The organism is Streptomyces sp. NPDC033177 (assembly GCF_055577715.1).
Genome location: NZ_JBVIPS010000004.1, coordinates 546876 through 660598, shown reverse-complemented (window position 1 = coordinate 660598; position 113723 = coordinate 546876). Strand labels below are relative to the sequence as shown.

Annotated in this window: 97 protein-coding genes and 16 pseudogenes (1 of these 113 only partly in view); 51 read left to right on the top strand and 62 right to left on the bottom strand. The window is 69.4% G+C overall.

The window, feature by feature from the left end:
- From ACZ5U5_RS18015 to ACZ5U5_RS18000, 4 genes are all read right to left on the bottom strand, one after another.
- Positions 1-294 carry the 5' portion of a flavin reductase family protein gene (locus tag ACZ5U5_RS18015; protein ID WP_469022396.1) on the bottom strand. 222 nt of this gene lie to the left of the window's left edge, so the window shows 294 of its 516 coding nt (coding positions 1-294); its start codon is at positions 292-294; the stop codon falls past the left edge of the window.
- Between the two features lie 101 nt (positions 295-395).
- Positions 396-596 (bottom strand): acyl-CoA carboxylase epsilon subunit, encoded by a 201-nt coding sequence (locus tag ACZ5U5_RS18010; protein WP_469022395.1) that lies wholly within the window; start codon positions 594-596, stop codon positions 396-398.
- Positions 597-707: 111 nt separating this feature from the next.
- Entirely contained in the window at positions 708-2255 is a 1548-nt protein-coding gene (locus tag ACZ5U5_RS18005; RefSeq protein ID WP_469022392.1) for an acyl-CoA carboxylase subunit beta, read from the bottom strand.
- Positions 2256-2472: 217 nt separating this feature from the next.
- Positions 2473-2883, bottom strand: coding sequence for a nuclear transport factor 2 family protein (locus tag ACZ5U5_RS18000; RefSeq protein WP_469022390.1), 411 nt, complete (start codon positions 2881-2883; stop codon positions 2473-2475).
- 857 nt (positions 2884-3740) lie between these two features.
- On the opposite strand from ACZ5U5_RS18000, the gene ACZ5U5_RS17995 reads away from it, so the two are divergent.
- A complete protein-coding gene (locus tag ACZ5U5_RS17995) occupies positions 3741-5945 on the top strand; it encodes a BTAD domain-containing putative transcriptional regulator (RefSeq protein ID WP_469022387.1) in 2205 nt (734 codons plus the stop codon).
- 43 nt (positions 5946-5988) lie between these two features.
- Here ACZ5U5_RS17995 and ACZ5U5_RS17990 read toward each other — a convergent pair whose 3' ends face one another.
- Positions 5989-6771, bottom strand: a complete 783-nt coding sequence (locus ACZ5U5_RS17990; RefSeq protein WP_469022384.1) for a siderophore-interacting protein — start codon at positions 6769-6771, stop codon at positions 5989-5991.
- A gap of 278 nt (positions 6772-7049) precedes the next feature.
- Between ACZ5U5_RS17990 and ACZ5U5_RS17985 the strand changes: the two genes are divergently transcribed.
- Positions 7050-7781, top strand: a complete 732-nt coding sequence (locus ACZ5U5_RS17985) for a TetR/AcrR family transcriptional regulator (RefSeq protein WP_469022381.1) — start codon at positions 7050-7052, stop codon at positions 7779-7781.
- 64 nt (positions 7782-7845) lie between these two features.
- Here the strand turns inward: ACZ5U5_RS17985 and ACZ5U5_RS17980 are convergent, their stop codons facing one another.
- Positions 7846-14430: a thioester reductase domain-containing protein gene (locus ACZ5U5_RS17980; protein WP_469022379.1), complete on the bottom strand. Its 6585-nt coding sequence runs from the start codon at positions 14428-14430 to the stop codon at positions 7846-7848.
- Positions 14431-14536: 106 nt separating this feature from the next.
- Positions 14537-19984: pseudogene (locus ACZ5U5_RS17975) on the bottom strand (SDR family NAD(P)-dependent oxidoreductase); the annotation flags it as partial.
- A 528-nt stretch (positions 19985-20512) separates the two neighbouring features.
- Between ACZ5U5_RS17975 and ACZ5U5_RS17970 the strand changes: the two are divergent.
- Positions 20513-21403, top strand: coding sequence for an AfsR/SARP family transcriptional regulator (locus ACZ5U5_RS17970; RefSeq protein ID WP_469022376.1), 891 nt, complete (start codon positions 20513-20515; stop codon positions 21401-21403).
- A 63-nt stretch (positions 21404-21466) separates the two neighbouring features.
- Here the strand turns inward: ACZ5U5_RS17970 and ACZ5U5_RS17965 are convergent, their stop codons facing one another.
- The 3 genes from ACZ5U5_RS17965 to ACZ5U5_RS17955 form a co-directional block, all read right to left on the bottom strand.
- Positions 21467-22111, bottom strand: a complete 645-nt coding sequence (locus tag ACZ5U5_RS17965; RefSeq protein WP_469022374.1) for a TetR-like C-terminal domain-containing protein — start codon at positions 22109-22111, stop codon at positions 21467-21469.
- A gap of 124 nt (positions 22112-22235) precedes the next feature.
- Positions 22236-23105: an SDR family oxidoreductase gene (locus tag ACZ5U5_RS17960; RefSeq protein ID WP_469022371.1), complete on the bottom strand. Its 870-nt coding sequence runs from the start codon at positions 23103-23105 to the stop codon at positions 22236-22238.
- Between the two features lie 53 nt (positions 23106-23158).
- Entirely contained in the window at positions 23159-24781 is a 1623-nt protein-coding gene (locus ACZ5U5_RS17955) for an FAD-dependent monooxygenase (RefSeq protein WP_469022369.1), read from the bottom strand.
- A 255-nt stretch (positions 24782-25036) separates the two neighbouring features.
- Here ACZ5U5_RS17955 and ACZ5U5_RS17950 point away from each other — a divergent pair, with 255 nt between their 5' ends.
- The 5 genes from ACZ5U5_RS17950 to ACZ5U5_RS17930 all read left to right on the top strand — a co-directional run bounded on the left by ACZ5U5_RS17950 (position 25037) and on the right by ACZ5U5_RS17930 (position 28248).
- Positions 25037-25333: an antibiotic biosynthesis monooxygenase family protein gene (locus ACZ5U5_RS17950; RefSeq protein ID WP_229871743.1), complete on the top strand. Its 297-nt coding sequence runs from the start codon at positions 25037-25039 to the stop codon at positions 25331-25333.
- 4 nt (positions 25334-25337) lie between these two features.
- Positions 25338-25778 (top strand): nuclear transport factor 2 family protein, encoded by a 441-nt coding sequence (locus ACZ5U5_RS17945; protein ID WP_469022365.1) that lies wholly within the window; start codon positions 25338-25340, stop codon positions 25776-25778.
- A 38-nt stretch (positions 25779-25816) separates the two neighbouring features.
- Entirely contained in the window at positions 25817-26278 is a 462-nt protein-coding gene (locus ACZ5U5_RS17940) for a nuclear transport factor 2 family protein (protein WP_469022362.1), read from the top strand.
- Positions 26279-26365: 87 nt separating this feature from the next.
- Positions 26366-27136 (top strand): SDR family NAD(P)-dependent oxidoreductase, encoded by a 771-nt coding sequence (locus ACZ5U5_RS17935; protein WP_469022359.1) that lies wholly within the window; start codon positions 26366-26368, stop codon positions 27134-27136.
- A 38-nt stretch (positions 27137-27174) separates the two neighbouring features.
- Positions 27175-28248: an LLM class flavin-dependent oxidoreductase gene (locus ACZ5U5_RS17930; protein WP_469022356.1), complete on the top strand. Its 1074-nt coding sequence runs from the start codon at positions 27175-27177 to the stop codon at positions 28246-28248.
- A gap of 73 nt (positions 28249-28321) precedes the next feature.
- Here ACZ5U5_RS17930 and ACZ5U5_RS17925 read toward each other — a convergent pair whose 3' ends face one another.
- Positions 28322-29800 carry a GMC oxidoreductase gene (locus tag ACZ5U5_RS17925; RefSeq protein WP_469022353.1) on the bottom strand — a complete coding sequence of 493 codons (1479 nt, stop codon included), beginning with the start codon at positions 29798-29800 and terminating at the stop codon, positions 28322-28324.
- Positions 29801-30209: 409 nt separating this feature from the next.
- Between ACZ5U5_RS17925 and ACZ5U5_RS17920 the strand changes: the two genes are divergently transcribed.
- The 4 genes from ACZ5U5_RS17920 (at position 30210) to ACZ5U5_RS17905 (ending at position 34206) form a co-directional block, all read left to right on the top strand.
- Positions 30210-31259: an acyltransferase domain-containing protein gene (locus ACZ5U5_RS17920; RefSeq protein ID WP_469022350.1), complete on the top strand. Its 1050-nt coding sequence runs from the start codon at positions 30210-30212 to the stop codon at positions 31257-31259.
- A gap of 114 nt (positions 31260-31373) precedes the next feature.
- Entirely contained in the window at positions 31374-32642 is a 1269-nt protein-coding gene (locus tag ACZ5U5_RS17915; RefSeq protein ID WP_469022347.1) for a beta-ketoacyl-[acyl-carrier-protein] synthase family protein, read from the top strand.
- A complete protein-coding gene (locus ACZ5U5_RS17910) occupies positions 32639-33874 on the top strand; it encodes a ketosynthase chain-length factor (RefSeq protein WP_469022344.1) in 1236 nt (411 codons plus the stop codon). The genes ACZ5U5_RS17915 and ACZ5U5_RS17910 overlap by 4 nt, the downstream gene beginning before the upstream one ends.
- Positions 33875-33930: 56 nt before the next feature.
- Positions 33931-34206 carry an acyl carrier protein gene (locus tag ACZ5U5_RS17905; protein WP_469022341.1) on the top strand — a complete coding sequence of 92 codons (276 nt, stop codon included), beginning with the start codon at positions 33931-33933 and terminating at the stop codon, positions 34204-34206.
- Between the two features lie 75 nt (positions 34207-34281).
- Here the strand turns inward: ACZ5U5_RS17905 and ACZ5U5_RS17900 are convergent, their stop codons facing one another.
- Positions 34282-35370 carry a phosphotransferase family protein gene (locus ACZ5U5_RS17900; RefSeq protein WP_469022338.1) on the bottom strand — a complete coding sequence of 363 codons (1089 nt, stop codon included), beginning with the start codon at positions 35368-35370 and terminating at the stop codon, positions 34282-34284.
- A 284-nt stretch (positions 35371-35654) separates the two neighbouring features.
- Between ACZ5U5_RS17900 and ACZ5U5_RS17895 the strand changes: the two genes are divergently transcribed.
- Entirely contained in the window at positions 35655-36383 is a 729-nt protein-coding gene (locus tag ACZ5U5_RS17895) for an SDR family NAD(P)-dependent oxidoreductase (RefSeq protein ID WP_469022337.1), read from the top strand.
- 65 nt (positions 36384-36448) lie between these two features.
- A complete protein-coding gene (locus ACZ5U5_RS17890; protein ID WP_469022334.1) occupies positions 36449-37375 on the top strand; it encodes a zinc-binding dehydrogenase in 927 nt (308 codons plus the stop codon).
- A 67-nt stretch (positions 37376-37442) separates the two neighbouring features.
- On the opposite strand, the gene ACZ5U5_RS17885 is transcribed toward ACZ5U5_RS17890, so the two are convergent.
- Together ACZ5U5_RS17885 and ACZ5U5_RS17880 are read right to left on the bottom strand one after the other, a co-directional pair.
- A complete protein-coding gene (locus ACZ5U5_RS17885) occupies positions 37443-38087 on the bottom strand; it encodes a hemerythrin domain-containing protein (protein WP_469022331.1) in 645 nt (214 codons plus the stop codon).
- Between the two features lie 69 nt (positions 38088-38156).
- Positions 38157-39728, bottom strand: a complete 1572-nt coding sequence (locus ACZ5U5_RS17880; RefSeq protein ID WP_469022329.1) for a DHA2 family efflux MFS transporter permease subunit — start codon at positions 39726-39728, stop codon at positions 38157-38159.
- Between the two features lie 304 nt (positions 39729-40032).
- Between ACZ5U5_RS17880 and ACZ5U5_RS17875 the strand changes: the two genes are divergently transcribed.
- Positions 40033-40995 (top strand): MBL fold metallo-hydrolase, encoded by a 963-nt coding sequence (locus ACZ5U5_RS17875; protein WP_469022326.1) that lies wholly within the window; start codon positions 40033-40035, stop codon positions 40993-40995.
- A 73-nt stretch (positions 40996-41068) separates the two neighbouring features.
- Here the strand turns inward: ACZ5U5_RS17875 and ACZ5U5_RS17870 are convergent, their stop codons facing one another.
- Entirely contained in the window at positions 41069-42010 is a 942-nt protein-coding gene (locus ACZ5U5_RS17870) for an aromatase/cyclase (RefSeq protein WP_469022323.1), read from the bottom strand.
- Between the two features lie 60 nt (positions 42011-42070).
- Positions 42071-42868 carry an SDR family NAD(P)-dependent oxidoreductase gene (locus ACZ5U5_RS17865; protein WP_469022320.1) on the bottom strand — a complete coding sequence of 266 codons (798 nt, stop codon included), beginning with the start codon at positions 42866-42868 and terminating at the stop codon, positions 42071-42073.
- A gap of 232 nt (positions 42869-43100) precedes the next feature.
- Between ACZ5U5_RS17865 and ACZ5U5_RS17860 the strand changes: the two genes are divergently transcribed.
- Positions 43101-43313: a hypothetical protein gene (locus tag ACZ5U5_RS17860; RefSeq protein WP_469022318.1), complete on the top strand. Its 213-nt coding sequence runs from the start codon at positions 43101-43103 to the stop codon at positions 43311-43313.
- Positions 43314-43914: 601 nt separating this feature from the next.
- Positions 43915-44808, top strand: a complete 894-nt coding sequence (locus ACZ5U5_RS17855) for a hypothetical protein (RefSeq protein ID WP_469022315.1) — start codon at positions 43915-43917, stop codon at positions 44806-44808.
- 365 nt (positions 44809-45173) lie between these two features.
- On the opposite strand, the gene ACZ5U5_RS17850 is transcribed toward ACZ5U5_RS17855, so the two are convergent.
- Positions 45174-45857: a restriction endonuclease gene (locus tag ACZ5U5_RS17850; protein ID WP_469022313.1), complete on the bottom strand. Its 684-nt coding sequence runs from the start codon at positions 45855-45857 to the stop codon at positions 45174-45176.
- Between the two features lie 676 nt (positions 45858-46533).
- Between ACZ5U5_RS17850 and ACZ5U5_RS17845 the strand changes: the two genes are divergently transcribed.
- Genes ACZ5U5_RS17845 through ACZ5U5_RS17830 form a run of 4 tightly spaced genes read left to right on the top strand, consistent with a single transcriptional unit; the run spans position 46534 to position 47870 of the window.
- Positions 46534-47016 carry a Mu transposase domain-containing protein gene (locus ACZ5U5_RS17845; protein ID WP_469022310.1) on the top strand — a complete coding sequence of 161 codons (483 nt, stop codon included), beginning with the start codon at positions 46534-46536 and terminating at the stop codon, positions 47014-47016.
- On the top strand, positions 47016-47306 hold the full coding sequence (locus tag ACZ5U5_RS17840) for a hypothetical protein (protein WP_469022308.1): 291 nt from the start codon (positions 47016-47018) through the stop codon (positions 47304-47306). The genes ACZ5U5_RS17845 and ACZ5U5_RS17840 overlap by 1 nt, the downstream gene beginning before the upstream one ends.
- Positions 47303-47557, top strand: coding sequence for a hypothetical protein (locus ACZ5U5_RS17835; protein ID WP_469022306.1), 255 nt, complete (start codon positions 47303-47305; stop codon positions 47555-47557). The genes ACZ5U5_RS17840 and ACZ5U5_RS17835 overlap by 4 nt, the downstream gene beginning before the upstream one ends.
- Positions 47499-47870 (top strand): hypothetical protein, encoded by a 372-nt coding sequence (locus ACZ5U5_RS17830; RefSeq protein ID WP_469022303.1) that lies wholly within the window; start codon positions 47499-47501, stop codon positions 47868-47870. Before ACZ5U5_RS17835 ends, ACZ5U5_RS17830 begins: the two co-directional genes overlap by 59 nt.
- Before the next feature lie 4 nt (positions 47871-47874).
- Here the strand turns inward: ACZ5U5_RS17830 and ACZ5U5_RS17825 are convergent, their stop codons facing one another.
- The 4 genes from ACZ5U5_RS17825 to ACZ5U5_RS17810 all read right to left on the bottom strand — a co-directional run bounded on the left by ACZ5U5_RS17825 (position 47875) and on the right by ACZ5U5_RS17810 (position 49752).
- Entirely contained in the window at positions 47875-48195 is a 321-nt protein-coding gene (locus ACZ5U5_RS17825; protein WP_469022300.1) for a hypothetical protein, read from the bottom strand.
- Positions 48192-48443 (bottom strand): hypothetical protein, encoded by a 252-nt coding sequence (locus ACZ5U5_RS17820; protein WP_469022298.1) that lies wholly within the window; start codon positions 48441-48443, stop codon positions 48192-48194. Before ACZ5U5_RS17820 ends, ACZ5U5_RS17825 begins: the two co-directional genes overlap by 4 nt.
- A 124-nt stretch (positions 48444-48567) precedes the next feature.
- Positions 48568-49131, bottom strand: coding sequence for a tyrosine-type recombinase/integrase (locus ACZ5U5_RS17815; RefSeq protein WP_469022295.1), 564 nt, complete (start codon positions 49129-49131; stop codon positions 48568-48570).
- A 105-nt stretch (positions 49132-49236) separates the two neighbouring features.
- Positions 49237-49752, bottom strand: coding sequence for a hypothetical protein (locus ACZ5U5_RS17810; protein ID WP_469022292.1), 516 nt, complete (start codon positions 49750-49752; stop codon positions 49237-49239).
- Positions 49753-49803: 51 nt separating this feature from the next.
- On the opposite strand from ACZ5U5_RS17810, the gene ACZ5U5_RS17805 reads away from it, so the two are divergent.
- Positions 49804-50058, top strand: coding sequence for a hypothetical protein (locus ACZ5U5_RS17805; protein WP_469022483.1), 255 nt, complete (start codon positions 49804-49806; stop codon positions 50056-50058).
- Here the strand turns inward: ACZ5U5_RS17805 and ACZ5U5_RS17800 are convergent.
- Both ACZ5U5_RS17800 and ACZ5U5_RS17795 read right to left on the bottom strand, forming a co-directional pair.
- Positions 50027-50170: pseudogene (locus tag ACZ5U5_RS17800) on the bottom strand (IS5/IS1182 family transposase); the annotation flags it as partial. The gene ACZ5U5_RS17805 and the pseudogene ACZ5U5_RS17800 overlap by 32 nt on opposite strands.
- A 177-nt stretch (positions 50171-50347) precedes the next feature.
- Positions 50348-52348, bottom strand: a complete 2001-nt coding sequence (locus ACZ5U5_RS17795; protein ID WP_469022289.1) for an SEL1-like repeat protein — start codon at positions 52346-52348, stop codon at positions 50348-50350.
- A 63-nt stretch (positions 52349-52411) separates the two neighbouring features.
- On the opposite strand from ACZ5U5_RS17795, the pseudogene ACZ5U5_RS17790 reads away from it, so the two are divergent.
- Together ACZ5U5_RS17790 and ACZ5U5_RS17785 are read left to right on the top strand one after the other, a co-directional pair.
- A pseudogene (locus tag ACZ5U5_RS17790) lies at positions 52412-53277 on the top strand (transposase); the annotation flags it as partial.
- A gap of 161 nt (positions 53278-53438) precedes the next feature.
- Positions 53439-54033: pseudogene (locus ACZ5U5_RS17785) on the top strand (IS5 family transposase).
- Positions 54034-54437: 404 nt separating this feature from the next.
- On the opposite strand, the gene ACZ5U5_RS17780 reads toward ACZ5U5_RS17785, so the two are convergent.
- On the bottom strand, positions 54438-55301 hold the full coding sequence (locus tag ACZ5U5_RS17780) for a helix-turn-helix domain-containing protein (RefSeq protein WP_469022286.1): 864 nt from the start codon (positions 55299-55301) through the stop codon (positions 54438-54440).
- 161 nt (positions 55302-55462) lie between these two features.
- On the opposite strand from ACZ5U5_RS17780, the gene ACZ5U5_RS17775 reads away from it, so the two are divergent.
- The 7 genes and pseudogenes from ACZ5U5_RS17775 to ACZ5U5_RS17745 all read left to right on the top strand — a co-directional run bounded on the left by ACZ5U5_RS17775 (position 55463) and on the right by ACZ5U5_RS17745 (position 59586).
- Positions 55463-55786, top strand: a complete 324-nt coding sequence (locus ACZ5U5_RS17775) for a carboxymuconolactone decarboxylase family protein (RefSeq protein WP_469022283.1) — start codon at positions 55463-55465, stop codon at positions 55784-55786.
- Positions 55787-55873: 87 nt separating this feature from the next.
- Positions 55874-56308 (top strand): cupin domain-containing protein, encoded by a 435-nt coding sequence (locus ACZ5U5_RS17770; RefSeq protein ID WP_469022280.1) that lies wholly within the window; start codon positions 55874-55876, stop codon positions 56306-56308.
- On the top strand, positions 56305-57162 hold the full coding sequence (locus ACZ5U5_RS17765; RefSeq protein ID WP_469022278.1) for an aldo/keto reductase: 858 nt from the start codon (positions 56305-56307) through the stop codon (positions 57160-57162). The genes ACZ5U5_RS17770 and ACZ5U5_RS17765 overlap by 4 nt, the downstream gene beginning before the upstream one ends.
- 102 nt (positions 57163-57264) lie before the next feature.
- Complete coding sequence (locus ACZ5U5_RS17760) at positions 57265-57681, top strand: alcohol dehydrogenase catalytic domain-containing protein (RefSeq protein WP_469022276.1); 417 nt, start codon at positions 57265-57267, stop codon at positions 57679-57681.
- A 642-nt stretch (positions 57682-58323) separates the two neighbouring features.
- A pseudogene (locus ACZ5U5_RS17755) lies at positions 58324-58592 on the top strand (transposase); the annotation flags it as partial.
- Positions 58588-58758 (top strand): annotated as a pseudogene (locus tag ACZ5U5_RS17750) (IS701 family transposase); the annotation flags it as partial. The pseudogenes ACZ5U5_RS17755 and ACZ5U5_RS17750, both read left to right, overlap by 5 nt.
- Positions 58759-59187: 429 nt before the next feature.
- The gene (locus ACZ5U5_RS17745; protein WP_469022273.1) at positions 59188-59586 is read left to right on the top strand and encodes a hypothetical protein; all 399 of its coding nucleotides are present in this window, start codon (positions 59188-59190) and stop codon (positions 59584-59586) included.
- Between the two features lie 338 nt (positions 59587-59924).
- Here the strand turns inward: ACZ5U5_RS17745 and ACZ5U5_RS17740 are convergent, their stop codons facing one another.
- Positions 59925-60425: a hypothetical protein gene (locus ACZ5U5_RS17740; protein WP_469022271.1), complete on the bottom strand. Its 501-nt coding sequence runs from the start codon at positions 60423-60425 to the stop codon at positions 59925-59927.
- Positions 60426-60621: 196 nt separating this feature from the next.
- Positions 60622-61080 (bottom strand): lamin tail domain-containing protein, encoded by a 459-nt coding sequence (locus tag ACZ5U5_RS17735; protein ID WP_469022269.1) that lies wholly within the window; start codon positions 61078-61080, stop codon positions 60622-60624.
- Positions 61081-61504: 424 nt separating this feature from the next.
- Here ACZ5U5_RS17735 and ACZ5U5_RS17730 point away from each other — a divergent pair, with 424 nt between their 5' ends.
- A complete protein-coding gene (locus ACZ5U5_RS17730; protein WP_469022266.1) occupies positions 61505-61630 on the top strand; it encodes a hypothetical protein in 126 nt (41 codons plus the stop codon).
- A 497-nt stretch (positions 61631-62127) separates the two neighbouring features.
- Positions 62128-62778, top strand: a complete 651-nt coding sequence (locus ACZ5U5_RS17725; RefSeq protein ID WP_469022263.1) for a hypothetical protein — start codon at positions 62128-62130, stop codon at positions 62776-62778.
- A 217-nt stretch (positions 62779-62995) separates the two neighbouring features.
- On the opposite strand, the gene ACZ5U5_RS17720 is transcribed toward ACZ5U5_RS17725, so the two are convergent.
- On the bottom strand, positions 62996-63640 hold the full coding sequence (locus ACZ5U5_RS17720; protein WP_469022260.1) for a nitroreductase family protein: 645 nt from the start codon (positions 63638-63640) through the stop codon (positions 62996-62998).
- 73 nt (positions 63641-63713) lie between these two features.
- On the opposite strand from ACZ5U5_RS17720, the gene ACZ5U5_RS17715 reads away from it, so the two are divergent.
- From ACZ5U5_RS17715 to ACZ5U5_RS17690, 6 genes and pseudogenes are all read left to right on the top strand, one after another.
- Positions 63714-64391, top strand: a complete 678-nt coding sequence (locus ACZ5U5_RS17715) for an IclR family transcriptional regulator (RefSeq protein ID WP_469022258.1) — start codon at positions 63714-63716, stop codon at positions 64389-64391.
- Between the two features lie 350 nt (positions 64392-64741).
- A complete protein-coding gene (locus tag ACZ5U5_RS17710; RefSeq protein WP_469022255.1) occupies positions 64742-65110 on the top strand; it encodes a hypothetical protein in 369 nt (122 codons plus the stop codon).
- 796 nt (positions 65111-65906) lie between these two features.
- Positions 65907-66122 (top strand): annotated as a pseudogene (locus ACZ5U5_RS17705) (DDE-type integrase/transposase/recombinase); the annotation flags it as partial.
- Positions 66123-66504: 382 nt separating this feature from the next.
- A complete protein-coding gene (locus ACZ5U5_RS17700; RefSeq protein WP_469022252.1) occupies positions 66505-66861 on the top strand; it encodes a hypothetical protein in 357 nt (118 codons plus the stop codon).
- Positions 66858-67187: pseudogene (locus tag ACZ5U5_RS17695) on the top strand (ATP-binding protein); the annotation flags it as partial. The gene ACZ5U5_RS17700 and the pseudogene ACZ5U5_RS17695, both read left to right, overlap by 4 nt.
- Before the next feature lie 117 nt (positions 67188-67304).
- Complete coding sequence (locus tag ACZ5U5_RS17690; protein WP_469022250.1) at positions 67305-67676, top strand: hypothetical protein; 372 nt, start codon at positions 67305-67307, stop codon at positions 67674-67676.
- A 584-nt stretch (positions 67677-68260) separates the two neighbouring features.
- Here ACZ5U5_RS17690 and ACZ5U5_RS17685 read toward each other — a convergent pair.
- From ACZ5U5_RS17685 to ACZ5U5_RS17675, 3 genes are all read right to left on the bottom strand, one after another.
- On the bottom strand, positions 68261-69160 hold the full coding sequence (locus ACZ5U5_RS17685) for a hypothetical protein (RefSeq protein WP_469022247.1): 900 nt from the start codon (positions 69158-69160) through the stop codon (positions 68261-68263).
- Positions 69161-70130: 970 nt separating this feature from the next.
- Positions 70131-71228, bottom strand: a complete 1098-nt coding sequence (locus ACZ5U5_RS17680; RefSeq protein ID WP_469022245.1) for a DUF8094 domain-containing protein — start codon at positions 71226-71228, stop codon at positions 70131-70133.
- Positions 71229-71259: 31 nt separating this feature from the next.
- A complete protein-coding gene (locus ACZ5U5_RS17675; RefSeq protein ID WP_469022242.1) occupies positions 71260-72075 on the bottom strand; it encodes a dienelactone hydrolase family protein in 816 nt (271 codons plus the stop codon).
- Positions 72076-73028: 953 nt separating this feature from the next.
- Here ACZ5U5_RS17675 and ACZ5U5_RS17670 point away from each other — a divergent pair.
- Positions 73029-73475, top strand: coding sequence for a hypothetical protein (locus ACZ5U5_RS17670; protein WP_469022482.1), 447 nt, complete (start codon positions 73029-73031; stop codon positions 73473-73475).
- Positions 73476-73567: 92 nt separating this feature from the next.
- Here ACZ5U5_RS17670 and ACZ5U5_RS17665 read toward each other — a convergent pair.
- The 10 genes and pseudogenes from ACZ5U5_RS17665 to ACZ5U5_RS17620 all read right to left on the bottom strand — a co-directional run.
- Positions 73568-73660: pseudogene (locus ACZ5U5_RS17665) on the bottom strand (DnaB-like helicase C-terminal domain-containing protein); the annotation flags it as partial.
- A gap of 187 nt (positions 73661-73847) precedes the next feature.
- Positions 73848-74651 carry an SDR family NAD(P)-dependent oxidoreductase gene (locus tag ACZ5U5_RS17660; protein ID WP_469022240.1) on the bottom strand — a complete coding sequence of 268 codons (804 nt, stop codon included), beginning with the start codon at positions 74649-74651 and terminating at the stop codon, positions 73848-73850.
- Positions 74648-75082 carry a carboxymuconolactone decarboxylase family protein gene (locus ACZ5U5_RS17655; protein WP_469022238.1) on the bottom strand — a complete coding sequence of 145 codons (435 nt, stop codon included), beginning with the start codon at positions 75080-75082 and terminating at the stop codon, positions 74648-74650. Before ACZ5U5_RS17655 ends, ACZ5U5_RS17660 begins: the two co-directional genes overlap by 4 nt.
- Complete coding sequence (locus ACZ5U5_RS17650; RefSeq protein ID WP_469022235.1) at positions 75079-76287, bottom strand: cytochrome P450; 1209 nt, start codon at positions 76285-76287, stop codon at positions 75079-75081. The genes ACZ5U5_RS17655 and ACZ5U5_RS17650 overlap by 4 nt, the downstream gene beginning before the upstream one ends.
- A 107-nt stretch (positions 76288-76394) precedes the next feature.
- Positions 76395-77609 carry a cytochrome P450 gene (locus tag ACZ5U5_RS17645; protein WP_469022233.1) on the bottom strand — a complete coding sequence of 405 codons (1215 nt, stop codon included), beginning with the start codon at positions 77607-77609 and terminating at the stop codon, positions 76395-76397.
- Positions 77606-78859 carry an NAD(P)-binding domain-containing protein gene (locus tag ACZ5U5_RS17640; RefSeq protein WP_469022230.1) on the bottom strand — a complete coding sequence of 418 codons (1254 nt, stop codon included), beginning with the start codon at positions 78857-78859 and terminating at the stop codon, positions 77606-77608. The genes ACZ5U5_RS17645 and ACZ5U5_RS17640 overlap by 4 nt, the downstream gene beginning before the upstream one ends.
- Positions 78856-80067: an NAD(P)/FAD-dependent oxidoreductase gene (locus tag ACZ5U5_RS17635; protein ID WP_469022228.1), complete on the bottom strand. Its 1212-nt coding sequence runs from the start codon at positions 80065-80067 to the stop codon at positions 78856-78858. The genes ACZ5U5_RS17640 and ACZ5U5_RS17635 overlap by 4 nt, the downstream gene beginning before the upstream one ends.
- A complete protein-coding gene (locus tag ACZ5U5_RS17630) occupies positions 80064-80258 on the bottom strand; it encodes a ferredoxin (protein WP_469022226.1) in 195 nt (64 codons plus the stop codon). The genes ACZ5U5_RS17635 and ACZ5U5_RS17630 overlap by 4 nt, the downstream gene beginning before the upstream one ends.
- A gap of 218 nt (positions 80259-80476) precedes the next feature.
- The gene (locus tag ACZ5U5_RS17625; protein ID WP_469022223.1) at positions 80477-81199 is read right to left on the bottom strand and encodes a TetR/AcrR family transcriptional regulator; all 723 of its coding nucleotides are present in this window, start codon (positions 81197-81199) and stop codon (positions 80477-80479) included.
- Between the two features lie 185 nt (positions 81200-81384).
- The gene (locus ACZ5U5_RS17620; RefSeq protein ID WP_469022221.1) at positions 81385-82287 is read right to left on the bottom strand and encodes an NAD-dependent epimerase/dehydratase family protein; all 903 of its coding nucleotides are present in this window, start codon (positions 82285-82287) and stop codon (positions 81385-81387) included.
- 87 nt (positions 82288-82374) lie between these two features.
- Here ACZ5U5_RS17620 and ACZ5U5_RS17615 point away from each other — a divergent pair, with 87 nt between their 5' ends.
- Positions 82375-82878, top strand: a complete 504-nt coding sequence (locus tag ACZ5U5_RS17615) for a MarR family winged helix-turn-helix transcriptional regulator (protein WP_469022219.1) — start codon at positions 82375-82377, stop codon at positions 82876-82878.
- A 178-nt stretch (positions 82879-83056) separates the two neighbouring features.
- Here ACZ5U5_RS17615 and ACZ5U5_RS17610 read toward each other — a convergent pair whose 3' ends face one another.
- Together ACZ5U5_RS17610 and ACZ5U5_RS17605 are read right to left on the bottom strand one after the other, a co-directional pair.
- Positions 83057-83962 carry an alpha/beta fold hydrolase gene (locus ACZ5U5_RS17610; RefSeq protein WP_469022216.1) on the bottom strand — a complete coding sequence of 302 codons (906 nt, stop codon included), beginning with the start codon at positions 83960-83962 and terminating at the stop codon, positions 83057-83059.
- 332 nt (positions 83963-84294) lie between these two features.
- Positions 84295-85302, bottom strand: coding sequence for a pentapeptide repeat-containing protein (locus tag ACZ5U5_RS17605; protein ID WP_469022214.1), 1008 nt, complete (start codon positions 85300-85302; stop codon positions 84295-84297).
- A 394-nt stretch (positions 85303-85696) separates the two neighbouring features.
- Between ACZ5U5_RS17605 and ACZ5U5_RS17600 the strand changes: the two are divergent.
- Positions 85697-86679 (top strand): annotated as a pseudogene (locus ACZ5U5_RS17600) (Rossmann-fold NAD(P)-binding domain-containing protein).
- A gap of 217 nt (positions 86680-86896) precedes the next feature.
- Here ACZ5U5_RS17600 and ACZ5U5_RS17595 read toward each other — a convergent pair.
- On the bottom strand, positions 86897-87541 hold the full coding sequence (locus tag ACZ5U5_RS17595; RefSeq protein ID WP_469022476.1) for a helix-turn-helix transcriptional regulator: 645 nt from the start codon (positions 87539-87541) through the stop codon (positions 86897-86899).
- Between the two features lie 67 nt (positions 87542-87608).
- Positions 87609-88766, bottom strand: coding sequence for a threonine synthase (locus tag ACZ5U5_RS17590; protein ID WP_469022473.1), 1158 nt, complete (start codon positions 88764-88766; stop codon positions 87609-87611).
- A gap of 780 nt (positions 88767-89546) precedes the next feature.
- Between ACZ5U5_RS17590 and ACZ5U5_RS17585 the strand changes: the two genes are divergently transcribed.
- Complete coding sequence (locus ACZ5U5_RS17585; protein ID WP_469022211.1) at positions 89547-90158, top strand: DUF998 domain-containing protein; 612 nt, start codon at positions 89547-89549, stop codon at positions 90156-90158.
- A 40-nt stretch (positions 90159-90198) separates the two neighbouring features.
- Positions 90199-90966, top strand: a complete 768-nt coding sequence (locus tag ACZ5U5_RS17580; protein ID WP_469022208.1) for a transposase — start codon at positions 90199-90201, stop codon at positions 90964-90966.
- Here ACZ5U5_RS17580 and ACZ5U5_RS17575 read toward each other — a convergent pair.
- The 6 genes and pseudogenes from ACZ5U5_RS17575 to ACZ5U5_RS17550 all read right to left on the bottom strand — a co-directional run.
- A pseudogene (locus ACZ5U5_RS17575) lies at positions 90895-91595 on the bottom strand (allantoicase); the annotation flags it as partial. The gene ACZ5U5_RS17580 and the pseudogene ACZ5U5_RS17575 sit on opposite strands and share 72 nt — an antisense overlap.
- 13 nt (positions 91596-91608) lie before the next feature.
- Complete coding sequence (locus ACZ5U5_RS17570) at positions 91609-91884, bottom strand: SDR family oxidoreductase (RefSeq protein WP_469022205.1); 276 nt, start codon at positions 91882-91884, stop codon at positions 91609-91611.
- A gap of 261 nt (positions 91885-92145) precedes the next feature.
- Positions 92146-92292: a hypothetical protein gene (locus ACZ5U5_RS17565; protein ID WP_469022202.1), complete on the bottom strand. Its 147-nt coding sequence runs from the start codon at positions 92290-92292 to the stop codon at positions 92146-92148.
- A 117-nt stretch (positions 92293-92409) separates the two neighbouring features.
- Complete coding sequence (locus ACZ5U5_RS17560) at positions 92410-92580, bottom strand: hypothetical protein (protein WP_469022199.1); 171 nt, start codon at positions 92578-92580, stop codon at positions 92410-92412.
- Positions 92581-92988: 408 nt separating this feature from the next.
- Positions 92989-93091, bottom strand: a pseudogene (locus ACZ5U5_RS17555) (IS21-like element helper ATPase IstB); the annotation flags it as partial.
- A 21-nt stretch (positions 93092-93112) separates the two neighbouring features.
- Positions 93113-93490, bottom strand: a complete 378-nt coding sequence (locus ACZ5U5_RS17550) for a MerR family DNA-binding transcriptional regulator (protein ID WP_469022196.1) — start codon at positions 93488-93490, stop codon at positions 93113-93115.
- A 76-nt stretch (positions 93491-93566) separates the two neighbouring features.
- Between ACZ5U5_RS17550 and ACZ5U5_RS17545 the strand changes: the two genes are divergently transcribed.
- Positions 93567-94295, top strand: a complete 729-nt coding sequence (locus tag ACZ5U5_RS17545; protein ID WP_469022193.1) for an SDR family oxidoreductase — start codon at positions 93567-93569, stop codon at positions 94293-94295.
- Between the two features lie 158 nt (positions 94296-94453).
- Here the strand turns inward: ACZ5U5_RS17545 and ACZ5U5_RS17540 are convergent, their stop codons facing one another.
- The 3 genes from ACZ5U5_RS17540 to ACZ5U5_RS17530 form a co-directional block, all read right to left on the bottom strand.
- Positions 94454-94720, bottom strand: coding sequence for a hypothetical protein (locus ACZ5U5_RS17540; protein WP_469022191.1), 267 nt, complete (start codon positions 94718-94720; stop codon positions 94454-94456).
- A 30-nt stretch (positions 94721-94750) separates the two neighbouring features.
- On the bottom strand, positions 94751-95725 hold the full coding sequence (locus ACZ5U5_RS17535) for a hypothetical protein (protein ID WP_469022188.1): 975 nt from the start codon (positions 95723-95725) through the stop codon (positions 94751-94753).
- A gap of 834 nt (positions 95726-96559) precedes the next feature.
- A complete protein-coding gene (locus tag ACZ5U5_RS17530; protein WP_469022186.1) occupies positions 96560-98026 on the bottom strand; it encodes an FAD-dependent monooxygenase in 1467 nt (488 codons plus the stop codon).
- Between the two features lie 63 nt (positions 98027-98089).
- On the opposite strand from ACZ5U5_RS17530, the gene ACZ5U5_RS17525 reads away from it, so the two are divergent.
- Positions 98090-98707, top strand: coding sequence for a TetR/AcrR family transcriptional regulator C-terminal domain-containing protein (locus ACZ5U5_RS17525; RefSeq protein ID WP_469022184.1), 618 nt, complete (start codon positions 98090-98092; stop codon positions 98705-98707).
- Between the two features lie 845 nt (positions 98708-99552).
- Here the strand turns inward: ACZ5U5_RS17525 and ACZ5U5_RS17520 are convergent.
- Together ACZ5U5_RS17520 and ACZ5U5_RS17515 are read right to left on the bottom strand one after the other, a co-directional pair.
- Positions 99553-100953 (bottom strand): sugar porter family MFS transporter, encoded by a 1401-nt coding sequence (locus ACZ5U5_RS17520; protein WP_469022181.1) that lies wholly within the window; start codon positions 100951-100953, stop codon positions 99553-99555.
- Complete coding sequence (locus ACZ5U5_RS17515) at positions 100946-101797, bottom strand: phytanoyl-CoA dioxygenase family protein (RefSeq protein WP_469022179.1); 852 nt, start codon at positions 101795-101797, stop codon at positions 100946-100948. Before ACZ5U5_RS17515 ends, ACZ5U5_RS17520 begins: the two co-directional genes overlap by 8 nt.
- Positions 101798-101911: 114 nt before the next feature.
- Here ACZ5U5_RS17515 and ACZ5U5_RS17510 point away from each other — a divergent pair, with 114 nt between their 5' ends.
- Both ACZ5U5_RS17510 and ACZ5U5_RS17505 read left to right on the top strand, forming a co-directional pair.
- Positions 101912-102937: a LacI family DNA-binding transcriptional regulator gene (locus tag ACZ5U5_RS17510; RefSeq protein ID WP_469022176.1), complete on the top strand. Its 1026-nt coding sequence runs from the start codon at positions 101912-101914 to the stop codon at positions 102935-102937.
- Between the two features lie 1224 nt (positions 102938-104161).
- Complete coding sequence (locus ACZ5U5_RS17505) at positions 104162-105061, top strand: GNAT family N-acetyltransferase (RefSeq protein WP_469022174.1); 900 nt, start codon at positions 104162-104164, stop codon at positions 105059-105061.
- Between the two features lie 618 nt (positions 105062-105679).
- Here ACZ5U5_RS17505 and ACZ5U5_RS17500 read toward each other — a convergent pair.
- Positions 105680-106105 (bottom strand): SH3 domain-containing protein, encoded by a 426-nt coding sequence (locus tag ACZ5U5_RS17500; protein WP_469022171.1) that lies wholly within the window; start codon positions 106103-106105, stop codon positions 105680-105682.
- 372 nt (positions 106106-106477) lie between these two features.
- Positions 106478-107080, bottom strand: a complete 603-nt coding sequence (locus tag ACZ5U5_RS17495) for a TetR/AcrR family transcriptional regulator (RefSeq protein ID WP_469022169.1) — start codon at positions 107078-107080, stop codon at positions 106478-106480.
- 109 nt (positions 107081-107189) lie between these two features.
- On the opposite strand from ACZ5U5_RS17495, the pseudogene ACZ5U5_RS17490 reads away from it, so the two are divergent.
- Positions 107190-107813, top strand: a pseudogene (locus ACZ5U5_RS17490) (LLM class flavin-dependent oxidoreductase); the annotation flags it as partial.
- A 96-nt stretch (positions 107814-107909) separates the two neighbouring features.
- Here the strand turns inward: ACZ5U5_RS17490 and tpg are convergent.
- Positions 107910-108239 (bottom strand): annotated as a pseudogene (tpg, locus tag ACZ5U5_RS17485) (telomere-protecting terminal protein Tpg); the annotation flags it as partial.
- Between the two features lie 21 nt (positions 108240-108260).
- A pseudogene (locus ACZ5U5_RS17480) lies at positions 108261-108938 on the bottom strand (telomere-associated protein Tap); the annotation flags it as partial.
- Here ACZ5U5_RS17480 and ACZ5U5_RS17475 point away from each other — a divergent pair.
- Positions 108937-109434, top strand: a complete 498-nt coding sequence (locus ACZ5U5_RS17475) for an ISL3 family transposase (RefSeq protein ID WP_469022166.1) — start codon at positions 108937-108939, stop codon at positions 109432-109434. The pseudogene ACZ5U5_RS17480 and the gene ACZ5U5_RS17475 sit on opposite strands and share 2 nt — an antisense overlap.
- Positions 109431-110075 (top strand): ISL3 family transposase, encoded by a 645-nt coding sequence (locus ACZ5U5_RS17470; protein ID WP_469022163.1) that lies wholly within the window; start codon positions 109431-109433, stop codon positions 110073-110075. The genes ACZ5U5_RS17475 and ACZ5U5_RS17470 overlap by 4 nt, the downstream gene beginning before the upstream one ends.
- A 31-nt stretch (positions 110076-110106) precedes the next feature.
- Here ACZ5U5_RS17470 and ACZ5U5_RS17465 read toward each other — a convergent pair whose 3' ends face one another.
- The 3 genes and pseudogenes from ACZ5U5_RS17465 to ACZ5U5_RS17455 form a co-directional block, all read right to left on the bottom strand.
- Positions 110107-110568, bottom strand: a complete 462-nt coding sequence (locus ACZ5U5_RS17465; RefSeq protein ID WP_469022160.1) for a hypothetical protein — start codon at positions 110566-110568, stop codon at positions 110107-110109.
- A gap of 401 nt (positions 110569-110969) precedes the next feature.
- The gene (locus ACZ5U5_RS17460) at positions 110970-112235 is read right to left on the bottom strand and encodes an MFS transporter (protein WP_469022158.1); all 1266 of its coding nucleotides are present in this window, start codon (positions 112233-112235) and stop codon (positions 110970-110972) included.
- A gap of 254 nt (positions 112236-112489) precedes the next feature.
- A pseudogene (locus ACZ5U5_RS17455) lies at positions 112490-113576 on the bottom strand (LLM class flavin-dependent oxidoreductase).
- Positions 113577-113723 lie beyond the last annotated feature (147 nt).

Genomic DNA, 113723 nt, shown 5'->3' with positions numbered 1-113723 from the left:
GAACCGTGTGCACAGCTCCTGCTGGTCGCCCGCCAGGACGTTGACCGTGAAGGTGTCCGAGTTCCGCATCTCCGGCCAGCTGGAGGACTTCTCGTCGACGAAGATCCCGATCAGCGGCGGATCAAGGGACACCGACACGAACGACCCCACGGTCAGCCCGGCCGGCCTGCCCCCTGTTGTCGCCGTGACCACGGTGACCGACGTCGGAACCTCGCGCAGCACACTGCGGAGTGCCGCCGCACTGACAGGCGTCTCTACGTCTACGTGACGGCGGGTGGGCGAAGTCGTGCCCATGCTGACCTCCCGGTCGAGTCATCCTCTGGCAGACCCTGGCATCCGGACCTGGAGAGCCAGTCATCGTCAAATGGGGCGGCGCGGCTCGGCGGCAGGCGTGGTCAGCGCCAGCTGTGCGGGGCGCGGAAGCCCGGCTCGCGCTCCAGCCGGCGCCAGCCGGCCCTGGAGCGCGCGTTGCGCGGCGCAGTCGGGGCGGGGGCGGCCGAACGGGCCAGCAGGAGCACGGCGATGGCCGCGAGTTCCTCGGGTTCCGCGTGCCCCTTCTCGACACGCAGCACGTTGTGGGCTTGGGAAGTGGTCATGAAAGAGGGTCCTCTGTCGTGTGAGGGGGTTGGTGCCGGGACGTGTCCGTGCCGGGAAACGTTGGTGGCAGCACATGTGTGGCGGTACATGTGCGACTGATGACCGCCTGGTTACTGCGGGGGGTTGCCGTGTTTGCGCGACGGCAGGTCCGCGTGCTTCGTACGCAGCATCGCGAGGGAGCTGCTCAGCACCTCACGCGTGGCGGCGGGGTCGATGACGTCGTCGACCAGGCCGCGCTCGGCGGCGTAGTAGGGATGCATGAGCTCGGCCTTGTACTCCTTGACCATCTTCTGCCGCATGGCCTCGGGGTCCTCGGCCGCCGCGATCCGCCGCCGGAAGATGACGTTGGCCGCGCCCTCGGCACCCATCACCGCGATCTCGTTGGTCGGCCAGGCGTAGGTCAGATCGGCGCCGATGGACTGGGAGTCCATCACGATGTAGGCGCCGCCGTAGGCCTTGCGCAGGATCAGCGAGATCCGCGGCACGGTGGCGTTGCAGTACGCGTACAGGAGCTTGGCGCCGTGCCGGATGATCCCGCCGTGTTCCTGGTCGACGCCCGGCAGGAAGCCCGGGACGTCCAGGAGGGTCACGATCGGGATGTTGAAGGCGTCGCACATCTGGACGAAGCGGGCCGCCTTCTCGGAGGCCTCGATGTCCAGCACCCCGGCCAGGGACTGCGGCTGGTTGGCGACGATGCCCACCACCTTGCCGTCCAGGCGCGCCAGGGCGCAGATGATGTTGCGCGCCCAGCGCTCATGGACCTCCAGGAAGTCACCGTCGTCGACGAGTTCCTCGATGACCCTGGCCATGTCGTACGGGCGGTTGCCGTCCGCGGGCACCAGGTCCAAAAGGACGTCCGAGCGGCGGTCGGCCGGGTCGTCCGACTCGTGGGCGGGCGGGTTCTCGCGGTTGTTGGAGGGCAGCATCGCAATGAGGTAGCGCACCTCCGCAAGGCACGTCTCCTCGTCGTCGTACGCGAAGTGGCAGACACCGCTCGTCTCGGCGTGGACGTCGGCGCCGCCCAGGCCGTTCTGCGTGATCTCCTCGCCGGTCACCGCGCGGACCACGTCCGGACCGGTGATGAACATCTGCGAGGTCTCGCGGACCATGAACACGAAGTCGGTCAGGGCGGGGCTGTAGGCCGCTCCCCCGGCACACGGGCCCAGCATCACGCTGATCTGCGGGATGACCCCCGACGCCTTGGTGTTGCGCTGGAAGATGCCGCCATAGCCAGCAAGCGCGGAGACACCCTCCTGGATACGAGCACCGGCGCCGTCGTTCAGGGAAACCAGCGGGGCACCGGCCGCGATGGCCATGTCCATGATCTTGTGGATCTTCGTCGCGTGGGCCTCCCCGAGCGCCCCGCCGAAGATACGGAAGTCGTGGGCGTACACGAAGACCGTCCGGCCCTCGACCGTGCCCCAGCCGGTGATGACACCGTCGGTGTACGGCCTCTTCGCCTCCAGGCCGAACCCGGTCGCCCGGTGCCGGCGCAACTGCTCGACCTCCTGGAACGACCCCGCGTCCACAAGCAGCTCGATCCGCTCACGTGCGGTCAGCTTGCCCTTCGCATGCTGTGCCTCGGTCGCCTTGTCGCTGGGTCCGGCCAGCGCCTGCGCACGGATCTCGTGCAGTTCGGAGACCTGATTGCGTGTCACTACCGATAGCCGCCTCTCGGCCGGGGAACGGCCACCGCGGCGATCGCCTCAATAGGGTGGAAGCGACGCCGCGATGACCGCCCGGGATGACCCGCGGCACACCCGCCCAGCGGGTTTCGAGGGCGCGTCATGCCGCGCGGAGTGGTCTTCGACGCTAGGCGGGCGCGCTCACACGGCGGTAACTCGGCCTCCCCGGGCCCCGTTCAGGCGGGCCCGCTCAGTCGGTGCCCAGGAGCGTCCGCACGAAGTACTGCGTGTCGAAGAACTCGCGCATGGCCTTGATCCGGCCGTCCTGGATGGAGAACACCGAGACGATGTTCGCCTCGTAGGGCTCGCCGGAGCGGGCCGCGGCACGGGCCACGCAGTCGAGCACGACCGTGTCGCCCTCGGCTATGACCTGCGAGATCTCGATGGTGTACGGGACCTCCGTGGAGAACAGGTCCATCAGCGGCAGCATGAACTTGTTGAGGATCTCGTCCAGACCGACCCAGTTACCGGCGAGAGGGTGATCACCGGGAATGCGGAATTCGGCGTCCTCCCACAGGGTCGCCTGAATGGCGTCCGGGTCCCGCTCGTCAATGGCCTTGAGATACGCGAGGACAACGCTCTTCGCGTCAGTGAACGTCATAACTGCTCCCGGTGTTGGGGTGGTTGACGAGAGAGGGCCGGGCTCCGGCTCTGCGACGGGGCTTTGGCACACCGTTCAAACGGGACGGCCCGAAGATCGCCACGTTCGGCCCGGTTTCCGGGCTGACGTGAACTCATCGGAGGCTACACGGGCCGGGCCCCCGCACTTCAGGCCAGGAAGGCGCCGAACACCCGCCGCAGAGAAGGCGATTGCCGGGTAATGGTCAGTCGAAGACGGGACAATGAGAGGGGAGCGAAAGCAGCGTTGACCGGCTGGAACAGCCGACGGGGCTCCGTGGGACGGAGGTTCGAGCAGTGCCGGATACCACAGGTCGGCACTGTTAGTCACACTTGTTTTAGGGCATCACGATGGTTAGAGTGCCCCTACTGGCCCGAAATGGTTGACCGCCGAGGGGCTTGTGTTCGTCACACACGGGGTACCGCTCCTGCCTCCGGGCAGCAGCGGGTGACACACATGGGGAGATACCGCACTTGCAACAAGCCTGTGCATCAGCCGTTTCAGCGTCACTCGTCGGCCTGCAGCCCGCTCCGCCCGTCACCGGCGCCGGGAGCCTGCGGCAAGCGCCCTGCGGAATCAGTAACTCCGCCCCTTAGATCCTCCATCGGTCCCGCCCATCGCGAGGGCGCGGGCCTCACCGCGGTTCGGCACGAGCCTCCGGCCCGGACACTTCGGTCACCCCCGCCTCCGGCCTGCCGGGGCACGGAACCGGAAGGACGGGACAACCCACGGGCCGCCACCGGCCTTTGGCCCGGACCACGAAAATCGAATGCTCAACACCGAATGCTCAACAGCAACGCCAGTCTGCTGATACGGATTCAGTTAATTGAGGAGCAGTCATGTGGTTTCGAATACTCGGGCCATTAGAAGTCCTCGACGGCAGCCGACCCATCCCTCTGGGCGGGACCAAACAGCGCGCCACGCTGGGGTATCTGCTCCTGAACGCCAATCGAGTGGTCCCCACCCGCGAACTCCTCAGCGCGCTGTGGACAGACGGAACACTGCCCACCACCGCGCGAAAAATTCTGCAGAACGCCGTATGGGGTCTTCGCGGCTCCCTCGCGGCCAACGGCACCGGCCGGCAGAACGGGCTCCTTCTCACCAAGGCTCCCGGATACGTCATGCAGGTTGAGCGCGACCAGGTCGACCTGCACCTCTTCCACCGCCGGATACAGGAAGGGCGTACCGCCCTGGAGTCCGGCTCCCCCGCGCAGGCCGCGGTCATCCTCCGTGACGCCCTGTCCCTGTGGCAGGGCCAGGCCATGTCCGATCTCGTCGAGAGCGGGATCAACTGGCCCGAGCTCGACGCGGCGGAGAGCACCCGGCTCGGTGCCATGGAGGACTACTTCGAGGCCGAACTCCGCTGCGGGCGGCACCAGTCCGCACTCGGGGCACTGGAGGCGATGGTCGAGGCACAGCCCCTGCGCGAGCGCCTGTGCGGACAGTTGATGCTGGCCCTTTACCGGTGCGGCAGGCAGGCCGACGCGCTGAGCGTCTACAGCCGGGTCCGCGCGTCCCTGATCGAGAACCTCGGCCTGGAACCGCGGCGCGAGCTGCAATCCCTCCAACAAGCGATCCTGACCCAGGACTGCGAGCTGTCGCCGCCAGAGACCCGGTCGCCGGCGCTCGCGCTGGTGCGGACGGACTCCGGCGCGCCGCAGGAGCACGCCCCGGCCCTGACTCCGTCCCCGGTCCCGGCCCTGGCCCTGGCCCCGCCGGGTGTGCAGGGGGCCGCGGTCCACGACAAGACGGTCCACGAGGACACGGAGCACAGCAGGATCGTCACCTCCGACACGCACGGCTTCAGGACGCGCACGCGGGTGCCGCGCCAGCCCGCCGCTGCGGCGAGCCAACGCCGCCCGGTGAGCGTGCTGTTGCTCAGCTCCGGACTCCGGTCGCCCGTCGGAGGCGGGCGGCTGAACAGCACCGACGAGGCGCGCGACCGCCAGGCCGACCGCATCCGGGAGATCGTGGGTCAGCTCGGCGGTTCGGTGATCAGCTCCATAGGGTCCACGCAGCTGGCCGTCTTCGGGCCCGGACGCGAGGGCCACGACCATGCCGATCGAGCCGTCCGCGCCGCCCTGACCATCCGGGACGAGTTGCACACCGCCCCCACGGTCACTCCGCTCGACCGCTCCGCCCGGCGTACCGGCGGCGAGGCAGGGGTCCACGCCGCGGTGGCCACGGGAGAGGCCCTGCTGCGCTACGAGGCCGACGGCTCCGAGTCCCTGCTGTCGGCGGACGGAGCGCTGCTCGACGAGTGCCAGTCCCTGTTGTCCCGGACCTCCGCGGGGGAGATCTGGGTCTGCGGGAACACCCGGCAGCACACCGCCTCGGCGCACACCTTCGTCTCCGTCAGTGATTCGCCCCAGGCCTGGAAAGTCAACCGGTCGCGCTCGCGTGCCGAGCTGCCGCTGCCTGCGGGTGTGGTGGACCGGGAGATCGAACTCGACCTCCTGCGGGGCATGTTGGAGCGTGTCCGGCACCGTGAGACTCCCCACGTGGTCACGATCGTCGGAGAACCCGGCACAGGGAAGAGCAGGCTGCTCAAGGAGTTCGAGCGCCGCTCGATGGGGCAGCCCGCGGCCACCTGGTTCCTGGCACGCTGCGGCATGGACCAGGAGCGGCGTCCGGACCGCAGTGCTCACCTTTTCCATTTGCGAAAGAGTCCGCTCTTCGATCCGTACGGGAACGAGACGCTGGAGATCGATCTGGCGCAGGCACTGAAGTCAGGTCAGAACCCCCTGGAGCGCATCGCGCAGGACTGCCCCCTCGTCATGTTCGTCGACGATCTGCACCAGGCGGACAACGCCCTGCTCGACTTCGTCGGCAGGATGAGCGGTGAGGTGGCCGTGGCCCCGTTGTTCATCGTGGCCACGGCGCGCCCTCAGCTCTTCGACCGGCGTCCGGGCTGGGGTGGTGGGACACCGCACTTCACGACCATCTCCATCGATCCGCCCGGCATGTCCTGCCGCATGCCGGCCAAGCCCCCGGCCGCTCCCGCGAACCGGCCGCTCTCCGGTCTCGCCGACTGCACACCCTGACTGACTCGGCCCTCCGGCCCGCGCCCCTTCGGCCTCCCCCGGTTCAGTGGTGAAGTCCCTTCTTGCCGGGTGTCCAGAAGGGCTTGACCTTGATCTGCGTACGAGGCCACTCGCGTACGTGCACGAGGTGGTCCCGGACTGCCTGGCAGGTGCGTGCCTCACCCGCGACGTACGCCATGCCGGCCTCCTCGGGGAGGTCGAGGTCGGACACGGCGGCGAGCAGAGTCCGTGAGGAGACCGCGGAGGCACCCTTGCGGTGGACGCGCCTGAGGACGTGCGGTCCGGGCACGGGCACCTCGTCGTCGGGGGTCTCGCTCTCCAGGACGCCGTACACACGCGCCTCGGAGCCGAGCGCCCTGATCATGGGACCGAAGGCCGCGGTCGCGGTCTCCTCGCCGATGAGCACGTGATACGGAGCGTCCGGCTTGAGGTCGAAATCGCCCAACGGGCCCCAGAAAGAGACCTCTTGACCGGCCCGGACATCGCGGGCCCAGCGCAGTCCGATACCCTCGCCCTCGTAAAGATGCGCCCGGATTTCAACTTCTTGGCCGTCATCCGACTGATCCCAGACCGAATAGGTGCGGAGGGTTTCACCGGGGCGCAGGATCCCGTACAACGACAGAGGGTCGTTGATCTGGATCCGGATGTGACGCCCCGGAGGAATGACCGCTCCGCCCAACCCGTCGGCGGCGATCCTGATGCGCTTCATCGTCGGGGTCACCGATCCCGCCTCCGTGATCACCCCCTCCAGCCGCTGCTTGGCGAAGAGGTGTTCAAGGGGATTGAGTGACGGGCGCCGCGCGGGCTTCACCGTACCGTCCGCCATGGGGACTCCTTCTCGTGATCAAGTGATGCCAGGGCACTTCGGCGCCCGTCTCCAGCGTGTCGACCATCCGCCAGTCCGTCGGTCCCGGCGCCCTTCACTCACGCGCGGGCGCCGTGGCCTGTCGTCTCGGCAAGCGCTTTCACACCCTGGGCCCCGCGCCTCGCGACCGTGGAGTATGCGTCGATTGCTCATTAATGTTTCACGCAATGACTTAGATTACTGCCACTAACAAACCATAGCTTGCCTATCATGTCAATGACTGGAAGTGAGGACTGAAGATGCCGCAGCAGACGTCAAGCAGCCGCGTGCAGAAGCGTCGCCAAGCCACCCTGCTGGAGATCCGCAGCACGGCCCGCCAGCTCCTGCGCAAGCACGGACGGACAGGCGTGACGGTCAACGCCGTGGCCCGTGAGATGGGCATGAGCGGACCCGCCGTATACCGCTACTACGCCAGCCATGACGCGCTGGTCGAAGCGGTGATCGCGGATTTCTACCAGGAGCTGACGACGACCATGCAGGCAGCGCGCGACGCCTGCCCGCCCAAGCAGCCCGGCAGACGCCTCGCGGCCACCTGTCGCTCGATGCGCGCCTGGGCGATCGCCCACCCCGGCGAGTTCAGCTGGATGTTCGCGAGCCCGGTCCACGCGGCCGCCCGCGAGGACGCGGAGTCGCCTCGGCTGCGCGCCGGACAGCAGTTCGAGAAAGTCTTCCTCGACCAGTTCGTCGAGATCTGGGAGAAGAACCCCTACCCGGCCGCACGGTTCGAGGATCTGGCTCCCTCTCTGCAGGAGCAGACCCTGCACTACGCGGCCAGGTCCGGGAGCCCGCTGCCGCCCGAGGCGCTGCACCAGTTCCTGACCACCTGGATCAGGCTGTACGGACTGCTGTGCATGGAAGTCCTCCACCAACTGGACTTCGCCTACTCGGACCTGGAGCCCGTCTTCGAGGAGAACCTGAAGGAACTGTGCGCCATGCACAACCTCGAGTACGAGCCGCCGCGGGCCTCGTAGCGACGCCCCGCCCCGCCCGCCTCCGCCCTCCGGGAGAGGGGCCGGGGCGGGCGGGTGCGGCGCCTCAGCGCGCGCCCGGCGCGGGGAAGTGGCCGACGCCCACGAAGAAATCGACGTACTTGCGAAAGAGTTCCTCGGTGAGCGGAGGGCACTCGACGCCGGTGCCGACCAGGGCCGCCTCCGTGGAGGTGGTGTCGATGCCCGCCTCGGAACCGTCGCCGCCGAGCGCGATCGCCTCGAAGGCGTCGAAGAGCGGCAGCATGGCGTTGTCGCGGTCCGCCTGTACGCGGGCGCGCCAACTGCCGTGGTCCGCCTCGTCGATCGGGTAGCCGTACCCCCGCAGGTACTCCACGCAGGTGCTAAAGGTCGCCCCGCTCTGGTTGAAGAAGTGGAAGATCTGTCCGGACGCCTCCTTCTTCCCGGACAGGGCGACGATGCCCGCGCTGACGTAGTCGACCGGCACGAAGTGCACGTCCCCGCCGAGCCCCTCGGGGGCCGCGCCGGCCTGCACCAGGCCCTTGAGGCTGAGCCACACGAAGTCACTGGTCTGGCAGGCGCCCCGTGCCTGGTCGCCCGAGATGACGTCGGCCCGGTGGATCGTGACCGGCAGCCCCCTCTGGCGGGCGAGGCCCACGATCTGCTCCGCCACCCACTTGCTCTGCACATAGCCGGTGGGCTGCAGCTCGACGGGCGCGGTCGGGTCCTCGGGCCTGCGGGGCGGGCCGCCGGGCTCGGAGCCGGCGAAGACGCCGGTCGTCGACACATAGTGCACGGGCACCGAGCGGTGTCGTGCGGCCAGGCGCAGCACCTCGATGGTGCCGGACACATTGGGCGCCTTCAGCTCCGTGTACGGGTAGAGCCAGTTGACGGTGGCTCCGGCGTGGTAGACGGCGTCCACGCGCCCGGCCAGGGTGTCGAACTCCTCCTCGTCGAGCCCCAGGCGCGGCGCGGCGAGGTCGCCGACGATCACGGAGAGGCGTGCGGGGTCGATCTCGTCCCACACCCGGAACCATTCGAGGCCCGCGCGCAGCCGTGCCCGCGCGGTCTCTTCGTCAGTTCCGCGGACCAGGCAGTGCACCGTGCCGTGTCCCGTGCGCATCAGGTCACGGAGCAGGAAGGCGCCGAGGAAGCCGGTGGCGCCGGTGAGCAGGACTTCTGCCGGGTCCGTGACCTCGTACGACACCTCGTCGGCGGGCACGATGTCGGCGGGCAGGTCGATCTCGGCCGCGAAGTCCACCGCGTCGCGCGAGGTGGACGCCTGCCCCCCGAGCCGTTCGAGGAGGACGGTCCGCAGGAAGGCCGCCAGTTCCGTCGGCGTGGGCCGGTCGAAGACCACCGTGGCCGGGAGCCGGCAACCGGTGGTGGCCGTGAGCTGGTTGCGCAGTTCGACAGAGGTCAGGGAGTCGAAGCCGAGGTCCGAGAACCGCTGTTGGGGCCGGATGGCTTCGGCGTTCATGTGTCCGAGCACGGTGGCGGTCTCGGCGAGGACCAGGTCGAGGACCCGGCTCAGCTGCGCCTTCACGTCGAGTGCGGCGAGGCGCCCGAGCAGGGTGTCGAAGCCGTTGTCGACGTTCTGGGCCGTGCGGCGCACCGGTGTGCGCAGGAGTCCCCGCAGCACGGCCGGTACCTGCGAGGGCCGTTCGCGCAGGGTTGCCGCGTCCAGCGGCATGCCCACCAGGGCGGGCGTCCCGAGCCGCAGTGCGGTGTCGAGCATGGCCTGGCCCTGTTCCTGCCCGATCGGGCGGAAGCCGCCGCGAGCGATGCGGTTGAGGTCCGCCTCGTCCAGGTGCCCGGTCATGCCGCTGTCCTGGGTCCACACGCCCCAGGCCACCGAGGTGGCGGCGAGCCCCGCGGCGGCCCGGTGCTCGGCCAGGGCGTCGAGGAACACGTTGGCGGCCGCGTAGTTGGACTGTCCCGCGCCGCCGATGACACCGGCGACGGAGGAGAACAGGACGAACGCCGTCAGGTCGAGGTCGCGGGTGAGCTCGTGCAGGTGCCAGGCCGCGTCGACCTTGGGGCGCATGACCGTGTCGAGGCGCTCGGGCGTCTGGTCCTGGAGCAGCCCGTCGTCCAGGACACCGGCCGTGTGGACGACGCCGGTCAGCGGACGGTCGGCGGGCACGCCGGCCAGCAGACCCGCCAGGGCCTCCCGGTCGGCGATGTCGCAGGCAGCGATGTCCACCTCGGCGCCGAGGTGGGTCAGTTCACGGCGCAGCTCATCGGCTCCGGGGGCGTCGGGGCCGCGTCGGCTGACAAGGAGCAGCCGTGCAACGCCGTGCTCGGCGACAAGGCGCCGGGCGAACAGGGCGCCCAGGGAGCCGGTACCGCCGGTCACAAGGACGGTGCCGTCGGGGTTCCACCGGTTGCGGTCGGGGCCTGTGGCGGCGGGGGGCGGTGCGACGCGGCGCAGCCGCGGGACGAGGACCGCGCCGTCCCGGATCGCCGTCTGCGGCTCCCGGGAGGCCAGGACCGTCGCCAGCGCGGCCACGGGACGCGGATCTCCGTCGAGATCGCCGTCGATGGCGAGTTTGCCGGCGGGGTCGAGGTTGCCGGCGAGGTCGACCAGGACGATCCGCCCCGGCGCCTCGGACTGCGCCGAGCGCACAAGGCCCCACAGTGCGGCGGCCTGCGGATCCGTCGTGCCCTCCCCCAGCGGGCTCATGGCTCCCCTGGTCGCGATGACGAGCAAGGTGGCGGCGAGTTGTTCCTGTGCCAGCCATTCCTGCAGCAGCGCCAGCATCCGGTGGGCCGCCGCGCGCACGAAGCCGGGGACGTCCGCTCCGGAGGGCGGCTCGTGGGGTCGGGTGAGGTCGAGCAGGACAGCGTCCACCGGTGTGCCGGCGGCCACCACGGCGTCGACGTCGGCGAAGACCCGGGCGCCGGGCACGGTGAGGCCGGGGCGGTCACCGAGGAGGCCCCAGCGCGGGGTGCTCTGCGCGTCCGGTGTGCCGTGCAGCGGTTGCCACACCGTCTCGAACAGGGCGTCGTAGCTGTGCTTGAGCGACGTGTTGAGGCTCTGGGCGGTCAGGGTGCGCGGGGTGACCCGCTCGGCGGTGAGAACGGGGTGTCCGACACGGTCCGCGGCCAGCAGGGTGAAGCCCTCCGCGTGCCGGTCGATCCGGACGCGCAGGGCGGCGGCGCCGGTGGCGTGCAGGCGCACGCCTTGCCAGTCGGCGGTGATCGGCGGGGTGGAGCCTGGTGCGGGCGTGCCCGGCGCCGTGGGGCTCGTCGGCTCGTCCTCGGCCAGGCGTACGACCTGTGCGGCCATGTCGAGCAGCGCCGGATGCAGCCCGAAGTACGCGCAGCCCGCCTGCAGTTGTTCGGGCAGGCTCACCTCCGCGAACAGGCTGCCGCCGCAGCGCCAGGCGGCGGTGACGCCCGGCAGGGTCCCCCGGGTGCCCGACTCCGCTGTGTCGGCGTCGGCGTCGGCGTCGAGGGCGATTTCCTCGGCACCGGGCGGCGGCCATTCCGCGATGCCCGTCTCCTCGGCCGCGGCGTCCGTACTCAGGAAGCCCGACGCGTGGACCGTCCAGAGCGTGTCGGCGGCGTCGGTGCGCGCCGAGACGGTGACGGTATGGCGGCCGGTGTCGTCCGACGCGCCGACACGGACCTGGATCTGCAGCCCGCCCGTGTGCGGCAGCACCAGCGGGGCGGCCAGGGTGAGTTCTTCCAGGACCGTGCAGCCCGTCTCGTCGCCCGCGCGGACGGCGAGTTCGACGAGCACCGAGGACGGTACGACGTCGCAACCGAGGACCGTGTGCCCGGCGAGCCAGGGCTGGGTGAGCCGGGAGATCCGGCCGGTCAGCAGGACCTCGTCGCCGTCCGCGACCGGCACCGCGGCGCCCAGGAGCGCGTGCCCGGCACCCGTGAGGCCAAGGCTCGCCGCGTCGCCGGTCACGGCCTGCTCGTCGAGCCAGTACCGCTTGCGCTGGAATGCGTAGGTCGGCAGGTCCACCCGCCGGGCGCCCGCTCCGGCGAGGGCGCCGGCCCAGTCGACGTCCACGCCCTGCACCCACACCTCGGCCAGCGAGGCAAGGAACCGCCCGAGGCCTCCCTCGTCACGGCGCAGGGTTCCCGCCACCACGGCGGGGATCTCCGGGCGCGTCGCGTTCTCCAGTATTTCCTGGACGCTCATGGACAGCACCGGGTGCGCGCTGACCTCGATGAACGTACCAAAGCCCTCGGCGGCGAGGGATTCGACCGCGGAATGGAAGCGCACGGTCTGGCGCAGGTTCCGGTACCAGTACCCGGCGTCCATCGTGGAGGTGTCCAGCCACTCGCCGGTCATCGTCGAGAAGAACGGCACCTCGGAGGATCGGGGACGCACGTCGGCGAGGACGCGGGCCAGTTCGTCCTCGATGCGCTCCACGTGCCAGGTGTGCGAGGCGTAGTCCACCGCGATCCGCCGGGCCCGCACGCCCGCCGTCTCGCACTCCGCGAGGAGCTCGTCCAGGGCGTCCGGGTCGCCCGCCACCACGACGGACGCGGGGCCGTTCAGCGCCGCGACCTCCAGGCGGCCCCGATACCGCGCGAGGCGCGCCTCGACGTCCGCGAGCGCCTGCGCCACGGACACCATCCCGCCCCCGCCCGCCAGGCCCGCGGCGATGGCCTGCGATCGCAGCGCCACCACGCGCGCCCCGTCCTCCAGGGAGAGCGCGCCGGCCACACACGCGGCTGCGATCTCGCCCTGCGAGTGGCCCACCACCGCCGCCGGTTTGACCCCGTAGGAGCGCCACAGCGCCGCGAGGGACACCATCACCGCCCAGGTCACGGGCTGCACCACGTCGACGCGCTCCAGGGTCGGCGCCTCTGGGGTCTGGCGGAGCACATCCTCCAGGTCCCAGTCCACGAACTCGGCGAGCGCCCTGCCGCATTCGCCCATCCGCTCGGCGAACAGCGGTGAGGAGTCGAGGAGTCCCAGCGCCATGCCCGTCCACTGCGTGCCCTGGCCGGGCAGCACGAACACCGGGCGGCCCGCGGTGCCCGCCGCCGTGCCCTTCACGACGCCCGGCGCGGACTCGCCGCGGGCCAACGCGCCGAGCCCTGCGATCAGTTCGTCGCGTGAGCTGCCGGTGACGGCCGCGCGGTCCTCGAGTACGGCACGGCTCGACACCAGCGACCAGGCCACGTCACGGGGTGCCGGGGCGGGGTCGGCCTGCACGGCCGCCAGGAGCCGCGCCGCCTGTCCCCGTACGCCTTCGGCGGTGCGCCCCGAGATCACCCACGGCACCACTTCCGACGGGGCACCGCCGGTTTGGGGCCTTTGCGGCTCCGGCGTGGGCTCTTCCGGGGCCTGCTCGATGACCACGTGCGCGTTCGTCCCGCTCACTCCGAAGGAGGAGACGGCCGCCCGGCGCGGTGCCCCCGTCGCGGGCCACGGCCTGGCCTCGGTGAGCAGTTCCACCGCGCCAAAGTCCCAGTCCACCTGCGGCGTTGGCGCGTCCACGTGCAGCGTCTTGGGCAGGACGCCACGGCGTATCGCCTCGACCATCTTGATGACTCCGCCGACACCGGCGGCTGCGACGCTGTGTCCGATGTTGGACTTCAGGGATCCCAAATACAGCGGACGCCCGTCGCGGCGGTGCTGCCCGTACGTGGCAAGGAGGGCCTGCGCCTCGATCGGGTCACCCAGGCGCGTGCCCGTCCCGTGTGCCTCCACCGCGTCCACATCCGCGTACGACAACCCCGCACTGCCCAACGCCTCCCGGATCACCCGCTCCTGAGAGGGACCGTTCGGCGCCGTCAGACCATTGGACGCACCGTCCTGATTCACCGCCGAACCCCGCACCACCGCCAACACCCGATGACCCAGACGCCGCGCATCCGACAACCGCTCGAGCAGCACCAGACCCGCGCCCTCCGACCAGGCGGTGCCGTCGGCCGCGGCGGCGAAGGACTTGCAGCGCCCGTCGGCGGCGAGACCGCGCTGCTTGGCGAAGTCGATGAGGCCGCCGGGGTCGCAGCTGACCGTCACACCACCGGCGAGGGCCAGCGTCGACTCGCCGGAGCGCAGCGACCGTATCGCCGAGTGCATCGCGACCAGGGACGAGGAGCAGGCCGTGTCGAGCGACACCGCGGGGCCCTCGAAGCCGTACGTGTACGAGATCCGTCCGGAGGCGACGCTGCTGAGCTTGCTGGTCATGAGGTAGCCCTCGAACTCCTCGGGGGCGTTGAGCCCGAGGTAGCTCTCCTCCACGATGCCGACGAAGACGCCGGTGCGGCTGCCCTTGAAGGCGGTGACATCCAGGCCGGCGTGCTCGAACAGCTCCCAGGAGGTTTCCAGGAGGAGCCGCTGCTGCGGGTCCATCGCCACGGCCTCGCGCGGAGAGATGCCGAAGAACCCCGCGTCGAACAGGGGGGCGTCGTGCACGAAGCCCGCCTGGACCGAGTAGCTCTTCTCCTTGATCTTCTCGATGTCCCAGCCGCGGTCGTGCGGCAGTTCCGTGACCGCGTCGGTCCCCTGCTCGACCAGGTTCCACAGGTCGGCGGGCGAGGCGACGTCGCCGGGGTAGCGGCAGGCCATACCCACGATGGCGACGGGCTCGTCGTCGGCCGCCTCCCGCTCGGCCAGCCGCCTGCGGGTCTCCTGGAGGTCGGACGTCACCCGCTTGAGGTAGTCGACAAGCTTGTCTTCGTTGGACGTCGGCATCGACTCGGTATCCCTTTCAGGAAGTTCGGGAAGTCGGGAAGTCTGTTTGACGGGGGGCGGGCTGCCTGGTGGCGGGGCAGGCCGCCGGGGGCGCCCCGGGGGGGGGTCAGTCGGCCGGGCCGGAGAGTTCCGTGTCGATGAGGGCGAACAGCTCGTCCACGGACGCGGATTCGATCCGGTGAGCCGGCGCCGGATCGTCCCCTGCGGCGGTTGCCTGTGCCGGGATGTCCAGCCTGGCGGTGTCGAGTCTGGACGCCATGCTCTGGAGGCGCCGCCGAACCATCTGCCGGTGCCGCTCGTCCTCGGAGACCGCGGCGAGCATGGTGTCGAGGCGGTCCAGCTCGGCCAGGACAAGCGTGGAGACGTCGGCCTCGGCGGGATTGAGGCGGTCAAGGAGGTGACCGGCGATGTCGCGCGGGGTCGGGTGGTCGAAGACCAGGGTGGCCGGCAGGCTGAGCCCGGTCGCGGCCGTCAGGCGGTTGCGCAGCTGCACGGCCGCGAGCGAGTCGAACCCCATCTCCTGGAACGCCTGGTCCGCGACGATCGCGTGCGGGTCCGACCGGCCCGTCACGGCCGCCGCCTGCGTCCGCACCAGATCCAGGACGAGCGTGCCGCGTTCCGCCTGGTCCAGGTCCGCGAGCCGCTCGGCCAGCGTGGCGCCACCCGAGTCGGCAGCGGTGTGCGCACTCCGGCGCGCCGGGCCCGGGGCCAGGTCGCGCAGCGCGGGCGGCACGGCCTGGTGGGCGCGCAGCGCGGCCCGGTCCACGACGCCGGCGATCACGGCGGCGGCGCCGCCCGCGTCCTGGCCGAGGGCGAGTGCCCGGTCGAAGAGGCTGCGTCCCTGGTCCGCGGCGAGCGGCCCGAGCAGGTCGAGACCGGCGTGCCGCGGTGCGGCTCCCGGGTGTTCCCAGGCGGCCCAGGCCACGGCGGTGGCGGGCAGGCCGAGCGCCTTGCGGTGGCGGGCCAGGCCTTCGGCGTACGCGTCCGCCGCCGCGGTGTTCGCCCGGCCGGGGCCGCCGAACGTACCGGCGGTGGAGGCGCAGAGCACGAAGGCGGTGAGGTCCAGGTCGCGGGTCAGCTCGTGGAGGTTCCAGGCCGCCTGGCTCTTCGGGCGCAGCACGCGGTCGAGTTGTTGCGCCGTCATCGCGGAAAGGACGCCGTCCTCCGGCGCGGCGGCCGTGTGCACCACCGCGGTCAGCGGACGGTCATCGGGGATCGTCGCCAGGACCGCGGCCAGCGCCTGGCGGTCCGCCGCGTCGCAGGCAACCAAGGACACCCGCGCGCCCAACTGCCTCAGCTTGGCGGTCAGTTCGGGCGCTCCTGGCGCCTTGGCGCCACGACGGCCGACAAGCAGCAGGTCGCGGATGCCGTGCTCTGTCACCAGATGCCGGGCCAGCTCGGCACCAAGGGTTCCGGTGCCGCCGGTCACCAGGACCGTGCCGTTTGTCTTCCACGGCTGCCGGGCCGGGTCGTCGGCCGGGACAAGGCGCAGGCGGGGCACGAGGAGCCGTCCGGCGCGCACCGCCGGTTCGGACTCCCCGGCCCGCGCCGCGGACGCCAGCAGGTCAAGCGGCGGGGTGTCTGTGTCGGCATCGGCCAGTACGAGAGCGCCCGCGCCCTCGGCACCGGCCGTACGCAACAGCCCGCGTACTGCCGCCGCTTCCAGGTAGTCCGGGCGCGTCGCGTCGTCGTCGCCCGTCACGACCGCGTTGCGGGAGAGCACCACGACCGGCGTGTCCCGCAGTGCGTCGGCGGCCAGGAGTTCCTGCGCGAAGGCGAGCGCCCGGTGGGTGCCCTCGCGCACGTCGCCCGTCGACTGCCAGGGCACGAGCAGCAGGTCGAAGGGCCTCTCGCCCGACTCGACGGCTTGAACGGCCGCCGCGAGGTCGTCGAAGCGGGGGATGCCGGGCACATCGGCGGCGACCGCCGCCCAGCGGGCCGCGGGCCCGGGGGCGGCGTCGTAGGGTACCCATTCGATCGCGGACAGGCCGTCACCGTGCGGAATCCCAGCGCCGAACTCCGCCTCGGGCACGACCCGGTAGGTGAGCGAGCCGACGCCGAGCACCGGCCCTCCCTCCGGGTCGACGAGGTCAAGGGTGACGGTGTCGTCGTCGAGGCGGGCCGAACGTACTCCTACGGTGTCGGCGCCCACGGCGTGCAGCCGTACGTCACGCCACACGGCGGGTACGACGATGCCCTCCACAGCGTTTGCGCCGTCCACGCCGCCGGCCGCAGAGGGCGGCGGGAACGCGGACAGCGCCGCGTCGAGGAGGGCGGGGTGCAGGCCATAGCGTGCGGCGTCCGCCAGCAGGTCTTGCGGAAGGCGGACCTCAGTCGTCCTGCCCTCATGGCCGCTCGTGGCCACCGCCGGAGCGTCAGCCGCGAGAAAGCCTTGCGCACAGGCGGTCCACGGGCTGAAGGAGTCAGGGTCGGCGGTGTCGGGCCGGGCATGGACGGTGAGGGCGCGGCGGCCGGTGTCCTCGGGGGCGCCGACGCGGACCTGGATCTGCAGTCCACCCGTCCGCGGCAGCATCAGCGGGGCGGCGAGGGTGAGTTCTTCCAGTACGGTGCAGCCCGTCTCGTCGCCCGCGCGGACCGCGAGTTCGACGAACACCGAGGCGGGCAGTACGCCGGTGTCCGAGACGGTGTGGTCGGCGAGCCAGGGGTGGGTGTGGCGGGAGACGCGTCCGGTGAGCAGGACCTGGTCCTGGTCGGCGACCGGCACCGCCGCGCCGAGCAGCGGATGCCCGGCACCGGTGAGCCCGAGACTCGCCGCGTCCCCGCCCCCGGATCGCTTCTCCAGCCAGTACCGCCTGCGCCGGAAGGCGTACGTGGGCAGGTCCACCCGTAGCGCGCCCGGCAGTATCGGGGCCCAATCGACCTGCCGCCCGCGGGTGTGCAGCCGGCCAAGGAGCGCGGCCAAGGTCTCCTGCTCCGGCCGGTCCGCCCGCAGCACCGGCGCGACCAGGCCGGGGTCCCCTTCGGCCCCGGCCGAGACCAGGGCGCTGAGCACTCCGTCCGGGCCGATCTCCACGAAGTCGGCGGCGCCCTCCTGCTCCAGGCAGCGCACCGCGTCGAAGAACCGCACGGCCTCACGCAGTTGCCGCACCCAGTACCGCGGCGAGCACGCCTGCTGACCGGACAGCACCTTCCCCGTCACCGTCGAGACTAGCGGGATCCGCGGCGCCCGGAGCGACAGGCCGGTGACGATCTGCTCGAACTCCTCGAGCACGTCGTCCATGTGCGGCGAATGGAACGCGTGGCTCACGCGCAGCCGGCGCACCCGCCGGTCCTCCGCGCGCCAGCGGGCCTCCAGGTCCTCGATGGCGTCCGTGTCACCGGACACCACCACGTTGTCCGGCCCGTTGACCGCCGCGAGCGACACCTTGCCCGTAAGCCCGGCCAGGTCACCGGCGACCTTCTGCGGGTCGGCCTGGACCGCGAGCATCGCGCCGCCGTCCCGCGCCGAGCCCATCAACCGGCCGCGCGCCACCACCAGTCGGGCCGCGTCCGCCAGCGAAAGGACGCCTGCCACATGCGCCGCCGCCACCTCGCCCACCGAGTGTCCGGCCACGAAGTCCGGCACCACACCAAACCGCTCCAGGAGACGGAACAGCGCCACCTCCACCGCGAACAACGCAGGCTGTGTGAACTCCGTACGGTCGAGCAGCAGGGCCTGCTCCGAGCCCTCCTGGGCGAACACCACGCCCTGCAACGGCTGTGCGAGGTGCGCGTCGAGCGCCTCGCACACCTCGTCGAACGCCGCGGCGAACGCGGGAACCGACTCATACAGTTCGCGGCCCATGCCCAGCCGCTGGGCGCCTTGTCCGGTGAACACGAAGGCGAGACCGGCGGGGTTACGTGTGCGTGACTCCCCCACCACCACCGAACCGTCCGGCGCCCCCGACGCCAGTGCCCTCAGGCCGCGCACCAACTCCGCCCGGGTGGCGCCGACCACCACCGCGGCGGTGTCGAACACGGCCCGCTGCGATACCAGGGACCACGCCACATCCCGGGGCGCCGGTGCGGGATCGGCCCCCACGCCCTTGGCTGCCTCTACCGCCGCCAGCAGCCGCGCCGCCTGTCCCCGTACGCCTTCCGTCGAGCGCCCCGAGATCACCCACGGCACCACCGAAAGGCCGCCGGCGGCGGAGTCCTGCGGCTCCACCGACTGAGCGCCAGCCGCGGGAGCCTCCTCCACGATCACGTGTGCGTTGGTGCCGCCGAGACCGAACGAAGAGACGCCCGCACGGCGCGGCCTCCCGTCGGTCACCGGCCAGGGGGTGGCCTCGGTGAGCAGTTCCACCGCGCCAAAGCCCCAGTCCACCTGCGGCGACGGCGCGTCCACGTGCAGCGTCCTGGGCAGCACCCCGCGCCGCATCGCCTCCACCATCTTGATGACTCCGCCGACGCCCGCGGCGGCCTGGCTGTGCCCGATGTTGGACTTCAGCGAGCCCAGGTACAGCGCACGCCCCTCAGGCCGCTCCTGCCCGTACGTGGCAAGGAGGGCCTGCGCCTCGATCGGGTCACCCAGGCGCGTGCCCGTCCCGTGTGCCTCCACCGCGTCCACATCCGCGTACGACAACCCCGCACTGCCCAACGCCTCCCGGATCACCCGCTCCTGAGAGGGACCGTTCGGCGCCGTCAGACCATTGGACGCACCGTCCTGATTCACCGCCGAACCCCGCACCACCGCCAACACCCGATGACCCAGACGCCGCGCATCCGACAACCGCTCAAGCAGCACCAGACCCGCGCCCTCGCCCCACACCGTGCCGTCCGCCTGCGCCGCGAAGGACTTGCAGCGCCCCGAAGGCGAAAGGGCCCGCTGCCGCGAGAACTCCACGAACGAGGTCGGCGTGGCCATCACCGTCACGCCGCCGGCCAGCGCCAGGTCGCACTCGCCCCCACGCAGCGCCGTCGCCGCCAGGTGCATCCCCACCAGCGACGACGAGCACGCCGTGTCCACCGCCACCGCGGGGCCCTCGAACCCGAAGGTGTACGACAGGCGGCCCACGGCGATGCTGCTGGAGGCGCCTCCCGCGACGTAACCCTGGATGTCGAGGGGGACATCGTCCAGGATGCTCGCGGCGAACCCCTGGTACATCAGCCCGGCGAAGACGCCGGTGCGGCTGCCGCGCAGCGCGGCCGGCACCACACCCGCGTTCTCCATCGCCTCCCACGCCGTCTCCAGGAGCAGCCGCTGCTGCGGGTCCGCCGCCAGCGCCTCGCGCGGCGACATCCCGAAGAACTCCGGCTCGAATCCGGCGACATCCTCCAGGAAGCCGCCCTCGTGCACGTAGGTCTTGCCCGCACGGTCGGGGTCCGGGTCGTAGAGGTTCTCGTCCCAGCCCCGGTCTGCCGGGAAAGGGGAGATCGCGTCCACCCCGCGGTCCAGGAGGTCCCACAATCCGTCCGGGCTGCTCACTCCGCCCGGGAACCGGCATGCCATTCCCACGATCGCGATCGGCTCGCTCGCCCGGTCCTCCACCTCGCGAAGCCGCCGCTTCGCATCCCGCGCATCCGCTACCGCGCGCTTGAGGTACTCCCGCAGTTCCTTCTCATCAGCCATCGGTTCCAACCGCTCCAAAGTCATGCGTACAGGCGAGGTGGGCAAAGAGACGGGCAGCGCATCGTGGGGCGATGAATTTCAGCGGAACCACAATCGCGCAAAGCCTAAACGGGGCTTAGTCACGACCCGGTAATTGCTCGCGCCGACAGCCTGGAGAGCGGCTCGTTACCGCGGAGTGCCCCTCTCGCGAGACGCCGACGACCGCAGGTCAGGGCATGTACCAGCGGGGGCGTTCCGGTCATGTGAGCCGCCGGTTGACGGCAGATGTGCACCGCCCGCTTAATCTGCAATCGAATTCGGCGATTTCGCGCCGCACAACACAGGGGGTATTCGGATCATGGATCTGCAGTATGCGGGGGAGTCCGTGTTGAGTGTGGCGCCGGGTGCGGGGCGGTGGCCGTCGCGAAGTCCGTACTTCCGTGCATCGTCTAAGGAGAAGGCGATCTGAACACTCCGCCGAGCGCGGCATCACAACTCTTGTCACTCTCCGGGAAGGTGTGCGAGACCGACGTGGAATTCTCCGTACTTGGACCGCTGCGCATGAACGAGCGCGGCGAGTCCTACACCCCGACGGCGCCGAAGCAGCGACAGCTGCTCACCCTGCTGCTCCTCAACGCCAACCAGGTCGTTTCCACCGACACGTGCATAGAGGAGCTGTGGGAGAGCTCCCCTCCCAACAGCGCGCTCTCCACCCTCCAGTCGTACATACTCCAGCTGCGGCGCAGCCTGCGACGGGTGCCGCGGATCGGCAGCCTGCAGGCCGCCCGCCTCATCCTGGAGACCCGCGACGGCGGCTATCTCCTTGCGGTGCGCGGCGACGAACTCGACACCAACCGCTTCTGGGTGCTGGTGCGCGAGGGGCGTTCGGCGCTCCACCACGATGATGCACGGGCTTCGGCCTGTCTCTCCGAGGCCCTGCTGCTGTGGCAGGGGGCCGCGCTGTCCGACGTGCAGCGAGGTCCTGTCCTGCGGGCCCATCTCGTGGGCCTGGAGGAGGAGCGGACGAGCGTGCAGGAGCAGCGCATCGGCGCCGATCTGCGCCTGGGCCGGCACCAGGAGCTGCTCGGCGAGCTGAGCCGGCTCACGGCCAAGTATCCGATGCACGAGAGCCTGCACGCCCAGTTCATGCTCGCGCTGCACCGCACCGGCCGTCGTACCCAGGCCCTTGAGGTGCTGCGGCGGCTGAGCACCGTGTTGCGCGAGGAGCTCGGCCTGGACCCCTCGCCGCGGGTGCGCCGGCTGCACCAGGCGATCCTGGCGGGCGACCCCGCCCTCGACCTCCTGGCGTACACCGACTCCGTGCTCGCCGCGGAGCCCGGCGCGCCGAACGGGCGGCTCGTGCCCGAGCTGGTGACGGCGGGGGCGCCCGCGAGGCGCCAGGAGCAGCTGGTGCGGCGCTGACCGTGCCAGGCGGCACGGTGACGAGGTACGAGGGCTGAGGCGCCCCCTGTCCGGGGCAGCGCCTCAGCCCTTCCCGCTGCCGCCCGAAGCGGCCGGCCCTAGCGGCGGGTTGGCCGCGAGGAAGGCGTCGGCGACGGTGTGGACGTACTCCGCGCCGAAGGTGCGCTCCGCGAGGAGCCTGCGGAACATCAGCGGGCCCGCGAGCTGGTCGATGGCCAGCTCGGTGTCCAGGTCGCCGGGCAGTTCGCCGTTGTCCTTCGCCAGCTCGACGATCGCGCGGAACCCTCCGGAGCCCGCCTGGTACAGCGATTCCTTGAGCTCGGCGAACGTCGGGTCCACCCCGGCGCGTTCGATGACCACCCGCATTCCGCGCTCCCCCACCGGGTCGTGCAGCAGGGCCCGAAGACCGTTGAGCTGCCCGATCAGGTCCTCACGCAGGACGCCCGTGCGGGCGGGGCGGGCGTTCGCGATGCGCTGGGCGATGGCCTCGTAGATGAGGGACGGGGAGTCGGGCCAGTGGCGGTACAGGGTGGTGCGGCCCACGCCGCTGCGTGCGGCGACGGCGACATGGGTGACCGCGGCCCAGCCCTGTTCGACGAGCAGTTCCTGCGCCGCCGCGAGAGCGGCGGCCCTGCTCCGGGCCGCCCGCGGATCCATCCCGCGCCCCGGCACCCGGCTGCGACCTGCGGCATCGGCCTGCGTGGCCATGGCGGCTCCCCGTGGTTCGGTGATCTGTTGTTCGGTACAGAGTGTGCCAGTTCGCGCCCCGCGGGCCGGGGCGCGGGCCGCCCGGGAGGGACGAGGGCCCTCCCGGGAAGCGCACCGGTGTTCGTCAGGCGCGGTAGAAGTGCAGGTGGTCGTGCGCCCAGGTGGCGAAGGAGCGGGGGGCGCGGCCCAGGATGCGCTGGATGTCCGGGGAGAGGCGGCCGTGCAGTTCGCTGCCGTGCTCGATCGCTTCCTCCAGTGTCGTGATCACTCCGTTCACGGTCTCCTCGGAGAAGTGGCGCAGCATCATCTCCCGGTGCGCGGCCAGCGGCACCGTCTCAAAGCGCAGGTCACGCCCGAGCAGCGAACCGAGCACGGCCAGCTGCTCACGGCCCGTCAACGCCTGTGGCCCCGTCAGTTCGTACACCTGGCCCTCGTGGCCCTCCTCGGTGAGCGCCCGCACCGCTACCTCGGCGATGTCACGGGGGTCGACTATCGCCTCCGGCACGTCCGCCAGCGGCCCGCGGGCGACCCCTTCGGCCTTGACCGAGGCGGCCCAGCCGAGGTTCATGCTCATGAAGCCGTTCGGCCGCAGAATCGTCCACGGGACCCCGGAGTCCCGCAGCGCGTCCTCGGCGACGCGGTGCCAGTGACCCAGCGGGTTGGTCTTCGGGTCCTCGGCCATCTCCACCCCGAGGGTGGACAGCTGCACGATGTGCTCGACGCCCGCCTCGCGCGCGGCGGCCACCAGGTGCGCGTCGTGGGTCGCCTTGTTGGCGCCGAGCGACATCAGGAAGACCTTCTGTACGCCGTCGAGCGCGGCCGGCAGCGTCTGGGGGCGCCCCAGGTCGGCGGCGGCCACCTCCAGGTCCGCTCCGGCCTCGAACGCCGCCTTCGCCGGGTCGCGGGTGAGCGCCCGCACCTTGTGCCCGTCGGCGCGCAGCAGCGAAAGGACTTTGCCGCCCACGTTTCCCGTGGCTCCGGTCACCAGAATCATCGTCATCTCCTCGTTCGTCGTCCGTACAGGGGTGTGGGTGGACCGGAACCGGGCTAGGGGGTTGTTGCGCCGGGGCGGTCCAGGACCGTGCGCAGGGCGTTGTCCAGCGCCCGGCTCGCGGCGTCGGTGTCCGCGGGCGCGCCGCCCGTGCGCCAGGCGACGAAGCGGTCGGGCCGTACCAGGACCGCGCCCGCCGCGCTCACGCCGTAGCTCTTCTCCCACTCGGTGCCCGCGAGCCGGTGCACCGGCAGGGTGATGCCGAGCCGGTCGGCCGCTCGGGCGGCCGCGACCGTCCACGCGTCGCCCGTGCCTTCCCCGGTGAGCAGGACGAAGGAGCGGCCGAACAGGGCGGTGGTGGACGCGGCGGGCGAGCCGTCGGGCAGCGCCACGTAGGGCGCCCGGGAGCCGGGGCGGCCGGTCGGGGCGGCCGGGTCCTCCAGGAGTTCCCCTGCGTCGTCGGCCTCGCGGACCACGGCACCGGCCGCGCAGCGGTAGCCGAAGGCCTGTACGAGGGGCGGCAGCGGCGCGGCGAGCGCCCCGTCGTCGAGGTAACCCGCGAGGCGTTCCACGGTGTTGCGCAGCTGCTGCTCCCCGATCATCTCGGAGACCGGACGGCGTTCCGCGTCGTGGCTGTCGAGCAGTCCGGGCCCTGCCTCGCCCTTGACGACCATGGCCAGTTTCCAGGCGAGGTAGAAGCCGTCCGTGATCGCGGTGTTGCCGCCGAGGCCACCTGGTGCGGGCACCAGCCTGGCCGCGTCGCCCACCAGGTGTACGCGGCCCTGGCTGAACCGGTCGGCGATCTCGCTGACGATGTCCGTGCGGCCCGTCTCGACGACCTCCAGCGGCAGGTCGGGCAGGCCCAGGCCGGTGCGGACGAGGTCGGCGCACCGCTCCTTGGTGAAGGCGGCGAAGTCCGGCGGGTTCTGCGACATGCCGAGCACGTAGCCGTAACGGCCGGGCACGTCCGTGGTGTAGAAGACGCCGGGTGCCGGCTGCTGGAGCCAGAAGAGCGCGAACTTGCGGCCCTCGGCGACGCCGGGCAGCTGCCGCAGCGGTTCGCTCAGGTCGGCGTCGAAGAAGACCCGGAAGATCTCGCCGAGGTTCCCGCGGCCGTGCATGGCGATGCCCAGCTGTCGCCGTACGGGGCTGTGCGCGCCGTCGGCGCCCACCACGTAGTCGGCGCTCACCGTCCGCTGGGTGCCGGTGCGCACGTTCCTCAGTACGGCGGTGACCACGTCCGGTGACTGGGTGAGCGAGACCAGTTCGGTGTCGAAGCGGAGCTCGGCGCCCAGCTCGGCGGCCCGGTCGGCCAGGATCACCTCGGTCCGCTCCTGCCCGGCCATCGCCCAGTCCTCGGGCGAGACGTGGCGCATCGCCATCTCGCCCTCGGTCATGATCCGCTTGAGGACGGGCCCGGCCAGGCTGTCGGCCACCACCATGTAGAACTCGCCGGTGCCCTCGTCGGGGCCCGCGGCGGCGATCCGGTCGGCGATGCCGCCGATCCGCAGGGCCTCCATGGTGTGGGGGTACTGCCCGCGCGCCTTCATGATGACCGAGGTGCCCGGGTGTTTCTCCGCCACCAGCGGCCTGACGCCGTGGAGTCCCAGGAACAGCGCGGTGGTCAGGCCCGCGAGGCCGCCGCCCACGATGAGAACGGGTACGTGCTCGTCCGACACGGCCACTCCTTGGTCGCTTGGGTCTTCCCGCTTCGAGCCGGGCCGAGTTGGGCCGGTTCGGGTCGTCGGGGGCCGTCGTCACAGGTCCGGACGGCCGGGCGCCCAGTGTGCGGAGGGCCGTTGGAGGTCCGATGGGGTTCCGGTGGGCGGCGGCCTCCTCCACCACCGCCCCAACAGCCCATCAGCGGGCGCCTCGAAGGTGGCAGGAGCGGCCCGCGCGAGCGCCGCCCCATCCTTCGAGACACAGGAGTCGTCGTGGTCGTCTTCGTCAACAAGCTGACACTCACCGGAGCGGCCGAGGACCTGGAACGCATCTACGCCCATGTCGCCGAGTTCATGCGCACCCGTCCCGGTCTCATCCGCTACCAGCTCGTCCGCTCGCAGAGCGACCCGTCCGTGTACTTCAACGTCGCGGAGTGGGAGGACCAGACGTCCTTCGAACAGGCCTTGAAGGAGCCGGAGTTCCGCAACCGCCTGAAGGCTCTGGGCACGGTCATCAAGGGTGAGCCGCACCTGTCCGACCTGGTCGAGTCCGGCGTCGGGGAGGCCTGAACCGGTGTCCGGACCTCTCAAGATCAGCAATCCGGTCGACGGGGAGACGTACGCGCAGATCGTGCAGTTCTACGCCCACCAGATGCAGCTCCTGGACGAGCGTGAGGCCGAGGAGTGGGCCGAGGGGTTCACCGAGGACGGGGTCTTCGCGCAGAACGTGAAGCCGGAGCCCTGGACGGGCCGCGCCGTCATCGCCGAGCGGATGCGCGCCGGCATGGACCGCCTCGCCACCAAGGACGTACAGCGGCGGCACTGGTTCGGCATGGTCGCCACCCAGCGGCAGGACGAAGAGAGGGTACTGACCCGCTACTACGCCATGGTCTACGAGACCCCGCGGGGCGGCCGGGCCGCCACCTATCTCAGTACCACCGGTGAGGACGTCCTGGTCCTGCGGGACGGCCGGTGGCTGGTCAAGCACCGCCTCATCACCCACGACGGCACCTGATCCGGCCGGCACCCAGCGAAGGAAAGAAGGTTGTGAGCATGACCGAGCTGACACGCGAACGGGTGGCGGCGGCGTACGCGTCGCTGGTGACCGGGGACCGGGAGCAGATTCTGCGGTACTGGTCGCCGGACGTCCGCTTCCAGATGCCGGGCAACCACCAGTACGCAGGCTGGTTCGTCGGCCTGGACGACTACCTGTCGAAGATGGGCAAGCTGATGGCCGCCACCGGAGGCCGCATCTCCTCCCAGACGCTCGACGTCCTGGTCGACCAGGAGGCCGGTGTGTCCATCGACGTGTACCGCCTCGACGGCTACCGCGAGCACGCCAAGGAGGACGCGACCTCTCCCTACGAGCGCCTCCAGGTCGAGGGTGTGCACGTGCTGCGCTGGGAGGACGGCCGGATCGTCGAGGGCCGCAGCGCCCTGTTCGCCGACGGAGTCACCCAGGGCAACCTGTGGTGGTCCCCGGTCGGCGCCGACGGCGAGCGCTACGAGTACTGACACCTCGCGAGGCCGTCCGGGCGCGTGTCTCCGGCACGGCCTCGCGCATCCCGGCCAGGCAACGCGACGCAGCGAGGAAACACAGCCATGACTGAGCCAGCACAGGGTCTGCTCCAGGACCGGGCGGTGGTGATCACCGGGGGCGGTACGGGCATCGGCCGGGCAGCCGCGCACGCCTTCGCCGCCGAAGGCGCCCGGGTAATGGTGGTCGGCCGCAGGACCGCCGTACTCGCCGAGACCGCCCGCGGCCACGACGGCCGCATCCATCCGTTCGGCGCCGACCTCTCCAATCCGCGGACACCGCGCGCCGTGGTGGCGGCGGCCGAGCGCGAACTCGGCGGCATCGACGTCCTGGTCAACAACGCCGTCACGATGGGGTCGGCGCCTCTGGGCCGCATCGACCCGGACAACACCCACAAACAGGTGGCCACGAACCTGCTCGCGCCGCTGTTCCTCACCCAGGAGGCGCTGCCCGCCCTGGAGTCCTCCAAAGGGCTCGTCATCAATGTCACCACGGCCGGCAACCAGCGCGGCTGGCCCGGCCATTCGGTCTACGGCGCCACCAAGGCCGCTCTCGACTTCCTCACCCGCACCTGGGCCCTGGAACTCGCCCCCAAGGGAGTCAGGGTCGCCGGCATCGCCCCCGGCCCTGTCGACACACCGATCGCGGAGCACGCCGGGCTCGACCCCGAGGGCATCGCGCAGCTGCGCGCACGCCAGCGCGGCCGGGTGCCACTGGGCCGGGTGGGCCAGCCGCAGGAGGTGGCCTGGTGGATGGTCGCCCTGGCCCGCCCCGAGGCGTCGTTCGCCACGGGTCTCGTCCTGCCGGTGGACGGCGGCGCGAGCGTCGTCTTTTGACCGCACCGCCGGGCCGCCCAACAACTTAGGGAGCCAGCATGGAATTCGGCATCAACTTCTTTCCCACCGTCGGGCCGGACGACAAGGACGCGGCGGACTACTTCGAGGAGAGCCTGAACCTGGTCGCGCTCGCCGAAGAGCTCGGCTTCGACCACGTCAAGACGGTGGAGCACTACTTCTTCAAGTACGGCGGCTACAGCCCGGACCCGGTCACGTTCCTGACCGCCGCCGCGGCCCGTACCAGCCGCATCAAGCTGGTGACCGGCGCCGTCATCCCCGCGTTCACGCACCCGCTGAAGCTGGCCGGCAAGCTGGCCATGCTCGACAACATCTCCCGCGGCCGGCTCCAGGTCGGCTTCGGACGCGCCTTCCTGCCCGACGAGTTCGACGCCTTCGGCATCGACATGGACGAGAGCAGGGCCCGCTTCGAGGAGGGGCTGCGGGCCTGCCAGAAGCTGTGGAGCGAGGAGGACGTCGTCTGGAACGGCAGCTTCCACTCCTTTGGCCCCGTCACCCTGCTGCCGCGGCCCTACCAGCGCCCGCACCCGCCGATCCTGGTGGCCACGGCGAAGACCCCCTCCTCGTGCGAGCAGGCGGGACGTGAGGGCCACGGCCTGATGATGGTCCCCTCGATCAACAAGCGCGAGGTCGTGCAGGACATGCTGGGCCTCTACCGCAAGGCGTGGGCGGACGCGGGCCACCCCGGCGAGGGCGAGGTCCACATGAGCTACAACTGCTACCTCAGCGAGGACCCCGCCGAGGCGAAGGCCAAGGGCAAGGAGTACTCGCAGCGCAGCAACCTGGTCATGCGGGACGCGGTGGCCGCCTGGGGAGAGCGGCGCAGCCAGGTGTACGCGGGCTACGAGAAGGTCGTGGAGAACATCGCCAGGGCCGACTTCGACCGCTCCCTGGCCGAGAACAAGGTCCTCGTCGGCACCCCGGACGAGGTCACCGAACGGCTCCAAACGATCCGCGAGTGGTATGGGGACATCGCCGTCAGCCTTCAGGTGATCTCCGGCAACCCCACCCACGAGGAGTCCGCGCGCAGCATGCGGCTCTTCGCCGAGCAGGTCATCCCGCACTTCCGGGACACCTCATCCGCCCTCTCCTGAAACCGGCGACACCACAAAGGGCTCCCCCGGACCTCGTCCGGGGGAGCCCTTTGTGCGATGGACCCGGGGCCGGTCAGGGGCGGACCAGGTCATCGACGAGCAGCGACGTCACGCGTGCCGCGACGGCGGCCACGGTCAGCGCCGGCGGGACTCCGGTGCCGGGCAGCAGCGAACCGTCCACCACGTAGAGGCCGCGGTAACCGCCGACCCGCCCCGCGTCGTCGGTCACCGTGCCAAGGGGTACGCCGCCGACCACGTTGCCGCCGGTGGTGCCGATGCGGCTGAACGCCGTACGGGTGCCGGTGTTGGCCTCGTTGAGCCGGTCCAGGGTGTGGGTGATGGCGGACTGCGCGCGGGCCAGGGCCGGGTCGTCGGCCGGCCAGTGCAGGACGACGTCGTCCTTGTCCTGGTCGTAGCGGAAGGTGCCCAGTGCCGGTGCGGGCACGGCTCCGATGGTGGTGGTCCAGCCCTCGCCCTGCGGGGCGTCCGGCCAGGGGAAGTTGAGCAGGGACACCGGGCCCAGCGGGTTGTCCTGCCAGTCCTGCGCGAAGATCGCCGCGGGGCCGCCCTGCCGGGGGTTGTTCTGCGCCATGCCGGTACGGGCCGTGATGACCTCGCTGTTGCCGACGCGTGTGCCCAGCGCGTCGTGCAGGGCGGGCAGGACGCCGCTGCGCTTGGCGCGCAGCAGCAGCCGGTTGGTGCCCAGGGTGCCCGCGGAAAGGATCAGCCGGGTGGCGGTGATCCGGTGGTGCGCGCGCACCTGTCCGCGCTCGTCGATCGTCTCGTAGTCGACGTGGTACCCGCCGGTGCCGTCGCCGCCGTCGATGGGGTGCACGGCGGTGACCACGCTCAGCGGCCGTACGTCGATGTGCCCCGACGCCTCGGCGCGGGCAAGGAGCGTGCGGTCGAGGCTGCGCTGGGCGCCGCTGTTGACGCCGAAGACGTTGAGGCCGTCGATCTGGGACCGCACCCGGGTGCCGGCCATCTCCTCGCGGACCACGTCCCAGTCAACGGCCAGGTCGACCTTGGTCCACGGGATCGAGGCCTTGTCCAGCTGGTCGGCGAACGAGCGGGCCGAGCGGTAGAACTCGGAGTGGTAGATGTCGTCGGGGATCGGCGCGCAGCCGATCAGTTCACGTGCCTGCGGATACCACCGCTCGGTCATCTCGCGGTGGTCCAGGACATCGCCCAGGGTCTGCCCGAACAGTTCGGCCGACGGCTCGCACATCGTGCCGTTGGTCGCCAGTGAGGCGCCGCCCACACCGGTGCCGGCCAGGACGTTCATGCCGCTGCCCTCGACGAACTCCAGGACGCCCGTGTAGACGTCGAGCTTCGCGTCCGTGAGCGGTGATGTCTGGCTGAGCCATGCGGCACGCCCGTCGGGGGCGGTCTGTGTCGCGAAGGTGTCGCCCGCGTCGTCGACGGGCCAGCGCCGCCCCCGCTCCAGGAGGACGGCGTCGACCCCCGCCTCCGCCAGCCTCAGGGCGGCGATCGAACCTCCGTAACCGCTGCCGACGATCACCACGTCGGCGCGGTGCTGCTGCCTCTCCACTGAGCGGCCTCCCTGCCCTTTTCCGTCCCGGTCTTTCGGACAGGTCGAACATCGCGGACGGCGATGGAGGCTCACTGTGAAGCCGCTGCAGAGCCGGTCAGCGGGACCCCAACGCCAACGGCCGCCGGACGACGGTGTGGTGACCGTGGTCCGGCGGCCGTGTGCGGTGGGCGCGCGCTGAGCCGAAGGAGACGGATCACGTTCCGTCGGCCGTGCTTCCCAGTGTGGGAAACGGGCCTGGGAAGCAGCTGGGGGCCCGCTGGAGAGTCACGGGGCGGTACTTCCCGGATCGAGATCGAGCCTCCAGGGCGTGGTGCGAGGGTGGGTCCCTCGCGCCGTACCACCTGCGCGCCGACCCGTACCGTGCCCCTTCCCTCATACCGTCCCGCCGCGTCCTCAGGAGGCAGCCATGAGCCCGAACACTCCCCCGCCCCCGGATCCCGCACCACGCGGTGTGGCCCTGCTGTTTCCCGGCCAGGGCGCCCAACAGCCTTTCATGGCGGCGGGGTTGTACCGCGCCCATCAGCCGTTCCGCCGTCTCATGGACGAGGTGTTCGAGGTGTGGGGCGCCGAGGGCGCCGCGTTGCGGGCCGACTGGCTCTCGGACTCCCCCGTCGTACAGCTGGACGGCGTGCGCAGGGCCCAGCCCCTGCTGTTCGCCGTCGACTGGGCACTGGGCCGCATGGTGCTCGACTGGGGGGTGCGGCCCGCGGCCCTGCTCGGCCACAGCGTCGGCGAGGTCGCGGCGGCCACCCTGGCCGGTGTCTTCACCCTGGAGGAAGCGGCCACGATGATGGCCGAGCGGGTGGCGCACATCGAGTCCGCGCCGGCCGGCGGCATGCTCGCCGTGCACGCGTCCGCCGCCGACATGGCGCCCTATCTGCACGCCGACGTGGTCGTCGGCGCCGTCAACGCGCCCCGCCAGGTGATCCTCGCCGGTTCCAAGGCACCGCTCGCCGCGTCCGAGGCCCGGCTCCGCGCGGCAGGGTTCACCTGCCGCAGGACCCGCGCCCTGAGCCCGTTCCACAGCCCGGCGCTCGCCCCGGCGGCGCAGGCGGCGCTGCCCTCGCTGGCCCGCCTTGGGCTGCGGGCACCGCGGCTCCCGGTGATCTCGGCGTACACGGCAGGCCCGCTGACTCCGGCCGAGGCGACCGACCCGCGGTTCTGGGCCGGGCAGCCCGCCACGCCCGTGCTCTTCGCTCCCGCGCTCGACACGCTGCTTGGCACCGGCGAGCTGCTGCTGCTCGAAGCCGGGCCGGGGCAGGGTCTGACCGCGCTGGCCAAGCGGCATCCGGCGGTCGGCGCCGGCCGCTCGGCGGCCATGGGGCTGCTGCCCGCGCGTGCCCGGGGCGACGCGTCGGACCTGCACACCCTCCGTACGGCGGTCGAACGGCTGCTGTGCCAGGGGCGGTTGGCGCACGACCCGCTGCCGCTGCCGTCCCCGGCGGGCGCGCCCTGAGCCAGGACCAGCACGCAACCAGAGGCCCACCATCCCGCCTCCAGGCCAGACTGCGAGCGTGACAGCTCGGGGCCGGTCACCGGCCGGACCCCGCCGACTGTGAGTGAGGATGTCATGGAGCGTCGCATCGTCATTACGGGGATCGGTGCAGTGGCCCCCGGCAAGCCGGGCGCCAAGGAGTACTGGGAGCTGATCTCCAACGGCCGCACGGCCACGCGTACGATCTCGTCCTTCGATCCTGCGCCCTACCGGTCCCGGGTCGCCGCCGAATGCGACTTCGACCCCTTCGCCGCCGGACTGCGCCGGCAGGAGGTCCGGCGCATGGACCGGGCCACCCAGTTCGCCGTCGCCGCCGCCCGCGAGGCCGTCAGCGACAGCGGGCTCGACCTGCCCGCGGCCGACCCCACCACCGTCGGGGTGTCCCTGGGCAACGCCGTGGGCTGCACGACGAGCATGGAGCGGGAGTACACCGTCCTCAGCAACGAGGGCGCCGACTGGCTGGTCGACCACCGCTATGCCGTACCGCATCTCTACGACCACTTCGTGCCGAGTTCCATCGCGGTCGAACTGGCGCGCCTGGTGGGGGCGCAGGGCCCGGTGGCGCTCGTCTCGGACGGCTGCACCTCGGGCCTGGACGCGATCGGCCACGCCACGGACCTGATCCGCGAAGGCAGCGCGGACGTCGTGATCAGCGGCGGCACCGACGCCCCGATCTCGCCGATCACCCTGGCCTGCTTCGACGCCATCAAGGCGACCACCCCCCGCAACGACGACCCGGAGCACGCCTCGCGCCCCTTCGACGCCACACGCAACGGGCTCGTCCTGGGCGAGGGCGCCGCCGTGCTGGTCCTTGAGGAGCTGGAGCACGCCAGACGCCGCGGCGCCCGGATCTACGCCGAGGTCGCCGGGGTCGGCACGCGCTGCAACGCCTACCACATGACCGGACTGCGCTCCGACGGCACGGAGATGGCCGACGCCATCACGCACGCCCTCGCCGAGGCCCGCCTCACGCCGGAGTCGATCGACTACGTCAACGCTCATGGGTCGAGCACCAAGCAGAACGACCGGCACGAGACGGCCGCCTTCAAGAGGGCACTGGGCAAGCACGCCTACGACGTGCCCGTCAGCTCGGTGAAGTCGATGATCGGGCACTCGCTGGGCGCGATCGGCGCACTGGAACTGGTCGCGTGCGTGCTCGCCATGCGCGACGGACTCATCCCGCCGACCGCCAACCTCCACGAACCGGACCCGGTCTGCGACCTGGACTACGTACCGCTGAAGGCCAGAGAGGCCGAGGTCGACAACGTACTGAGCGTCGGCAGCGGTTTCGGCGGCTTCCAGAGCGCCGTCGTTCTGGCCCGTCCCGAGCGGGTCGCGGCATGAGCCTCGACACCACGGTGCGCACCGTGGTCACCGGGGTCGGCGTGGCCGCGCCCAACGGCCTGGGTACGGAGGCGTACTGGGCGGCGACGCTCGCGGGACGCAGCGGCATCGCCCCCACGACCCGCTACGACGCCGCCGGTTATCCGCTCCAACTGGCCGGTGAGGTAAAGGGATTCGAGCCCGAGCAGCACATCCCGAGCCGCCTCATCCCGCAGACCGACCACGGCACCCGCCTCTCCCTGTACGCGGCCGACGAGGCGCTGCGTGACAGCACGCTCGACCCCGGGCAGCTCGACCCGTACGGGATGGGGGTGGCCACGGCCTCGTCGATGGGCGGTTTCGAGTTCGGGCAGCGGGAGCTGCAGAACCTGTGGAGCAAGGGCGGGCGGTTCGTCAGCGCGTACCAGTCCTTCGCCTGGTTCTACGCCGTGAACACCGGTCAGATCTCCATCCGGCACGGCCTGCGCGGTTCGAGCAACACCGTGGTGAGCGACGCGGCGGGGGGACTCGACGCGGTGGGCAATGCCCGGCGGCAGATCCGCAAGGGAACCACCGCGATGCTCACCGGCGGTGTCGACGGCGCGCTGTGCCCGCTCGGCTTCGCCGGGCAGTTCAGCTCCGGTGTGATGAGCACCGGCAGCGAGGCGGACCGCGCGTTTTTGCCCTTCGCCGACGACGCGCCCGGCCAGGTGCCGGGCGAGGGCGGTGCGTTCCTGGTCCTGGAGGACGCCGCGAGCGCGCGGCGGCGCGGCGCGGAGATCTACGGCGAGATCGCGGGCTACGCGGCGACGTTCGACCCGGGTCCGCTGCCGGCCGGTCAGGAGGGCACGGGTCTGGTGCGGGCGATCCGGCGGGCGTTGCAGGACGCCGGTACGGCCGCGCGGGACGTGGACGTGGTGTTCGCGGACGCCGCCGGTGTGCCCGACCTCGACCGGGCGGAGTCCCGCGCCCTGGGTGAGGTGTTCGGGCCCGGCGGTGTCCCGGTGACCGCACCCAAGAGCATGACGGGCCGGCTCTTCGCGGGCGGGGCGTCGCTGGATTTGGCGACCGCGCTGCTCGCCCTGCGGGACGGCACGATCCCGCACACCGCGAACGTGTCGGGCCCCGGCCCCGGGCATCCGATCGACCTCGTCACCGGGGAGCCGCGCGAGGCGGACCTGCGCTGTGCGCTGGTCGTGGCGCGCGGTCGGGGCGGGTTCAACGCCGCGGCGGTCGTACGACGGGCCACCTGAGGCACGCCGGGCGGCGCGACCTTCTCCCCCTTCCACCCACGCCGAAAGGACATCTGATGAGCGACGCCAATGCGACCGTGACCGAACTGACCGTGGAGGACCTCACCCGGATCATGCGGGAATCGGCGGGCGAGGACGAGTCGGTCGACCTCAGCGGCGACATCCTCGACTCCGACTTCACGGAACTCGGTTACGACTCCCTGGCCCTTCTTGAGACCGCCGGGCGGATAGCCCGGGACTACGGGGTCGAGCTGAGCGACGACGACCTCGACGGCATCGCGACGCCGCGGGAGTTCCTGACGGCAGTCAACCGGACGCTGGCCGCCGCGTAAGCACGGCGGGCCGGCTTTTTGCACAGACGGGCGGGGCACACCTGGTGCGGTGTGCCCCGCCCGCCCGTCTGCGCGTCAGACACGCGCGGCTGTCTCCTCCAGGACACGGGCCAGCAGCCTCGTGGCGTTGCGGTGCAACGGGAAGTCGGTGCCGGGCGGCATGATGCCGCTCTCCTCCAGGAGCCGGGTCACCCGTGCGGTGAGCACGCAGAACCGGAACGCGGCGAAGACCTCGTAGTACTCCAGGTGTTGTACGACGTGCCCGGTGATCCGCTCGTAGTGGCGCACCGTGGCGGCGCGGTCGGGGAGCCCGGTGAGCCGGACCGCGCCGATGCCCTCGCTCAGGTGCCGGTCCAGGTGCAGGAACCAGGCCAGGTCCGACTCGGGCCGTCCCAGGGCGGCCATCTCCCAGTCCAGCACGGCGGCCGGCTTCTCGCCGTCGTAGATGAGGTTGCCGAGCCGGGCGTCGCCCCACAGCAGGCGGGGCGGGCCGGATTCCTCGGGTCGGTGGTCGTGCAGCCAGGCCAGAGCCCTCGCCGCGGCCTGGTTGTGGTCCGCGCCGTAGAACGGCAGGAGCCGGGTGTACTCGGTCAGTTGCTGCGTGAGGTGGCCGGTGCCGTACTGCGGGCGGTCGAGGAAGCCGAGGCCGAGTGCGAGCGGGTCGAGCCGGTGGATCGCGGCGAGCATCTCGATGCCGCCGAGCCAGGCGGCACGGCGGCTGTGCGGCGGCAGCCCGGCCAGCCAGCCCTCGCGGTGGTACGAGGGGAAGTCCGCGGGCACCTCGCCCTCGATCCGGCGCATCACCAAAAACGGCGCCCCGAGCACGCAGGATTTGGGTTCGTGCCCCAGCAGCGGGGCCACGGGGACATCCGTACCGTCGAGGATCTCCAGCAGCCTGACCTGTTCCGTCCAGCGGTCGTCGGGGTGGAGGCGGTGCCCGGTGGGAGCCACCCGGACGGCCAGGGGTTCGCGGCGGGTCGTGCCGTCCTCGCCCTTGGTCCACTCGGCGTCGCACAGCAGGATCTCTCCGGAGAATCCGGCGGCGCCCGGCACCCGTACCGGGCCGACCCGCACCTCGCCGGCGCGGGGCTGCCATCGGACCGTGAGCCAGTCGGCCAACGCCCGGCGGGTCTGTTCGGGGTCGCGCTGCACGGGAACGGGCACGGACTTCCTCCTTCAGGGGTTGACCGAGGGCGCCCGGAGCACGGCCTTCGTTCGTCGCGGGCCCGGGTCCGGGCGGAGCCCGAGTCTCGCCGGGGCCCCTGGCGCCCGAATCCAGCGGCGCTGGGGAGCGGCCGTCACCGGGTCACCGGCCGCCGTGCGTCTCCAGCCGGTCTCCCTCGCCTCGCCATCGCCGCGCAGCAGCATCGTGCTCCCGGACTCCGCGGGCTCTTCCTCGCGGGCTCTTCGTCCCGGGCCCTCTCCCTGACCGGAACACAGGAGGAGCAATGCAGTTGCAGGGCAGGACCGCCGTGGTCACCGGCGGCACACGCGGTCTGGGCAGGGCCGTCGCGCAGGCGCTGGCCGACCAGGGCGCCATCGTGGTCGCCGCGGCCAGGGACGTGGAGCCCGATCCCCCTGACCGGGGCGGCCGGATCGTCCACGTCAAGGCCGACGTCACGGTGCCGCAGTCGGTCGCCGACCTGATGCGTACGACCCACGAACGGTACGGCGGCCCGCACATCGTGGTCGCCAACGCCGGGGTGAGCAGGCCGGGTCCGGTCTCGGCGCTCTCCGACGAACACTGGGACGCCGTGATCGCCACCAACCTGACGGGCGTGTTCCACACGGTGAGGGCGGCGGTGCCGTATCTCCGGGACGCCGAGGCGGCCCGGATCATCACCATGTCCTCGCTGCTCGGGCGGCGCGCCATGCCCGGCGCGGCCGCGTACTGCGCCTCCAAGGCAGCCGTCGAGCGGCTGACGGAGGTCTGCGCCCTCGAACTGGCGCCGCAGGGGATCACGGTGAACTGCCTGTCCCCCGGCTTCATCGACGAGGGCCAGGGCCGGGACCTGATGGCCAACGAGACGATCTGGCCGCGGCTGCGGGGCACCTTGGCCGCGGGCCGGGCGGGCACGGGAGCCGAAGTCGCCCGCGCCGCCGTATTCCTGGCCTCCCCGGGGAGCAGCTACGTGAACGGCGCGGTGCTGCCGGTCGACGGCGGCGTGCGCTGGTGACCTCTCCCCGCTCTTCGCGGTAACCCATCCCGACGACCCGACGACAGCCCCGGAGGCGACACCACGTGCAAGCACTCATCACTCCCGCGGACGGCGGCACCCGGGTGCGGCCGGCAACGGTTTCCGAGCCCGAACCCCGCCCCGACCAGGCCGTCGTGGAGGTCAGGGCGGTGTCCGTGAACCGCGGTGACCTCTCCCTGCTCGGCATGCTGCCGCCGGGCTCACGGCTCGGCTTCGACGTGGCAGGCACCGTGGTGCACGCGGCGGCCGACGGCAGCGGGCCGCCGCCCGGCACCCGGGTGGCGGGCGTCGCCGAGCGGGACGGCTGGTGTGAACGGGTCGCCCTGTCGACCACCCGGCTCGCCCCGCTCCCGGACGGCGTCGAGTGGACCGACGCGGCGGCACTGCCCGTGGCCGGACTCACCGCGCTGTACGCCATGCGGCACGCCGGCTCGCTCCTGGGCCGCCGGGTCCTGGTCACCGGCGCCAGCGGTGGGGTCGGCCGGATCGCCGTCCAGCTGGCCAGGGCCGCGGGCGCCGAGGTGGCCGCCTGGGCGGGTTCGGCGGAGCGGACGAAGGGCCTGAGCGAACTGGGTGCCGCCGAGGTGTCCACGTACGACGCGGGCCCTAAGGCGACACGGCCGGTGCACGTGCTCGTGGACAGCGTCGGCGGCGAGGTGCTGCGCAGCGCGTTCCAACGGGTCGAGCCGCACGGCGTCGTCGTCTGTTACGGCAACACCACGCGCGCCGATCTGTCCCTGCCCTTCGACTGGGGTCACGCACGCCCCGGCCTCCGTATCCGCTATCTGCACCTGTTCGACGAGATGCCGCGCAGGCCCGTCGGCAACGACCTCGCCGTGCTGCTGCGGCTCGTCGCCGACGGTGCTCTCGACCCGCACGTCACGCTCGTCGGCGACTGGGCGGACCCGGAGCCCACTCTGCGCGGCGTCGGCGACCGCCAGGTCAACGGCAAGGCTGTGCTGACGCTCTGATCCGGCCCGGTGCCGGACGCACCGGGGGATGACACGTCCGGCACCGGGGTCTTGGTGGCCGCCGGGGTCAGGCGGCCCTGCCCTTCCAGGGCGAGTTGCGCTCGTACTTGGGACGCCACACCGCGCGGTAGACCAGGCGCAGCGGCGGCGGGACCTTGTCGAGCACGGTGCGCCGTTCGGCCTCCGGTACCCCGTCGAGCAGCCAGGGGAAGAACGTCGCGGCGCCCTTGATGCCGACCTGGCTGCGCTGTTCCGACACGAAGGCGCCCCACTCCGCCGCCGTGAGTTCGCTCTCGATGAGCGGCAGGGCTTGGGCCTCCTCGTGGTCGAGGTGGTCGGTCAGGCAAGCGATGACGTCGTCCATGAGTTCCGGCAGGACCTTTTCGCCGCCCTCCTGGCCGAGCGCCGCGTCGATCTTCTCCACGGCCGTGTCGAGCTGGGCGTGTTCCAGCTCCATGGCCTGGAGCATCCTCAACTGCTCGTCCTGACCGTCCAGTTTGGTGCGCAGGACGGGCCACAGCGAGTGGTCCTCAGCCAGGTGATGGATCGTCAGGTAGTTCTTGAAGAGCTGCCATCCCTGGCGGAAGGCGGCGACGTCGTCGTGCTGGGCCGCCGCAAGCAGCCGCAGATCCCGCCGGAAGGCGTGGTGGATCGCGTACATCATCGTCAGGTCGACGGCGGGTGCGCCGCCCCTCTGCGCTCGGGCGTTCACTGCGGACTCCTCCTGGTCGGGTACGGCGTGCGGGCTCTGGGCAATGGGCCCGGCGAGCGTCGGGAAGGGTCAGATCACGACGCCCGTCTCGGCGTTGTCCGCGTCCTTGGAGGAGACCCGGATCACCAGGACGGCGATGACGAACGCGCCGAGCAGGACGAAGCCCGTCACCAGGAACGCCGTGCCGTATCCGTGCGCGAGTGAGTCGAACACCGCCTTGCGGACCTGCGGCGGCATGTTCGCCGCGTCCGCGGGCCCGTAGCCGTGCGCCGACTCGGCGGCGGCCGGGCCCATCAGCTCGGTGAGCCGGTCCGTGGTGGCGGTGACCGCGATCGTCCCAAGGGCCGCCAGCCCCAGCGCGGCGCCGACCTGCTGCCCGGCGTTGAGCAGGGCGGAGGAGACACCGGCCTGGGCCTTGCGCACCCCTGCCACCGCCGCGAGGGTCAGCGGTACGAAGCACAGGCCCACGCTGCAGCCGGACAGGACGAGCGGGCCGAGCAGGTCACCGCTGTAGCTGCCGTCCGCGCTGAGCTGCGAGAACCAGAAGAAGGCGACGGCGGCGAGGAGCGTTCCGGCACCGAGCAGGATCCGCGGCCCCACACGCCCCACGACCTGGCTGCTGATCGTCGCGAAGACGGCGGCGCCCACGGCGAACGGCAGGAAGGAGAAGCCGGTCTTGAGCGGGCTGAAGCCGAGCACGATCTGCATGAAGAGGGTGAGGAAGTAGAACAGGACGATCATGCCCGCGCCGAGCGCCAGCATGATCGCGTACGCACCGGAGCGGTTGCGGTTGCGGAAGATGCTCAGCGGCATGAGCGGGGAGCCGCTGCGGGCCTCGATCACGACGAAGAGGGCGAGCAGTGCGGCACCGACGACGAGCGGGGTGACCGTACCGGCGCTGCTCCAGTCGTCGGTGGCCGCGTGGATCAGCCCGTACACCACCAGCGACATGCCGGCGGTCGAGGTGACGGCGCCCGGCAGGTCCAGGCGCCGCCCTTGGGTGCTGACGCGCTCGGCGGGGAACGCCTTGAGCGCGGCCAGGAACAGCAGGATGCCGATGGGCACGTTGACGAACAGGACCCAGCGCCAGCTGAGCGCGTCGGTGAAGACGCCGCCCAGTACGTTGCCGAGCGCGCCGCCCGCGCCGCCCATGGCCGCGTAGATGCCCATGGCCTTGTTGCGTTCGCCGCCCTCGGAGAACGTGCCGGCGATCAGCGCGAGCGCGGCGGGGGCGACCAGTGCTCCGGCGATGCCCTGCACGGCCCTCGCGGCGATCAGCCAGCCCTGGTTGGTCGCCACGCCGCCGAGCAGCGAGGCCACCGTGAGCAGGGCGACACCGAAGAGGAACGTACGGCGCTGGCCGTACATGTCCGCGATCCGCCCGCCGAGCAGCAGCAGTCCGCCGAAGGCGAGCGCGTAGGCGTTGACCACCCACTCCAGGTTGGTCGCGGAGAAGTCCAGGGCCCCCTGGATGGAGGGCAACGCCACGTTCACGATCGAGACGTCGAGGACGACCATCAGCTGGGCGACCGCGATGGCGGCCAGCGCCAGCCCCTTGCGGGAGCCGGAGCCCGCCGCCGCGCCGTCCTGCGGGGAAGCGGGCCGGGTCGTGTGAGGTTGCCCCAGGGATCGTTCGGACACCAGATCTCTCCTGCCGATGAGCATTGCGAAGGTGGGAAAAAGGGGGGGATTGCGGGGTTGCGGGGCCGTCCACCCCCCCAGATACGGAACATCTTGCCCCACAACTACGGAACAGTATGTCCCGCAGCGATCTCCGGTGCAAGATGTTCCACACGGCGGGGACGGCGGCTATCACCGGTCCCCCTCCCCGCGGCCATCGCCCCACCTGCGCCCCTCCAGCGGGACGGCAGATCGTGAGGACCGCGCGCGCAGCAAACCCGCCTCTGCCACCTCTGCCACCTCTGCCCCGCAAAGGACTCCCCCGATGACCCAGCCGCCGGCCACACCCCACCCCTGCGCCCCGCCCCACGCCCCGCCCCCGGCGGCCCCTCCCCGTCTGGAAGAGCTCGCACCGGGCGTCCACGCCTACATCCAGCCGGACGGGGGCTGGTGCCTGAACAACGCCGGCGTACTGATCGGCGACGACGCGGTGGCCGTGGTGGATTCCGCCGCCACCGAAGGACGGGCCCGTGCCCTGCGCGCGGCCATCGCCTCCCGCACCCCCCTTGAGGTGCGCACGATCGTCACCACTCACCACCACGGGGACCACCACTTCGGAAACTCCGTGCTCGCCCCGCACGCCACCGTGGTCTCCCACGAGGCCACCCGCACCGAGATGGCCCGGCGCGGCCTCGCCATGCGGGAGGTCTGGCCCACCACGCAGTGGGGCGACATCCGCCTCACGCTGCCCTCCCTCACCTTCCGCGAGCGCGCCACACTCCATGTCGGCGGCCTGAGCGCCGAGTTGCTGCACGTGGGCCCCGCGCACACCACCAGCGACATCGTGGTCTGGCTCCCCGAACAGCGCGTCCTGTTCGCCGGGGACGTCCTGCTGCCCGGCTGCACGCCCTTCGTCCTCATGGGCTCGCTGAGCGGCACCCTGGAGGCGATCACGCGGCTGCGCGCCCTGAACCCCGCCGTCATCGTGGGCGGCCACGGCCCGGTCGCCGGCCCCGAGGTGCTCGACGCCACGCGGGACTACCTGCTGTGGGTAGGCGACACCGCCCGGGCGGGCCTGGCCGCCGGGCTGTCCCCCCTGCAGACCGCGCGCGAGACGGACCTCGGCCCCTACGCCGGACTGCGCGACCCCGAGCGCCTGGTGGCCAACCTGCACCGCGCCTACGCCGAGGAGTCGGCGCTGCCGCGGGACACCGAGATCCGCTCCGCCCCCATCTTCCAGGAGATGGCGCAGTACAACGGCGGCCGCCCCCTCGCCTGTCACGCCTGAGGGGCGGGCCCGCACACACCGAAGCGGCCCCCCGTTCACGTCACCGGCGTGGACGGGGGGCCGTACTCCGCGATCAGCGGGCGGGGCTGCGCTCGGTGAACTCCTTGGCGTGCCGCAGCGTCGCCAGGCTGTTGGTGCCAAGGGCGTCGCGTATGAAGGCCCGTGCGTCGGCGACGGTGGTGTCAGGCCCCAGCAGGCTCACCGAGGAGGGGTTGATGACGACGGTGTGGCGCGCCACGGCCGTCGTCACACCGTCCGACTCGTCGAGGAGCCAGGCCCCTACGTGCGCGGTGAGCAGCGGCGGCACCCGCAGCTGCTTGTAGACGATGCGCTCTGAACCGAGGCTGACCCGTACCGACTCGGTGGTGTGCCGGGAGCCGTCCCTGGCGATGGTGTCCATCTCCAGGACCTGGATGTCCGTCTCCGGCTCCCTCAGCTTCACCCGGGCCACGTGCGGGAGTCGGTCCTGCCACTGCTCGCCCCGCCACAAGAACGCGTGCACGTCGGCGCTGGGCGCCTCGATGCGCACCTGGTCCTCGAAGGTGCACAGCAGTTCCCCCAGTTGCCCGGCGGACTCCGCGGTGGCCTTCATCCGGTCCAGCTCGGCCTCGCTGTTGTGGTCCAGGGCCCGGTTGATCCACTCGACGTTCCCGGGGGCGTCGTCCTCGGCCGTGAAGTCGTGGAGCAGCACGACCTCACACCGGTCCCCGGACAGCGGCCGTATCTGCCATTCGCCGCCCATCGACGTCGCCGGAGCCGTGGTCCTCTCCTGCCAAAAGCCGACCGTGAGCGCCTGCGGATCGAGCCGGCGCCGGGACTGCCAGGACTTGACCTCGCCGTTGGCCGTGGCCCAGATCCGCAAGACCTCCTCACCCTCACCAAGAGGTGTCTGCTCCACGTGCACCGAGGGGGGAAAGACACGCGGCCAGTCGGCGGCGTCCGCGATGATGTCATACACCCTCCGCGCCGCAGCGCCGATGGTGACCGTGTGCCGAGCATGATGCGTCACTGCCATGGTGAATCCGGCTCTCCTCCGGTCGGGACTGGGCGTGCGGTGCATGCACACCCAGGCACATCAGTAACTGCCAAGACCGCCGCAGACGTTGATCGCCTGGGCGGTGATCGGGGCGGCCGCGGGACCGGCCAGATAGCCGACCAGAGCGGCCACCTCCTCCGCGGTGCTGTAACGGCCCAGCGGGATCTTGGCCTCAAACCGCCTGAGCACCTCCTCCTCGGCAATCTCCCAATGGCCCGCATACCCCTCCCGGACCGATCTGGCCATGGGAGTCTCCACATAGCCCGGGCAGACAGCGTTGACGGTGATCCCGGTCTTGGCCAGCTCCAGCCCGAGCGACTTGGTGAAACCGACCACCGCATGCTTGGAAGCGCTGTACGGCGCCCCGAGCACCACTCCCTGCTTGCCGCCCGTGGACGCGATGTTGATGATCCGCCCCACCGACCCGGCCCCCATCCCGCCCGCATTGAGCACCTCACGCGTGACACGGAAAACACTGGTCAGATTCGTCTCCACAACGTCATTCCACAACTCGTCCGAGACCTGCGCCGTCACCCCGCCGCCACTGCGGCCCGCGTTGTTGACCAGGATGTCGATGGGCCCGAAACGATCGACGGCCGCGGCGACGCAACGGACGACATCGTCACCGGAGCGTACGTCGGCGGCGGTGCCGTCGGCGGTGATGCCGTCCTCCGTGAGCTCCTTCACGGCCGCGGCCACATCCTCAGCACTGCGCGAAGTGATGAAAACCCTGACACCAGCCCCACCCAGAGTCTCAGCCACCGCACGCCCGATACCCCGCGTAGCCCCCGTCACCAACGCAACCCGACACTCCCCGCCCCGCGACTCCACCGACATGACGCTCCCTCCCGACCCACCCAACACTGCCCGTACAAACCCAACCCTCACCCACAACCCTGGAGAATCACTGAAGACCCAAAAGTGCGAACAACACAACCAGCACACACCACACCCAAAACCACACCCACGCCTCGAAGACGCCCCTGACCCGATCCCGGAACTGTTCGCGCAGCCCTCCAAAACGCAGAACACCGACGCCCGGTGGCCGGCCGGTGCCAGGTACCGCGCTGTGCCCGAGGAGATCTGCAACGACCAAGATGCAACGGCGAACAATCCCTACAGGAAGATCAAAGAACTGGGCCGCACACGGTCCCCCCCGGACGTGACCAGCACCCTGCAGGAGGGCCGGACCGACGCAAACGAGAGCATCCATCACAGCCTCGCGTGGAGCTTCGGCCCTGCAACTGTCCCTGACAAAGCCGCCGAACACGGCGATAAGTGATCACGCAGACGGCGAGACCGAGGAAGACCACGCGGACGTCGTCACGACTCTCCGGCCGACGAAGGCACAGCGGATGCCCTCGCCTTCGGGGTCATCGGCATCGAACTGCCAAACCCCCAAGAGCCGGCCCCAGCGGCGCCCAAGACGCCCCACACAGTGTCCTCTACACGCTCGACAAGTACATCGAGAACCTCCGCAGCCGAGACGAAGAAGCGGACCGCCTACGGCTGTCCGGTCACCGACGCCTGCCGCGGAGCTCCGCCATGCCGATGAAGTCACTGTCGTCGCAGCCAGAGGCGACGAACACGTCAACGGCCGGGGCGGAGGCGATGAGGCCCTGCCATACCTGACGACCTCGCAGAGCCCGGCCAGGGAAAAGGCGCGCAGGGACTCTTCCAAGGCTGCGGCGTACGCGCACTCGAAGGCCGGCACCCACTTCTCCACGCGCTTGTCGGCCCGCAATTGGGCAACGAGTTCGGCCGGAGCGCCCACTACAGGGGCGAGGACGGTGGCGGGTGCATGGTCGGGCTGCGCGCTCATCGCATCCTCCCGGCGGGCCCTGTCCTCACAGAACGCGCACGGGTGCCTCACGGATACGGGCATGACCCAGCCCGCCCTCGTCGCCTCACCGCCCGACCCCCGGCCCGTCTGGAGCAACCGAACCACGGACAACGACCGGCCCCACCACCTGCTCGAGCACCACAAGCAGCACCGGCGGGCGGAGGCGCTCACCGCGCTCGCCGGAAATCCGCACACCCCGCGCACCGCCGTGACCGACGTCCTCGCCGCCCTGCACCCGGCCGAACTCGCCTGGTTCACCCACTGCACGGATACCGCAGAGTGGCTGCGCGAGGCGGCGGCCGCGCTCGTGCCATCCGAGGAGGACGACGGCGTGCTGCGGCTGCTCTCCGACGACGAACTCGATCGCGTGCCGGATCCGGCTGCGGTCCTGCAGTCCTGGCTCGATGCCCCGGTCGCCACCGGAATGTGGTCTGGCGACGACGTCATGCGTACGGTCCTCGCCTCGCGCCACCGCACGGATGAGCACCTGCGCCAACTCCCCGCGGACGAGGTCCTCGCCCGGACAGTCCCCGACATCGCGCTGCCCACCCTGCTCGCCCACTGCGGCACCGACCCGGGGGGTGGGCCGCGCTGTTGCCGGCCCTCGCCTTCCGCTACGACGAAAAGATCAGCTTCGGGGAACTCCTCGACAGCCTCACCAAGACCCCCGCCACCACAGCCCAGACGACGTAGCACCCGGCGTCGGCAATCATGCCTCCCGGACTATCGGCAACGCCCATGTCCCGGCAGTCCGGCGGGAATCGCGTACACGCTGGAGCCGCTGCCGCCCGTGACCGGCTTCGCCCATCCCTCAGTGGGCGCCGACGGGACCATACGCAGCGGGCCATCCACACGGCGGGGACACTCCCGGGCAGCGGGCGTCTCGATCGGTTCTCCGGACAGCGGGCACCCCTGGCCTTCCGGCATAGAGTGACGGGCGAGCGTGCCCTTGCTCGTGATGCGGGCCCAGGTGCCGCATGCACACTCAAAGCTGTTCACCATTTCAGGACCGGACAGGACCACGGCCCCGGATTTCGGGCAGGGGCTGGCGCCTTCGGGAGCGTCGTGCTCGTAGCGGTGACCGCTACGCAGGCTCGCCTTCGTCGGAGTGCCGCACCCGGGACATATGCACTTTTTCGCTGGTGCAAGAACGCGCTTCGGCATGGTCACCCTCCACTGGTTCCGGCCTCGCCCGACCGGGTCAACTCCACGCAGTCCAGGCGTTGTTGCGTTCTCCCCCCGCCTTGACCCCGCCCGCACCTGGGCACCACGCACGCTACGCGCTGCAGTGGTGTCCGGTCAGGCTGGCGGGCGCCGCGTGCCACCGCCAGTTCCGTTCAGCGGGATCAATGTCTCCAGGCGGGCGCCTTTGACCCAGGACCCGAGCAGGTCGCGGTGTAAAGCCACGATGTTCTGGCGCACCGCCTGCCCGAGGGCGGCCTGGGTGAACGCGCGGCAGGTGGTGACGAACAGGGCGACGTCCGCGCCGTGCTCGAGGCGGGCCGTGCCGACAAACTTCTGCATGTCCTGCGACGACACGCTGCGGTGCGGCGCGTACTTCTTGCACTGGACCACGAGCTTGCGTCCGTCGGCGAGATAGCCGATGACGTCGGCGCCCAGGTCGCCGCTCTTGCCGCTGACGATGACGTCTCGGCAGCCGTCCCGACGGCACAGATCGGCGACGTAGTGCTCGAATTCCTGCCAGGACAGCGCGTCGACCTCCGTCATCGAAAGCTCCCGTACCCGTGCCTCCTCCTGCGCCCGCCACTGCCGGTCTTTGTCGACCGCGAGCCGGTGCGCGCGCAGGAGGCCCCAGCCGGCCCCGCCCACCACCACGATGGCGAGCACGGTCACCAGCACGGGCCACACCGTCGCCCAGTTCCCAGCCACCCACACCGCGGCAACCGCAGCCGCCACGATGCCCCAGCCCTGTAACTGTCGGCGCGTCCGCTTCCGCAGCCGCCGACGCCGTCGCGCTGCCATCACTCCCCCGCTCCCCTCGCATCCGTGATCCGCAGTGTGAAACGCCCGCTCTGCTCCGGCAAGAGGGCCTGCCCGCTCGCCGTACCGGACGCTGGCGCCGCGCTCACTGGTCCTCGAACCGGATCGGGTATGAAACCGTCGGCCGCGGCGCGGGCTTCGGGCCCTCCTGGCCCTCGAAGTGCACCGGGTAACTGGCCGTCGACGCCGGCCGCGGCTTTGGCCCCGAGCCCCCACTGCCGGACGAGCCGCTCGTCCCGCCGTAACCCGCAACCGCGATCCCCAGCAGCACCAGAATCGACAAGTCTCGCCGCGCGCCCGGCGCCCACCGGAAGTACCGGCGCACCTTCGTACCGCCGCGTTCGTGCTCCTCCACCCAAGGCATCTCCGCTCCCCCATCGCAACTCGGGCGCACTGACGGCCCGTTGAGCTGAGGACACCATCCGGCACTGACAACGTGTCACGAAGGGGCAACCGACAGCAGCGGAATCCAGACACCGATGCCTCCCCTGGGCCCGCGGCAGAAGTCGGCGAGCAGGATGTTTCTGCGTAGCGGCGGCCGAGAACCAGCCGAATACGCCGTCCGGCACCGCGGCCTGTCCTTTCTTTGGGCGCCGGGGGCTTCGCCGATTTGATCGATGGTCAGCGGCGCCACGCCGAACTTCCGGGCGGGCCGCTCGTGAACCGCACAAATCAAGAGCCGTCGACGGCGGATCCACCGGACTTTGCAGGCCCGCCCGTCCGACCGGATCGAGGCCGACCGTTCCCGGATGCTGCGGCTGCCGCCGATCTCCCCGCCGGCTGGTGGAAAGCATCCCTGCGGCTGCCGCGGGATCACTATGTCCGCCTTGACACCTGCGACTACTCGGTCCACCCCCTGGCGGTCGGCCGGCGCGTCGAGGTCGCCGCCGATCTGGACCAGGTCCTGGTGACCTGCGACGGCGTCGAAGTCGCCCGTCATGCCCGCAGCTGGGCCCGGCACCAGGCCATCACCGATGCCGATCACGCGGCCGCTGCCGCGGCGGCCCGCAGGGCGGCTGCCTGCAGCACGAAACCGGCTCCTGCTCAGGAAACGGACGTCGAGATGCGGTCGCTGGAGACCTACGACCGGATCTTCGGCGTGATCGACGGCGGACCGACCACAGGCGAAGGGGCCGCGTGATGACCACGACCAGCGACGACACCAAGGCCGTGAGGAACGGCCGCGACGTTACCTCCGAAATCGCCTACCTCACCCGGACGTTGAAGGCCCCTGCTCTGCGGGATGCCGTCACCCGGCTCGCCGACCGGGCCCGATCCGAGGGCTGGACGCACGAGCAATACCTCGCCGCCTGCCTGCAGCGGGAGGTCGCTGCCCGTGGCATCCACGGCGCCGAGGGCCGCATCCGGGCGGCCCGCTTCCCTTCCGCAAGGCGCTGGCGGACTTCGACTTCGATCACCAACAGTCCGTGAAACGCGAGACGATCTCCCACCTGGGGACGCTGGATTTCGTCGTCGGGAAGGAGAATGTGATCTTCCTCGGGGCCGCCTGTTATCCCCGGTTTCGTTTCTGTCTCTGGCTGCCATTCCAGATCAGGACGCTTCTGCGATCGATGGAGTGTGAGAAGCGGTCCCGTGCCTGGGCGGTAGTGATAGACAGTCGCTGTGGCGACGTTCATGGTGATGGTCGATGGAGACGCGGGTGGGTGGCAGGTCGATCGTGACGCTCTGACCGCGGCGATCCGAGCCGGGTGGGCTCGTGTGGAGATCGATGCGACACCTCGCAGCGAGGCACGGAGTTATTGCTGGTCTTTCGAGGCGCAAGACGGCGCCGGCGAGGCATATCTGCATCAAGACGGGACGTGTCTGTACTTGGATGTCCCGGAGGCTGACGCTGTGAGGTCGGCGGTGGTGTTCCGCAGGCTCGCTCCGGCGGGCTTTGACCTGGTGTATTGCGACGAGGGCTATAACTTCGACGTCCGGCTGCGCTCGGGGAGCACGGATGCCGAGTTCGTCGGCCTGATGACCGCTGGGTGAGTGGTCAGCAGAGTCCGATGACTCGGGCTTGTGGCGGTGGGGTGTCTCCGCCGCGGCGAGCGAGTTCGCGGCGGAGGTCGAGATTCTCGCCATGTGCCTGCTCCAGGGCATCCCGCAGTGCGTGTACTTCTTCTCGGTGCTGCTTCTTGAGGCGGGTGATCTGGCCGGTCAGCGCGAGGACGAGGGTGCTCTGCTCGTCGGCCAAAGGGGCCGGTGCGGGGGTGGGGCGGGCTTGGGCCCGGAGTCGTTCGATGCGTCCTCGCAGGGCGGGGTGGTTATAGAGGAATAGTGTCTGGGTGCGCTTGGCGCGAGCGTCGTCGGTCATGTGCGGGTCCTTCGGTGACGGTCGAGGTCGAGGGGTGAGCGGGACAGGGCCGGTGGGGGCTGCGCCGCAGCCGGCGCCCTGGACGGCGCGTCCAGGCTTGGAGCGGATGGTGTCTCCAGGAGCTTGGTGAGGGCCCTGCGCTCGGCCCGCCGTTGCAGCAGCCAGACGTTGTCCTCGGGCATCGGGCGGCCGTGCCGTTCCTGGAATGCGGTGGTGCTGCGGTCGATCAGGGCCTCGGTCTCGGCCAATTGCCGTTCCAGAGCACTCTGATGAGAGGCGTCAGTGACGAAGACCGAGCAGGTCAGGCAGGCGTTTCCCTTGTCGCAGGTCTGCACTGGCGGCAGTAGGCACCAGCCGTGGGGCAGGAACCGGTCAGCCCGGTTGAACAGGTGGAGGCTGTCGGCAGGCCCACCCGCCGGGCGCCCGCTCCGGCGAGGGCGCCGGGTCGTGGTCGTCGCGGGAGAAGGTGACCTGGGTGCCGTCCGCGCGGAGTTTCGCGGTGGCCAGGAACGCCTGCTCGGCGTGACCCTGGCGGGCAGCGACGTAGTGCATCGTCATTGATGGGGTCGCGTGCCCGGCATAGCGCATCAGCACGTGGACGGGCAGGCCGAGTTCGGCGAGCCGGGTCAGCTTGGTGTGACGGAAGCGGTGGGTGTGGCTCAGTCCGACGGGCTTGCTCTTGCTGTCGGTGATCTTCACGATCTTGCTGAACTCGCGGAGCATCCAGCTGTAGGTGCCCGACAGGTAGGGCTTGTCGCCCTGCCGGTTCCCGGTGCGCTGCAGGAACATCTGCCGAGCTCCGTTGCTCAGATCCGGCCGGTCCGACCCGTGATCACCTTCGTTTTGGCAAGGATCACACAGCAGCCCGTCGGTGATGTCCTGCGCGTCGGCCCCGTAGGCGAGGGCGACGTCCTCGGCGGTAGGCCCCAGAGCCACATCGCGATCGCGCTGGCGGTCGCGGCGTGCTCCGCATGCACGGAGCACAGCCGCACCCGGCTGCGGACTGGCACTACTGCTATGAGCCCGCACGACGGTAGCGCCTCAAGTACCCGCGTACTGGTCGATTCCCTTGCGGCACGCCACGGAGTATGCCTTGCGACACGACTCAAACTCCTTCCCGTAGAAGAGGGTGTTGAAGTCACGGCCGTCGTCTATCTCGTTGCGGTGGTCGACCACTTTCTGGTCGAGGTCGCGTAGGTGGTTGTAGAGGGCGGTTGCGGTTATCTCAACATCGTCAGGGCCTTCGAGGTCCACGGCGGTAGCCGCTGTTGTCACGGTGGACCACTGACGGCTGATCTCGTCCCATAACTGTTCCGCGTACTCCTCACTGCGATTCGCGGAATCCATGTAGATCCACAGTGCATGGCGGTAGGCAGCTGCCTCCGTGAGGAACCGCGCGTATGTGGCACGCCGCTCTTTGAGGAGTTCGCGGTGAGTGGCGGACCGCTCCTGCACGTGAGCCTGCTTGAGGGCGTAGCGGCTGAGGATCAACTGTCCAAGGAACGCGCTCGCGGCACCGACGCCAGCTCCGATGACTGTCGCTATTGCTCCATCCATCCGGGCATTGTCCGGGCTGCGGGCTCGGAGGTAGCCGCTAAGGCGCCTTGGATGCTAGCCCGTGATCAACTCGGCGCCGTCACCGGGACCCTGGCTGCGCCGGGCAGTCTGCTTCTCGGGCGGCACGACAAGGATGAGCGGCTGCCCTGCCTCGGCCGCCTCGCGCCTGCACCGCGTCGGCGACCCGTGACGATCATTGCTTTGATCCTTGTCGCCAGCTTCTCCGGCGCTCGCTGGGCATTGATCGTCGCAGGCTGCTCCACCGCCTGGTTCATCCTCGCGAGTTCGCCCTCTTTTTCGCCCTGACGTAGGCGGAGTCGAGGACGGCACGGGAGAGGTCAAGCACGCCGGCGTCGTCGAGGCGATGCAGGATCTCCTCGTGCAACCGGCCCCACACCCCGGCACGGGACCAGATCAGGGCGGTCTTACGGGTCCCCGGCCGTTGACACAGCACAAATGCGCGAGTAGCTCGAGGCCCGCTGGGTCACCGCCGAGGAGTTCACCGGACTGCGCCCCACGTTTGCCGGCGACCGCCCCTTCTTCGACGATATGGCTCCCCACCGCGTCGGCCGCTCCGCTCCGGCTACTTCGCCGCTCAGTGTTCGTGCGTCACCTGAGCCAGCAGCTCACGGATCTCCCGCAGGCTCATCACCGTACCTGGGTCGGAGTCCCGCTCCTCGATCTGCGCGAAGTGTTGTTCGGCCGTGGCCAGGTCGCCGCGGTGCCGGGCCAGTCGGCCGGCGAGGCGGTGGCCGGCGAGGTGGCCCGGGTACTCGGCGAGGATGTCCGCGACGAGTGGCGCGGCCTCCTCGTCGCGCTCCGCCTCGACGAGCAGCTCGGCCAGCTCAGGACGGGGGTCGACGCGCCGTTCGAGCGGTCCGCGCGGTGGGTCGAAGTCGCCTGAGCGCTCCGCCGCGCGGCGCAGCCACTGTTCGGCCTCCGCGGTGCGTCCGAGCCGGCGCAGCGCCCTGCCGAGGTGGTACCCCGCCTCGGGGATGTCGTTCTCCCACGCCTTCACGAGCCACCGCTCGGCCTCGGCGTACCGCCCCCAGCGCACCATGCTGCGACCGGCCAGGAACGCGGGCCGCGCCAGACCGCCCTCGGCGGCGCGCACATACCAGCGCTCCGCGAACTGCGGGTCCCCGCCCCGCTCTTCGGAGGTCCAGCCGACGCCCCAGGCTGCCCTCGCGTGACCGAGCTCCGCGGCCTTCAGCGTCCAGATGCCGGCGGCCCGCTGGTTCTTCGCGTGGGTGTGGATCCCGGCGATGCTGTACGCAGCCCCCGCGTCCCCGGCCTCGGCGGCCGGCCCGAAGTACGGCACGAGCAGGGTCTCGTCGGCATGGCAGTCCTGCAGCATGCGGCCGAGCTCGAGCAGCGCGCGCGGAGTGCCGCTCTTGCGGTACCAGTCGGCAGCGTCGGGCAGCCGGTAGAGGCGGTCGAGTGCATCGGCGTACGCGAAGCACTCCTCGGCACCGCCGGACTCCGCGGCCGCCCGCAACTCGGGGAGGCGCGCCGCGAGTTCGGGGGCGGGCAGTCGGGCGGGGTCGGCATGAATCGCCGCGATCTCCTCGATCTGCTCGACGAACATCTTGGGCAGGCCGCCGTACTGATCGTTCTCGTCCTCGGTGTCCCCGGTGAGACGCAGCCATCGCTCGGCCACGTCCAGCCGCCGCTGCATGATGCCGATCAGACCGAGGTAGAAGCGGGCGTAGTCGTGACCATCGGGTGCTGCGGCCGCCGTCTCGAACCAATGCTCGGCCGTGCGCTGGTCACCGCGCTCGAAGGCCCAGACACCCAGGACGTAGGCCGCGCCCGAGTAGCCGAGCTCGTGCGCCTTTACGGCCAGGGCTCGTGCCTCCTCGATCCGGTCGCTGTCGCGGGCTACCAGGATGGCCTGCTCGACCAGGGCCTGGTGCGAGCCGACCGCCGCGGCTCGCGCGTAGAGAGCCTCCGCCGCGCGGATCGTGCTCGGGTAGTACGTGAACATGCCCGCGTACTCCGGGTCCCGCAGCGGACTCAGCGCCTCGAACGCCGCCTCGGCGTCCCCGTCAGCTTCCGCCCGCGCGAGCCGCTCCTCCCAGAGCTCAAGGTCGTCGACGATGTTCTCGATCACCTGACGGGCCGAGGCCGCCTTGCGGTCGCCCAGTTCGGCCGCCTCGTCCAGCTGCGCCTGTGCTTCGGCGAAGGCACCGTGGCGGGCGGCTTTGAGCACCGCGCCGTTGGTGAGGCTCTGGACGTGGCCGAGTGCGGCTCCCCGCGCGTACCACTCCTGTGCTCCGTCCTGGTCGCCGGACTCCTTCAGGAGTGTGGCGAGCCCGAAGGCGCAGCCGCCGTCACGGTCGGCAGCGCTGCGGTACCAGCGCTCGGCTTCGGCGAACTCCCAGCGGTCCTTGTGGCAGATCGCGAGCGTGCGCGCCGCATCTGCGTCCCCGTGTTCGGCGGCCTTGGCCCACCAGGGCAGGGCCTGGTCCATCCGGCCGCTCTTGCCGAGGAATGTGGCGTAGGCGCGGTACGCGCCGTCCTGTCCGGCCTCGGCAGCGGCCGCCAACTCGGCTTCGTGGTCGCGTATGTGCTCATGCGTTTCCCCGTGTGTCATTCCGTGATCGTGTCAGGCGGCCACGGCCGGGGCGGATACGGGGGCCGGGGCGTGAAGGACACGCCCGAGGACTCCGATCTCGGCCGCGCGATCGCCGTGCTGGCCCGCGCTCAGCAGGACTCGTTGTGCAACCGGCAGCGGCTTGCCAACCAGCTCCGCTCGCTGCTGCGCGAGTACTACCCGGCCGCTCTGCAGGCCTTCGCGACCTGGACGAACGGGTTGTGCCGCCCGGAGGCTCGCGTACTCCTGAGGGCGGCTCCGACGCCCGCTCGGGCTGCGCGGCTGACCCGCTCCCAGCGCCAGGCTGCCCTGAAGGCTGCCAGCCGCAAGCGCGGCATCGAGGCCGAGGCCGATCGCCTTCGCGAGGTCTTCCGGACCGGGTGGGCTCACCAGCCGCCGCAGGTCGAGGAAGCGCTGGGCAAGCAGATGCTCGCCCTTCTGCTCCAGTTGGAGGCCGCCTGCACGGCCGCCGACGACCTCGCGGGGGCGGTCGAGGAGGTGTTCCCCCAGCATCCGGACGCTGAGATCCTGCTGAGCTTCCCCGGACTCGGCATCCAGCTCGCCGCCCCCGCATCCTCGCTGAAATCGGGGACGACCACACTCGCTTCGCCGATGCCCGCGGGCTGAAGGCCTACGCAGGCGCCTCACCCGTCACCAGGGCCTCCGGCAAGAAATCCTCCATCACCCGCCGCTGGGTCAAGAACGACAGGCTCAACCACGCGGGCTACCGCTGGGCCTTCTCCGCCCTGCGGCACTCGCCCGGAGCACGCGCCCACTACCGGCGACAACGTGACATCGGCGACTGGCGCGCAGCCGCCCAGCGCAACCTCTTCAACCGCATGATCGGCCAGCTCTATCACTGCCTCCAACGCCACGAACTGTTCGACGAGCAGACGGCCTTCCCCACCGAACTCGCCGCTACCGCTTGACGTGTTGGCATCGTGAGGTGTCTGGCGAGACCCGACACCAGCACACCAAAGCCGAATCCAGGGATGAAACAACAGGATGAAACGACCTCTAACTGACCGTTTCAGAATGACATTCGTTGTGGGGCTTGGCAGTTGGGTGTTATGTCGGCAGGACCTGTTGGGTGGCTGCTGAACTTGTGCCAGATGACTTGTGGGAACGCGTGGCCCCGCTCTTACCTGCTCGGCCACCTCGGCGGCATCGGTATCCGGGCCGGTTGCCGGCGGATGACCGGGAGAGCTCTGAAAGGGGGGGCTCACACCGGACCTTCGCCGGTCGACCGGGCCCGGCCCGGCAGCATGCACCACCTGATCGTCGACCGGCACGGCACCCCCCCCCTTTCCGTCTCGCTGACCAGCGGGAACCGCCACGACGTCACCCAGCTGATGCCCCTGCTCGATGCGATACCCCAGATCCGCGGCGCCCGCGGGCGGCCGCGTCACAGGCCAGGGCAGCTGTTCGCCGACCGTGGCTACGACTACGACAAGTACCGCCGCCTTGTCCGGGCGGGAGGCATCACACCCAAGTTCGCTCGCAAAGGCACCCAGCACGGCTCCGGCCTGGGAAAGACCCGCTGGGTCGTAGAGCGCACATTTGCCTGGCTGCACCAGTTCAAACGGCTGCGGATCCGCTACGAGAGGCGCGCAGACCTCCACCTGAGTCTCCTCCAACTCGCCTGCAGCATCATCTGCTTGAGACGACTCCGAACCTCATTTTGAAACCATTAGTAAGGCGCACGGTCGCACGCTCCAAGTCGCTGTGTCTCGTCCCGATGTGGATCCGATCTGGGTCAGGAACCATCCCGGACACGTCAAAGACGCCGAGTCGGGCCCCCTGTTGATGTGCCAGTGGTGGTTGGAGTTCTGGCGCACCGGGCTCAACCTCGGCATACACACACCAGCAGTGGGAGTTTCGCCTGGCTTGGTCGCTATCGACTACGAGTACCTGGCCACCACCCAGGAGAACGCGATCTACCTGGCCACGGTCATGCTCCTGCTGCACCGCACTGCCAGAGCCCTGCCCTGAAAGGGGCTTCTCAGACACCCACTAGTGGCCCAGGCAGCGGCGCGCGCCCCTGCGCCGGACGACGGTGACGACGGGGAACAGAGGCGGTGGGACTGGCTCACTGGGCTGAGGGGGTGCGGTGGTGGTCGGCGGCCCAGGAGGCAAGGATGCGCAGGCCGTCGTGGGTGGAGGATCCGACTTCGGCGGTCCACACGACGAGCTGCTGGTCGGGGTCGGTGCTGGCGGTGAGGGTGTCCCAGTCCAGTGACAGCTCGCCGGCGACGGGGTGGAGAAGGGTCTTGGTTCCGACGCTGAGGGTGGCGACGTGGTGGGCGGCCCACCAGGTGCGGAAGTCCTCGTCCTGGACGCACAGTTCGCCGACCAACGCGGTCAGCCTCGGGTCGTCTGGGTATTTCGCCGCCTCCATGCGCAACTGCGCAACCGCCATGCGGGCCACGCCCTTCCAGTCGGCATAGAGAGTGCGCATGGCCGGGTCGGTGAAAAGAATGCGGACGTAATTGCGGTGCTTTTCCGGCACGGCTGCGAAATCGGTGACCAGGGCGGCGGCTAGAGGGTTCCAGGCGAGGATGTCCATGCGGCGGCCCATGACGATGGCCGGGGTGGCCATGAGGTCGTCCAGAACCCGGCGCAGCTGCGGCTGGACCTTCTGACGGACGCGGCGGCGCGGCTTGGCCGTCTCCTTGCCTGCAAGCCCGAAGAGGTAGCGGCGCTGATCTTCGTCCAGGTCAAGGGCTTGTGCGACTGCTTCGAGTACGGGAGCGGAGGCAGGGAGGCGACCCTGTTCGAGGCGGGTGTAGTAGTCCGTGGAGATCGCCGCCAGCTGCGCGACCTCTTCACGCCGCAGGCCCGCCACCCGGCGCTTGCCGGCATTGTCGGGTAGGCCCACGGCGCGGGGGGTCAGCTCGGAGCGGCGTGCCTTGAGGAACTCCCCCAGCTCGTTCAGATGCGGTGACGGGCTCATGCCCCCAGTGTGACAGTGAATACACCAGCCGTGAGGGGGAGAAATACTTCCCAGGATGCGCTCTTCCCGGGAAAACAATCTCCTCTGCACGCGCGCCCGCATGCGTGGCAGCGTGGAATTCCGCCGCACGACAGCACGCCACGGAAAGGGAAGCAAAGATCATGACGGAGAAACAGTCCGCGGCACAGCAGGCCATTGGTGACATCACGCCCAAGCTGGCCGACCTCACCGACGAGGTGCTGTTCGGTGACGTGTGGGAGCGCGACGGTCTGTCCCCGCGTGACCGCAGCCTGGTCACCGTCACCCCTTTGATCGCCCTGTACCGCTCCGAGCAGCTCGGCTTCCACCTCCAGCTCGCCCTGGACAACGGGCTGAGCAAGGACGAGCTGAGCGAGGCCATCACCCACCTGGCCTTCTACGCCGGATGGCCCAACGCCATGGGCGCCGCCGCCCAGCTCAAGACGATCCTCGCCGACACCGAATAGTCGCGGCACCAGGCCCGGCCTGCCGAGGCACACCCGCAGCGGCTGGGCAGCACCCTCAGAACCGTAATGATCAAGGAGACATCCGATATGTCTACTCTCGGGTTCGAGCAGATCTTTCCGCTCGGCGAGACCAATGACGCCTACGCCGAGAACTTCATCGGGCAGAGCTACCTGGCTCCCCTGACCGGCGGGAGCGTCCCGGTCAGCAACGTGTCGTTCGAGCCGGGCTGCCGCAACAACTGGCACATCCACCACGGCACCGGTGGCGGCGGTGATCAGGTCCTGCTGTGCACGGCCGGCAGCGGCTGGTACCAGGCCGAAGGCCAGGACCCGGTCAGCATGACCCCGGGCACCGCGATCCGCGTCCCGGCGGGCACCAAGCATTGGCACGGCGCGAAGGCCGACTCGTGGTTCTCCCACGTCGCCTTCATCACGCCGGGAGAAGACGTCAGCAACGAGTGGCTGGAGCCGGTCACCGACGAGGTGTACGGCCGGCTGCCCAAGAGCGGAGAGAACGCGTGAGCATCCTGAACGAGACCTACACCCTTTCCAACGGCGTCGAGATACCGAGGCTCGGCCTGGGAACGTGGTTCATCGACGACAACAAGGCATCCGACGCCGTGCGCGCGGCGATCGGCACCGGCTACCGCAACATCGACACCGCGCAGGCGTACGGCAACGAGCGGGGGGTCGGAGAAGGTGTCCGCGCCTCGGGCGCGGCGCGCGGAGACCTGTTCGTGTCGACGAAGCTGGCTGCCGAGATCAAGGACTACGACGCGGCCATCACCGCGATCGACAACTCGCTGGCGAAGCTGGACGTCGGTTACATCGACCTGATGCTGATCCACGCCCCGCAGCCGTGGGACGACTTCCGTGGCGGCGACTACGCCGAGGGCAACCGCCAGGCGTGGCGCGCGCTGGAGGACGCCCATAAGGCGGGGAAGATCCGCGCGATCGGGGTGTCGAACTTCCTGCAGCCCGACCTGGAGAACATCCTCGCCCACGGGACCGTGGCACCGCACGTGAACCAGGTGCTCCTGCACGCCGGGAACACCCCGGCCGAGCTGCTGGCCTTCTGCAAGGACCGGAACATCCTCGTTCAGGCGTACTCGCCGATCGCGCACGGCACGCTCCTCGACAGCCGCCAGATCACGGCGATCGCCGAGAAGTACGCGGTGAGCGTCCCGCAGCTGTGCATCCGCTATGCCCTGCAGTTGGGCACCCAGCCGCTGCCGAAGACGGCGAATCCCGAGCACATGCGCTCCAACGCCGACGTCGACTTCGAGATCTCCGAAGCGGACATGGCCGCGCTGTGCACGCTCAACGAGCGGGACTACGGCGAGCACGCCGCCTTCCCTGTCTACAGCGGCAAGTAGCCCGCACCTGGGTCGGCCGCGTCGCACCATCTGCGGCTGGCCCGGCATCACGCCCCAACGCCGCCACTACGGTGGCCGCGCCCGAACCGACGGAGCACCGACATGACGGACACGATGAAGGCACTGCTGCTCGGCCGCGGACCGCAGTGGGTCCTGGACAACGTGCCGGTCCCCGAGCCCGGACGCGGCGAAGTGCTCATCCGCAACCGCGCGTCGGCGACCAACAACGCCGACCTGCCCATGCTCGCCGAAGCCGACCCCAGCCACGGCGGCTCCTCCGGCAAGGAATCCATCGCCGGGTTCGAGTACGCCGGCGAGATCGCCGCCGTCGGCCAGGATGCCGGCGACTGGAACGTCGGGGACCCGGTCATGGGCACCTTCCCCTCCGCCTTCGCCGAGTACCTGGTCGCCGATCACCGGTTCGTGCTGCCCCGCCCCCATGCGCTGGCCCCGGAGGTGGCGTGCGCCCTGCTCCGCTCCGGAAACGCGGTCGGCAAAGTCGTCCTCACGTTCGCATGACGACCTTGCCGGACCGACCGGCATGGTGCCGGTGCGGATGAACCGGCCGTCGGCTGCGGAGCATTCAGTTGACTCATGGCGTGCGCGGCGCCGTCACCCCTCCGCCCGGGCTCGTTCGCCCGGATACCACCGGCTGAGGCCTTGGTCTCGGATTCCGCGACGGGGCTGTGGCGGTCTCGGCCAGCCAGCCGAGAGGCCGGGTCCACGACCTCCACGGCGTCGCCACAAGTGGCGAACTCGTCGGCGCCGTCTTCGACGACCATGCTTATGGACGACTCCGCCGCCGCAGGCGGCACGCTCGTGGGGGCGGGGGTGAGTGCACCAATGAATGGCAGCACTACCAAGAGGGCGGTCAGAGCCAGCACGAGCAGGACGTTGTGGTCTCTCGACATGCGCCTCCTCCCGCCCATTCTGATTCATTCGACCTTCGTGCCGTGGGAGCGGATCACGTCCCTCGCCCTTGACGGCACTTCAGGAGCCGCGGCGGTAGAGACCGCGTGACCAGCGCACCGGCAACGGCACGGGGCCTCCGCACTTGTGGCCCAACTGTGCTGGAAAGCCTCAACACGTGGCAGGCCGTGTTTTGCCAGGGTGTGCTGATCAGGGTTGCAACAGGGCCCCCAAGAGCGACCCCAGGCGGATCTGTTGTCTGCTACCGGTAGGCCGATCAGCGGGCAAAAAGGCGAATGTTATCTGCGGGGGCTGATGTTGGACCGATCCAGCCGATGGCCGAACGGCTGCCGGACGGCGATATGCAGGCCCTGCAGCAGTTCGTCAGCCAGTCTCCGTGGGACTGGACGCCGGTGCGTCGGCGGATCGCCGAGAGACTGTGCCGGGTGATCCAGCCCGAAGTGTGGGTAGTCGATGATGTCTCGTTTCCCAAGTGCGGGCGGGCATCGGCGGGGGATGCGCTGGCGAACCGAGCATGACTACCGCGAGCTCAAGCACGGCCTGGGCCTGGACCACTTCGAAGGCCGCACCTGGCGCGACTGGCACCACCACGTCACCCTCGTCACCGCCGCCCAGGCCTTCCTCACCCTGCGACGCTACGACCCAAAAGCCCACACGTCGGCCTGAGCCTCTACCAAGTCCTGGACACCCTCCAGGACCTGCTGCGGTGCTGGACCGGCACCTGCACCACCTGCGGCCGCCCCCTCACCACCAGCAGACCCAGAACCTAACGAAGCACTACTATTGCGCGAGCTGCTTCTTCAGCTCGCCGGCGCGCGGCACGGAGCCGGTAGCGGGGAATCCTCCAGCGGTGGGGCTCTCCTCGCCATCCACGTAAATCATGGTGCCGCCTTTCGCCTGGGCGGATTTGATCGATCACGCTTGCGTCACCATCGCCGAGGTAGCGCCTACTGCCAGAGTTGACAGCTAACTACCGCAGCGGGTTGATGCGCGTCGGGAGCACCCTGCGTAGCGTCCTCACCACACGGCGGCCGGATGCCGCGCACGGCTAATCACCCTGGCATCAGCCGCAACACCATCCATCGGGGGGATCTCATGCTCACACACTCACGCATCGCTTCACTCGCGCTGGCCGCGGTGGTTCTGGGAGGTGGGACAGCCGCCGCTACGACCGCGAGCGCCGCGCCCACGCACGCCGGTGTCCAGTCGTGTTACGGCAGCGCTGACCCATACACGGCTTACGGCGACGGCTTCAGCCGCGCGTACTGGCCGTCAAGCGGCTGGAAGTACACCACAGCTAGCTGCGGCGACATCAACATCAAGACGAACTACACCCGCAAGGTCCGCGCGTGCTGGAAGGACATCCCGTGCAGTGGCTGGGTGACGGCGCCCAAGGGCGAGTGGACCGTAGTCAAGAAGGGCGTCCCGAACGGGTGGGGCTTCTACCTTGAATTCCAGGGTGGCAACAACTCAACGGGCCACGCCGCGTTCTGACACTGCTCCGCGTCCCGCTGGGCAAAGGGCCTGTTCTACACCTCTGTGGTAGAAGACCTGGAAACCGCCGGGCAACCCGGTCATCCCGCGGGATAGGTGACTCACCGTCCGCGGATAAGACCCAACTCGCCACTTCATCTGGGGAATGCTTCTTTCCTCGCAACCGGCAAGGCTCTCGACAGCCTCTGCGTTGCAGGCCAGGAGCACTCCTCTGGATGTAAGCTGATCCACTCTGTGACGGAGCTCAGTATCAGACGGAGGCCGCCTCCTCGTCCGCTGAACTGCGAAACGCCGACCAAGTTCGAGCCACGTTCGACGCCTCACCAGAAACGACAAGGTCAGCCATGCTTGCCAGCCTCCGCCCGCTGGTCGTCTGCCAGCTCGAGCAGGGCGAGCACCGCGGTATGGCGGTCCTCCTCGACGACTAGCCTCTGGGTCTCGCCTGGCTCGGCATCGATCAGGTAGAGGCCGTGCTGACGCTCCGTCCAGTCGCGCAGGATAGCGCGGGCCTCGTCCGGCGTGGTGTCGATCGCGGCTGCGACCTCGGACCAGGTGGCCCCGAGCAGGATGGCCTCACGGATGTCGCCCGCGCGGCGGGCAGTGAGGTCGCGCCGGATCGACTCCGACAGGGCGAGCACGGCCAACACGTCGCCGGCACCTCCACGCTCGACCGGGTCCGGGAAGTCCGCGGGCAAAGTCCTGTTCATCAGCCGGTCGACGTGGCCGACGCGCTTCGCCATCTGCCAGGAAAGCGGGACCCGTCCACCAGAGATCATGCGGACGTCGTCCGGGCGGCGGACAGCAAGGTCGTTCCAAAGCTCGTACTCGGGTGTGCTCATGCGCCCCCTTTGGCGGCCGAGCCCGTCGGCATCGGCGTCCGATGAACACCCTAGTGCTGGGTCCCTCGCGCGAGCGACTTCGATCTCGCGTTTGACGGCGGGGACGGCGGGTGGCATCACCTTGTCGCAGACAAGGGGCACCCGCCACGCATGTGGTGGGGCAGCCCCGCGGTGGCGGGGCTGCCCGGTGGTGGGATCAGTGATGGTGGCCCCAGGCTTCGCGGTCCAGGACGTGTCCGCGGGCGTTGCGGAGTGTGGCGGTGTCGTTGTTGTCCCAGACGTAGTTGCGGCGGTCCTGGTAGACGTGGTGGCGCCTGTCATGTCCGTGGCCCGTGTGGACCTTGACGCTGGAGTGGCCCTTGAGGCGCAGGCGGTCGAAGCGGTAGCGGTTGCCCTGCTTGTCGGTCAGCGTGAAGCCGCGCAGCTGTACCGCGTGCCGGGACTTGTTCTTCACTTCCACCCACTCGGCATTGAGGCTGCGGTTGGAGTGGTCGTCGCGGCCGGGGCTGTTGTACTGGACCTCGCCGATGACGACAGCAGAGCGGTGTCGTTCCCCGTGGCCGTCGGCAGCGGCCGGCAGAGCGCCGGCCCCCAGGACAACGCCGGAAGCCAGGATCGCAGCCGCGATACGGCGGATGTCACGTGCAGCGGACATGAGTGCCCCTCAAGTACATGTCCCTCGCCCCGCAGTGCGCGACGCTGGACGAAGCGGGTTCCCCGGCGTGCTGCCGGATGACCACAGCGTGGGACTGCTGCGGGCCCGCGCGGGGTCCAACTTGAGGGTGTTACCAGATCCGGATATTTCAGCAACACTCGTCTGTATCCGTCACGGACCATGATGAACCGTTTTTCCATGAGTTGCTGCATACGCCAACGACCCTTTGAATGCTGAACAACAAGCGGTTGCCCCCGTCCGGCCCACCTCCGCGCACGCCCATTCCAGCAGGCCAGATTCCGGTAACAGACACCCCTTCCCCCTACTCGCACGCAGGCATCAAGGCCGTTCTGACATGCGATTTCCCTCTCAGAGACAGCATGCTCAACGTCGCGCATCCAACGGCCTTGGTACGGGAGGAAGGATGCCGACGCAGGAGATCATCGAGACCGGCACCGACTCCTACCGACTGGCCCACACCAAGGCCCAGGGCGAACAGAACAAGGTCGGCTCTGGCCCGCACCGCAGGCTCCCAGCCCCCGAGCCGTGACCACCGAGGCCGGCTGGAGCCGCATCGCCGACATGACTACGCAGCTCCAGCCTCCGCTCTCCACACGTGACCGGTCGGTGAGGCAACTCCCGCAGCCCCGCCCCCACGCCAGGAGGGCACCTCGCGCGAGGACCAAGGGGGAGCCGCGGGCCCGCGCGGGTTCCGGTCGTCGCCGCATCTACGGCGGCGACCGGGCATCTTCCAGCTTCCCACCACAGGAACGGGATGGGCTCTGGCTCAACTTCTGTGACTGGCCGCCGTCATCGAATACGCGCGTCTGGCAGCGAACCCCGTCGTTTCGGCTTCCTTGCCAGTGGACCGAGTCGCACGGACGAGTCGTCCTCCGGTGACCCGTCATCCCCGAGGCGGAGCGTCCGGATTCGTGCTCGCCCGCCCGGCGGAGGTTGTTCGGTCTGCGGAGCGATCCTGGCCGGCCTCGCCTGCTGCGAGTCTCGAAGCACACGGGCCGATCGGGCCCGTGGACGTGAGGAGCGCAGATGGTCCAGGCCAGGCCGACCACGACCACCGACGAAGCAGCAAACACGCCACGCCGCGAGGGCCGCCTGGCTCGGACGTGGCGTGCGGCGCACAAGCCCGCCGCAGGGGTGCCTCGCTGGGCCCGCCGAGTCGCCTACGCGGTGCCGCTGGTGGTGCTCCCGTCCGGGATCTGGCGCCTGGGCGTGCTGTTCACCGCGGACAAGCGTGGCGGGTCGATCGCGGACTGGGCGATGAACGGCTACGTCGTCCTCCTCACCCTCATCTCCGAGGTCCTTGCCTTCACGGCCGTCGGGCTGGTCGCCCGCTGGGGCGAGGTGTTCCCGCGCTGGATGCCGGGATGGGGTGGGCGGCGGGTACCGACGGCCGCTGCGGTCGTCCCGGCCACGATCGGGGCGACGATCCTGACCCTGGTCTTCACGGTCATCGCGATCATCACCACGGTCACCCAGTCCAAGACCAACGGCGATCCGCTGCCGGCCAACTTCCCGAGTAAGGCCGGCGGCTGGGAGACCGTCTACTTCTATGCCTCCTACGTCCCTCTGGTCCTGTGGGGCCCCATGCTCGGCCTCCTGACGTACGCGTACTGGCGCCGACGCAGGCCGGCGACGGCCAGACCGCTGATGCCGCCGACAGCCGGCAGCGCGTGCTAGGCAACCACCCCAACGTCCCGGTGCCGACGGACAAGGGCACCATCACGTGCTTCGTTCGCCGAGTCGCAGACCGGCACCCACCGCCCGCCAGACAGTGCACACCGCCCGCACTTCGCACCGCAGTCTTTCGTCCACCGGTCAAGGGGCGGCGCCCTCCCCGCTAGCGACCCCCAGTCGAAGCGTCCCGACCGGCAGAACAAGCATGCGCCTGCCCGGCTCACCAGGCGTCCCAGTGCAGCACCTCCTCCCTCGGGATGCGGCGGGCCGGACGGAAGTCTGTGCCGAGGGTGAACGCCACGGGGATGAACGCTGCCTGCATGACATCGTCGTAGGGGATGCCAAGGACGCGGGCCGACTCCTTCTCGTGGACGAGATTGCCGGTGGTCCAGCAGCTGCCGAGGCCGCGGGCGCGGGCGGCGAGCATGAAGCTCCAGACGCCGGGGAGGATGGAGCCCCAGGTGTTGGCCTGCTTCAGGACGGACGCGTCGTCAGTACGGCCCTCCACACACGGCACGACGATCGCCGGGACCTCGTGGATGTGCTGGTAGAGATGGGCGGCGCCGGAGTACACCCGCTCCATGTGCGCCGCGTCAGCACGGCGCACATCCCGTTCGGGGACGGGGTCAGAAGCACCCGGCGTGCGCACACCCTCACGCCACACCTCTGCCAGCGCGGCCCGCCGCCCGGGGTCGGTCACGATCACGAAGTGCCAGCGCTGGCGGTTGCGACCGGTCGGAGCCTGGATGGCCAAGTCCACGCATTCCTCCAGCAGTTGGCGAGGGACGGGCCGGGTGAGGTCGAGGCGGTGACGAACCGCCCGAGTGGTGGAGAGGAGCTCGTCGGAAGAGAGGTCGAGAGTCATGCGTTGACCTTCTCGGAGCGCGCAGTGCGGCGACAACGCCGGACTTTCACTGGATGAAAATGCGGGGTACAAGATGGCCGAGAGTGTTGCCGGGCGGGTCTTCTCGGTGCTGGACGCCTTCGTGGGCGCACCGGCCACGCTGCGCCTGACGGAGATCGCCCGCAGGACCGGGCTGCCGGTGCCGACAACGCTTCGGATGGTGCGGGAGCTGGTCGCGTGGGGCGGCCTGGAACAGGCGGCCGACGGCTCCTACCGCCTGGGCACCCGCATCCGCGCCCTGGGCGCCGCGGCCCCCTGCCCGCACGGCCTGCTCAACCTCTCGCTCCCCGCCCTTCGCACGCTCTCATCACGCACCGGCGGCCACGCGGACATTGCGGTCCCCTCCGACGGTGCAGCCCTGTGTCTGCTCAGCGGCAAACGCCTGCCCCTGCACGCCACGGCGGCCGGCAAAGTCCTCCTCGCCCACGGCCACGGCGCGCGAGCTGAACTACGGCGCCACACCCGCCACACAGTGACCGCTGCGGGCACTCTCGGCTCCCAGCTGATCCGCATCAAAGAGACCGGCCTGGCCACGGCTCACGAGGAGTACGTGCTGGGCGAACTCTCCTTCGCCGCAACGGTGCTGCAAAACCACCTGGCCATAGCGGCGGTCTTCGTCACGCTGCCCACCAGCACCCCACACGATCGTGCCGACAGCGCCATCCGCGAGGCGGCCCGCACCATCAGCCGAAAACTCGCCGATCCACCGTGATAGCCGCACCGGCCACCCCCGACGTGCCACGGCCAACGATCCGCAAAGTCGCTAGCCGCCATGTTGTGGTGGGGCCCATACCGGAGCGAATCGACGCCATGCATCTCTAGCCTGCCCCCGGCACACTCGCAGCGCCCCTTGCGTCACTGACGTGGGGCGGCCGGGAATGGAAGAGACCTGCCGCGCCTGGCAGGGCATCAGGTGTACTCCCGCACCGGCCTCAAGACCGGCGAACCGTACGCGCGCCCCAGCCACCATCAAAGGGCACCAAGCCCAGACCCGCGGAGCCGGCTTCCACCTGACAGAGGCCGCTCGCGGGTGAAGCCACGCCGTCCAGGAAGATGCAAGGCGTGGATACGAACGGAAGCCATGCTCTTGAAGACCTCGTCCACTGGCGCGGCGAACTCGTTGACCTCGTCAGAGCCGCCCGCCACGCAGATGCGTCAGCCACCGCCCTCGTGGACCGCGCCGCGATCGCAGTCATATTGGAGAAGGCCGCCGATGGTGAGGTGGGACTCGACGAGCTCACGACCTGGGCCCAGATGGTGCACTTCGCCGACGGCCTGGACATCGAAGACGGCCACGAGGACCTGCTGACACAGTTCCTCTTCGAGACGTCCACGCCCGAGCTCTTCGAGCCGGTGACGACTGAGCTCTGCCATCGATGGCTGAGCAGAATTCGATCATCACTCGCGACACCGCCAGCAGCCGGACGATAAACGACAAGCTGAGTTTGTTCTTTAAGGTCTGACTTCGAACGATGCGCCGAACGTGCTCGCTCAAACGAGGTTTCCGGAGACGTGGACACGGCCTTCATCTGATCCTGCGCTCCGGCGAAAGATGCACTTGACCAGCACGAAGGCCGTGGGGGAATGAGTCTGCTGCATCACGATGTCCGGCGGAATGCGTTCGCGGTGGCGTCACACTTCCGAGACGACTTCTTCGACTCCCTGACCGTGCGCGGGGACACGCCGTTCGAGCTGTCGGCGTACACGTGTGAACGTCCCCACCCGCGTACGGATGAAAAGGGACAGTTGTCGATGTGTTGAGATCTGCTGCTCGGCACTCTGCTGCTTGGTCGGTGAGAGGCGGCGGAAGGCGGTCGACGATGGTCAAATTCCGCATCGATGGTTGGAACTGCGGCGCTTCCGGAGTCTGTTGGAATCCGGGGCGATCAGCCATCTGTCGGCACCCGGTCCGGCGACCCCGCCGCGCCGGACGCCGAACGGGCGGTCGAAGGCGAGGGCGATCTACGAGTTCGCCGCTGGTCGACTCGATACTCCGAACGGAGATCCTGATGAAGGCCACAGTGATCCACTAGCAGCTGACCACGCAGTACGGGTTCACTGGCAACTACCAGCGGACCAAGCTCTACGTTCAGGAAGCCCGGCCCCGCATCGCCGAGGAACTCGGCATCACGCCGAAGGAACTCGCCGGTATGCACCGCCGCTTCGAGGTCATCCCGGCGCCCAGGCCCAGGTCGACTGAGGCGACGAGGGAAAGATCCTCGCCCACATGGGCATCGGGAAAGTCTACTCCTTCCACATGACGCTGTCGTACTCGCGCGACCCGTTCTGCTGCTTCACCACCAGCCAGGGCCCCCAGACGTTCTTCGACTGCCACCGCCGGGCCTTCGCCCACTTCGGGGGCGTCCCGATGACGGTCGTCTGCGACCGCACGAAGACCGTCGTCCGCCGCCACGTCGCTCCAGGTGAGGCGGTCCCACTGCATCCGGAAGCGGTCGGGTTCGCCGGCCACTACCACTTCGACATCGACGTCCTGGCCGCCTACCGGTCCACCGGCAAGGGCCACGTCGAGCGCCATGTCCTCATCGTCCGCGACCACGTCCTGTCCGGCCGGTCCCTCTCCACCGTCAAGGAGATGGGCGCTGCCTTCACCACCTGGGTCCCGCAGCGACGGGTTCAGGCCCACCGGACGCACCAGCAGATCATCGGAGAGCGAGCGGCCCACGACCACATGGCCCTCAAACCACTGGCGGAGACCCCGGATTTGGTGGCCGAACGGCGCCTGCGGCCGGTCGGCAGAACTGCCTGGTCGCCTTCGGCGGCACCTCTACTCGGTGCCCGCCCGCAGGGTCCGACCGCGTCAGCTGGTGGAGATCCGGGCCACGAAATCGCAGGTCATGCTGCATTCCACCATCGCGAATGCCGACGGCGAGACGCTGTTGGCTTCCCACCCGCGGGCGATCGGGCGCGGGGCCCGCGTCGCCAAAGTGACTCACTGGGACGGCCTGTCCGCCGGCCAGGGACGCCGCACCACCACCGGCGAGGTCCCGCCACGACCTCGCCATGAACGCCCGCTGGGCGAGGAGGCCGGACCTCTGCAGGCTCTGCTGAACCGGGCCGCGGCCACTCGCGTCGAGGGTGGCCGCCGTCCGTTGTCGGTCTACGACGAGCTGACCGGCACCCGCCCCTTCACCACCCACCCGAGCACGAGGGAAACGTCTTGAGTGAGCTGGTCTCCACCCGCATCCGCAACACGGCCGGCAAGCTTGGCCTGCCTCATCTGGCCGAAACGATCAACGAGTACACCCGGCGGGCAGACGAGGGCAAGATGGGCTACCTCGACTTCCTCGATCTTGTCCTGGCCGAGGAACTCACCGTCCGCGACGACCGCCGCTTCCGCCAGGGCCTGCGGCTCTCCCGGCTGCCGCACCACAAGACGCTCGACGAGTACGACTTCTCCTTCCAGCCCGACCTCGACCCACGCAAGGTCAAGGACCTGGCCACCCTCTCGTTCGTCGACGGCAAGGCGAATACCGCCCTGCTCGGGCCCGTCGTTATCCCCGGTTTCGTTTCTGATTCTGGCTGCCATTCCAGATCAGGACGCTTCTGCGATCGATGGAGTGGGGGAGGCGGTCGCGTGCCTGGGCGGTAGTGATAGACAGTCGCTGTGGCGACGTTCATGGTGATGGTCGATGGAGACGCGGGTGGGTGGCAGGTCCATCGTGACGCTCTGACCGCGGCGATCCGAGCCGGTTGGGCTGGTGTTGAGATCGATGCGACACCTCGCAGCGAGGCACGGGGTTATTGCTGGTCTTTCGAGGCGCAAGACGGCGCCGGCGAGGCATATCTGCATCAAGACGGGACGTGTCTGTACTTGGATGTCCCGGAGGTTGACGCTGTGAGGTTGGCGGTGGTGTTCCGCAGGCTCGCTCCGGCGGGCCTAGACCTGGTGTATTGCGACGAGGGCTATAACTTCGACGTCCGGCTGCGCTCCGGGAGCACGGATGCCGAGTTCGTCGCCCTGATGACCGCTGGGTGAGGTCAGCAGGGTCCGTTGACTCGGGCTTGTGGCGGTGGGGGTGTGGTCGGGCTTCCCCTCGTCAAAGTCGCGAAAACCCGGCGGCATACCTGCAGCTCAGAGGGCACTATCCCGAGGCCAGTACCCGACGGGCGCAGGCGCCACCACCGATGCGGGAGAGAGGCGTCAAAGACGTGCGCATACGAGGTCATCGGCGATGACCCTGCGGTGCAATCAGCCGTGACCGATGGCCGATCACGGCGCATCAGTCACCTCATCGCCCCGTCGGCACAGACCGGCCAGGGTGAGCGCACACTGGCCGACTCGTCAAACCCGAGACCAATCGGCCAGCGGTACCCGGCCTCCAGCACTGATCCGATACCGACGACAACGGCCAGCATTCCACCCGCTCCCGCTCACCGAAGACGCCGCGCACCCGACCAGCCACCCACTGCACAGCTATCTGACCGGCCTCTTCAGCATATTTCACGAACCGAACTGTATCGGTGCGTCCCCTCAGAACGAGCCGCACCCAAGGTGAAGGGGAAGCTGGCTGCGATACCGGGACCGCAGGTGCGCGCAGCGGCAGGATGGGCTGCTGTGGGTCAGCGGCGGGCGGCGACCGTGGCCGCGGTGAGCAGGAGGCGGAAGCCCTCTTCGTCGTCCAGGCAGAACTCGCGGACCATGGCGCACAAATTCGTCAGGACCTCGGGGTGCTCGCACTCCTGGGCGACGGCGGTGAACTGAGCGAGCGAGACCTGCTGGTAGGCGTAGCCGAAGCGGTTGAGCGTGGCCATCAGGACCAGCTGGACCGCGATGAGGCGGTCGAAGCGGAAGCGGTCCGGTTCCCGGCGGCAGGCTCCGTCCAGGAAGGTAAAGACGGTGCGGTACTCGGTGTCGTCCTGCGTCAGGCTCCGGGTGAACTCTTTCAGTGAAAGCAGCTGCCCGTCCTGGTAGAGGGAGTCGGCCATGTCCGTCAGCTGGTCGCGGAAGAAGTGGTCGTTGTTACGGCCGCCGTCGTAGGCCAGCCCTGCGTAGAGGTCGGCTCTGGTCCATACGGCGATGTTGAGTTTCATCGCCTCGAGGAACCGACGGTCGGATTCGGCCGCCACGACACTGTCCACATACAAGGCCTGGCGCTCGATGAGACGGCACACCGCCACCAGGCACAAGATCCGGTAGGCGAAAGAGCGCAGGTAGTAGCCCGATTGACCGCACGAACCCCGCATCCGCAGCCACTGGTTGTGCTCGAACTTCGAAAAGTTCGACAACCGGTTACGCAGAGCGCCGCCGGACTCCAGCAACAGACCCTTGTACAACGCGATCCGGTCACGCAACGCCTTCTGCTGCTCATACGTGTACTCGATGTCGAGCTTGCGCCGGTGGAACCGCTTGTCGAAACCGTACGTCAGCGACGGCGTCACCACAGCAACGACAAGCGCCACCACCGCGGCTATCACCGCCGAAGTAACCGGGGCGGGCAGCGACGACCAGACAAGTTCCATGCCCCGAGACAAGTACCTCGCCCCGTGCGTGTAAAGAGGGCATCAGCCGGCCGACCAGCAAAACGGCCGGCCCAACCATCAAAACGGCCGCAGGACCACGTGCAGAGACTGGCTCTGAGCTCGGTCATGTCCAGCTGCCTGCGGTCGCCGGAGGTCAGAGTGTCGGGTGATACCTGTCAAGCGTGGAAGATGCGCTAGCGGATGCGACAGCCCTCCTGCGTGAAGCCTTTCCGGCACAGGTACGGCACTGTCCTTGGGGCTGGGAGGCGCTTGAGGCATGGGAGCTCAGACACGGTGTGGTGCTGCCTGAGCCGTATCGCACCTTCGTGGCTGAGATCGCAGGCGGTACGGATCTCGGCCCGCCCGCTGAGGGCGGGTTGCTGCCCGTGGGAGAAAAGCCAGACAGCTGGCCCGTCTGGGAAGCGGACTACTGGATGAGCGAAGAGCCGTTCGATGGCACCGCCGCCCGCTCGCCCGGCCGCCCCTTCCCGCTTCAGGAGGAATGGCAATGGGAGTACGACTACAACGACCACACTCTCCCCCCTGTTGCACCAGACCTACCAGCACGGCTCGGTACTGCTGGGCAGCGACCAATCCGGGGAGTACTGGACGCTGGTGGTGACCGGGCCACAACGCGGCCGGGTGTGGTGGCTGACAGACGGATGCGCCACCCCCTACGCCCACTCCCCCACCGATCATCCTGCAGGCGCTTTCCTGCACTGAGTGAAGGACTGGCACACCGGACAGGGCTGGTGGCGTACCCCCTAACACCACCTCACATCACGGCCCCGACCGCCGACGTACGGTCACTGCCGCGAGCACCGACCACCGGCCCGCGCCTGCTGGCTGCCCGGCTTTCTGCCAGCCCCTTGCACACCCACCCGCGCTCGTGCATCCGCCGCCCACCCAGCGCGCCCTTGAGGATGTGCGCCCGACGGCTGGGGCCGCCGGGCCGTGAGGCGTGGCGGGCTCAGGGGCGGCGTCCCTTCGCCGACAGCAGCTGCAGGCCGTAGCAGTCACACGACAGCACCGTGGCCGCGGCGCCCTTCGCCGGAACCTCGATGAGCACGGTCATGCTGTTGGTCTCGGTAAACCGTCGCCATTCTCCGGCACCGCCCAGCAGGACAGCTGTGTCGGATCCCTTCTCCTGCACCACGGTGCCCGCCGGGTCCGTACCGGACACCCGCACCTCCTGCCTCAGGGTGCAGGTCACCAAAGATCCGCCCGAGGACAGGCGCAGCACCGGCAGGTCGGTGCCCGTGCTGCGGTGGGTGAGGCGGTAGTCCAGCTGGGGGTGGGACCAGCCGTTGTAGAACTTCACCAGGTCATGGGTGAAGGCGCCCTTGGTGAACGCGGCATCCGCCTCGTGTCCGTCCGGGGGCGAGAAGCTCAGGTAGCGGGCGAAGCTGGCACACACCTTTCGGTCCTGCTTCGCGGTGGCCGCCGGCACAACCGTGTCGCCGGGCCCGCGGCGCAGGCCCGGCAGGCGCTCGGGCCGCACCCGCACACGGCTGGGCGCCTTGCTCGCCGTCGGCGAGGGCGCCGGACCGGAGGCATGCCGCTTGGTGACCGGGTCCGTGAGTGCCCAGGTACCGGCGGTGGCGCGCCACGGCGCACCGGCCTTGCTCTGCACGAAGTAGAGCAGTTGGGACGAGCGATCGGACTCCCTGCCCTTCCACTTGCTCAGCACGCCGAAGAAACGGGGATACGTGGAGTCGGTGACGGAGGGGATCAGGAAGCGGGGCTTGGTCCGGTGTGCCACCGTGTCCTTGGTCCGCGCCAGGCGGTGCACGCGGTAGGCCGCGCGGGTCTCACCGTGCAGCACCCCGGTCTGGACACGGCCCGCAAGGGCATCATTCAAACCGGCGTCGGCACGCGCCATCATGCGGTCGTAGCCCTCGAACACCTCCTGAGCTTGCGCCTTGCTCACCACGGGAACAGGCGCGGCCCGGGAGGGGCCTTCTTTCCTGTTCCCGTCCGGGCCGCCCCGGGCACAGCCGCTCAGCGTCGCGCTCAGCGCCAGCCCGGCGACCAGCGCCGGGATCAACGCCCCTCTTACCGTCACCATGGTCCCCCTCCACTCCAACAACCCCTCCATTCTAAGGAGTTGGGCCACCCGGCCCGGAGGCAGGGTTTGTCTGCCGTGCGGCTACCGGGACCACCACCCTGCCGGGGTGCTGGACAGGAAGCGGGAGGCACACCGGCAGGCACTCGGCGAGCAGGTCCAGGACGTCGCGCCAGGCGCGCCGTGCGTGGCTCGGGTGGTAGCCCACACCGGCAACCACCCGGTGGTCGACCGGCGGATGGTGGAAGGCGTGCAAGGCTCCGCCATACAGCGTCAGGCGCCAGTCCACGCCCGCGCCCTGCATCTCCGCGGTGAACGCCTCGCGTTGCGCGGGCCCCATGATCGGATCGTTGGAGCCGACGCCGGCCCACACCGGGCAGCTGATGCGTGCCGCCTGGCCCGGTCGGCCGGTGGTCAGGGCGTTAACCGTCCCGATCGCCCGCAGATTGACCCCGGCGCGGCCCAGTTCCAGCGCGATCGCGCCGCCGGTGCCGTAGCCGATGGCCGCGATCTGGTCGGGGTCAGTTTGCGGCTGGGTGCCCAGCACATCGAGCGCCGCCTGACCGATGCCGCGCATCCGCTCGGGATCATCCAGCAGCGGCAGGCAGCGGGCCAGCATCTCCTCTGGGTCGGCCAGATAGCGTCCGCCGTGCAGGTCGAAGGCCAGCGCCACATACCCCAGCTCGGCCAGCGCATCAGCCCGGCGGCGCTCGACGTCGCTCAGCCCCAAACCCTCAGGCCCGACCAGGACCGCGGGCCGGCGGCCTGCACCGGCCGGCAGCGCGAGGTGCCCGATCATCGTCAGACCGTCGGCCGGATATTCGACCGTATGCGTCGTCATCGTCGTCACGGCACTGGACTGTAGTGACCGCCAAGCCCGGTGTGGCTGGTGCTCTGCCACAGGCAGAACAACGCGGGTACCCCTCCGCACTACTGCGCAGGGCCCATAAGGACTGGCACACACCCCTCCCCCACCACAGCGCTCCCCCGACCCCCGCCAGGTCCATCGGATCACCTGTCCCGGCCCCAGTGCTGAAAGGCCGACCCTCGCAGCAGAGCTCTGGGACATGCCGGTCCACTCCCGCGAAGGGCCTCCGTCTCCCCGGACCTGCACACGCAACCATCCTTCTTCCTCCGGCACCCGGTACGGCACAAAAGCGAGTGCTGTGCCTCGTTCCGCCCCACATCCGTGCGCGGCCTCATCGACTCATCCGTGCGTGAGGCGATGGACGCCTTTCTCGTCAGTCTGATCTGGGATGTGGAGCCTGCCGACGACCATGCGCTGACTGGCGGCGGAGGCTTCTTCCCGCCGCCACCGATCGCTGGAGGCCGCACGTCCTTCTCGTGTGCCCGCCCGAAGCAGTATCCGGCAAGGCCCGTGCCTGGACACGAGTGAAGCCCCACCTCGAAAAGCTGCGCGGGCCGTTCGCCGCCGAGTGTGAGAGCCGGGCAGGACGCCGGACACCTTCGAGGACTTCACCACGCTGCTGCATGAATGGGGCGACGTGATCACGGAAGCCGCCCACCGCGGTTGGGGGCTCGCGGGTCTGCCCTAGCCACCAGAAGTGAAGGGCATGCTGCCGTCTTTCATTTCACACGCCGGACTGAGCGCCGCACCTGGCGAGCGGTGCCAACTGCAGCGCACACGTGCCTCCCCGCCGTGCCAGGCCACCCGTCCAGGACTCGCCGGCGGCCCCTTCCGCCACGCACGTCCGGACAGTCGGACCCTGCCTCATATGATCAGCATCCCGGCGCCGTGGCGGTGTGCCCGTGCCGGAAGAGTGGTGCCAAAGGGGAAAAGATATGCGCAAGACGGTCGTTGGAGTCGCTGTGACCATGGCGGCTGCGCTGCTCGCAGGGTGCGGCGGCGGGGGCGACGACGCGAAGGCCGATGCCGGCAGCTCGACGAAGCCGACGAAGGAGCCTGCGAAGCCGGCGAGCAAGTGGGGCAAGCCGAAAACGTACGAAGTGACCGTGGCGGTCGAAGGCGAAGGCAAGCCCCTCATCACCTATGTGACGGACACGCTTCACTCCCAGCAGGCCACGCTCCCCTGGAAGAAGACCAGCGACGTGACGCTCGAAGGCGCGTTTCTCAAATCAGGCGTCAACCTGTCCGTGGGGGCCCAAGCCGTACTGACCCCCAGCGGAAAGTTCGACTTCCCGCCGTGCAGCATCAAGGTCGACGGGAAAACCGTCGCCAAGTACGCCGGGGGCGGATCCTCAAAGGGCTGCAAGTACCACTTGAAGTAGCGGGAAGGATGCATGCGGACCCAGCGAGATCTTTCTCGCTGGGTCCGCATGCTGTCGGTCGGCTCCAACCTCCGTCCGTCTTGCGTACCGGCCGCGTCTTGCTCCATGGAGCCGGATTCACGCAGGCAGGAAATGTGCGGCTTCTTGCCAGCCCGCTGTTCCGCTACGCGGTTCAGTTGTGACACGACCGGACCAGCGCCCGCATCCTCATCGACGTCGGCGACGGCGACGGACCACGGCGGCTGGAGTACCGACGTGCGGGGCCGCGACCGGATACAGGTTGTACGGGCCTCAGCCGCCTGGTCACTTACCGGCCGACGCCTGCGCGTGGTTCCGGGTGTGCTTGTGGGAGTCGGGGGCAGCCGCTCTGCGCTAACTCATGCGTGACGTCAGGGTGAATCCGCCGTCCACCGCAAGTACCGTGCCCGTGACGAAGGCGGCTTCCTGTGAGGCCAGGAACAGCGCGGCGTTGGCAACGTCCCAGCATGTGCCCTGATGCCCCATCGGAACCATCGCGGCCCGCTTGGCTGCCACGTCCTCGCGGGAGATGCCTTCTGCCCTGGCCGGGGCGTCGACGCCCATGGGGGTGTCCATCATGCCGGGCGCGACGCAGTTCACCCGGACGCCGTGGGGTGCGTACTCCAGCGCCAGGCTGCGGGTCATGGCGTGCACCGCGGCCTTGGAGGTGGTGTACGCGATCGCCTCGCCGCCTGCGAGCAGCCCGGCCATGGAGGAGATGTTGACGACTGCGCCGCTTCCGCGCTCGCGCATGTGTGGCAGGACCGCCCTGCTCGTGAGCCACATGCCGGTGAGATTGATCTCGAAGCCCTGACGCCACTTTTGCGGGGCGAGGTCCTCGGTACGGCCGACGGGGACCACACCGACGTTGTTGTGCAGCACATCGACGTGTCCCAGGGCCGCGAGTGCCGCGTCGAGGATGCCCGTGCACTCGTCCTCGACGGTGATGTCGGCCCGGTGTGCGGCCGCGGTGCCGCCCTCCTTGCGGATGAGTTCGGCGCTCTGCTCGGCCGAGTCCAGGTCCCGGTCCACGATCAGGACCTGCGCGCCCTCCCGGGCGAAGGTGAGGGCGGTTGCGCGGCCGTTGCCGGTGGTGGCGCCGGGAGTCTGGCCTCCCCCGACCACGATCGCCCGCTTGCCTTCGAGCCGTCCGGTCACAGGTCCTCCATTCCTGATGTCTTGCCCGTTGCCTTGTCCACGGTCCACTCGGACGACGTGGCGGCGGGCCAGCCCGCGTAGTAGGCGATCTGCACGGCCAATTCCCGCAGTTCGCCCTCGGCAAGGTGGCCACTGCCAAGGGCCGCCTTGGCGTGGAGGCTTCCGTGGTTTTGGTTGGCCGGGAGCATGGCCAGCATGGTGGGGGTCACGATGCGCCGCTCTCGGACGGTCAGTCCCGGCCGGTTCCACAGGTCACCGAAGACGACCTTGGTCGCCAGGTCGCTGAGCGAACCGGTCTCGGTCTGCAGCATGTCCGCCGGTACGCGCATGCGCATGACCTTCGCCTGCGTGGTACGGCCCGTGTCACCGAGGTGCGCGAAGTTGTCTTCGTCCGTTCCATGCCGCGGGCGTCGCGCGTCGTCGGAACTCACCAGGTCACCGGCAGGGTCTCGACGCCGTACGTGAGGGCGTCGTCGTGGAAATGCAGCGCCTCCTCGTCGACGGCAAGGCGCAGCCCTGGGATTCGTTCGAACAGCTTCGGCCAGGCCACCTGCATCTCGACCCGGGAGAGGTTCTGGCCCAGGCACTGGTGGACGCCGTAGCCGAATCCCATGTGCTTGCGCTCGACGCGTGTGATGTCCAGCCGCTCGGGCTCGGCGAAGACGAGCGGGTCGCGGTTGGCGGCGGGCAGGTTGCAGATGATGCCCTCGCCCGCCTTCAGCAGTACGCCACCGACCTCGATGTCCTCGGTCAGGACGCGGCGCGGTTCGGTCTGCACCATGCTCCAGTAGCGCATCATCTCCTCCACCGCGGTGGAGGCATAGGCGGTCGGGTCGGACAGCAGGATGTCGCGCTGTGCGGGTTCGCGCAGGAGCGCGAGGATGCCGAGAGCGATCATGTTGGCGGTGGTCTCGTGCCCGGCGCCGATCACGAGGACGCCGAGTCCGACAGCCTCTTCGAAGGTCAGGTCTCCCTTGCCGTCCACGTGGGTGTTCACCAGACGTGACAAAAGGCCGTCGTCGGGATGGGAGCGCTTGCTCTCCATGTGCCGGGTCAACAGGTCGTGCAGGGCACGGTGCGCGACCATCTTCTCGTCCTGCGCGATGCTGAGCTGCACCATCTTCTTCGAGGACTCGTGCACGGTGGGGCTGTCCTCGTAGGGGACGCCGAGGACTTCGCAGATCACGACGGTGGGCAGGGCCAGCGCGAAGTGTTCGACCAGATCGACGGGCCCGTCCATGGCGAGCAGGTCGTCGATGAGCTGGTCGGTGAGTTCGGCGATGCGCGGGCGCAGCGCTTCGGAGCGCTTGGCGGTGAAGTCCGGGTTGAGGATGCGGCGCACCGGCAGGTGTTCCGAACCGTCCTTGCGGAAGAAGATGTTGCCCTCGACGGCCGGCTGGGCGTCGCTGGTGTTGGGGAAGCCGGGGTCGGTGACGTCAGCACTGATCTTGCCGACTGCCCCGAGAAGCTGCTGGATGTGGTCGTGGCGGGTGATCAGCCAGGGGGTGCTGCCGTTCCAGATGGTGACCCGATGCGGTCGGCCGCTCTCCCGGAAGGCCGTGGCGTCAACGGGCGGAGAGAAGGGGCATCCACGCTGCAGCGGGAAGGCGGGGGCGTGTTCGGAGAAAACAGTCATGAGGGGTACTCCTTGGCTACGAACAAGACGGGGGGCAAGCCGGGACCTTTTCCCGGCGCGCGCCGTGGGCCACGAGGGGACGGAGGGCGCGCAGCACGAGGCGTGGGTCAGCGGGTGACCATGAGGCTGCGGACGCCGTAGTTGGTACCGGTGAAGTCCATGGGCACCTCTTCGAGCGGAGTGGCGAGGCGGAGGCCCGGGAAGCGCTCGAAGAGCTTTGGCAGGACCGTTTTGAGTTCGGCGCGGGCGACGTTTTGGCCCAGACAGGCGTGGACGCCGTAGCCGAAGCCCATGTGGCGGGCCATCTTGCGGTCGATGTCGAAGGTGTCGGGGTCCTGGAAGGCGCGGGGATCGCGGTTGGCGGCGTTCATCGCGACGACGACCAGGTCGCCCTTCTTGATCTGGGCGCCGGCGAGTTCGAGGTCTTCCTTGGCGACGCGGCCCAGGCCGAACTGGACGATGGTGAGGTAGCGCATCAGCTCCTCGACCGTGGTGCCGATCTTCTCGGGGTGGGCGAGCATCTGCTCGCGCTGTTCGTGGTGGGTGAGCAGGGTGAGGGTGGACAGGCCCATCATGGCGGCGGTGGTGTCGTGGCCGGCGAACAGCAGGAGCACGCCGAGACCGATGAGCTGCTTCTCGGTCAGCGCCGCGTCGTCGCCGTCGGTCTTGTTGATGAGTTCGGCGAGGATGCCGTCCCTGGCCCCGGTGCGGCGCTTGTCGGCGACCAGCTGGGTGATGTAGTCGATGAGCCAGTGGGCGCCCTTGTCGCGTTCCTCACGGCTCTTGGCCATGTCCATGAGGTCGACGGTGGCCTCGTGGAAGCCGTCGCGGTCCTCATAGGGGACGCCGAGGAGTTCACAGATCACCAGGCACGGGATGGGCAGGGCCATGGCCTGGACGAAGTCAAAGGTCTCGGGACCGGCGGCGATGGCGTCCAGGTGCTCGTCGACGATTTTGTCGAGGTAGGGCTGGAGCTTGTTCTGTACGGCCTTAGGGGTGAAGCGGGCGGTGAGCAGGCGGCGGTAGGCGCCGTGCTCGGGCTCGTCCATCATCACGAAGCCGGCGTCGAAGGGGGCGTCCTCTCCGGCCTCGGCGACCTCGCCCTCGGGGGTGTCGTGGCGAGGGCGCCTGGCGCTGAGGCGCGGGTCGGTGAAGACCTGGCTGCCTTCCTCGAACCGGGTGACGAGCCAGCCGGTGGAGCCGTTGGGGAAGCGGACCTTGACGATGGGCTGGTCCTCGCGGAGCCGGGTGTACTCGGTCGGCGGGTCGAGGGGGGCGTCGGGCGCGCGGGTGACGGGCTGGTTGATGAAGGTTTCGGTCATTGCTGCTCCTGCGCGGTGGGGGGTTGGCCGGTGTACGCCTCGATCGCGGCGGTGACGCCGGTGTGGGTGGCGGTGGCTTTGCACCAGCCTGTGTAGACGGCCAGGTGCAGGACGGCCTCGCGAAGCTGAGCGGCAGTCAGTTCGCCGTTAGCCAAGGCACCGTTGGCGATGACCTGCACGAGGTCGGGCCGGGCGACGGTGGCAGCGACACCGAGGGTGAGCAGCCGTCGGTCGCGGACGGACAGGCCCTCTCGGCCCCAGACCTGGGCGAAGAGATAGTCGACGGTCTCCGTACTGAAGGGGTCTTCGGCGTCCTGGATCGCGGTGCTGAAACCGGGGCCGTACGCCCGGTCCATCATGTGCAGGCCGTAGGCGTGGACATCGTCCTTCGCCGGGGCCGGGTCCGGGGCCGGTTCGGCTTCCAGCTGGAGGGTGCGGCGGGCCTGAGTGCGTACCGTCTCGACGAGGGGTGCCTGGACGCCGAGGGTGACGGCGAGGTCCCGGGCCGCATCGAGGTCCTTGGTCATCAAGGGCTCGATCTGCCGGCCGACGGCCTCGGGCAGGACACCCTCGGCATCCTGCATCCGCAGCAGTTGCAGCAGTGTGCGGCCCTCGGGGTCGGCCGCGTCGATGACCTCGGCGAGCCGGACAGGGTCCACGCCCGCGGCGCGGGCGAGCGCGATGGCCTCGGCGACCGTGCGCCAACTGCCATAGGTGACGACGTTGCGGGCGATCTTGGTGGCCATGCCCGCGCCGGGCGGGCCGCAGTGCACCACCTTCTTCGCCCAGTCCTCAAGGACGGGCAGGGCCGCATCCACGGTGTGCTGCTCGCCGCCGAGGATGGCGACCATGCCGTTCTCGGCGGCCTGGTCGCCCGGGGTTACCCCACAGTCGAGGAAGTCCACGCCCCGTTCGGCGCACAGCGCGGCCAGTTCGTGCACGATCGGCAGGGCTACGGTGGCGAGCAGGACGACGGTCAGGCCCGGCCGGGCAGACCCCAGCAGGCCGTTCTCGCCGCCGATGACCTCCCGTGCCTGGTCGGCATCGACCACCGCGACCATCACGACGTCCGACACCTCGGCCACCTCGGCGGGCGAGCCGAGCGGATCGGGCACACCGGCCAGGCCCGCGGCTGCGTCGGGGCGGACGTCGTAGACCGCGGGGACGCGTCCGCTGCGGGCCAGGCTGACGGCCACGCCGCCGCCGATCATTCCCAGGCCGATCACACCGGCCCGGAGGGTGGCGCTCATGCCGCACTCCCGGTGAGAAGAGGGGCCGCCGCGGCGACCTGGGACCGGTAGCCGCGCAGGGCCCGGACCATGTTGATGCCGACCGCCGCACAGGTCCGGCCGTTCCTGCCGTACAGGGCAACCAACTTGCGCTCGGCCGTGCTGCCTTCGACAACGCGGACCTCGTCGGCGCCCCGGGTCCGGCCGTAGATCTGGATCTTCAGGTCGTACTGGTCGGACCACACGTAGGGCACCGGGTCGAACGCGACAGCCCGCTCCGGGCCGGCCAGGATGTTGCGGGCGACGGCCAGGCCCTGCTCGGCGGCGTTCGTGCGGTGCTCGATCCGCCAGGGCTCACCGGTACGGGCATTGGGCCAGCAGGCGACGTCGCCCGCCGCCCACACCCCGGAGCCGGCGTACAGCGTGGCGTCGCACTCCACCCCGTTGCCGACCGGGACGCCGCTGCCGGTGAGCCACTCGGTGTTGGGTTGGGCGCCGATGCCGACCAGGACGGCGTCCGCGGCCAGGGTGCGGCCGTCGGCAAGGCGTACTCCGGTCGCCCGCCCCCCGTCGGTGAGGACCCGGTCGACGAGGGCCCCGGTCTCGAGGCGCACGCCGTGCTCGTGGTGGACGGTGCGCAGGAGGGCGCCCAGTTCGTCGCCGAGGGCGTCGCCCATCGGCTGGGCGGTGTCGGTGACCAGGGTGACCTCGCAGCCCAGTCCGCGTGCTACGGCGGCCGCCTCAGCGCCGACGAATCCGCCGCCGACCACGACCAGATGCGGCCCGGCGACGAGGTCCTCGCGCAGGGTGAGCGCGTCCTCCAGAGTGCGCAGCACGTGCACTCCGCGCACCGATTCGGTGCCCGGCAGGCGCCGGGCCCGAGCACCGGTGGCCACCACCAGGGCGTCATAGCCGACGAGGCTGCCGTCGGCCAGGGCGACCTCCCGCACCCGAGTGTCCAGCGCGACGGCCGGTGAGCCCAGACGAAGTTGCACCTCGAGAGCGGCGATGGCCTCCTCGCCGCGCAGGCGCAACCGTTCGGTGTCCCACGCGCCGGACAGCAGCTGCTTCGACAGCGGCGGCCGGTCGTAGGGAAGGTGGTGCTCCTCGCCGATCAGCGTGAGCGATCCGGTGTAGCCCTCGCGCCGCAGTCCTTCGACGACGCTCAGTCCGGCCGCGGAAGCGCCGACCACGGCGATCCGTGACGGAACGGCGGCAGCGGCGCTCACACGTGCACCTGAATCACGGCGGCCGGGCAGACCGCTGCGGCCTGGACCACGTTCTCGGTCTGCTCGGCCGGCGGGTTGTCGTCGAGCAGGACCACGACGCCGTCCTCGTCACGCTGGTCGAAGACCTCCGGCGCCGCCAGCACGCACTGGCCGGCACCGCAGCATTTGTCGAAGTCGATGGAGATGTCCATGGGGGATCCACTTCCGTCCAGCCCGCAGCAACGGGCGACCCGGGGCCGGGCACCATATGGTTGCCCTAGGCACCTAACTTAGTTCAGCGGTGACTGTACTCCTGCGCATACGGGGCAGCAACCGGCCCCGCGGAAAGGGGTGTTGACGGAGTGAAGGACGCGTGGAGGCGGGGTGCCCGGCCGGGCGTTTCCCCGCCGCCGGGGGCCGACCGCTCCCGTTATCCCCGCGGGCCGTCCGGCCCGGGGGTGCTCCGCAGTTCCCTGAGTCTGCGCGACGCCTCGGTCTCGCATCCGCCCGCGGCGAGGAGAGGGGCGCCGGGGGAGCCTGCGACCAGTGAGTCGACCAGCCCGTCGGCGAGCTGGAGGATCAGCCCCTCCGAGGACTCGTCGCGGTAGAGGCTGTGGTGCAGCGAGACCATGCCGTGCAGTCCAGCCCACAGCGTCTGCGCGGCCTGCTCCACCGGCAGGGACAGGCCGAACCCGCTCTGCGCGCAGGCGTGCAGACCGGCACGCAGGCCGGCCGAGACGAGTCGGGCAGGATGACCGGCGATCCTGCTCGGGCCCGCAGCCGGCTGGTGCACCTCGAACATGAGCCGGTAGTGGCCCGGGGCACTCAGGGCGAACCGGCAGTACGCGTGCGCCTGCGCCCGGATCCTGTCCTGCGGATCCGCGCGGCCTTCGGCCCGGGCGGCGGCCGCCATCTGTTCGGCAAGTTCGCCGTAGCGGTCCTCCAGCGCGGCCCACACCAGCTCGGTCTTGTCAGCGAAGTGCAGGTAGATGCTCGGGGCGGAGATGCCCACCTCCTTGGCGACCGCGCGCATGGTCAACCGGTCGGAGCTCCCCCATTCGCCGAGCAGCCGCTGGACCGCGGCCACGATCTCACGGCGCCGCTGCGAGCCCTGCCCGTCGTGCTGACTGCCGGCGGCCGACCGTTCCTCCATCGTGTGCACCTCACTTCCGGCTACAGGTTATCCAGCACCGTCCAGCGCCCGGGAACTCCCCGCCCGGCCAGTGGCTCGCGGGTGGACAACCGGCGACGACCACTGCCCAATGCGAGATCTGGCAACGGCCAGCCAGCGCGGCTTCTGCTTCTTGAGCGCGAGCTCCAGACCGGCAGGCTGAAGGGTCAGTGCAGCGGCTGCGCCCGGTCCCATGCGGCGTAGTAGGTGAGGGTGTCCTGAAGGATGCCGGGGTGGCGCGGCTGCCAGCCGAGCAGTGTGCGGGCATGGGTGCTGTCGACGAGTTCGTCGCGGTCAGCACAGGTCTCCAGCACGCCACCGGCGTCCGCGCTCTCAAACGTGATGTTGCCGGTGTAGCCGGCGGCGTTCAGGCATGCCTGCTGGACGGAGAGGAGTGTGGGCTGGTGCTCGTCGCCGAGCATGAAGATCTGGCCGTCGAATGCGTCGGGCCGGCGCAGGACGGCGACGTAGGCGGCGGCGAGGTCGTCGACGTGGACCCAGGTGTAGCGCTTGGTGGTGTCGCCATAGAAGACGGGCTCGCCGTTGCGGGCAGCGGCGAACCACTGGGCGGACTTCGAGCTGCGGCCGCTGCCGCCGTAGATGAACGAGGGGCGCAGCACGGTGTGGGGCAGGCCGCTGGCCGCGAGGTCCTGTTCGGCCTGGACGCGCAGATGGAGCGGGTTGCCGGGGTCGGCGGGGGTGTTTTCGTCCCAGACGCTGCCGGTGGTGGTGAGGAAGGTGATGCCGGTGGTGAAGACCAGGTGGCGGCTGCGCCCGGTGCGCTCCTGCGCTTCGCGGAGTGTGCGGAAGAGGAGTCGGTCGCTGCCGAGCGGGTCGTTCATGTCGAGGGCGGCGCATACGACGGCGTCGGCCTCCTCCAGGGCTGTCCGGTAGGTCTCGGGGTCCGACATCAGCCCCTCGACGGGGCGGACCTCCTCGACGAGGAGTTCCCTGGCCCGGGTGCTGGTGGCATCGCGGGTGAGGCCGAGGACGGTGTGACCTTCCTGGCGCAGGGCTCTGGAGATGTGAAAGCCGGCGTAACCAGTGGCGCCGATGACGAGGATCTTCATGGGGGACTTCCGTTCTGACGTGCAAGGTATTTGTTTAAGCAAGTACCAGGTTAACTTGCTCAGGCAAGCACATGGCAAACTGCGGGCATGACGAAGTCCGCGGAGGCGAAGGATTCGGTGCTGTCGGAGCAGGAGGCCGAGGTCTGGCGCGAGCTGGGGCGGCTGGTCCATGCGCTGCCTCGCTTGCTGGAGGAGGACATGCTGCAGGCGACACGCCTGCCACTGACCGAGTTTTCCGTCCTCAGCGTGCTGAACGAGGCTCCGGGGCGCCGGTTGCGCATGGCGGAGATCGCGGTGCGGACCGGGCTGACGCCCAGCCGGATCACCCGGCTCGTCACCGCACTGGCGGCCAAATCGCTGGTGGCCAAGGAGCGGGACGGCTCCGACGGGCGCGGCAACGTCACCGTCCTCACGGACGCGGGTCTCTCGTGCTGGGAAAGCGCCCGCTCCGCGCACCAAGCCAGTGCGCGCCGACGCTTCCTCGACCACCTGCCCGAGGGCTCCGCATCGGCCCTCGCCGACGCCCTGCGCGCCGTGACCGCCCAGCTCATCCCCGACCGCTCCTGCGCCGCGGACCAGGGACTCGGCTGAGTGCCCGCAGCACGGTGTCGCCCGCCCATGCAAGAACTGATGCGGCAGCCACACGTGAGTTCTCCGTGATGCAAGCCCGGCCGTCGACCGCGGCATGACCCTCGCGACACCCAGGGATTCTCCGGAGGCAGCACGGTGGCCGGGGATAGCCGACGCGTCACGCCTGGCGCAACGAGCGTCAGCTGCGGAAGAAGCGGTCCAGACGGGACGCGTACCAGGTGGGGTTGTCCTCACCCAGGGTGTGCCCGCTACCAGGAGCGATGTCCTGCTCGAAGCGGGAGGCGTCGGCGACGCGTGCCACACTGCCGGCGGTCTGCGAAGCAGGGATGCCGTGCTCGCCGTTGACGGTGAGTACCGGCATGGCGAGCTTGCCGTCCCCCAGAAGGGCGCGGGACTCGGCGATGTCTTCCAGGAGAGTCCCGTAGTGCTGGAATCCACCGCGCATTCCGCCCGGGGCCTGGAACGAGGCCAGGAGCTCCCGGGTCCATGACGTGTCCTTGCTCGCCGACATCATGTCCCACGTGGGGCCGAGGAATTCTTCCTCCCGGCCCTCGGTCTCCCGGGTGGCCAGGTCCACCTGCATGTGGTGGGCGAAGTGTCCGTAGCCGCCCGTCGCGGGGTCCATGTAGTCCTCCAGGCCGTAGCCCGGGATCAACGCCTCGCCCAGAACGGCCCTCCTGACCAGGTCAGGGCGGGAGGCGGCCAGCGCGAAGGCGGCCATCATCCCGATGTCCTGGCCCACCAGGTTGACGGGCGCAAGCTCGAGCCGCTCGACCAGTTCGGCGATGTCGCGGGCGATGTTGGTCTTGCGGTAGCCGGTCTGCGGTTTGTCGGAGAGGCCGAACCCGCGCAGGTCCGGGGCGATGACGCGGTACCCCGCCGCGGTCAGCAGGGGCATGGTGGCGCGGAACTCCCGCCAGGTGAAGGGCCATCCGTGCAGCAACACCACGGGATCGCCGCTGCCGCCGTCCACATAGTGCAGGCGGATTCCATTCACAGCCGCATAGCGGTGAGTGAAGCCCGGCAGCCCCTCGACCATCTGGCCATCGGCGGGCGGGGCGGGCGACATCGACTGGCTGTTCATAGGTACCTCTCAGAGTGCGATGGCAGCACGGAATGCTTGCCTAAGCAATAATAATGTGCCACCTAATTGCCTGAGCAAGCAATCTCGGTATCTACGGAGAGCGGGTCGGGCGGAGATGGGGGCAACCAGGACGCGGGGGACGGACACCAGTGGCGCGTAGCGGGTGAAAGGCACTTTTACCCCTTACGTCATCCGTACTGAAGTGCCCTCCGTGGAGGCATACCTGAGAACGGCTCCCCCTGGCGATGAAGGGGTAGAGCTCGAGCCCAGCAATTTGGTGTCTTCCTGGAAGCGCAGTGCCGCGTGCAGAGGAACCGGCAGCGACGAACTGGCTAGGAGGGGTCTTGCGGGAAGAAGCTCAGGGGCTGGAGCGGCGGCGCGTTGTGTGCGCAGAGCACCCCAGCAGCTACCGCGTCGAACCCATGAGGCCAGAGGGTAGTGGTGTCGGCCACCGCGTCGGTGAACGTCGCCCCGGTCAGGTCCGTGCCCGTCAGAACCGCGCCGCGCAGATCGGCCAGCTCGAATCGCGCGGCGCCGATGACGGCCGCTGTCAGGTCGGCATTGCTCAAGTCCGCCGCGCGCAGGTCGGCGTCGTCGAGCCGGGCGTGGCACAACAGGACCGACCGCATGGAAGCCTGCCGCAGGTCGGCCCCCACAAGTATGGCTCTGACCAGCCACGTTCCGGACAGGTCGACTCCTTGCAGCCGGGCTCCCTGCAGATGCACGTTCGTCAGATCGGCATAGTGCAGGTCCGCGTCGACGAGATCGGCGTGGTCCAGCATCGAACGTCGTAGGTCCACCCGCTGAAGACGAAGTGTCAGCCCCGGGGGACGTGGAGCACGGCCGAGGACGGTGATCGCCGCGTGCACGTCCGGGGCGCGTAGGACCAGCAGGGTGTCACCCGCGTGCGCCAGGGCCACTTCAGCGTCTGTGGCGATGTCGCGGGGAGTTGGTCGGGCTTCGAGCGGTGTGGCGAGTGCGTTGCGTTGCGCGAAGAGGCAGAGCACCTCGGCGGCGGCCTCCCGGTCGTCCCGGGAGTCGACTGCGACCCTCTCCAGAGCGAAAACCGCTCCGATGCGCACCTCCACGCTGGGGCTGCCCAACTGCTCCACCGCCGCGGTAAATCGCTCGCTGAGCTGTCCGTAGCGCGTCACCTGCAACTGCCGCCAGGTGAAGAAGGCTCCGACGAGCAAGGCCACCCCGGCCAGCCCCTGGAGCAGCGTGGTCCGAATATCGTTGATCGCCTTCGCGCGGTCAGGGACGCGGGCTGCGGCAGTGTCCCAGTCCAGCAGATGGCGCGGCGCCACCACCACGATCAACGCAACGAGCAGCAAGCTCACGGCTACCGCGCCGACGCCCAGCACCCACGCCCGGCCCGGCCTTCGCACCCCCGAGCCCCGCCCGGAACGCGGCGACACCTCCCGCACAGGGTGCCCGGGCAAAGCGGCGGGCCTTCTCCTTCTACGCGCCATCTCAAGAGGCTGCGTTGCCACGACCCATCTCAAACGCGAGGCGCAAGCCGCGCCCATGGCCAGGAACTGACCGCTTGCGGGTGTGCCTGCGGCTGTGGTGGCGCGTTCCATCGGCCACTCATCAGCGAACCTTCGGCGGGCCGCAGGCGTACACCGACGGCGAGCAACGGGCGGTGGCCGCCCCGAATCGGCGCACGGCGGACCCCCCTGCCCTCAGCGAAACAGGGACGCGTCGGCGCACTGTCCATGGTGGAGTGCGCTGATGAATATCTTGGTGTTGGGCGGGACGGCGTGGGTGGGCCGCGAAATCTCGCAGGCTGTGGAGCGTGGGCATCGGGTGACGTGTCTGGCCCGTGGGGAAAGCGGCCAGGTGGCCGCGGGTGCGAGGCTGGTTGTTGCGGACAGGCGTGAGGCGACGGCGTACAAGAGTGTGGCGGACCGGGATTGGGACGCAGTGGTCGAGGTGTCGTGGCAGCAGGGCTTCGTCCGCAGGGCGCTGGCGGAGCTCGGCCAGCGGGCGGGCCACTTGGTCGTATGTGTCATCGGTCAGCGCGTATGCCTCGCATGCGCAGCCACACATGGACGAGTCGGCGCAGCTGCTCCCGGCGGCCAAGCAGGACGAGGTCGGCCACGAGAGGTTCGCAGAGGCCAAGGTGGCCTGCGAGGAGGCTGCGGCGGCCGCGGTGGCAGGCCGGCTTCTCATCGCGCGAGCGGGGCTGATCGGCGGCCCCGGTGATCACAGTGGACGATGCGGGTACTGGGTCGCCCGCGCGGCCCGCGAGCCGCTGGCACCGCTTCTGGTGCCGGCTTCCTCAAGTATCCCGACGCAGGTGGTCGATGCGCGAGACCCCGCGGCATGGCTACTTGAGTGCGGAGAAGAAAACGACGGGGACCTAAAACGCGGTCGGCCCGATCGTTCCCTTCGGGGAATGGGTCGCGCTGTCGCGCCAGATCGGCGGGCACACCGGCCCGGTGAGGGACGCCGACGACGCCTGGCTGCTGGGGCAGGGCGTGGTCCAGGCCATGGGCCCGGAATCGCTCGCGCTGTGGGTGGCTGACCCCAACTGGGCCGGCTTCAGCGCTCGCAGCGGCGCTGCGGCAGGCGCGGCAGGTCTGCAACACCGGCCTCGGGCTCAGATGCTGGCGGACACGCTGCGTTGGGAGCGGGAGCAGGGCCTTCACCGGCCCCGCCGGGCCGGCCTCAGCAGCGAACGCGAGCGCCAACTTTTAAAAGAACTGGGGTAGATGGGCCATAGGGGCATGCGCACAACCAGAAAGGAATAGCCGAGTGCCCGAGCGTCGCGCCCTACTCGCACGGCGGACCTCATCCTCACTCCAGGTGTCATCACGCTGGTAGTAGTCGATCTCGTAGGTCAAGTCACGAAACAGTTCCTTCAGGCTGAAGCCCTGGGCCTGATCTCGTCTCAACTCAACAGGGGTGTTCTTGCGGTAAGCGAGGCGGCTACTTCGTGTAGTTGTAGACAGTCGCCCGGGAGACGCCGAGCTGGTCGGCGATTAGCTGTGCGGAACTCCGGGTCTCGAAGAACCCCTCGCCATGCAGATGCCGGACCAGTTCGCGCTTCTGATCGCGGTTGAGGCCGCGGGGAGTGCTGGAGCGCGCGGCGGCGAAGGAGTCTATATACGACCGGAGTTCGCGTCCCGTGCGGTCACGCAGCGTCTCCAGGGTCTCGCCTCGGTGCTCGGCGTCCGTGGCGACCAGGTTGGCCAGGGTCAGTGCCAGCGGTGACAGCGTGCTGAGGTCCAGGTTCAGGCACAGGGCCGCGACGTAACGCCCGTCGGCGTTCTTGATGCCGATCGAGGTGCTCTTGGCCGGGCGTCCGTCGGGGAACTGGTTGCTGTAATTCTGGATGACGCTGGGGTACTCGGGGTCCGCGATGCGGTTCAGCCCCAGCTCGGTGGCGGAGTCGCCGACCTGCCGCCCGGACAGGTTGTTCTCGATGGCGCGGATGGCGCTGTCGGGCCGGCGAAGATCGTGCAGGACGACTTCGCACAGGCCCGGGAACATGCGACCGATAGCAACTGCAATGCGCTCGGCTTCTCGTACAAGGTGCTCGTCCTGCCCTACGGGGTGCTCGTCCTGCCCCACGAGGTCCTCGTCGGTGAGATCGCCTTCGGACGGGTGTGCCAACGTGCTCTCCTTTCCTCGCATGGGCTCAGTCGGATGGCCGGGCGAACACCGAGGCCATGGTCTCGGCGGACTTCAGCCCCGCACCGGTGAGCACGACCACGGTCGTCTCGCCCGGAGCGATGGCCCCCGTCTCGATGAAGTGCTCCAGGGTCGCGGCGGCGACACTGCTGGTCGGCTCGGCGTACAAGCCTCGCGCACTCAGTGCGCGGACCGCGGCGTGGATCTTCGCCTCGGGGACGGCGCAGGCGGCGCCGCCGGAACGCCGAATGGCCTCCACTGCCTCGGGCAGCCGGACGGGTTGGGCGATGGAAGCGCCCTCAGCGATGGTCGGTACTCGCTCGCCACGGCGGGCCGGGTCGATGCCGTTGAACGTGTCGGCGATGGTCGCCCAGTGCTCGGGCTGCCCGACGAACAGGCGCGGGAGCCTGTCGATCTGACCGGCAGCAAGGAGCTCGCCGAAGGCGAGGTCACATCCGAGGATATTGCTGCCCGCCCCGGCCACCAGGACGACATTGTCGGGCGCGGTGAAGCCGAGGGACTCCCACATCTCGTAGGCGATGGTCTTGGTGCCCTGGATGAACATGGGGTGCCAGTTGTGGCTGGCGTAATGGATGTGCTCCGACTGGCGGATCGCTTCGCCTGAGACGTCGTCACGGGTGCCATCCACGAGCTCGATCTCGGCTCCGTAGGCGCGAGCCTGGAGGATCTTGGCCGCCGAAGTGGCGGCGGGAACGATGATCTTGACGCGGATGCCCGCGGCAGCGGCGTAGGCGGCCACCGCACAACCGCCGTTGCCCGAACTGTCCTCGAGCACGCGGTCCACGCCGTGTGCAGCGAGGTGGGAGATCATCATCGATGTGCCCCGGTCCTTGAAGCTGGACGTCGGGTTGAACCACTCCAGCTTGAAGTGGACGCGCCGACCGACCCAGTTGACCGGGATCATCGGCGTACATCCTTCGCCCAGGCTCACCCGACGGGCGGCGGGGACGGGCAGGGCCGCGCCATAGCGCCACAGGGACCGTTCGGCGGTATCGATCTGATCGGGACGCAGACCCGGCAGTGCGCTGACGGCCAGAGGGCTGCCGTCCTCGCCCCGCCAGCGCATGTCGTCCAGGGAGTAGCGCCTTCCCGACCCGTCGTACAGGTTTGGGGCGGTGACGGCTGAGTGCTGTTCGGCATTCATGGACGGTCCCGGCTTCTCTTCGCTCGACATGCTGCCGCAGGGTTGGGGTGGCGCGGTGATCACCCCGCCACCCCAGATTAGACTATCTATCTAGATCTAGACCAGGCATCCAAATTCTCGTCGATGCGCCGACAGGAGCTGACCGAGGCCGGCGAGGCCGAGCAGAGCGATCCAGGCCGGGAGCAGCTCCGACTGCGCCGACTGCGGGGTTTTCCGTGCGCTGGCCCCCTGGGACGGGCCATCCGCATCAGCTCGACCGGCGGCGGCAATGCGCAGCCCGAGGCGAGGTTTTCGACACGACCGCGGGGGTCAGCAGGATCAGTTGGAAGAAACTGCAGGATCAGGCGTCGGCGTACTGGGCGCGACTTCTATCCGGTGCTCGCCCACCCGGGATGTGGCTGCCTCCCGCGACTTGTCCGTACCGTGTGAAGCGCCGCTGAGCGTAGGCCAGTTGGGGTCCTTTTTGGCGATCACGCTGGCCCCGCCTCCCCGCTGGCGGCCAGGGCTGGGTAACCGCTCCTGGCAGCCCCGCTCGCGATCTACCTACTCGGCCTCTGACGCTGGGAGTTGTCGCGCTGCTGGGACGCCCCCGCCGAACTGCGGCCTGACCCAGGCAGGTTCAGGCATATGCCGAACCGGCCGGGTCTTCGTCACGGGAACTTCGTGGGGCGTCCCTAAGGGCTGTCCCGCAATTGATCACGAGTTTCGGCTGATGGCCGATGGCCACTCTCGTGTCAACGAGGGTTGACGCCGTTCACCTTGTCAACCTATGTTGACGCGATGGGTAATCAAACGCTGCTTGCCTGCGGGGTGGCCGCTGGCCCGCTCTTCACGGTCGCGTACCTACTGGAAGGCACCCGCCGTGTGGACTACAAGCCGCTCCGCCATCCCGTCAGTTCGCTCGCCCTCGGCCGCTCCGGGTGGACGCAGACCGTCAACTTCCTCTTCACGGGCTTGTTGTCGCTGACCTTCGCCGTGGGTCTGTGGCGTGCTGGGCCCTCCCGCTGGGGGGCACTACTGATCGGCGTGTGGGCGGTCGGTCTGTTGGGCGCAGGTATCTGCCGCACGGATCCGGTGAGCGGTTACCCTGTCGGCACCCCCGATCAGCTCCAGCGCCCCACCCGCGCAGGAGCTCTGCATGACCTGTTCTCCCTCATCGGATTCCTCGCCCTTGCCGTGGCCTGTTTCGTCTTCGCCCTGTCCAACTCGCCGGGATGGGCCCTCTACTCGATCGCCAGCGGAGTGCTCTTCGCAACCACGATGGTGCTGGCCAGTGCCGCGTTCAGGCAGCATCAACGCTGGGTGGGTCGGGGCGGACTGATCCAGCGCGTCTCACTCACGATCGGCTGGACTTGGCAGATGCTGCTCGCCGTGCGCATTCTCCACACCTGACGGTTGTCCACCCGCTGGTCACGGCAGAGATGATCTCTCGATGGCTGGTGTGATCACGGCGTCGGAGCCGTCTTGGATAAGCCCCTTCACCGGGGTGAGCCCGCGATGCTTCAGCAAGTTGGTGAGCGCACTGCGGCGCGAGGGCGCTGACGCGGTCCGTAAAGGCCGGCCGTGGAGCCTGCCGCTGGAGGACCGAGTCTTGCTCGTGACGGCCTACTGGCGCACGAACTTGACGATGCGCCAGCTCGCCCCGCTGTTCGGCATCTCAAAATCCGCAGCTGACCGCATCATCGACCACCTCGGCCCCAAGCTCGCGCTCCAGGTACGCAAGCGATTCCGTAAGGGCGCCGTACTCATCGTGGACGGCACTCTCGTACCCACCCGGGACCACACCGTCGCCGAGCAGTCGAAAAACTACCGGTACTCCACCAACCACCAGGTCGTGATCGACGCCGACACGCGCCTGGTCGTCATGGTCGGTCGACCGTTACCCGGCAACCGCGCCGACTGCAAGGCATGGACGGAATCCGGCGTCAAGGCCGCCGTCGGCAGGACCACCACGATCACCGACGGCGGCTATCCCGGCACAGGGCTCGTCATGCCGCACCGCCGACGCAAAGGCGAAGAGCTGCCCGACTGGAAGCAGGCACACAACAAGTCCCACAAACAGGTCCGCGCCCGCGTCGAGCATGTCTTCGCCCGGATGAAAGGCTGGAAGATCTTGCGCGACTGCCGCCTCAAAGGTGACGGCGTCCACGACGCCATGCTTGGGATCGCCCGCCTGCACAACCTCGCCCTCACCGGATAGACGAGCGAACCGCGCCAGGGAGACCCCCGGCCAACCCGCGTCGAAGATCAATTGCGGGACAGCCTTAGTGAAACGGCGCTCGGCATCGACGGTGAAGCCGTTGGCTGCGTGGCTGCCGATGGTGGTGCGCGGGACGAGGGAGGTCCAGGCGACGTCGTCGCAGAGGAGTTGAACGGGGGACGGTGTGCCCTGGATGCAGGTGCCCTCGATGCTGATGCTCTGCGGGTAGTTGGCGCGAAAGTGGGCGGTGTCGACAACGATGCCGCGGATGACGCCGGGCGCGCCGAGCCGGATCAGTCGTGGTCCTGGTCCGCCGGTAACGGGTGCATGGCGTCGGTTCCCCGTCGGCGGCGGGACTCCCAGCCGTCCATGATCTTGCCTCTGGGGCCGAATGCCGTGGGGTCGAAATGGGCGGGCTCGGGCTTGAGGAAATTTTCCCGCTCGGCGAAATACTCATCGCTGCATGCGGTTACGGTTCCGCCGATTTGTTGATCGGCCAGGTCAGGAAGGTTGGCGAACGGGAAGCCCGCTGACCCGGGCGTGCGGTAGTCGGCGTAGGGGTCGCCGCCCGCGCCGGGGCCGGCGTCACCGGTATGACGGGGCAGGGCGGCGGGTTCGGCGGCCGTCATCGCGCGGGCCCTTTCAGGAGATCACTGGTGTCTCAGTAAACGCTGCCGCGGCGTGAAGCCGGCAGGAACGTCCGTCTTTACGCCGGGTTTTGGTCACGCTCCAACCGCCGTCCACCGTCAATGTCGTCCCGGTGATGTAGCTGGCCTGGGGGCTGAGGAGGAATGCGATGGCCGCGGCGATCTTCTCCGGGCGTCCCAGGTGCCCGGCTACGGCCTGTGCTGCGGTCTGGCGCTGCTGTGTTTCGGACAGATCGTTCCACGAGGGCGTCAAAACCGGGCCGGGCAGCACCTGTTGACCCGCACCTGGGGCCCGTAGTCGCAGGGGACCGGCAAGGCAGTCCCGTCGCAACGGCACCTCCACCCGGACGGCGCCGGGCGCGGTGCACGCGAACCTACAGGCCCCAGTCGGCGTGACCCACGATGAGCCAGCACCCGGCAATGGCGGAGGGGCAGAAGACCCGTACACACTCTGCCGTGTTCGCGGTTCGACTCCGAATGCAGCCACGACGAGCGCTTGACCGTAAGCCTCGCTCAATGATGCGCAGAGTTCCTAGTCGCGCTCATATTCCATGTTCGACTCAGCCGAGTCGTCTGTATCGCCGCCCTCATTCTGCTGCTGGTCTTCACTCTCGTTCTCACCGGTAACAACCTTCTTCGCCTGCTCGGCGGCGTCACCAATTCCGTCTTCGATGCCCATGAGGGACTCCTGCCACCCTGGTAGGTAAGTGGTCATTCCAGTTCGACGCACGTGCCTCACGCGCGCGGAGGGCCAGACGGCCGTAGCCGCATTTCAGAGCCCGCCCATCCTTCATTTCTACTCGTCGTCATCGTTGTACTTGGATGTCTCGACGAAGACGTCATCCACCTGAGAATCCTTCTCCTTGTCGCCCCTCCCCTCGCCTTCCTTGTCGCCAGCCTTCTCGTTGAGCGGAACCTGCTTGGATGCCTTGCCGGCTGCATCCTCAGGCCCATCTTCAATGCCCATGAGAAGCTCCTTCGCTGATGTCTGAGCGGACGCTCCCAGACTGATACAGCCACCGGTCACACGCACGGGCACGTGAGGGCAGTTAGCCCAGAAGAGAACTCAAAAACATGGGAGTGCGGAAGAGAGCGCGGTATCGACTGCACCCGGCGTGCATCGCCAGTTCCAGGAAAATCTTCCCTGTGACCTGTGCAGGTGTAGGGGCGCAGACGGCCGATGCGTTTGCGCCGGGTCTCCCGGGGCGCGCGAACGGCCAGTAGGGACTCAAGTTGTTGGTCAAGAGGGAGTCGGCTGATCGTCAGCACTGCTTACCCCAACTCGCCCACAGGCACGGGGGATGTCGCAGGCTCCGTGGAGCGGTCAGCCGGCCCTGACGGATTCGTTCGCTTCCGCTCGTGTGGAGGCGAGGCGCTAGGAGGCCGTGCCGGTCTCGATGATCGTGCCGTTGAAGGTGAGCCGGTCGACGGGGGCGGCGCAGAGCCGAGGGATGCGTGCACGTCTTCGTCCACCCGCCGACGTCTGGCCTAGCGTGCGCCTACGGGTGTGTGTCCGTGACCGCGATGACCTCGTCGAGGTGGTCCAGGGTGGCCTGCAAGTCGTCGACCTTGGCCTGGATACGCTCGCGCTCGGCTCGCAGCATGGCACGTTGCTCGGTGTCGGTGTGCCCGGAGTCCCAGCACGGCAGGAGTTCGGCGATCCTTCGGCTGGTGAGGCCTGCGGCGTACATCTGTTGGAAGAAGCGGACCAGGGGGACGGCGTCTGGCCGGTACAGGCGCTGGCCGGACGGGCTGCGCTCCGCGATGAGCAGCCCTTGTTGCTCGTAGTAGCGCACGGCGCGCACGGAGACGCCGGCGCCTCGTGCCACCTCGCCGATGCGGATCAGCCGCTCGGCAGCGGCCACTGTGACAGTCATGGTGATTCCTCTCACCCCGGGCCCCTACGGCCGGCACTTGCCTCTGACGCTAGCGTCAGGTTTTAGCGTACCTGCCATGGATATCAACAACTCCGTCGCCCTTGTCACCGGAACCAACCGCGGCCTGGGCCGCGCCTTCGCCCAGCGCCTGCTCGAACGGGGCGCCCGCAAGGTCTACGCGACAGCCCGCCGACCGCAGACCGTGGACCTGCCCGGGGTCGAGGTGCTGCCCCTCGACATCACCGATCCCGCATCCGTGCGGGCTGCCGCCGAGGCCGCCCCGGACGTCTCGCTGCTCATCAACAACGCGGGAATCAGCACGGGGACCGGCCTGGTGACCGGTTCGCTGGACGCGGTGCGGCACGAGCTGGAGACCAACATGTTCGGCCACCTGGGAATGATCCGGGAGTTCGCGCCGGCGCTCGCCAAAAACGGCGGAGGCGCGATCGTCAACGTCCTCTCCGCCATGTCGTGGTTCGGGGTCAACGGCGCCAATACCTACCACCTGACCAAGGCCGCCGCCTGGGCCATGACCAACGGCGTCCGCCTGGAGCTCGCCGAGCAGGGCACGCTCGTCACAGCGGTACACCTGGGCCTGGCCGACACCGACATGGCAGCGGGCTGGCCCGTGGACAAGATCGCTCCGTCGGACCTGGCCGACGCGGCGCTCGACGGTGTCGAGGCGGGCTTGGCCGAGGTCCTCGCCGACCAGTGGAGTCGGGACGTCAAGTCCCGTCTGCCGCTGGCGCCGACAGAGTTCAACGCCGCAATGGACCGCGCCCTGGCGGCACTGACGGCGGCCTGAAAAGCCCCTCGGGCCGCACACCTCAATCGGCTGCTTCCCAACAGCCTCTCGAGCTCCTCCACGCGAGGTTGAACTCGTGGTGGAGTGATACGTGCTCGGTGCAACGCAAAACGGCCCGCACTCCTGGCGATTCATGCCGAGGGTGCGGGCCGTCGTGGTCAGCTGTGCGAGTCGATACGGCCGCGTACGGCGTGCACGCCGGTGATCGCTGCAGCCATCCAGAAGCACGCCCCAGCCACCGCGATCTGAGCCGGTGCGTGGAGGAGCAGCGCCAGTACACACACAACGGCGAAGACGGCGACGCCGCAGGCTATCGACGTGGTGTCACGCCAGGCGGGTGTCGTAGGCCTGCCTACGAAGAACAGGACCCCGATGGACAGGAGCACCAACAGGGCTCCGCTGTAGATGAGCCACGAGCTGCTCAAAGCCGTTCTCCGTTCGTTTCGTTGTGGTTGCTACTTGCAGTTTCCGCCGGAGTACTGGCCGGGGATAAAAATCCCAGCCGCGAACTTGACCTTGATGCACTTCTTGGCGTTCTTCGCCTTCAGCGCCGTCGTGGTGATGACCGCGGCGTGCGCTCCCCAGTAGATGTTCAGACCCGGCGGGAGGAAACCGGAAACCACACCGGACAGAGCGCCATTGTTGGCGATCGCCCTGGTCTCCTTCTTGTTGAAGTACGCGGTGCCCGTCACGATGCCCCACGTCATCTTCGGGTCAGCGACCACCGGGAACGCGGTGTCCTCACCGGTCTCTATGGTCTGGATGAGGTCATGGCCGTCCAGCTTGTAACTGGTGGGCACGCTCTTGCCGTTCGCGTCCTTCGCCCACGGCGCGTCGATCGTGGCGACCGGGACGTGTATGCCCTCGGCGGCCTCACGCGTGATCTCGAAGCCGCCTTGACCGTCCTCGGTGATGTTCGCATCCTGCGGGATGTTGAGCCGGAAACGGTGGGTTTCGGCAGCCTTGCCGTCCTTGAGCGTGACCAAGGTGCGGGCTCCGCCGTCCGTGGTCGGCTGCACCGCGATGTCCGTGTCGGGAGCGGCGTCGGGGTAGATCACCGTGCCCGCGCCGGCCTTGACTCCGGCGACCTCCTTGGCGCCCGGCAGAGTGAGGCCGAACGACGAGCCGCTGCCGTCAGCCGCGTGCAGGGCGCCGTTCGCCTTCTCCGGTGCGGTGACCGTGAGGGCGACTCCGTCCGCAGGGGTGACCGCCTTGGCCGGCGTGCCCGGAGCCGCCGTTGACGCAGCGATGTCGGCCGTCCCCGTGGCAGCTTCCACGACAGCGGCGGCCTGGGCCGCGCCATCCGAACGCATGGTGGCGGTGGCGGCGTTGGCCGGGATCGCGGAGGCGAGAAGCGCTGCCCCAACGGTGGCGGATACAGCAGCAAGGGAGAGCTTGCTGAACTGGCGACGGTGTGTGCTGTTCTGCACGCGCCGTACTCCTTTGAACGTGCTTTTCAGGCATAGCTCGCAACCCACCCCTGCGAGGGCGATGGGTGCTTGCCGGTCCTTATGGTCAAGATCAACTCCATCACACACAGAGCTGTACACGCTGTGGCGAGAGTCATAAGTATGCCTCAAATATACATCTGATCCAAGGGTTAAGCCTCATATACCCTTCGAATCTCAGACCCAAGCTTGACGCAACCTGCGAAGCCAAAGACCCGTCAGAGGTCGTACGCCCCCGCTCCGGCGGCTCCGATCTCAGTGCAGGTTCGGGGGGGCGCCCCCCCGCTCAACAGGACTCAAGGTGGCATGGTTGATCGACTGGCGGGCCGGACACTCCGCGTCCGCGTTGGGGGGACTTACATGCGTACTCGTACCGCTGCAGCTTCGGCCGCTCTGATCCTGTGCACGGTGATGGGCTCGGCGGCCTGCTCGTCACCCTCGGACAGCAATCCATCCTCCGACACCTCGACCTCGGACGAACAGGGCAAGAGCCAGCGCCAGGAGAACAGGGGCGCACCCGATGCCGACCCCTCAGCCTGCGCGACTTCCAGCGAGAAGATCCCGGAAGGCTGCGAGGCCGACATCGATGTAGCTGAGATGGGCGAGGCAACTCCCGCCACAGAGCCGCCTGCGACGAATGCGTGGGTACCCCCGGCGAAGTAGCTCCCCGTACGACGGGCCCCCTCGTACGGGGAGCTGCGGAGCCAGCAGGGCTGAAAGTGCCGTCAGCGCGAACCCGCAATCCCCTCAAGGCTCGAGCCTCGAGGGGATTGCCGCAGCAGTATCAGTGGACTCCGTGGACATCGAGAGCCCTGGTCAGCCGTGAATCGCGGATACCGCCGCGTGGGCCTCGGCCCGCAGAACTTCGGCGTCAGGCTGTTCGCTTGCCCAGGCGACATGGCCGTCGGGGCGGATGAGCGCGGCACGCACGGTGGACCAGGCGGGGCGCGGGTCGCACCGATGCGCAGTGTGCGTGACGAGGTGGAGGGTTGAGGGCTGTGCCGGGGTGCCGGTGAAGTGCAGCAGGACGTGGCGGCCGGTCCGGAGCAGTGCGAAGAGGTCTGTGTTGTCGCCGAGTTCGAGGTTGGGTGCGCGGTGACCGGTCAGGGGGTGGTGGTGTGCGGGGCCCGGGTAGGTGACGGCCAGTGCGGAGAGTCGTTCGGCCAGGCTTCGGGAGAACTCGGGTACGGTGGCGATGAGTTGGCTCAGGAGGGTGCGCAAGTCCTGGCCCTCCGCGGAGTAGGCGTTCATCAGTGCCGTCTGGGCGCGGGTGCTGAGCAGTAGGTCGGCGCCGACCGGGTGGCGTTCGGTGTGATAGCTGTCCAGAAGTCCGGCGGGGGCGGTGCCTGCCATGGTGGCGGCCAGTTTCCAGCCGAGGTTCGTGGCGTCCTGGATGCCGACGTTGAGGCCCACGCCTCCGGCCGGGTAGTGCATGTGCGCCGCGTCGCCCGCGAGGAGGACGCGGCCCCTGCGGTACTCGGCGGCCTGGCGGGTGGCGTTGCCGAACCGGGAGAGCCAGCTCGGGTCACGCATGCCGAAGTCGCTGCCGGCGATCCGGGTCACCTTGGCGCGCAGCCCGTCGAGGGTGAGTTCACCGGGGTGGCCGGTGCCGTTACTGTCCGGGTCGCCGCCGACGATCCGGTGGATGCCGCCCGGCATCGGGACGATCATGACGCCGCCGGTCGGGCCTGACACGGCCAGCACCGCTTCCTGTGGCGGGTTGTCCAGGACGACGTCGCCCAGGAAGCCCCAGGTGGTGGCGTCGTTACCGGGGAAGTCGATGCCCGCCGCTTCGCGCACGGTGCTTCGGGTGCCGTCGCAGCCGACGATGTAGTCGGCGCGCAGTGAGTACGGGCCATCGGGGCCGGTTGCCTTCACGCTCACCCCGTCTGCGTCCTGGGCGAGTCCGGTCACTTGGTGCCCGCGCCGGATCTTGGCTCCGGCCGCATGCGCGTGCTCCTCCAGGAGCTCCTCGGTGCGGGCCTGCGGCAGGGCGAGTGTGAAGGGGTAGGGGGTGTCGAGGACCCCGAAGTCCAACCGGTCGTCGAGCCCGCCGAAGTGGCCGCTGGGGATGCGCCGGCCCTCCGCGAGGAAGGGCTCCACCACACCCCGGGTGGCCAGAACCTCCAGCGTGCGCGGATGGATGGTGAGTGCCTTGGAGTGGGGATCCCGCTCGCGGCGAGCTTCCAGGACGGTGACGGGTATCCCGCCCAGCCGCAGTTCGGCGGCAAGCCACAGCCCGGTGGGGCCGCCTCCTGCGATGACGACGTGCTCGTGCTCCATGACAGCTCCTCAAGACATTCTTGGTCAGTGACCAAGATGACGTGCGCCCAGTAGACTAGGTCGGTGACCAAGAAGCAAGCGGAGAATCTCGCCCGGATTCGACTCGACCCCGGAACGGTGGTGCGAGCGGCCCTGGAACTGCTGGAGGAGAAAGGCGCGGACGCGCTCTCTATCCGCGGTATCGCGGACCGGCTCGGCGTCCGGATGAACACAGTGCTCTGGCATGCGAAGACCAAGGCGCGGCTGTCGGAGCTGATGGCGGACGCGATCGTGGCCGGGGCGCCGGTGGACGGACTGCCCGAGCCCTGGGAACCACGGGTCCGCGAACTGCTGCACCGCTACCGCCGCGCCTTGCTGGCCCACCGGGACGGGGCCAGGATCGTGGCCGGTACCTACGCCGCGGAACCCGCCACCCTCCGCTTCGCCGACCTGATGACCGAGGCGCTGCTGGCCGGCGGGCTGGAAGAACGCGAGGCGGTCTGGACCGGCTGGAGCCTTGTCTACTTCGCCTTGGGGCTGGCTCAGGAGGAACAGGCGCTTCCTGACGCGAGGGGCCCGGCGTTCGCACAACGGCTGGACACGGGCGAGTACCCCTCGCTGTCCCGAGCTGCCGCGTACTTCGAGGACACCTCCTTCGACGAGCGCTTCGAGTACGGGCTCTCCCGCATCCTGGGGGTGTGAAACGGAACGGCGCCCCACGCATTGCGGCGCGTCGGGCGCCACCGTCCTGGTCCTGGACCTGCCTGCCTGCCTGCCTGCCTGCCTGCCTGCCTGCCACTCTCGCGGTAGCACAACAGCAGAGATAGGCCGACGTCCCCACCGAGTACGCGGCGCAGCCCACCCTGGACCGCACCGGCGGCGCGTTCGTCGCCGCCACGGTGCCAGGTCAGCGGGTAAGCGTCCCGTCCGCATTCTCCACGTCGGGACGTGACCGAGCCGCGAGGCGAAGGCGGAACAGCCGACCTCACCACTGTGGCCCTCACCGCAAGTTGCGCAGCACGCCAGGGGCCATCTCAGCACATGTCGGGGGGGGGAACAGCCACGGGAGCCGTCCGCCGAGCTCGTGCTGCCGGGGGCCGTTCCCGCGCGCAGGGAGCGGTTGGTGACCAGGGCCTTGGCTGCGAGATCGGAGGTGAAGTCCCGCAGCCAGTCCAGAGATCGGCGACAAGGTTCTCTGCCCGGACGAAAGGCTGGCCGGGGCGACGCTAGCGTCGGCAGCCTGCCATTACCCGATGGTTGCACCCCGTGGCCTACCAGAACATGCCGGAGGCCGTCCTACGGCCCCGCCCGCCCCCATGCGCCCATCCCTGGAGCATCCCCAACGGGGGTACCACTCCAGCCAGAAGCCAGGCGCCGAGCACTGAACTGTTGGCCGTGACCGGCCCGGTTGGAGCCGCGACGAAGTGAACGACCGATCCAAACTCCCGTGCGCAGCAACAGTTACGTCCACGGCGGACACTCCGTCTGTCGCAACCACCTGCGGCAGTTACACACCTCTGCGAGGTCAGGCCTCAGCGCATGGCCCGTCAGAGCAGGTTCTGGCGCAAAGGTCCCGGGGCCCGGAGAGCCTTTTCGATGTCTTCCAGCGATTTGTTGCGTGTCTCTGGGACCTTGAGCAGGACGAACACCACGCACAGGACGTTCATGGCCGCATAGACGAAGAACGTGCCCGACCGGCCGATGGCGTTGATCGCGGTGAGTGCGGTGACCGCGATCAGCAGATCGAACCCCCAGACCGAGAGCGTGGCCAGGCTCGTCGCGGGTCCCCGCACGCTCAGAGGAAGGATTTCCGGGGCGATCAGCCACACGACCGACTGCATTCCGATCCCGTTGAAGAGGATGTAGGCGAACAGCGAGACGATGACAACCCAGTGCTGGGCGGTGGAGTCACCCACCAGGAAGGCCACGCCCAGGACGGCCATGGAGAGCCCGGACAGCGGGATGAACACCAGCATCGTCCGGCGCCGCCCGATCGCGTCCACGGCGATCGCGCCGCTGATGCCCGCCAGGACGAGCATCACTCCGATTCCGGTCAGCAAGGCAACGGAGTCGCCGAACCCGGCGTCCGACAGCATGGTCGGTGCGTAGTAGACGATCGCGTTGATGCCGGTGAGCTGGGAGAAGGCAGCAACGCCCAGAGCGACGACCAAGGCGGGGCGCACCCAGGGCTGCGCCATGGCGCGTCGGTGCACCGGCGGTGCCGAGGTGGCGATGTCTCGGATGCCGGCGATCTCTGCTGCGACGTCTGCGCCCTGGGGACGCAACCGTCGTAGGACCGCCTGCGCGTCACCTTCGCGCTTCTTGTCCACGAGCCAGCGCGGGCTCTCCGGCAGCTTGACCATGCCAACGACCAACACGACCGCAGGGATGACGGCCAGTGCGAACATGATGCGCCAGCCCCCGCTGCCGGCGAACAGCCAGCCGCACAGGTAGGCGAGCAACTGGCCGATGGCGACCATGAGTTGGAACAGGACCATGAGCCGGCCCCGGATGGCGGCCGGCGCCACCTCTGCGATGTAGACGGGGACCATGTTCGATGCTCCGCCCACGGCCAGGCCCAGGACGAAGCGCGCTGCGACGAGCGCTTCTGCCCCTGGGGCCAGTGCGGCCCCCACAGCGCCCAACGCGAACACGGCGGCCACCCACATGACCACCCGGCGCCGTCCGAAACGCCCCGCGAGACGTCCCGAACCCAGGGCGCCGACCATGGCACCGACCAGGATGACGCTGACCACGATCTCCTGCCCGCGTGAGGACAGATCGAGGTCCTCCCGCAGATACAGCAGGGCGCCGGAGATGATGCCCGTGTCGTAGCCGAAGAGCAGGCCACCGACGGCCGAAACGGCAGCCACCGCGTAGACCAGGCCCGGCTGACGGGCGCCGGTGGCGTGCGGGGTTTTCGGCGCCGGCGTGAGGACCTCAGGCATCGCCCATGACCAAGCCCTCGATGGTGTGCTTCTGCGTCATCGGCGTCAGCTCGTCCACGATGGGGCAGTGCAAGTGCCGGCGCACCCGCTCGGGCAGCGTCTTCCAGTAGCCGGAGGTCACGGCGGTGTCGTGACGGTCGCCGTTGTTCGCCTCGGGGCCGTCCACCCCCAGGATGAGCACAGGGCGAGGCTTGGCGGAATGGTTGGTGGTGCCCCGGTGGATCGTCAGCGCGGTCCGGGCGGAGATGTCACCGCGCTGCGGATACTTGCGCACGGCCCGTTCCTCGTAGCGGCTGTAGAGAGACTTGGGCGGGAACATGCCGTGCTCGAAGTCCGGGCCGTCGTCCCACTGGGTGCCTGGTGCGATCTCGAAAGGGCCCATGTCCTCGGCTGTGTCGACCGTGGTCACATTGATGGCCAGGGAGGTCAGGCGCCGCTCGCGTTGCGTCTCCTGCGGGATGGGGAAGTCGCGGTGCCAGGGCTGGTTCACGGCGCCTTCCAGGGGCACGTCGAAGCCGAGCTCCACGATGCGGTACTCGGGGCCCAGCGTCGCGGTGCACAGCGAACGTACCCACGGGTGGTCCACCAGCTCCACGAAGCCCCTGATCTGCTCGGGGTGGATTTCCACGTAGAAGCGGTTCGGTCCACGGCCCACGGCACCGTCCGGGCGCTGAAGAGCCTCCGTGAACGCCCGGTTCACATCGTCGCCGAGCTGATCCGCCCACTCCTTCGTGAACGCCCCCTTCCGCGCCGTGATGCCCTCCGTGTAAAGGCTCTCCACGTCCGCCGACACATCGATGTCCAGGTCGTCGGCGGTGACGCCGGGGAAAGTGTGCACGCTCATGCTGCGCCTCCTTGCGCTGGATGACGCCGCTCATCCTGCAACGTTGATTGCAACGTGGCAATAGCCAGAATCGGATCTTGGTTTCGGTCGTCGCCGCATGCGAGGATGTGAGCCGTGAGCAGTCGCCTGAAGGACGTCGCCGCCCTCGCAGGCGTGTCGCCCCGAACCGTTTCCAATGTGGTCAGCGGGTCTGTGCCCGTTGCCGAAGAGACACGGGCCCGGGTCCAGGCCGCTCTGGACCAGCTCGGCTACCGTCCCAACATCGCCGCGCGCAATCTGCGGGCCGGCCGAACCGGGCTCATCGGCCTGGCCATTCCCGAACTCCACTCGCCCTACTTCGGTGAACTCGCCAGCCTCATCGTCGATGCCGCCCAACAGCGCTCATGGACCGTTGTCATCGACCAGACCTTCGGCGACCCCGAGGCAGAAAAACGCCTCCTGGAAGGCGCCGGTGACCGCCTGGTCGACGGACTCATCATCAGTCCGTGGTCGCTGGGTCCAGGTGAGCTGAAAGACCGCTCCCGCGACGTACCGGTCATCCTGCTGGGCGAGCAGCCGCCCCACGGATTGGCCGACCGCGTCGCCGTCGACAACGTCCTTGCCGCTGACGAAGCCACGAGCCATCTGATCGAGTCCGGGCGCAGACGCATCGCCGCGATCGGCCTGCAGCCCCACCTGCACAACGAAACGGCAAGGCAGCGCTTGGCCGGCTATCACCAGGCATTGCGGCGTGCCGGCCTGCCAGAGGACTCCGGCCTGGAGAAAGCGGTGACCACCCTGCACCGCGCAGACGGTGCCGCGGCCATGACGGCTCTTCTCCAGGAACGCACACGTCCCGACGCCATCTTCGCGTTCAGTGACGAACTCGCCCTCGGCGCCCTCCACGTCGCCCACCAGCAGGGCATCCGTATCCCCCAGGACATCGCCGTGGTGGGGTTCGACGGCATCGAGGACGGACGGTACGCCAACCCGCCCCTGACCACCGTGGTCCCCGACAAGCGTCAAATCGCGGAACGAGCCCTGCAGTGCCTGGCAGATCGCATCTACAGTCCCGCATCTACCGTCCCACCGCTGGACATAGTGATCCCGCACCGCCTCGAGAAACGTGCGTCCAGCGGCCCCCCACGCAACGTCAGGTAGGGCGGCTTCACACGAGACGCCCCGCGACCAGCGAACACCAGGGTTGCGAGATTCCGCTACCAGCCCCTGCGCGCATCCCGTGCCGAATCGCGGTGGCGAGCTTGTCCATGACCGCCACGAAGGCCCGCTCCCGGCGCGTCGGGGGGCTAGGCACGCCGGAAGGTTCGAGATGATCAGCTCGGTGCTTCCCGTCATGGCTGAGGAAATGAAGGCACCGAAAGAGCTGCTGAAGGAAAAGCCCTAATGGATCACGAGGTCATCTAGGTCATCCATTGATCACAGGTCAGCGCAGATCGCGCGGGTGGCATACGCGCGATCCGCGATGACCTGTGCGGGCCGGGAGCGTGGGCAGCGGCACCGAGCCGGGGCACTTTGAGGGCAGCCACAATCTCGGTGAAGTACGGAGCGTGGCCGCGCTGTCCGCCCGAAACGACCGGCATTGTCATTGCATCGCTCAAGCGGCACCCGTGGGGATCGGTGTAGGTACAGCCGGCCCCTCGTCCGCCCCGTCCAACGCTGTAATCCCCCAGACCAGCAGGGCTGCTAGCAGTCCAGCCACAGCTATCACAAAGAGCCTGATGGCAAGGTTCGCCAGCATCCACCCTCCCCCAACTTGCCGTCCCGGTGGTCGGCGCCACCCTCCGCAAGGCTACGGGAGGACCTGGGGACGATTGGTTGAGCGTTTCCCGCATGGCCGCTAACGAGGTTAAGGGTGGCGGGGCCCGCAACGCACAATCTTCCCGTGCCGTTGCGTGAGGTGCTCGAAGCCTCAACTCGCAGACTCACGCGCCTTGTTGCATCCCCAACCTGCCGCACTCGACTTGTACATGGATGACCGGACCGGACCTGGACGCTGTCGCGGAACAAGAAACTGAGCGGGCGCCATTTCCGTCGAGGTCGGTGCCCCACAGGCCGATGATCGCCTCCAGGACCAGCATACCGCTGGGGCGCACATGGGCCGGGAATCCTGCTCATGGCATGACGCTCCAACTCGACCGCCACGGGCGCGCTTGATCACATCGATCGTGGGTCGGGGCTCAAAGAAATCCGTGGACGGACCCTCAGCAGACCGCTTACTCTGTGGCTCCACGCCCTGAGATGGATGGAAGGAGGCGAGTGCCGTGCGGTTCACACCTTTCCAGCGCTCCCTCTTTCCGCTGTCCCGGCGTGGTTCGTGAGTTCTGACCGGGAGCGCTCCAAGCAGCCTGTATCCCGGAGGAATCCATGACCGATGCGGTCATCCGCGCGCTCTCCGCGAGCGACGCCCATCTCTTCGATGCACTCCCCGACCCCCTGGGCGCCCGTGAAGGCCATCGGCGTACCCAGTTCCGCCCCGACTGGAAGCGCGTCGCCCTGCGCGACGGAGAAGTCGTCGCGCGCGGCGCGTGGTGGGGCGGCCCCAATGACTCGGAGCCCCTGAACATCAACTGGTTCGACGTGGCCGAGGGCGAGGAGGAGGCGGGGGCCGAGCTCCTGCGCTCCGCTCCCTGGCAGGTGGAACTCGAGATCGATCTGCCAGGCGACTGGCGGGAAGAGACCGACTTGCGTGCCGGCGCCGAGTCACGCTTCGCCGCCGCTCGTGCCGCAGGGTACGAACTCCTGGTGGAACGCTTCCTGTACCGCTGGACTCCTGAGCGTGGTCTACCCGAGCGGCCCGGGCGCCTGCGCTTCAGCGCCGACCCCGACAACACCGTGTTCTTCGACGCGTTGCGCCGCATCCACTCCGTCACCCTGGACGCCCACGCGCTCAGGGCCATCGAGGAGGGCGGTCTCGACCAGGCCGCCCAGGCGGAACTCGACTTCTTCCACTGGTGCCCCTCCCCACGCGATTGGTGGCAGATCGCGCACACGCCGGAGGGCGACCTGGCCGGCATCCACATCCCAGCCCACAACTCCTCCGGCCCGACCATCGGCTTCATCGGAGTCGTCCCGGAACAGCGCGGTCGGGGCTACGCCTATGACCTCCTCGCGGAGTGCACCCACTTCCTCGTCGAGCAGGGCGCGGAGTTCGTCAGCGGAGCGACGGACCAGGGCAACTTCCCCATGGCCGCGAACTTCGCCAAGGCCGGCTTCCCCGTCGTCAGGGAACGCATCAACTTCCACCCGCCGGGCCAAGCGGCCTAGCAAGGAGTAGCACGCGCTGAGGGGTCCGGTCCGAGGGCAGGTCCGGACCTCTTGTCGACGACATGCGGGATCTGCGCTGTGGCCAGAGGCCACCATCTCGTCATCAACGTCGTGGCGGTATCGGAGCTGGGCGGAGGCCACGTCCGGACGGCAGTGTTCAATTCATCGGGGTCGGCGAAGGCACAGCTGGCCGCGCTGGTGCGTCGCACGGACGGACCAGATGTCCCCGCCCGGATTGAGGTCGGGTGCATAGGACGGCAGTTCGAAGGCAGTAAACCAGTCGCGGTCGACCCCGCCTCCCCGCCCTGGGCCGCTGAAGGTCACAAGCGGCCCTGCGCTCTCAGGAGTTGGTGCCGGGGACGATGCGCCCCTCTCCCCCGGCGACGGTGACCATCCGCGAGCCGCGCAGCGCCCGGTGCATGGCCCGGGCGCCGGCGCACATCGAGGCAGTCTCGATCCGGAGGCGCGCCAGTTGCCAGGGCCGCTGCCTTGGGCTCTCCCGGTCGTGTGAACAACTACGGGATCGTCTCGGGGCGCAGATCCTCCACGGCTCCGGCCGCCGCACGGGTGCGGCGGCCGGACACTGCGAGCCCTTCAAGAGGCCCAAGGGCCTTGAGGCTACTTGCAGTTGGGCACGGCGCCCTGCGCCTTGACGTAGCGAGCGGTGACCCATCCCTTGGGCACGCTGACCCGGTACCAGATTCGGTTACCGGCGACCGGCTGACCGGCCTTCTTGCAGATCACATTGATGGTCTGCCGGTAGCGGTAGGCCCCCACTGCAGCCGAGTTGGACGTGGGCTGCCGACGCACGAACAGCCCGGCCTTCGAGGTGACGGTTCCCTTGACGACCTTCGCGTTGGGCGCCGCAGGAACAGTGAACTTGCCCTTCGCCACCCACTTGCCGCAGCCGACTCCCCCCACGACGACCTGGTGACTGCCAGGCGCAGCATTCGCCTTCACCGCGGCCCGGCCCGCGTACATCAGCGGCTTGGTCTTCTTCGCCAGCACCACCGGTTTGGCGAACGCGTCGGACCTCGCCTGCACCGAACGACACGTCTTGGGGACGCCCACAACCTTCACCGTGACCGCAGCCCTCTGCTGGACCGAGGCCGGGGTGACCGTGACCCTCGGCTCCGGTCGCGAAGCATCAGACGCCGATGCCGGCGCGACACCAGTGAACGCCACGGAGGCGAGAGCCACCACCGCACACCCGCTCATAGCACTACGAACCATGACTTCGCTTCTCCTCGGTGACGCGTCGAGCTTCTAGAAGGAGCCCGAACTTCTGCGCTGTGCGGGAAACATAGAACTGACACCAGGAATACGAAGCGACCCCCCGCCCGACACGCGTCTCATCACCAGAATGCAGGAACGCGTCAGCAGCAGTGGTCCCGTGGGCCTTCTCTCTGCCTGCCGTTAGCTCCGTCGCCAATTGCCTCGGCGTGGTACTCCGCACACGGCGTCAAGGACGAGAGCCAGGAGCCGGTTCGCCTGGTCGGTGCCCTCGTCACGGACCGTGGACAGCGCGATCCCCGTGACGAGTTGGACCAGGTCACTGGCGGTCAGGTCGGCACGGGCGGTTCCGCGCCGTTGCGCTTGAGTGAGGAGACTGGTTGCCGCGTTCAGGATCAGCTGGTGACAGTCGAAGTTCGGCGCGCCGAGCTCGTTGACCATCAGAGCGCTGCCCATGCCGTGGTCGGCACGGGCATGGGCCATGAAAGCCCCCAGCCATTGCGACAGGGCCTCATCGGCGGAGTCCGCGGCGCACAGCCTTTCTGCTTGCTCGCACAGCACCTGAATCCGGCTCTTGAGTACGGCGGTCAGCAGGGCCTGGCGGTTCGGGAAGTGACGGTACAAAGTCCCCGGCCCCACGCCGGCCCGGCGGGCAATCTCATTGAGGGACGCCCCGGGGCCGGTTTCGGCGAACACTTCCTGCGCGGCGGCCACCAAGCGCTCCCTGTTCAGGCGCGCGTCCGTGCGCTTCAGCGATTGAGCGGCGCCATCATGCCCGATCGTCATCAACCTGCCTTTCGCTTGCCCCCGGAGATAGCCAAGCGGAGACGTTCTCCGTATCGTAGCGGCTCCGAACCGGAGAACCTCTCCGGAAAGCCCTGGCTGAGGAGTACCCATGACGAACGGCGCATCGGCGGAGCTCGGCCGGGTCGGGATCTGGACTGTCGCCTACGAAGGGCAGCCCGCCGGACGGGTGCGGGAATCAGCCGCGGAAATCGAGGAGTTGGGTTACGGGGCCCTTTGGTACGGCGAGGCGTTCGGCCGCGACTCGGTGGGCCAGGCTTGGCTGCTGCTGTCGGCGACCCGTCGCATCGCTGTCGCGTCCGGCATCGCCAACATCGCCTTCAGGGACCCGATTGCCACTGCCGCCGCGACGCGCACCCTGGGTGAGGCTTTCCCCGGACGTTACGTACTCGGCCTGGGCGGGCACCGCGTCGACGACACCGTTCACGAAGTGGACGGCTACCCCGTACCGTCCCGTGGCAGGGCGGTGGCCACGATGCGCTCGTACCTGGAGTCCATGGACGCGTCACCCGTCCACGGTCCGATACCAGACCCGGCTCCGCGCCGCGTCCTGGCCGCCCTGGGTCCAAAGATGCTCAAGCTGGCAGCCGAGCACACCTGGGGCGCGCACACGTACTTCGTGCCCGCCGAGCACACCGCACGGGCACGTCAGATCATGGGACCGGATGCGTTTCTCGGCGTCGAGCAGGCCGTCGTACTCGACCATGACCTCGGCCGGGCCAGGGAGATGGCTACAGCTCATGTCGCCCCCTATCTCATGGCGCCGCACCAGGAGGCGAGCGTGCGCCGACTCGGCTTCGGGGACGAAGACATCGTCGGTCGTGCCGACAGGCGCGGTGCAGCCGAACCGGGCCCTGGTCTCCACGGTGATCCCGCCGCTCGTGGCGGCCTGGCGCTGCCGACGCCTGCGTACGAGCGGCTGCCACCGCTGCCGAACGGTGTCGTCGATCTTCGCGGCAATGTCGGCGCGGGCGTGCTTGCGGGCGCCGCGCCGGTAGCGGTTGACGGAGTCGGCGGTGACCCCGAGCTCCGCAGCGACGGCCTTCGCGCTGCCGAACTGCTTGAGCAGGAACCCGATCCGGCCCTCGAGGGTCTTTGGCGGGTCCTTCGTGAACGCCTCGCGGTCGGCGCGCTCGATCACCTCGTCGATCTCCCCCGCCGTCTACTCCCCTTCGTCCCAGACGGCGTCGCCGCCCTTGATGTGGCGGGCCGGGTTCAGCCCCTCTTCCATCAGGCCAACCGCCCAGGCCATCTCCTGGACGCCTTCCAGCTTCGCCAGACCCGGCGTGAGTCCCAGGCGGAACCCTCCGGGCTGAGGCTTGCCCGAGGCCGCGTACGGGAGGAAGTCCGGCGGGCTACTGCCGGGACTCGGGTAGACGAGGCAGTCGCAGAGCACGGCGAGCGGGAACGGCCCGGTCATCCGGGACATGTTCAGCAGCTTGCGGTGCAAGTTGACCCGGGCTCGGAGATGACGGCGGCCCGGATGTCGGGGCGCCACGTCCGCCGCACCATGGCCGGCCACGGCTCGCCCTCCTTGTAGCTCTTGCCCTGCGGGTGCCCGAAACAGTTTCCCGATACCGCCCTTCACCGTGCCCTTGACCGTGGCCTTGATCGCTGCGAGGACAGCGGCCAGCGCCGGGTCAACGTCCTTGTGCCGCTCCATCGCCACCAGGACCTCGGTGTCGGTGAAGTCCTTGGTGACACCGAGGTCGGCGAGGGTGTCGACGTACGCGGTCTTGAGCCGGTCGTGCCACGGAGCCAGATGGGTGCCGGCCTCCTTGCGCAAGTACGCCTCGACCGGGGCGACGTTGTAGCCGAGCTCCTGGGCACAGGCGACGGTGCCCGCCCCGCGAGTGGTCGGCGTCGACGAGTACGCCACCCGCAAAGGCCGGAACTACGGCACCGTCCTTGTGGACGTCGAGACCCGGCGGCCGGTCGACCTGCTGCCCGACCGGGAGTCATCGAGCCTGGCCGCGTGGCTGGCCGAACGGCCCGGAATCGAGGTCGTATGTCAGGACCGCGCCCCGTTCTTCGCCGAGGGCGCCACCGCCGGCGCACCGCAGGCCGTGCAGGTCGCGGACCGGTGGCATCTCTGGCACAACCTCAGCGAAGCCACTGAGCGGAGCATCGCCCAGCACCGCCAGTGCCTGCGCGTCCTGGTCCCCGAGACGCCTGAAACGACCGAGGAGGAGCCCGACCCCGCAGAGGAGTCGTCCGGGTCGCCACGCCGACCGGGCACCGGTTCGCCGACCGAACCCGAACCGTTCACGCCACCGTCCATGCCCTGGTGGAGGCAGGACACAGCCGTCGCGCGATCCAGCGGCAGCTCGGCATGACGAGCCAAACCGTCAAACGGTACGCGGACGCCGCCAAGCCAGAAGTCCTCTTCACCGGTCAGTGGCAAGCCCGGACCTCCGTCCTCGACGAGTACAAGACCTACCTCGACACCCGATGGAACGAGGGCTGCACCAACGCCTGGAAACTGTGGGAAAAGATCGTCCCACTCGGCTACCAGGGCAGCTACCAGCGTGTTCGCGCCTACCTCCGCCAGAAGCGCACCTCGCCACGGCCCGTGACAGCCCGGCCGCCCTCACCCCGGGCAGTCGCCGGACGGGTTCTGCGCCGCCCGGAAAACCTGTCCGATGCCGAGCAACTCCAACTGAAGAACGTCCGGGCCAACTGCCCCGAGATCGACGCCCTCACCAGGCACGTCCGATCCTTTGCAGCGATGCTGACCGAGCGCCAGGGTGAGCGCCTGCCGAACTGGCTCGCCGCCGTCAGGCAGGACGACCTCCCGAGCCTCCACACCCTCGCTGCGGGCATCGACCGCGACCGCGAAGCCCTCATGGCCGGCCTCACCCTCACCTGGAACTCGGGCGTCGTCGAAGGCCATGTCAACCGGCTCAAGATGCTCAAGCGTCAGATGTTCGGCCGCGCCAGCTTCACCCTCCTACGCAAGCGAGTCCTGCTTGCGTGAGGGCCCTTTGGTCTCCCACTCCTGGCACGGCCTACACCGGCTCCTCGTAAAGGTTGATCTTGGAGGGCCCACGATCAAGTAGGCGTTCGAGACGACACTCCATGGCGGCGAACCACCGGTCGAGGTCTGTATCGGTGTCGTGAAAGAACCAGGAGTCGAAGCTTCCCACCGCATCCAGGGCGGATTCGGGCTCGTAGCGGAGTTCACAGTGGACCTGCACGTAATGGTCGTGCTCGCCGTCGTCATCGTTGATGTCGAACTGTCGCGTGAGGTCCAGCGTGAACACCGGTCGCCCGCTGAAGGCGTACGTGCCGTATTGGAAGAGTAAGCCGTCGGAGTCGGGGGTCGGTGCTGTGTCAAAGCGCTGCTTCGCGAATCGCACCCACGCCAGCCATGCCGCCCGAGTGGTCAACTCGGTCGTCGTCGATCGCTCCGCTGCTATCTCGGCGCGCAGGCAGTCGAGGGCTTCCTCTCTCCTCGGTCTGTTGAGCACGCCAACTCCCCTTGCTTCGTGAATCAGCACCCTAACGCCCTGGGGCGGATTCAAATCCGGCTCTGCTCGCGGAGGCACCCACCTCGCCATCCGCAACGCTCGGTTACAACTCCACAGAAGGTGAGCCAGAACCTCTGAACGGGAGTCGTTTCGCGGCGAGTCGGGGAGTCGTTAGGCGGGTCTCCGCGTGATCAATCGCGACGACATTTGATGTCACCTTGAGACAGGGGCTCCCCCCGCCCGCAGGCCCCGGCCCACGGCCTGCCCCCTATGAACAGGTGTTCTTGTTGTCCTCTCTTCAAGTCCGCGGATGTCTTCGCCGCCGAAATGCCTGTGTCTTGCCTGGCTATTGAGGTGCGGTATGTCTCGCTCGCTTTCATCACTTCCGCCGAATACGTCGATCAGGCGCGCGTGGAGCTCTTGTGGGCCGCCACGATGGCTGCAGGTGCGGCCGCGAAGGCGAGGGTGCCGCAAAGGACGGCGAGGACCGGGTAGCTGGTGGCGGCGACGACGATGCCGGAGGCCAGGCCGCCGACGGCGCCCGCGATGGCGATGGCGACGTCGACCAGTCCTTGGACCTTGGCGCGAGTAGCCAGGGGTGCGCTGTTGGTGACGATCGCGGTGCCGGTGACCAAGCCGAAGCTCCAGCCAATGCCGAGCAGGACGAGGCCGAGGGCGATCAGGGTGAAGGAGTGGCTGGGCGCGAGGGCAGCGACTACTCCTGCGGTGAGCAGCGTGCCGCCCGTCACCACGCTCATTGCTGTGGCCCCGACTCGGTCGACGAGGCGGCCGGCCAGGGGCGAGGGCAGATACATGGAACCCGTGTGCAGGGCGATGACCAGGCCGGATGCGGCGGTGGTGAAGCCGTGGGCGTGCATGTGGATGGGGGTCATTGTCATCACGGCGACCATGACGAGCTGACTGAGGACCAGGACCACGACGCCGATGAGCAGTCCGGGCCCGGACCGGGAGGAGGAAGCCGCGGGTGCGCCTTCAGCAGGGGGCGCGGGCAGGGTGTGCGCGAGCAGCAGCGGGTCGGGCCGCAGCCAAAGGAGGAGGGTGAGTGCGGCCAGTGTGAACGCGACCGTGGAGAGGAGGAACAGGCCGGTGAGCTCGGGCAGTCGGAGGGCGGTCGCGAGGTGCCCGGCGGGGGTGGCGAGCAGGGGCCCGGTGATGCCGCCGGCGGTGGTGGCGACGATGACGGTGGAGGTGGCGCGGGCGCGCTGGTGGGGTGCGGCGAGGTCGGCTCCGGCGTATCGGGCCTGGAGGTTGGACGTGGTGCCCGCGCCGTAGAGGAACAGAGAGACGAACAGCAGCGTGGGGCTGGCGAGTGCTGCCGCTACGACGACACCGGTGCCGCCGAGGGCGCCGGTGAGGTATCCGGCGGCCAGTCCGGGGCGGCGGCCGAGGCGCTGGGAGAGGCGTCCGATGACGACGGCGGCGACGGCGGAGCCCGCGGTGAGCAGGGCGATGGGCAGACCGGACAGCGAGGTGTTGTGGAGCATCTGCCCGGCCAGCAGCCCGGCGACGGTGACCCCGGCGGCGAGGCCGACACCGCTGAGGACCTGGGAGACGAGCAGGACGGTCAGGGTGCGCTTCTGTACTGCGGATATGGCGGAGGCGGCAGCGACGGTGGGCGGGGCGGGGATGAAGGGCGGGTGGGCCATGGGTCCGTACTTTCGAAATGCCGCGACGTCGGAAGGCCGGGGTGTCGACTGCCAGGCGGGGCGGTCGGTGGTCGTCAGGCGGCGGTCAGGGGTGCGCAGGGCAGGAGAGAGCGAAAGAACTGTCCGGTGACGCGGGCCAGTTGCCGCTCCGGGCGACTGACCCGCGGGAACCCCTCGGAAACTCCCGGAGAATCAGGGGGAATTGGCGGTGAAGGGTGGTCGGTGTTGGTGGGCAGCCGTTCGCCCGTTCCCGGTCAGTGCGGGCTGTCGGGCATGCCGTAGGCGTCGGCGATCAGCTCAGTGGAGCGCAGCCGGGCCTGGACGGAGTGGCCGACGCTGCCGATCATGAGCTCGTCGGCGCCGGAGTCCCGCTGGACCTGGTTCAGGTGAGCGGTGACCTGGGTGGGGGTGCCGTGCGGGATGTGGGTCAGCCAGCTGTCGACGGCCTGGCGTTCCTGGGCGTCGTAGGTGTAGGCGTCCACTTCCTCGGGGGAGGACAGCAGGTAGGACTTGCGCTGGAACATGCGGAGCATGGCGTGCGCGAGGGTGCCGGCCTGGCGGCGGGCCTCACGCACGTCGTCTGATGCCGCGACGGTGAAGCTGACCAGCGCGTACGGCTCGGCCAGGGTCTGGGACGGGGTGAACCGCTCGCGGTAAAGGCGCAGGGCGGCCACCACGTCGTGCGGGTTGAAGTGTGCGGCGAAGGCGAACGGCAGGCCGAGCCGGGCGGCGAGCTGTGCCGAATAGGCGGATGAGCCGAGCAGCCACACCGGCAGGCGGTCGGGGGGGCGGGGTGATGCCGTTGAGGCGGTCCTGGGCGGGCCCCCGCACGGCGTACACGCGGTCGGCATAGGGGTGCTCGGCGGGGAAGTCATCGCCGAGCAAGTGCAGCAGTTCCAGCACTTGTTGTGGGAAGTCCTCGGCGTCGGAGGCGCCGCGGCGCAGGGCGGCGGCCGTGGCCGGGTCGGTGCCCGGGGCGCTGCCCAGGCCCAGGTCGATGCGGCCGGGGGCGAGGGCATCCAGCATGCCGAACTGTTCGGCGACGACCAACGGCGGATGGTTGGGCAGCATGATCCCGCCCGCGCCGAGCCGAACCTTGTTGGTCTCCGCGGTGAGCCGGGCCAGCAGGACGGGCGGGCTGGAGGTGGAGACACCGGGCATGGCGTGGTGCTCGTTCATCCAGTAGCGGGTGAACCCACGCCGGTCGGCGAGCCGGGCAAGTTCGATACTGCCGGCCAGCGCCTCCGCAGCGGACTGGCCGGTGCCGGTCATGGCGGAGTCCAGTACGGACAGGGCGGCGGGGGCGCAGCCGTGGCGGGTGCCGCGGATCGGGTCGGTCATGGTGACGGTCCTTCGGTGGTGCGGGAGGCGGGGCCGGGGGGGGGGGGGGGGGGAGGAAGGGGGGGGGGGGGGGGAGGGCCCACCCCCCACCCCCCCCAACACAACCCCAAAAAAGTGGTGAACCCCAACACAACAAAAAAAAACACA

Coding starts and splice junctions, on each gene's coding strand:
- ACZ5U5_RS17805 (WP_469022483.1), top strand. CDS start 49,804: ATGCTAGCCCGTGATCAACTCGGCGCCGTCACCGGGACCCTGGCTGCG.
- ACZ5U5_RS17855 (WP_469022315.1), top strand. CDS start 43,915: ATGACCCAGCCCGCCCTCGTCGCCTCACCGCCCGACCCCCGGCCCGTC.
- ACZ5U5_RS17720 (WP_469022260.1), bottom strand. CDS start 63,640: ATGACTCTCGACCTCTCTTCCGACGAGCTCCTCTCCACCACTCGGGCG.
- ACZ5U5_RS17740 (WP_469022271.1), bottom strand. CDS start 60,425: ATGAGCACACCCGAGTACGAGCTTTGGAACGACCTTGCTGTCCGCCGC.
- ACZ5U5_RS17560 (WP_469022199.1), bottom strand. CDS start 92,580: ATGGGCATTGAAGATGGGCCTGAGGATGCAGCCGGCAAGGCATCCAAG.
- ACZ5U5_RS17460 (WP_469022158.1), bottom strand. CDS start 112,235: ATGGCCCACCCGCCCTTCATCCCCGCCCCGCCCACCGTCGCTGCCGCC.
- ACZ5U5_RS17670 (WP_469022482.1), top strand. CDS start 73,029: ATGCGCAAGACGGTCGTTGGAGTCGCTGTGACCATGGCGGCTGCGCTG.
- ACZ5U5_RS17590 (WP_469022473.1), bottom strand. CDS start 88,766: ATGAATGCCGAACAGCACTCAGCCGTCACCGCCCCAAACCTGTACGAC.
- ACZ5U5_RS17580 (WP_469022208.1), top strand. CDS start 90,199: ATGGCTGGTGTGATCACGGCGTCGGAGCCGTCTTGGATAAGCCCCTTC.
- ACZ5U5_RS17620 (WP_469022221.1), bottom strand. CDS start 82,287: ATGAAGATCCTCGTCATCGGCGCCACTGGTTACGCCGGCTTTCACATC.
- ACZ5U5_RS17960 (WP_469022371.1), bottom strand. CDS start 23,105: ATGATTCTGGTGACCGGAGCCACGGGAAACGTGGGCGGCAAAGTCCTT.
- ACZ5U5_RS17995 (WP_469022387.1), top strand. CDS start 3,741: ATGTGGTTTCGAATACTCGGGCCATTAGAAGTCCTCGACGGCAGCCGA.
- ACZ5U5_RS17990 (WP_469022384.1), bottom strand. CDS start 6,771: ATGGCGGACGGTACGGTGAAGCCCGCGCGGCGCCCGTCACTCAATCCC.
- ACZ5U5_RS17850 (WP_469022313.1), bottom strand. CDS start 45,857: ATGGCAGCGCGACGGCGTCGGCGGCTGCGGAAGCGGACGCGCCGACAG.
- ACZ5U5_RS17905 (WP_469022341.1), top strand. CDS start 33,931: ATGAGCGACGCCAATGCGACCGTGACCGAACTGACCGTGGAGGACCTC.
- ACZ5U5_RS17470 (WP_469022163.1), top strand. CDS start 109,431: ATGACGAGCCAAACCGTCAAACGGTACGCGGACGCCGCCAAGCCAGAA.
- ACZ5U5_RS17630 (WP_469022226.1), bottom strand. CDS start 80,258: ATGGACATCTCCATCGACTTCGACAAATGCTGCGGTGCCGGCCAGTGC.
- ACZ5U5_RS17915 (WP_469022347.1), top strand. CDS start 31,374: ATGGAGCGTCGCATCGTCATTACGGGGATCGGTGCAGTGGCCCCCGGC.
- ACZ5U5_RS17505 (WP_469022174.1), top strand. CDS start 104,162: ATGACCGATGCGGTCATCCGCGCGCTCTCCGCGAGCGACGCCCATCTC.
- ACZ5U5_RS17795 (WP_469022289.1), bottom strand. CDS start 52,348: ATGACACACGGGGAAACGCATGAGCACATACGCGACCACGAAGCCGAG.
- ACZ5U5_RS17610 (WP_469022216.1), bottom strand. CDS start 83,962: ATGAACAGCCAGTCGATGTCGCCCGCCCCGCCCGCCGATGGCCAGATG.
- ACZ5U5_RS17985 (WP_469022381.1), top strand. CDS start 7,050: ATGCCGCAGCAGACGTCAAGCAGCCGCGTGCAGAAGCGTCGCCAAGCC.
- ACZ5U5_RS17685 (WP_469022247.1), bottom strand. CDS start 69,160: ATGGAACTTGTCTGGTCGTCGCTGCCCGCCCCGGTTACTTCGGCGGTG.
- ACZ5U5_RS17775 (WP_469022283.1), top strand. CDS start 55,463: ATGACGGAGAAACAGTCCGCGGCACAGCAGGCCATTGGTGACATCACG.
- ACZ5U5_RS17645 (WP_469022233.1), bottom strand. CDS start 77,609: ATGACCGAAACCTTCATCAACCAGCCCGTCACCCGCGCGCCCGACGCC.
- ACZ5U5_RS18010 (WP_469022395.1), bottom strand. CDS start 596: ATGACCACTTCCCAAGCCCACAACGTGCTGCGTGTCGAGAAGGGGCAC.
- ACZ5U5_RS17680 (WP_469022245.1), bottom strand. CDS start 71,228: ATGGTGACGGTAAGAGGGGCGTTGATCCCGGCGCTGGTCGCCGGGCTG.
- ACZ5U5_RS17715 (WP_469022258.1), top strand. CDS start 63,714: ATGGCCGAGAGTGTTGCCGGGCGGGTCTTCTCGGTGCTGGACGCCTTC.
- ACZ5U5_RS17825 (WP_469022300.1), bottom strand. CDS start 48,195: ATGACCGACGACGCTCGCGCCAAGCGCACCCAGACACTATTCCTCTAT.
- ACZ5U5_RS17865 (WP_469022320.1), bottom strand. CDS start 42,868: ATGTCGGTGGAGTCGCGGGGCGGGGAGTGTCGGGTTGCGTTGGTGACG.
- ACZ5U5_RS17545 (WP_469022193.1), top strand. CDS start 93,567: ATGGATATCAACAACTCCGTCGCCCTTGTCACCGGAACCAACCGCGGC.
- ACZ5U5_RS17930 (WP_469022356.1), top strand. CDS start 27,175: ATGGAATTCGGCATCAACTTCTTTCCCACCGTCGGGCCGGACGACAAG.
- ACZ5U5_RS17920 (WP_469022350.1), top strand. CDS start 30,210: ATGAGCCCGAACACTCCCCCGCCCCCGGATCCCGCACCACGCGGTGTG.
- ACZ5U5_RS17840 (WP_469022308.1), top strand. CDS start 47,016: ATGACCACGACCAGCGACGACACCAAGGCCGTGAGGAACGGCCGCGAC.
- ACZ5U5_RS18000 (WP_469022390.1), bottom strand. CDS start 2,883: ATGACGTTCACTGACGCGAAGAGCGTTGTCCTCGCGTATCTCAAGGCC.
- ACZ5U5_RS17550 (WP_469022196.1), bottom strand. CDS start 93,490: ATGACTGTCACAGTGGCCGCTGCCGAGCGGCTGATCCGCATCGGCGAG.
- ACZ5U5_RS17650 (WP_469022235.1), bottom strand. CDS start 76,287: ATGACTGTTTTCTCCGAACACGCCCCCGCCTTCCCGCTGCAGCGTGGA.
- ACZ5U5_RS17940 (WP_469022362.1), top strand. CDS start 25,817: ATGACCGAGCTGACACGCGAACGGGTGGCGGCGGCGTACGCGTCGCTG.
- ACZ5U5_RS17520 (WP_469022181.1), bottom strand. CDS start 100,953: ATGCCTGAGGTCCTCACGCCGGCGCCGAAAACCCCGCACGCCACCGGC.
- ACZ5U5_RS17585 (WP_469022211.1), top strand. CDS start 89,547: ATGGGTAATCAAACGCTGCTTGCCTGCGGGGTGGCCGCTGGCCCGCTC.
- ACZ5U5_RS17725 (WP_469022263.1), top strand. CDS start 62,128: ATGGTCCAGGCCAGGCCGACCACGACCACCGACGAAGCAGCAAACACG.
- ACZ5U5_RS17515 (WP_469022179.1), bottom strand. CDS start 101,797: ATGAGCGTGCACACTTTCCCCGGCGTCACCGCCGACGACCTGGACATC.
- ACZ5U5_RS17770 (WP_469022280.1), top strand. CDS start 55,874: ATGTCTACTCTCGGGTTCGAGCAGATCTTTCCGCTCGGCGAGACCAAT.
- ACZ5U5_RS17565 (WP_469022202.1), bottom strand. CDS start 92,292: ATGGGCATCGAAGACGGAATTGGTGACGCCGCCGAGCAGGCGAAGAAG.
- ACZ5U5_RS17745 (WP_469022273.1), top strand. CDS start 59,188: ATGCTCACACACTCACGCATCGCTTCACTCGCGCTGGCCGCGGTGGTT.
- ACZ5U5_RS17895 (WP_469022337.1), top strand. CDS start 35,655: ATGCAGTTGCAGGGCAGGACCGCCGTGGTCACCGGCGGCACACGCGGT.
- ACZ5U5_RS17935 (WP_469022359.1), top strand. CDS start 26,366: ATGACTGAGCCAGCACAGGGTCTGCTCCAGGACCGGGCGGTGGTGATC.
- ACZ5U5_RS17810 (WP_469022292.1), bottom strand. CDS start 49,752: ATGGATGGAGCAATAGCGACAGTCATCGGAGCTGGCGTCGGTGCCGCG.
- ACZ5U5_RS17910 (WP_469022344.1), top strand. CDS start 32,639: ATGAGCCTCGACACCACGGTGCGCACCGTGGTCACCGGGGTCGGCGTG.
- ACZ5U5_RS17875 (WP_469022326.1), top strand. CDS start 40,033: ATGACCCAGCCGCCGGCCACACCCCACCCCTGCGCCCCGCCCCACGCC.
- ACZ5U5_RS17640 (WP_469022230.1), bottom strand. CDS start 78,859: ATGAGCGCCACCCTCCGGGCCGGTGTGATCGGCCTGGGAATGATCGGC.
- ACZ5U5_RS17530 (WP_469022186.1), bottom strand. CDS start 98,026: ATGGAGCACGAGCACGTCGTCATCGCAGGAGGCGGCCCCACCGGGCTG.
- ACZ5U5_RS17965 (WP_469022374.1), bottom strand. CDS start 22,111: ATGGCCACGCAGGCCGATGCCGCAGGTCGCAGCCGGGTGCCGGGGCGC.
- ACZ5U5_RS17870 (WP_469022323.1), bottom strand. CDS start 42,010: ATGGCAGTGACGCATCATGCTCGGCACACGGTCACCATCGGCGCTGCG.
- ACZ5U5_RS17615 (WP_469022219.1), top strand. CDS start 82,375: ATGACGAAGTCCGCGGAGGCGAAGGATTCGGTGCTGTCGGAGCAGGAG.
- ACZ5U5_RS17735 (WP_469022269.1), bottom strand. CDS start 61,080: ATGTCCGCTGCACGTGACATCCGCCGTATCGCGGCTGCGATCCTGGCT.
- ACZ5U5_RS17625 (WP_469022223.1), bottom strand. CDS start 81,199: ATGGAGGAACGGTCGGCCGCCGGCAGTCAGCACGACGGGCAGGGCTCG.
- ACZ5U5_RS17730 (WP_469022266.1), top strand. CDS start 61,505: ATGCCGACGCAGGAGATCATCGAGACCGGCACCGACTCCTACCGACTG.
- ACZ5U5_RS17980 (WP_469022379.1), bottom strand. CDS start 14,430: ATGCCGACGTCCAACGAAGACAAGCTTGTCGACTACCTCAAGCGGGTG.
- ACZ5U5_RS17495 (WP_469022169.1), bottom strand. CDS start 107,080: ATGACGATCGGGCATGATGGCGCCGCTCAATCGCTGAAGCGCACGGAC.
- ACZ5U5_RS17780 (WP_469022286.1), bottom strand. CDS start 55,301: ATGAGCCCGTCACCGCATCTGAACGAGCTGGGGGAGTTCCTCAAGGCA.
- ACZ5U5_RS17760 (WP_469022276.1), top strand. CDS start 57,265: ATGACGGACACGATGAAGGCACTGCTGCTCGGCCGCGGACCGCAGTGG.